The sequence below is a fragment of the Aeromonas sp. 11P genome, assembly GCF_051920165.1.
Lineage (GTDB): Bacteria > Pseudomonadota > Gammaproteobacteria > Enterobacterales > Aeromonadaceae > Aeromonas > Aeromonas veronii.
In genome coordinates, this window is record NZ_JBQBDJ010000004.1 from 459,902 (window position 1) to 575,244 (window position 115,343).

The window sequence follows — 115,343 nt, forward strand, 5'->3', positions numbered from 1 at the left end:
TGGCAGCGGCGAGGCGGTCTCCGCCAAGAGCCTGATGAAGGTGATCGGCCTTGGGGTCAAGTGCGGGCACCGTCTGGCATTTCGCGCCGAAGGGGCTGATGCCGAAGCCGCCCTCAAGGGGATCGGTGAGGCCATCGCCGCTGGTCTCGGCGAGGGGGCGCATTGATGAAGATTGTCACCATTACCCTCAACCCCGCCCTTGATCTCACCACCCGTCTCGAGGCGATGAGCCTTGGCGAGGTGAATCTGGTGAGTGAGGCCAACCTGCGCGCGGCGGGCAAGGGGATCAACGTCGCCATGGTGCTCAAAGACTTGGGCCGCGAGGTGGGCGTGACCGGCTGGCTGGGCGCTGACAATGCGCAGAGCTTTGTCTCCCTGTTTGCAGAGCGAGCGCTGGATGATCACTTTGTCCGTGTCGCGGGCAGCACCCGCATCAACGTCAAGATCTCCGAGCAATCCGGTCGGGTCACCGATCTCAACCTGCCGGGGCTCACCATCCAGCAAGGGGAGGTGAACGCCCTAGAGCAGGCCATCGACCAATTGGCCCCTCACGCCGACTGGTTCGTGCTGGCGGGCAGCCTGCCCAAAGGGGTGGCCCCCGATTACTGCGCCCATCTGATCCGTCTGCTCAAGGCCAAGGGCAAGCAGGTGATCTTCGATTGCAGCGGTGCGGCGTTAAGCGAAGGGATCAAGGCGGTGCCGACCCTGGTCAAACCCAATCTGGAGGAGCTGAGCCAGTGGGCTGGCCGCCCCATCAAGACCCTGAGCGAGCAGGCCGAGTGTACCCGCGCGCTGCAGGCCAGCGGGATCCCCAACGTGGTGATCTCCAACGGTGCCGATGGCCTCATCTGGTTTGCCCCGGATGCAGTTTGGCAAGCCATTCCGCCGCGGATGCAGGTAGTCAGCACGGTCGGTGCGGGCGACTCGCTGGTCGCCGGTCTCGCCCATGGTCTCAGCCTTGACTGGGCGCCGGAGCAGACCCTGCGGCTGGCCACCGCCGTCTCGGCATTGGCGGTCAGTCAGGTGGCGGTCGGCTTTGACGATATCAATGTGCTCAACCCTTTACTTGAACAGGTGCGCGTAGAGCGTCTGGATGCGCTGGTACCGGTTCAGTGCCATACCCCCTCAATGGAAAACTCAGGAGATGCCCAATGAAAGCAATCTTGGTTACGGCTTGCCCGGCGGGCATTGCCACCAGCTTTCTCGCTGCAAAACGGATAGAACAGCAGGCCAAACTGGCTGGCTGGGAACTCACCCTCGACGTCGGCTCCAGCGTGCAACCGCGCCAGATCCCCTCAAAAGAGCAGATTGCTGCGGCCGACCTGGTGCTGGTCGTCGCCAGTGCTCCGGTGGATCTCGCTGCCTATGATGGCAAGCGGGTCTATCAGGGCAGCATGGATCTCGCCCTGCAGGATCCGGCAGCCTTGCTGGAAGCAGCCGCCAGCGGCGCCAGCGTCTATCGTCATCAAGCCGCTCCCACCGCAGCTAAACCCGCCGCCGCTGGCAAGCGTATTGTGGCGGTGACCGCCTGCCCGACCGGGGTGGCCCACACCTTTATGTCGGCAGAAGCGCTGGAGACCATGGCCAAACAGCTGGGCTATCAGATCCGCGTCGAGACCCAAGGCTCGGTCGGTGCCCAGAATGCCCTGACTGCCGAAGAGATTGCATCCGCTGATCTGGTGTTCCTCGCCACCGACATCGAGGTGGACATGGCCCGTTTTGACGGCAAGCCGGTCTATCGCACCAGCACCGGTGCGGCGCTGAAGAAAACCCGTGCCGAGCTCGACAAGGCGTGGACTGAGGCGAAAACCTATCGCCACAGCGGTGCCAGCCAACCCAAGAAAGAGGAAAAAGCTGGCCCCTACAAGCACCTGCTGACCGGGGTCTCCTTCATGCTGCCGATGGTGGTGGCGGGCGGCCTGATTATCGCGCTCTCGTTCGTGTTCGGGATTGAGGCGTTCAAGGTGGAAGGCACTCTGGCCGCCGCTCTGATGAAGATCGGTGGTGGCTCAGCCTTCGCCCTGATGATCCCGGTGCTGGCAGGTTACATTGCCTACTCCATCGCTGACCGCCCGGGCCTCGCCCCCGGCATGATTGGCGGCATGCTGGCAAGCTCGCTGGGCGCCGGTTTCCTCGGCGGTATCGTCGCCGGTTTCCTGGCCGGTTACAGCGCCAAGTACCTGAGTGACAAGGTGCGCCTGCCGATGACCCTGGAAGCGCTCAAGCCCATCCTGATCATTCCGCTCTTTGCCAGCCTCTTTACCGGTCTGGTTATGATCTACGTCGTCGGTGGCCCGGTGGCCGGCATCATGAATGCCATGACCACCTTCCTCAACAACATGGGCTCTGCCAACGCCGTGCTGCTGGGTGTCATCATCGGTGCCATGATGTGCTTTGACATGGGGGGCCCGGTCAACAAGGCGGCCTACGCCTTCGGGGTCGGCCTGCTGGCCTCCAAAACCTACGCCCCGATGGCTGCGGTGATGGCCGCTGGTATGGTGCCGGCACTGGGTATGGGGATCGCCACCTTCCTGGCCCGCACCAAGTTCATCAAGGCGGAACAGGAAGCGGGCAAAGCCTCCTTCGTACTGGGACTGTGCTTTATCTCCGAGGGTGCCATTCCGTTTGCTGCCAAGGATCCGATGCGGGTCATCCCGGCCTGCATGGTGGGTGGCGCCCTGACCGGTGCGCTCTCCATGCTTTTCGGCTGCGAACTGATGGCCCCCCACGGCGGTCTGTTCGTGTTGTTCATCCCGCACGCCATCAGCAATGTCATGATGTATATCGTGGCGATTGCGGCAGGCTCGCTGCTGACCGGTGTTTCCTACGCCATGCTCAAGCGCGGTGAAGAGCAGGCCAAGCTGGCAACAGCCTGATAGTTAGTTCTCAATAACAGAAGATGTTCAATGCCGTCCGGTTGCAAAGCCGGGCGGCATTTTTATATGCCTTTTAAACAGAATCGTTGAGCAGCGGTTACTGAAGTCTCGTGTATTAGGGCCAGCGTCTTGCTCAGTTTCAACACTTAATTGTGTGGGGCAGGGCCGTAACCAATATCTCGTGCATAGATTGTGCTGCCGCTAGGATAGGAGAGCTGGCTAGCCCCTTGGAAGCAAATCTATACCAACGACAGTTACCTATATGTACATCTGTGTAGATGCAACCTGAGTTGATCATCAGTTGAACAAGACCTGAGGCAGGTTTGCTTTATGTCGAACCTCCTCATTTCTGCGAAGGGGGGGGCTCAGGTTTCGGTACAACCGAATGCCCTGACTGGCCAGTATGCAGGGACCAGAGAGTTCCATATCAAATAAATCTTGCGGCCCATTGCAGACCGTCATCTATACAACTATTTGTATGCCAACAAACAAGGTTTTAAACAGACAAAATCAATTGGCATCGTTCTGGACATAGAAGTCACTGTCACTTCAGGAAGTAAATACGAGTTAACGCCGTGTTCAGTGATAGGGAGATAGAGAGGTAACAGACAAAGCGATTTTGCCGAGCATAGGCATTCATTCATGTGTATGTGAGTGCACAGGGGAAGCGAGAAATAAAAAAGCCACACCAGTTGGTGTGGCTTTTGTTTAGGGAGTCAACCCGGGTTGCTTAGGGGCGACCGGCCGGGCAGGTGGCCACGTTGACGGCGGCAGTGCTGCCACCATGACGACCTGATGTGCTCACTTCGTTGCGTACCAGCGGCGGGTAGTTAACCGGCTCACGGGCAGGCAGGGCAGGGGCTTCGGCAGGGGTTGCCATCGGCGCGGATGCTTTGCGGGCACGAGCCAGCAGGCCAGCACCGTGAGCTACCTGTTTGGTCACGACCGGAGTCTCTTCCACTACAACCGCAGCTACGGCAGCCGGGGGTTCGATTACAGCAGCAGGAGTTTGTGTTTCAACAACAGCGGCGACAGGTGAGGCTTCCACAACAGGGGCTGTTGCGGCAGGTGTTTCTTCAACAACCGGAGTAGTTTCAACGGCTTCAGTGGCAGCCACGTCGACAGCCACGTCGACAGCCGGAGCGGCGACAACGGCAACTTCCGGCTCTGCTGGCACCACGACCTCAGCGACAGCTTCAACAACCGGGCTAGCGGTCACATCGGCTTGAGTTGCTTCAACCTGGGCAGCAGCCTGCTCGGCAGCTTCTTCAGCAACGGCTTCGACAACCACATGCTCGGTCAGCGCAGCAGAGGCTTGCAGGGCAGCAGCGACGGCTTCAGCGCTCGGGATGGTAACAACAGGCACTACCGGCTCTTCAACCTGCGCTTTGGCAATATCTGCCTGGGCTGCGGTGGTCAGAGTGGTGGTATCTTGCTGTTCTTCGTCACGTTGGCTGCGGGCATCTTCGTTGATGCGCTTGCGGCGCTGACCTTCGATACGCTGGCTGCGCGGAGTGCGGCGTGAACGGCGCAGGCCTTCACTCTGCTCTTCCTGCTCGTTACCCACGGTGGCATCGATCACTTCAGCTTGCGCTGCTACTTCGTCAACCGGCAGGACAGGGGTGTCAGCAGCGGCGACATCGACGCGGATCTGCTTGCGCAGTTGACGACGTTCGCGGCGCTCGGCCACTTTCTGCTCTTTCTCCTGACGTGGCTGGACGGCAGCTGCATCAACGGCGTCTACCGCGTCAACAACGACTTCGGCGCGCGGCTCACGGGGAGCACGAGGTTCACGGGCCGGACGTGGCGCACGTTCCTGGCGCGGTTCGCGAGGCTCGCGCTCCTGACGGGGTTCACGTTCCATGCGCTGTTCGCTGCGCACTTCGCCACGAGCTGCACGCTCCTGACGAGGCTCGCGCTCTTTGCGTGGACGGCGATTGCGGTTTTCACCGGCTTCGCGGTTGCCACCTTCACGCTTCTCGCCAGCTTCCGCATTGTTGCGGTTGCCACGATTGTCGTCACGACGAGGACGCTGACCACGGCCACGACCTTCTTCGCGCTGATGACGCTGACCTTCATCCTTGCGTGCTTCACGAGCTGCAGGTTTCTCTGCGGGCGCTTTCACGTCGGCAGGCGCTGCATCACTGCTGAACAGGCCGGTAATGCCTTTGATCAGCTTGCTGAAGAAGCCGGCTTCGGCAGGGGCCGCTGCAACGGGTGCCGCTGCTTGTTGCAGTGCAACAGGGGCCGGTTGTGCCGGTTGGGCAAAGCCTTGCAACAGCGGTTGTTCACGCTCGATCACCTGAGCTTGCTTCGGCTGGTAGACCGGCTTGGCAATCTCGGTTTTCAGCTCGTAGCTGGCCGCTTCCGGGATCTCGTTCTGACGAATGCGGGTTACTTCGTAGTGCGGGGTTTCCAGATGCTGGTTCGGAATGATGTAAACACGCACATCATTGCGCTGTTCCAGACTGGCGATGGCGGCGCGCTTCTCGTTAAGCAGATAGGCGGCAACATCCACCGGCACTTGGCCGTGAACCTGCTCGGTGTTGTCCTTCATGGCCTCTTCTTCGATGAGACGCAGGATGGACAGGGCGAGGGATTCGTTGTCACGGATCACGCCCTGACCCTGGCAACGGGGGCAGATATGGCTGCTGGATTCGTTGAGGGAGGGGCGCAGACGCTGGCGAGACATCTCCAGCAGACCGAAACGGGAGATCCGGCCCAGTTGGATGCGGGCTCGATCCTGATGAACCGCTTCACGTAGACGGTTTTCCACTTCGCGCTGATGGCGAACCGGAGTCATGTCGATGAAGTCGATTACGATCAGGCCACCCAGATCGCGCAGACGCAATTGGCGGGCAATTTCGTCGGCCGCTTCCAGGTTGGTTTGCAGCGCAGTCTCTTCGATATCGCCGCCCTTGGTGGCGCGGGAGGAGTTGATATCGATGGAGGTCAGCGCTTCGGTCGGATCGATAACGATGCTGCCGCCGGAGGGGAGGCGCACTTCACGCTGGAAGGCTGATTCAATCTGGCTCTCAATCTGGAAGTGGTTGAACAGGGCAACTTCACCCTTGTACAGCTTCACACGGTTGAGGAAATCGGGACGCACCAGCTCGATATGGGCCTTGGCGCGTTCGAAAATCACCGGATTGTCGATCAGGATCTCGCCCACATCGCGACGCAGATAGTCACGGATGGCACGCACGATGACGTTACTTTCCTGGTGGATCAGTACCGGCGCAGCGCGCTCCTGGGAGGCCTTGTGGATGGAGTCCCAGTGGTTGAGCAGGACGTTCAAATCCCACTCCAGCTCTTCCGGAGACTTGCCTACACCGGCAGTGCGCACGATCAGGCCCATGCCTTCCGGCACGGTCAATCCGCTCAGGGCTTCTTTCAGTTCAGTCCGCTCATCACCCTCGATGCGGCGGGAGATACCACCGGCACGGGGGTTGTTGGGCATCAGTACCAGGTAGCTACCTGCCAGGCTGATAAAGGTGGTGAGGGCTGCACCCTTGGTGCCACGCTCTTCCTTGTCGATCTGGACGATAACTTCCTGACCTTCGCGGACCACTTCTTTGATGTTGGGACGACCCTGATAGGAGTAACCGGAGGGGAAGTAATTGCGGGCGATCTCCTTCAACGGCAGGAAACCGTGGCGCTCGGCGCCGTAGTCGACAAAAGCAGCTTCAAGGCTGGGTTCTACGCGGGTGATCTTACCCTTGTAAATGTTCGCTTTCTTCTGCTCGTGTCCCGGACTTTCAATATCCAAATCGTAGAGCTGTTGTCCGTCAACCAGCGCTACGCGCAACTCCTCTTCTTGAGTTGCGTTGATAAGCATTCTTTTCATTGAGTTCTCATTATTGTGTCATTTTGATTTCCTCCATCTGGGTCCTGCCAGCGCCGGCCTCGGGTCTTCAGCATACTGGAGCAACCTCCCGGTTGGGGTATGCATGAGGCGCAAACTAAGGGCGTTCTGGTCATCACTTCTCGAGAAGGAATGAAAAGGATGCCGAAATGGAGACAAATAAACGGTGATGTTTGTGTTCTCCATGCGTTGTACCTCGCACCCGGGAACCGTCATGTTCTTGTATACACGGTGTTTCGGGATTGGGTGGCATACTTTTTGGCCACTTAGTACAAGGCTTGAACACAATGACAAAACCTTGTTTATTATCCCATTTAAACCTCTTTTATAGCAAGGCGCCATTTTTCAACAAACCATGCAGCCAAGGGGCGCTAGCAGTGTTAAAATCCGCGCCATGACACAGATACAACAACAAGTGCAGCTGCTCACCATCGAAGCTGAGCATGACGGGCAGCGCATCGATAATTTTCTCAAGACTCAGCTAAAGGGCGTCCCCAAGAGCCTGATCTATCGCATCCTTCGCAAAGGTGAAGTGCGGGTAAACAAAAAGCGCATCAAACCGGAGTACAAACTCTGCGCAGGTGACGAGGTGCGGGTGCCTCCCGTGCGTGTTGCCGAGAAGAATGAGCTGCCTTCAGCCAACCTCGGGGTTATCCAGCGTCTGGAGAGCCAGATCCTGTTCGAAGACGATGCCATGATCGTGCTGAACAAGCCCTCCGGCATGGCAGTACACGGTGGCAGCGGCCTGAGCTTTGGCGTGATTGAAGGGCTGCGCGCCCTGCGTCCGGAAGCCCGCTTCCTCGAACTGGTGCACCGCCTCGACCGCGACACCTCCGGCGTACTGCTGGTTGCCAAGAAGCGCAGCGCTCTGCGCAGCCTGCATGAACAGCTGCGCGTCAAGACCATGCGCAAGCAGTATCTGGCGCTGGTGCGCGGCAAGTGGCAGGCTCACGTCAAGGTGGTCAATGCCCCGCTGCGCAAGAACGATCTGCAATCCGGTGAACGGGTAGTGCGGGTCAGTGCCGATGGCAAGCCCTCCGAAACCCGGTTCCGCATCGTGCGTCAATTTGCCGAAGCGACCCTGGTCGAGTGCAGCCCCATCACCGGCCGTACCCACCAGATCCGCGTGCATACCCTGCATGCCGGTCACCCGATCGCCTGTGACGATAAGTACGGTGAAGCGGCGTTTGACGAGAAAATGCGCAGCCAAGGACTGAAACGGCTCTTTTTGCATGCCTGGAAGCTCAGCTTCACTCATCCGGCCGATGGTCGCGAGATGCAGGTCGAAGCGCCGCTGGCACCTGAGCTCGACAACTTCCTCAACGGCTTGCCACGCTGATGCAGGATATCCGGCTCGCCATTTTCGATTGGGACGGTACCCTGATGGATTCGGTGGGCCGGATTGTTGCCTGTGTGCAAGGGGCCGCCAGAGACTGTGAACTGGCGGTGCCTACGCCAACCCAGGTCCGCCAGATCATCGGATTGAGCCTCGATGTCGCCATGTCCCGTCTGTTCCCTTTAAGTAGTGGTAGTGGCTGTGCCTTTGATGAGCGCCAGATTGCCGCACTCATCGATCGCTATCGTCATCACTATCTGCACGATGCCACCCCCAGCCCGCTGTTTGCAGGGGCAGGGGAGTTGCTGCATGATTGGCGGTCACGAGGGCTGCAACTGGCCGTCGCGACCGGCAAATCACGCCGTGGGCTGGATCGGGTATTGGATGAGACCGAACTGCGCCCGTTGTTTGTAACCAGTCGCGGGGCCGATGAGGCTCGCTCCAAGCCTGATCCGCTGATGCTTGAGCAGATCCTGGACGAGCTGGGGCTGTCACCCCGGCAGGCGGTAATGATCGGCGACTCTGTTCACGATATGGCGATAGCCGAGGCGATCGCCATGCCGCGTATTGGTGTCACCTGGGGGGTGGATAGCCGCGATGCCCTCAGTCGTCACGGGCCAGTGGCGGTGGTGGATTCTATGGCGGCTCTTCGCGGGCGGTTATAGACGCCTCTCTTTAAGAGACGTCGATCTGATTGATAACAGAAGCCCGGTCTATTGACCGGGCTTTTTATATGCTCGATCTAGCTTATCTATTCGTCCGCAATCAGGGCAGGGCAATACCGTGGCGCTCCAGCAGCTCGATCAGACCGATCAGCGGCAAGCCGATCAAGGCATTGGGGTCGCGCCCCTCCAGCCCTTTGAACAGCACGATCCCCATCCCTTCACATTTGAAGCTGCCGGCACAATCGAGGGGCAATTCTGCTTCTACATAGCGGCGAATGGCGGCTTCATCGAGGTTGCGAAAATGGACGGTAAAAGGTTCCACCAGTTGATGAGCCTCCCCGGTTGCGGCATTCACCAAGCACAGGCCGGTATAGAAGGTGACGCTGCGCCCTTGGGCGGCCATCAGCTGGGCGACTGCATTGTCGATGGTGCCCGGTTTGCCGAGGATGTGACCATCGCAGACACACACCTGATCAGATCCGATGATCAAGCCGTGATCACGTTGCCTGGCGATGGCATCAACCTTGGCACGGGCCAGTCTGGCCACCAGCACGTCGGCAGATTCGCCAGCCAGCGGGCGTTCATCCACCTCGGGCGAAGCACATTCGAAGGGGAGGCCAAGCTTCTCCAGCAGGGCTTTGCGATAGCGAGAAGTTGAGGCGAGGATCAGATTCTGTGGCATAATCAGGTACCGATGAAAGCGAGTTCCGGCATTCTAGGGACTTGTGACGTTAAAATCATCGGCGGTAAGGACTTTTTCCTTTGACTATCAGTTGTTGGACCTATATTATTCGCGCCCTATGCAAAAGGTGAAGTTGCCCGTTAAGGTTGATCCAGTCCGTAGTGCCTTGAAGCTGCTCGATTACATCGGGATAGTGGAAAAGTCGCAGATGCCCAGGCTGGAGGAATCAACCGCTGGCTTGCAGAGTGATATCGATGTATCACTGCACTTTGGCAAAGATGTCCAGAAGTTGACCGTTATGAAAGGCACTGCCCATGCCAAGGTTGACCTGGTTTGCCAACGTTGCGGAGAGACATTCGAACACCTCTGTGAAGCTGAATTTATCTACACTCCGCTGTTCGAAAGAACAAACGAGGAAGAACTGCCGGAAGCTTATGAGCCCATTGAGTTGGACGAAAACGGCGAGATAGATCTTCATCAAATCCTGGAGGATGAACTCATCCTCTCGTTGCCTCAAGTCGCAATGCATTCTCTGGATGCATGCCCGAGAGGAAACATGGAGATGACTTGGGGTGAAATCGAACCTGCTGATGAGCGGCCGAATCCCTTTGCAGTTCTTGAAGAGCTTAAACGTAAGTGAATTTAGGAGTTAGCCTACAATGGCCGTACAACAGAACCGTAAAACCCGTGCCAAGCGTGGCATGCGTCGTTCCCACGATGCGCTGACCACTGCTGCCCTGACTGTTGATCAGACCAGTGGCGAAATTCATCGTCGTCACCACGTGACTGCCGATGGTTTCTACCGCGGTAAAAAGGTAATCGCTTAAGGATTGCCTTTGTCTACGCAAACTGTCGCGCTAGACATCATGGGGGGAGATATTGGCCCCTCGGAAACAGTGCCTGCCGCCGTGCAGGCACTGTCTCTTTTACCCCAGCTAAAACTGATCCTGGTCGGCGACCAACATCAGACCTCCTCTCTGCTGCAGCAACATGGCTTGCTGAATCATCCCCGCGTTCGTTTCGTACATGCATCCCAGGTGGTTGGCATGGGCGATAAACCGATCGTGGCGTTGCGTACTCTGAAAGACTCCTCCATGCGGGTGGTACTCAATCTGGTGAAAGCCGGTGAGGCCGATGCCTGTGTCAGTGCCGGCAACACCGGTGCGTTGATGGCGATGGCCAAGTGCGTGCTCAAATCCCTGCCTGGGGTAGATAGACCCGCCCTCATCAAGGCGCTGCCGACATTGAGCGGCAAACGTACCGTGATGCTGGATCTTGGCGCCAACGTCAGTTGCGATGCGGATACTCTGTTGCAGTTTGCGGTGATGGGCTCCGTCGTGGCCGAAAAGGTAGAAGGCATTGCATCACCCCGTGTTGCCTTGCTCAACATCGGCGAGGAGGAGATCAAGGGCAACGATCTGGTGCGCCACAGCGCCGAATTGTTGCGTCAGTGTTCCGCACTCAATTATGTCGGGTTCGTCGAGGGGGATCGCATCTTCAGCGGCGACAGCGACGTGATCGTCTGCGACGGTTTTGTCGGCAATGTCGCCCTCAAGACGGCAGAAGGGGTGGTGCGGATGATGGCCCAGCTGGCCGGATATCCCCGCAAGAAACGCACTTTTCTTGGCCGGATCGCCGGGTTTATGTTCAAACGGCGTTTTTCTTACCTGAACCCCGACCAGTATAACGGAGCAAGTCTGTTAGGATTGCGCGGCATTGTGGTAAAAAGTCATGGGCGGGCCGAACGGCGCGCTCTGTGTAATGCGATCCTGCTGGCCGCACAAGAGGCCAAACATCAACTTCCACTGCAAATAGCAGATCGCCTTGAAGCTGTCTTCTCTGACAGGGATCTATAAGAACTCTATGCATAGCAAAATTCTGGGTACTGGCAGCTACCTGCCGAGTTCAGTGCGTACCAACGCCGATCTCGAGCAGATGGTTGAGACCAGTGATGAGTGGATCGTGGAACGCACCGGTATCCGTGAGCGCCGTATTGCCGGGGCTGACGAAACCGTTGCCACCCTCTCTTACCAGGCCGCCCTGCGCGCCCTGGATGCAGCCGGTCTGACCGCTGCCGATCTCGATATGATAGTGCTGGCCACCACCAGTGCTGAAAATGCCTTCCCGGCTGCCGCCTGCGAGCTGCAGGGGCTGCTCGGCGTTCCGGGCATTCCTGCCTTTGACGTGGCTGCTGCTTGCGCAGGCTTCACCTACGCACTCTCCATTGCCGATCAGTTCGTCAAATCCGGCGCCGCCCGCCATGTGCTGGTCGTCGGAGCCGATGTGCTCTCCCGCATGTGCGATCCGCAAGATCGCGGCACCATCATCCTGTTTGGTGACGGGGCAGGGGCTGTGATTGTCGGTGCCAGCGAGACGCCGGGTATCCTCTCTACCCATCTTCATGCCGATGGCCGTTATGGCGAACTGCTCAAGCTGCCTCACCCCCGTCGCGGCATGCCGGGTGCCGAGCTCGAAGCCTACATGTATATGAAGGGCAACGATGTCTTCAAGGTAGCGGTCACCCGTCTGAGCGAGATCGTCACCGAAACGTTGGCCGCTGCCGGTATCGAACCGAGCGAGCTGGATTGGCTGGTGCCTCATCAAGCCAACTTCCGCATCATCAGTGCCACCGCCAAGAAGCTCGGCATGAGCCTCGATAAAGTGGTGCTGACCCTCGACAAGCACGGCAATACCTCTGCCGCATCCGTTCCGGTCGCCTTTGACGAAGGGGTACGGGATGGCCGGATCAAACCGGGTCAGCTGGTACTGCTGGAAGCCTTTGGCGGCGGTTTTGCCTGGGGCTCGGCGCTGGTTCGCCTCTGATCTTCGGCGGGATGGTGTGCCCATCATCCCGTCACCGATTTCATTTTGTCTTATCTAAAAGGAATCAATGATGACCCAATTTGCCATTGCCTTCCCGGGACAAGGTTCCCAGTCCGTTGGCATGCTGGCCGAGCTGGCCGAACAACATGCCGTGATCAAGGATACCTTCGCCGAAGCGAGTCAGGTGCTGGGTTATGACCTGTTTGCCCTGGTGATGGATGGTCCGGTTGAAGATCTGAACAAAACCTGGCGCACCCAGCCTGCGCTGCTGACTGCCTCTGTCGCCCTGTGGCGCCTGTGGCAACAGCAGGGTGGGGCAACGCCTGCCATGATGGCGGGTCACAGCCTGGGTGAGTACTCCGCGCTGGTTTGCAGCGGCGCACTCGATTTTGCCGATGCGGTCAAACTGGTCGAGCTGCGTGGTCTGGCCATGCAGGAAGCGGTACCGGAAGGCACCGGCGCCATGGCGGCCATCATCGGTCTGGATAACGAATCCATCGCAGCCAACTGCGAAAAAGCGGCACAAGGGCAGGTGGTCTCTCCGGTCAACTTCAACTCCCCGGGCCAAGTGGTTATCGCCGGTCACAAAGAGGCCGTTGAGCGTGCCAATGTGCTGATGAAAGAGTCGGGCGCCAAGCGTGCGCTGCCGCTGCCGGTCTCCGTGCCGTCTCACTGCGCGCTGATGAAACCTGCCGCAGAAAAACTGGCAGCTGCGCTGGACGGGATCGAGATCAAGGTTCCAACCATCGCGGTCATCAATAATGTCGACGTATCCTGTGAACAGGATCCGGCCGCCATCAAGCAAGCGCTGGTACGTCAGCTGTTCAGCCCGGTTCGTTGGACCGAGACTGTCGAGCGGATGGCCAATGAGGGGGTTACCCTCGAGATCGAGATGGGACCGGGCAAAGTGCTGACCGGGCTCGCCAAGCGCATCGACAAGCGCGTGGAAGGTATTCACGCTAACGATGCCGCCTCTTTCGAACAGGCGCTGGCCCAGATCAAGTAAACAGGAGCAAGTGATGAGTTTTACCGATAAGGTTGTGTTGGTGACCGGTGCCAGTCGTGGCATCGGCCGTGCGATTGCCGAAACATTCGTGGCCCGTGGCGCGAAAGTGGTTGGTACGGCGACCAGCGAGAGTGGTGCCGAGGCGATCAGCGCCTATTTGGGCGAGAATGGTTGCGGCATGGCACTCAACGTGACCAGCCAGGAATCCATCGAAGCCGTCTTTGCCGCCATCAAGGCGCGCTTTGGCGACATCGACATTCTGATCAACAACGCGGGGATCACCCGTGACAACCTGTTGATGAGGATGAAAGATGACGAGTGGAACGAGATCATCGATACCAATCTGACCTCGCTCTACCGTCTGAGCAAACCGGTGTTGCGTGCCATGATGAAGAAACGTCACGGTCGCATCATCAGCATTGGTTCCGTGGTAGGCACCATGGGCAATGCGGGTCAGGTCAACTATGCTGCCGCCAAGGCGGGTCTGGTTGGTTTTACCAAATCGTTGGCGCGGGAAGTGGCATCCCGTGGTATCACAGTGAACGCGGTTGCCCCCGGTTTCATCGAAACCGACATGACCCGTGCCCTGAATGACGATCAACGTGCCGGCATCATGAGTCAGGTGCCTGCCGCCCGTTTGGGTGATCCAAAAGAAATTGCCGCAGCTGTGGTATTCTTGGCTTCTGATGAAGCAGCCTATATCACCGGCGAAACCCTGCATGTTAATGGCGGGATGTACATGGTGTAATCAATTTGTCGTGAGATCTGTTCAAATTTGCGATAGTACGCCGAAGTTTGGCACATTTCGTGGTTTGACCAGCGGCAAGCTACTTGCAAACTCACGTCAATTGAATAAACTACCCCAACCAGACGCAAATAGCGTATTTTTAAAGGAAAATTCAGGTCATGAGCAACATCGAAGAACGCGTAAAGAAAATCATCATCGAACAACTGGGTGTTAAAGAGGAAGACGTTAAGAACGCTGCCTCCTTCGTCGACGACCTGGGCGCTGACTCTTTGGATACCGTTGAACTGGTAATGGCGCTGGAAGAAGAATTCGATACCGAAATTCCTGATGAAGAAGCCGAGAAGATCACCACTGTTCAAGCGGCTATCGACTACATCACCGCTAATCAGGAATAAGTTCCTGTTCTAAGAGAAGCGGCCCAAGGGCCGCTTCTTTTGTATTTGTTCCCTTTCAAAACACCTCTCGGAGACTACCTCAGTGTCAAAACGCAGAGTCGTGGTGACCGGCTTGGGGATGCTTTCCCCGGTGGGTAACACTGCCGAATCCAGCTGGCAAGCACTGCTCAACGGGCAGAGCGGCATTTCCCTTATCGAACATTTTGATGCCAGCGAGTTTGCAACCCGCTTCGCAGGTCTGGTCAAGGATTTCGATCCCGAGCAGTACGGTATCAACCGTAAAGACGCTCGCAAGATGGATCTCTTCATTCAATACGGCATCGCGGCCGGTATGCAGGCGCTGGATGATTCCGGCCTGACCATCAATGAAGAGAATGCCGAACGTGTCGGCGTGGCGATTGGCTCCGGTATCGGCGGTCTGGGTCTGATTGAACAGAACCACGAAAGCCTGGTTAACGGCGGCCCGCGCAAGATCAGTCCCTTCTTCGTTCCGTCCACCATCATCAATATGGTGTCCGGTCATCTCTCCATCATGAAAGGTCTCCAAGGGCCGAACATCGCCGTGACGACCGCCTGTACCACAGGTACCCATGCCATCGGCATGGCGGGTCGGATGATCGCCTACGGTGATGCGGATGTGATGGTGGCTGGCGGCGCCGAGAAAGCCTCCACCGCGATGGGGATGGGGGGGTTTGCTGCCGCCAAGGCACTCTCCAACCGTAACGACGAGCCGCAAAAAGCGAGCCGTCCGTGGGATAAAGATCGCGACGGTTTCGTGCTGGGTGACGGTGCCGGTGTACTGGTACTGGAAGAGTACGAACACGCCAAGGCCCGTGGCGCCAAGATCTACGCCGAGCTGGTCGGTTTTGGCATGAGCGGTGACGCGTACCACATGACTGCGCCTCCCGCAGATGGCAATGGTGGCGCTCGCGCCATGAAAAATGCCATCAAGGATGCCGGCATTGCCCCCGAGCAGATTGGTTACATCAACGCGCACGGTACCTCCACCCCACTGGGTGATGTGGCCGAGTTGCGTGGCATGAAGTCGGTGTTTGGTGAGCACGCCAAATCCCTGATGGTCAGCTCCACCAAGTCCATGACCGGTCACCTGTTGGGCGCCGCCGGTGCCATCGAGGCGATCATCACTGTGTTGGCCCTTCGTGATCAGGTGGCTCCGCCCACCATCAACCTGGACAACCCGGATGATGAGTGCGATCTGGATCTGGTGCCCCATGTGGCCAAGCCAGGCAGTTTCGAGTACGCCCTTTCCAACTCATTTGGTTTTGGCGGCACCAATGGCTCACTGATCTTCAAACGCGTATAATTTGCCGCAGGGCAAAGACACAGGCCCGATACTGCCGGTATCGGGCCTTTTTTATCGGAGGGATCCCTTTGCTTATCAATGGCATGAAGCTTGATACCATCTCGGCCCATGATCGGGGGCTGGCTTATGGTGACGGCCATTTCACCACCATGGCGGTCAAAGAGGGTCGCGTGTTGCAGTGGCCTGCCCATCTGTCACGGCTGCAGCTGGCCAACAACCGGCTGGGATTGGTTGAACCGGACTGGGATCTCTTGACCCGGGAGGTTGAAGAGATGGTGGCCGACCAGCCACAATGCGTAGCCAAAGTGATCCTGACCCGCGGCGAGGGAGGGCGGGGCTATGACGGCAGCGGATGTCAGCACACGACCCGGATTGTCAGTCTGGCGCCATTTCCCACTCACTATAGCCTGTGGCAACAGGAGGGGATCGAGTTGGTGGTGTGCCGCCAGCGGATCGGCGATGCGTCCATGCTGGCTGGGCTTAAAACTTTGAATCGTCTGGAGCAGGTATTGCTGAAAAGCGAACTTGTCAGCCGAAATGCAGTCGAAGGGATAGTGCTTAACAGTCGCGGTTTTCTGATTGAAGGGGTCAGTGCCAATCTGTTTTGGCGTCGGGGCAAGACGGTGTTTACGCCCGATCTCGCCCGCGGTGGTGTCGATGGCATCATGCGACGCCAGGTGATGGCGATGTTGAAACAGATGAGTATTGAGTTGCGTGTGGTAGAGGCTCCGCTGGAGTCACTATGGCAGGCGGAAGAGGTGTGGCTCACCAATACCCTGATGGGGGTCGTGCCGGTCAATGGCATCGAGGATATCCACTATCCCACTGCGGTATTGAGTCGCCGTTTACAGGAGCGTTTGGTCATTGAAGTTTAATCGGCTTTACACCCTGCTCGCGGGGGCGGCACTGACGGTAGCCGCTGCCGGGGGCTATGTACATTACAAATGGCAACAGGTAGAGACGCTCACCAACAAGGGGCCGACCCGGCTCTTTACGGTGGAGAAGGGCGCCCATGCGGCGCGCCTCATCGCCGAGCTGGGGGAGGGGGAAACCAGCCCCTGGGCGGTGCGGCTCTGGTTGCGCGGCCATCCCGAACTGGTGGCCATCAAATCGGGCACCTACGAGATCAAGGAAGGGGCCCCTCTCAAGGAGACCCTCTCTCTGTTCGCATCGGGCAAGGAGTTTCACTTCAGCCTCACCTTCGTCGAAGGTTCCCGTTTCGAGGATTGGCAGAAGCAGCTCTCCAGCGCCCCATACCTTGAGCGATTGACCGTCGAGCAATCCGAAGCCGACCTGGCGCAGGAGCTCGGCATCGAGAATGGCAAGCTGGAGGGTTGGTTCCTGCCGGAAACCTATGCCTATACCACCCATGCCAGCGATCTCTCGATCCTGCGTCGCGCCCATCAGGATATGGAGACCTTCCTGCAGCAGAGCTGGGAGAAACGTCAGGCCAACCTGCCTTACAAGACCCCCTACGAGGCGTTGATCATGGCCTCCATCATCGAGAAAGAGACCGGTCAGCCGGACGAGCGGGCACAGATCGCCTCGGTGTTTGTCAATCGTCTGCGTCTGGGCATGAAGTTGCAAACCGATCCCACCGTCATTTACGGGGTGAAAGATCGCTACGATGGCAATATTCGCCGCAGCGATCTGACCGACAAGAATCCCTACAACACCTATGTGATCGACGGTCTGCCGCCCACGCCTATCGCCATGCCGGGCAAGGCCTCCATCGAAGCTGCGCTTAACCCCAAGTCGACCGATTATCTCTACTTTGTCGCCAAGGGGGGCGGTGCCCACTATTTCTCCAAGACCCTCGACGAACACAATCGGGCGGTCCGCGAATACATATTGAAGAAACCCTAATGTCTAAATTTATTGTGATCGAAGGATTGGAAGGGGCAGGGAAGAGCTCGGCCGTTCGTTATGTGACCGACTATCTGCAGTGCCACGGCATAAACCGGATCGAGTGCACCCGTGAGCCGGGTGGTACACCGCTGGCCGAGCGGATGCGGGCCATCGTCAAAGAGGTGCACGACGAGCGCCTCACCATCGAGGCAGAACTGCTGCTGATGTATGCCTCCCGGGTACAACTGGTGGAGACCCGCATAAAACCCGCACTGGCCGACGGTATCTGGGTGGTGGGAGATCGCCACGATCTCTCCTCCCAGGCCTATCAAGGCGGTGGCCGTGGCATCGATGCCCAGCTTATCGGCGCCATCAAGCAGGCGGTGCTCGGCAACTTCAAGCCGGATCTCACCCTCTATCTCGATATCGATCCCGCCCTTGGCTTGCAGCGCGCGCGCCATCGCGGCGAGCTGGATCGCATCGAACTGGAGCAACTGAGCTTCTTCGTGCGTACCCGGGCGCGCTATCTCGAACTGGCCGCCAAGGATGATTCCATTGTGGTGATCGATGCGGCGCAAACGCCGGAACAGGTCAAAGCTGCCATCGAGCGTGCATTGGATCACTATCTGTCGAACGAGCCGCTATGTATCCCTGGCTGATCCCCGACTGGCATGCCCTGAGCCAGACGGCCCAGTCCGGTCGTCTCGGCCACGCCTGGTTGTTGCTGGGAGATCCCGGTCTTGGCAAGGAGCAACTGGCCGAGCGGCTGGCGCGTTTACACCTTTGCCAGCAACCGGATCGCGGAGAGCCGTGCGGTCAGTGCCACTCCTGCCAGCTGTTTGACAAGGGTAACCACCCGGATCTCGGCACCATCACCCGCGACAGCAAGACCATCGGGGTCGAGGCCATTCGCGAGATCTGCACCCGGCTGCAGGGCTCTGCCCAGCTCGGCCGTGGCAAGGTGGTGATCATTCCTGATGCGGAGCGGATGACCGAATCGGCGGCAAATGCTCTGCTGAAAACCCTGGAAGAGCCGGCCGGCGACAGCTTGCTGTTGCTGATTGCTTCCCAGGTTTCCCGGTTGCTTCCCACCATTCTTAGTCGTTGTCACAAACATGTCTGTCAGTTGCCTGCAGAAGGGGAGACAGTACGCTGGTTGGCCGAACAGGGTCATCAGGCCACGTTGGCTCAGGTGCGGATCTGTCAAGGGGCCCCGCTGCGGGTACTCGACTATATCGAGCAGCAACAGGACGGGACTCGCCGCGAATTGCTGGAACAGTTTGTCGCCCTGAGTCAAAGTCCGGTCAAGGCGACGGCACTGTGCAGCCATCTTGGTCAGGAGACGCAGGTCAGGTTGCACTGGTTGCAGCTCTTCTTATGCGACGCCCTGAAAACCCAGGCCGGATGTGGTCACCATCAGCTAGCAATGCCTGATCTGGCCATCTTGAGTCAACGGTTGGCGGAGCAGCACTCCAGCGAAAAACTGCTGGAGGCAGAACAAGATCTGGTAGCCCTGAAAGCGGCATGCCAGCCGGGCCAGCTTTCCAATCCCACCATCCATCTGATGAACTGGCTCAGTCGCTGGTTATAAGTACCGACAAGCAGAAAGGTTTTATATGTTACTCGTTGATTCCCACTGTCATCTCGATCGCCTCAGCTATGGCAGCAAGCAGACCAGCATGGCTGATGTACTGGCCAAGGCCGCGAAACTGGACGTGGGATATTTTCTCTGTGTCAGTGTGACTCAGGCACAGTTCCCGACCATGCTCGAGGCGATCGCGCCCTATCCCCAGGTGTTTGCCTCTTGCGGGGTACATCCGCTCAATCAGGAACCCGGTGTCGATGCCGAGTTGCTGCTCAAGCAAGCTGCCGATCCACGTGTGGTGGCCATCGGTGAGACCGGTCTCGATTACTTTTACTCGCCCGAGAACAAGGAAGTTCAACAAGCCTCTTTCCGCGAACATATCCGGGTTGCTCGCGCGCTGAACAAGCCGCTGATCATCCATACCCGCGATGCTCAACAAGATACCTTGCAGATCATGCGTGAAGAGGGCGCGGATCAGGTTGGCGGTGTGCTGCACTGTTTCACCGAGTCTCTCGAGATGGCGCAAGCCGCAATGGCGATGGGGTTCTATATCTCCATCTCCGGGATCGCCACCTTCAAAAATGCGTCTGCACTGCAAGAGGTGGTCAAGGCACTTCCCCTCGACAGATTGCTGGTCGAAACCGACTCGCCCTATCTTGCCCCCGTGCCGCATCGGGGGAGGGAGAACGAACCCGCCTTTGTACGAGACGTTGCGCAGTTTATTGCCGATCTGCGTCATATTCCGCTTAATGAATTGGCAGAAGCCACCAGCCGGAATTTCTTTGAACTGTTCACACTGGCAAAAAAATAACACAGAAGCCCCGTTGCTCGGGGCTTTTTATATTTCAAATATCAAGCTGATTACCCACCTGAATATCAACACCGCCTTGTGTTATCTCTCACCTTTACCAGCCAATGCAACCTGTTCATCCATAGATACCGAGTCGAATGATATTCCGATGTCTCGTTCATCTAATGTGGCTAAAGGGTATAAAAACAACATACATCAAGTATCGATAATATTCATTATCGATACTTGATGTATGTGGAGGATCCTGTAAGATCCTCTCAAACTTCATATAAATCATAGTGTTCCGTGGCATATCCAACCTTGTCCAATCCGGCTCATCAGTCACTGCAGACTGTTTTCGATGCACAGCTAAATAGTCGGGCACGCCGCTTTTTGCGCAGTGCAAAAGCGGATTCCACCCTCAATGCCTATCAGGCAGATACCCGTATTTTTGTCTTCTGGTGCCAATTGCACGGGCTGGATCCGCTACAAACGACCCATCACGACATCATGAATTTTCTCGCTGATCAGGCCGACGGCGTATTGGCCGACTGGATATGGCTGGATAAAGAGGAGGGGAAGGGAGAACTGCGTAATGGCGAGCCTCGAAAACCGGCAACCCTGGTGAGACGGCTGGCGGGGATCCGTTATGCCTTCAAGCAGAAAGGCATTCACCCCATGCCCACCGAACATCCCGAAATCAAGGAGATGATGCGCGGTATTGTCAGGTTGGGGGATAACCGTAAACGCAAAACTGGCGCCCTGACGCTGCAACAATTGACCCAGGTACTGGATGGAATCGACACCTGTGATCTGGCGGGTTTGCGCGATCACACCCTGCTGCTCCTGATGTTCAGTGGTGCCTTGCGCCGCTCGGAAGCGGCCCGGATTGAGGTGAGCGATCTCGATTTTGTGGGGCAGGGGATCCGTCTTCGCCTAAAACCGAGCAAACATCAACTGCATGAAACCGAGATAGCCTTGATCCCGGGCAAACACTATTGCCCCGTGTCGGCACTGCAAAAATGGCTACACAAAAGCCGGATCAGCGAGGGACCGCTATTTCGGCGCATGAATCGTTGGGGTCAACTGATGGCCGAACCGCTCGGTCCCCAGGGCATCAATTTGATGATCAAGCGGCGGACAGGTCAAACCATCGACGATCTCTACGTCAGTGGCCATAGCCTGCGCCGTGGATTTATCACCTCGGCCGTGACGGCCGGCAAGCCGATGAACAAGATCATTGAGGTGACGCGCCACAAGGATATGCGAACCCTGCAGGAGTACTTCGATGACGCCCACAAATTCTCCGATCATGCCCTAGATGGTTTGCTTTGATACAACTGCGTCACTTCATTTTTTATGTTAAATGATATCTTGTTGATCTGATGATATATTTGCCGTGCAGCCAGCAGCCCAAAGGGGAAGGGCCATCTTCCTATGGATAATGGCATGTAATGAGAGATAACAAATCCGCAAATGGAACATCGCAAGGACATATGAGCCAGGAAATGACAGTGCGTGAAGGGCAAGAGGCGGTGTCCCAAAACAATGCCGAGCGGCAGCGCCAACATGTAAAACGCAAGCAGGAGACCCATACCCGGCTGCAATGCTGGATCAGCAATCGCCACGCCGAACGATTGGCCGCACTGGGTATTCATCTCGAAGACAGTCAGGCATCACTCATCGAGCAGGCGATCGATCTGCTCTACCAACATGAGTTGGGTAGAGAACCTCCTTTTGAAAATCGAGTCGCCACACAGCTCGAAGAGACCGTCGAATAGAGCCAAGAGTGAAGTAACAGCGATACGTGAAGAGATAAAAAAAGCCAGGTACGAATTCCTTGTACCTGGCATAGGGGAATTGGCTCCTTGCAGAGCCGTGCGCTAACTGGTGTTCGGATTGCCTTAAGCTTAGACAAGGCTTAAGGCTTTTCAAGATCCGAAGAAAAGTTCAACCAGAGTGTGGGTATTTCAGACTCGTTCAAGTGCTGATGCACCGAACGACTCACTACGCATTGAACAGATTGTTGTCACGCACCAGCTCGCGGGGGAGGGCATTCTTGACCCGACTCCCCACCCATTTCCCCATGCCCAGGGTATGTCCCTGATAGCGGACGATCACCTCGCCAGCGCCCGCATCCTGCTCTGGCCAGACATCCCGCCCCATCATGAATTCCCGCGCGTTGGCGCTGTCCAGTTCGACCACGCCCTTGCTCGCTTTATCACCATAGGCCAGCGCCCACTCATGGGTGAGGCGATAGCCTTTCTTGAAGGTCTCGGCCAGCTTGATACCGATGCGATCGAAACGCAGCTTGCCCTGTACCTGATCAAACCGCTTCGGAAAGAGCCAGATCTCGTCATTGCGACCAAACAGCTGTCCTTGAGGCGTCACACCAAAGTTGGCCTCAATGTCGCGCAACATGGGTTCTGCCTCTTTGGCTGGAAGCGGCGCAAAGGGGAATTTGCCGAGCTTGCCCGGCTTGAACATGGTGTTTGGCACGGAGTGATGCTTGCGCAATCTGGCAACGAAAAAGCCCTCACTGTCGAAGATCTGGGGCCAAACGTGCAGGTATCCTTCGGATGTGCAGGCCTGCTCAGCATGAGGGAACAGGTCGGACAGCGAGTCAAAACTCAACGCATCGCCAAACTTGTCCAGCAGGGATTGGCAGACCGCCTGATTCTCCTGCTGGCTCAAGGTGCAGGTGGAGTAGACCAGTACGCCGCCCGGTTTCAAGGCATGGAAGGCGCTCTCCAGCAACCCTTGCTGCACCGCCGCGATCTCGTCGATGCTCTCGATGCTCCAGTTGCGCAATGCATCTTCATCCTTGCGCACCGTCCCTTCGCCGGAGCAGGGAGCATCGAGCAGGATGGCATCGAAGGTCTCCGGCAACCACTGGCCAAATACCTTGGCGTCAAAGTGGGTCATGCCCACATTGGTCACGCCGCAGCGCTGGATATTGGCGCTAAGCACTTTCAACCGGCTGCTGGAAAACTCGTTGGCAACCAGCATCCCCTGATTGTTCATCAAAGCGGCTATCTGGGTGGTCTTGGATCCGGGGGCCGCCGCCGCATCCAGCAACATGCCATCCGCTTTGATCTTGTCGCTGGCAAAGAGCGCCGTCACCGGCAGCATGGAGCTCGCTTCCTGAATGTAGAAGAGCCCGCTCAAGTGCTCGGCGGTGTTGCCAAGTGGGACGGTTTCATCGCTGCGGGTCAGCCAGAAGCCGGTATCACACCAGGGTACCGGATCGAGCTGCCAACCCAGTGGCTCCATCAGGGTGACGAAATCTGAGACGGCGATCTTCAAGGTATTGACCCGAATGCTGCGGCGCAGCGGACGTCGACAACTTGCCACAAAGTCATCCATCGAGAGATGGGTCGGCATGATGGCCGCAATGTGGCGTAAAAAGTAATCGGGAAGGAAGGTGTTGTCGTGCACTGTGCCGTCTCGTTGACCGAAAAAGAGGGGCGATATCCTACCACAAGGCTAAGAATATTCTGAATCTGAACCCTATCAACAGGCACCGGTATATAAAAAAGCCCGGCGCGATGCCGGGCTTGTAGGATATACGTAAAGGGGAGGGATCAGGGCTGGATGCGCGGGCTCCACTCTAACCACTCTTTCTCGGCCTTGCTGTAGAGCGCATAGCTGTGGCCCGCTTTGACGGTCGGCCCCATCTCCTTCTCCGGAGTATTGAAGGCGATGCCGCCGGCAAGCAAACTCTGTACTGTCTCCACTTCGATAGTGCCGCCGGTCAGGCCGATATCCGCCTTGACCCCGGAGACATTCCAGAAACGGGAGTTGGCCCGCACCAGATGGGCATACTCCTGATCCACGTTAACGTCGATCACCACCTCGCTGCCATCCCGAGCCAACGCCACCTTGGTGACACTGCCCACCACCATCTTGCGAAACAGCAGCGGGCTGCCGACGCTCAGGCCATTGACGGAGGGGCTCTTGAGGGTCAGGGCCAGACCCACCGGGCCGACTTGACTCAAGGGGAAGCGATCTTTGCCAGCGCCTTTACCGGGTTGAGCTTCTACAAACGCCCCCTTGATCAGGGTATCGAGGTGAGCGACACCGCCCAGCCCCAGCTTGGCCTGCACCAGAGTAAAGCGGGCGCCGGACTGCAGGAAACGCTCGGCATAGTGGCCATCGAGTTCGGCCTTGAAGATCACCTGACCCAGAGACGGCTCCAGCTCGATCTCTTCAATTTTGCCGATATCGACCCCACGATAGCGGATCGGGCTGCCAATCCCGAGCCCCGGGTTACTCTCTGCCACCAGTGACAGCTGGCGCACCTTGGCCTTGGCTTGCTCCCTGGAATCGAACAGTTGATGACTGCTGCGGCCGTTGGCCAACCGATCGAACTCGATGGCACCGCGCAGCAAGGTACCGAGGTTGCCCACCTTGACCTGCACCCCATCGACCCGCACCTTGGTGTCGATGGCCGGTTTTTTCCAGAACTGGGGTTGCTGGGCGAGGAGGGGAGCATAGACCCCATCAATCTCGAGTTCGATCTCGACTCCCTCTTTGGCGGCGCGTAGCTGTTTGACCTTGCCCGCTTCCAGCCCCAGATAGAGCACAGGCGAGCCAATGCCAATGCCATCGGCCTGATCTGCCTTGAGCAACCAGCGCTGCGGCTTGGCATCACGGGTACCGAGCAGTGCCAGCTCCTGACTCGGGTAGAGACGGTTAATCCGCTCGCCACTGCTGGCTTGTATCAGCTTGATCCCGCCTCCCAACCAGGCACTGGCCGGACTGGTTTCCACCTTAATACCGCTCAGATCGGCATCGATCTGCAGCGGGGCGGCGCGATAGAAGCGGGCACGGTTGAGCAGATGACCATAGTTCGGCGCCATCACCAGCTCGACGCTAGCATTGCCGCGCGCATCCAGGGTGAGCTGGCTGATACGCCCCACCTGCAATCCCTTGTACCAAACAGGTGCATCCTGATTGAGCCCCGCCAGATCGTCAGCCTGCAGCATCACCTTGGTGCCGCTCTGGGGGGCGCGATCGGTCAGGGTCATCTTCTGTACCGGTTTGCCCGCCATATAGTCGAGGCGAATGGCCGGGCCGGAGAGCAGGCGATCTGCATGCTGCACGCCGGTCGCGGAGAGGGAGACGCTCTCCCACACCAGTTGACTCTTGTCGGTAATGCGATAGGCCTGCTCCGGGTTGATCAGCGCTGTGACCACCCGGCCTTTGTCGGTGAGGCGAATGGGGTCGATACGACCAATCTCGATCCCCTCATAGAGGATGGGCATCCCCTCCTTGACCGGGAGATCGCCAGCCGCAATGTCGATACGCGAGCCGCGTGCCGCTTCCGCCAGCCCTTTATAGAGGACGAAAGTCTGTCCCTTCTCCGGTTCCGGTGAATCTTTGGGCGAGTCAAAGGCAATGCCGCCGCTCAGAATGGAGGTGAGGCTGCCGGCCTCCACGCTCACCCCGGCCAGACTGAAGGAGCCCTTGATACCGCTGATATTCCAGAAGCGGGTATCAGCTTTGACCAGATGCTCGAAACGCGGCTCGATCACCAGATCCAGAATGACGTTCTGGTTGTCCTGACCCAGGCGGGTATTGATGACGCTGCCCACCTCGATACCGCGGAAATAGAGCTTGGCGCCAATCCCCACCGAACCCAGCGAATCGGCGGTCAGGTGCAGCATCCGCCCCTGAGCCTGATAGCCGGGGGGAGGACCCTCCAGTGCATCAAAGGTCTCCTCCAGCGGATTGCTTTCACGCCCCGGTTGCAGGTTGATGTAGTTGCCGGAGACCAGGGTATCGAGTCCGGAGATCTCGGTGAGCGACGCTTTGGGGCTCACCAGCCAGAAGTCGGATCCCTTGCGGATCAGCGGTCTGGCACGGCTGTCAATCTTGGCCATCACCGCAATCTTGCGGCCATCTTCAGCCAGCTCCAGCTCTTGCACCACGCCGATAGCCACCCCCTGATAACGCACCTGGGTTTTACCCGGCAAGATGCCGTTGCCCTGGGCGAAGTTGATCTGGATAAGCTGGCCACGGCTCAATACCTGCTGATAGAGAAAGCCACCCGCCAGCAGCAGGGCTATCAGGGGTAACAGCCAGACCGGCGATAACCAGCGGCGCTTTTCGATGACGGGTTCAGCCCCGATCATAGTGACTCCTTATTGGCTGGATTAAACAGCACATCAGACAAAAACAGAGAAATCATCAACGGGCCGCCTTGTCCCACAGTAAACGGGTATCGAGCATGCGGGCCGACATCATGGTCAGCACTACCACACCGGCAAAGGCGGTGGCCCCCGGGCCAGCGCGGACACTCAGCAACACACCCCGATCGACCAGCGCCACCATCAGCGAAATCACGAACAAGTCCAGCATCGACCAGCGACCGATAAAATCGATCACCCGATACATCACCAGCTGGCGCTTGCGCCGCACCGGCTTGGCCCGCTGCAACTGCCAGCAGATCCAGCCCAGCCCCAATATCTTGCCCACGGGTACCAGTATGCTGGCGGTGAGAACTATGGTGGCAATCCCGCTCATTTTGCTGCGATAGAGCATCATGATACCGCTGAAGATGGTATCTGACTGCAGCAACCCCTTGTTGTAGAAATGGGTTATGGGCAACAGATTGGCAGGCAGCAACATGAAGGTGGCGAGCGCCAGCAAGCCCCACGACCAGGCGAGGGAACGGGGAATGCGCACCTGCAATTTGCTGCTGCAACGGGGGCAGACTGCCCCGGCTTGATAGCGCACCAGCAAACCACAGGTATGGCAGCGGCAGAGTCCCATCTCACGGGCGCTGGTCATGTTCCGGCTCCTTTAACGGGATCCGCGCCCAGTAGGGGGCGGGGTCAAACAGGATCAGCAGGGTCATGTTGAGCAGCATCAAAATACCGAGGCTGAGCAACCCGCCACCGAGGCGCACATCGGCGATGTCGATCAGTTTGAACAGGGCAACCAGCAGGCTGACGATATAGACCTCCAGCATGGCCCAGTGGCGAAACACCTCGACCAGCTTCAAGGTGACGGGAAGAATGTGCCAACGTTTGGCCAGACCCGAAGCCAGCACAAAGATCCCCGCCAATAATCCTACCGGTGCCAGTACGGCGCACCAAAGCACCAAAGAGGCCACCCAAAACTCACTTTCGCCAAACAGCACCAGGATACCGCGCAGCAGGTCGGCGTCGGTGTTGACCCCAGCCAGCCGCAGATAGATCAGCGGTTCAAAAAAGGCGGAGGGTAGCAGCAGAAATCCGGTGATGGTAAGGGCCATCAACTGGGAGGGACGAAAGGCATAACGGCCATAGAGATGTTGGTGACAACGCGGGCAGTGGGCATGGCGACGCAGCGGCAGTGCTTTGCGCTGGATCAGCAAGTCGCACGCCGGACAGACAATTACGGAACCGGGCTCCATCATACAATTCAACCTGTTGAAGGAATTGGTGAAATTTACCCTAAAACCGGTTTCCTGTCTTGCCTGCAGCCGGAATGTTACGAAAGTATAATTGACGTTAACGTAAACGTGATATTAGATAGCCAGACTAGACAGGTGAAAGGAGTCATGATGTCCAGTTTGTCCCCCTCGGCAGGCCTGCGCTTTCGCACCGCTCTTGCCAATGAACATCCCCTGCAGATCGTCGGCACCATCAATGCCTACATGGCGCTGATGGCCGAACGCAGCGGCTTTCAAGCTCTTTATCTCTCCGGCGCCGGAGTAGCCAATGCCTCCTATGGCTTGCCGGATCTCGGTATGACCTCCCTCAACGACGTGCTGATCGATGCCGAACGGATCACAGCGGCGACCCGTGTGCCGCTGCTGGTTGATATCGACACCGGCTGGGGCGGGGCATTCAATATCGCCCGCACCATTCGCGCGTTCGAGCGGGCCGGGGTTGCCGCCGTCCATATCGAAGATCAGGTGGCTCAGAAGCGTTGTGGTCATCGCCCCAACAAGACGGTGGTCACGCTTGAGGAGATGTGCGATCGCATCAAGGCAGCGGTGGATGCCCGCGAGAATAGCGAGTTCGTCATCATGGCCCGCACCGATGCACTGGCGGTGGAGGGGATGGAGTCTGCTCTTGAACGCACCGCTGCCTATGTGGCCGCCGGGGCCGACATGATCTTCGCCGAGGCGGTGACCGAGCTTGCCCAGTACGACCAGTTCAAGCAGGCGGCCAAAGTGCCGATCCTCGCCAACATGACCGAGTTCGGCAAAACCGCGCTGTTTGACAAAGAGCAACTGGCCGCCCACGGGGTCGACATGGTGCTCTACCCGTTAAGCGCCAACCGGGCCGCCAATCAGGCCGCCCTCAACGTCTATCAACATATTCGCCAGGATGGCCATCAAAGGGCCGTCGTGGAGACCATGCAGACCCGGGAGTCGCTCTACGACTTCCTCGGATATCACCACTACGAGCAGACACTGGATCGTCTGTTTACAGCCAAGGAATAGGAGGCAGCTTATGGGACAGCAAAAACCGTTGGGCGGGGCCGGTCTGCGCGGCCAAAGCGCAGGGGAGACCAGCATCTGCACCGTGGGCAAGAGCGGCACAGGTCTTACCTATCGCGGCTATGACATCAAGGAGCTGGCCGACAGCGCCCAGTTCGAGGAGGTCGCCTATCTGCTGCTCAAGGGTGAGTTGCCCGGTGAGCAGCAGCTTGACACCTACAAGCGCGAGCTGCGCCGCCTGCGCACCTTGCCCCAGCCGCTGCTGGAGGTACTGGAGCGCATTCCCGCCGATGCTCATCCCATGGATGTGCTGCGCACCGGCTGTTCCATGCTCGGCGATCTGGAACCGGAAGATGGTTTCGAGCATGAGCATGAAGTGGCGGATCGGCTGCTGGCCGCCTTTCCGGGCATTCTGATCTACTGGTACAAGTTCAGCCATGAAGGTATTCGTATCGCCCTCGACAGCGACGAGGAGTGTATCGGTGGCCACTTTCTGGCGCTGCTGCACCAGAAGGCACCGAGCGAGCTGGAGCGGCGGGTGATGCATGTCTCCCTTATCCTCTACGCCGAGCATGAGTTCAACGCCTCTACCTTTGCTGCGCGGGTTTGCGCCTCGACGCTCTCTGACATGTTCTCCTGTATCACCGCCGCCATCGGCACCCTGCGTGGCCCGCTCCACGGCGGCGCCAACGAGGCGGCCATGGCGATGATCGAACACTGGCAGGATGAAGCGCAGGCAAGGCGCGAACTGCTGGCCAAGCTGGCGGCCAAGGAGAAGATCATGGGCTTTGGCCACGCCATCTACCGCACTTCTGATCCGCGCAACGTCATCATCAAGGAGTGGTCGGCCAAGCTCGCCGAGGCGGTAGGGGATGATCGCCTCTACCGCGTCTCTTGCGAGGCGGAGAAGGTGATGTGGGAAGAGAAAGAGCTCTTTCCCAACGCAGACTTCTTCCACGCCAGCGCCTATCACTACATGGGGATCCCAACCAAGCTGTTCACCCCCATCTTCGTCTGCTCGCGGGTCACCGGCTGGTGCGCCCACGTGATGGAGCAGCGCGAGCACAACCGGATCATCCGCCCGAGCGCCGATTATGTCGGCCCGGCCCCCCGTCACTTTGTCTCTCTACAACAACGATAAGGAAGTCACGATGTCCGCCAACGTCGACGTCAACCACAGACCAGACCCCGATCAGGTGCTGGTCGATATTGCCGATTATGTCTGCAACCACCCCATTAACAGCCAGGCGGCCCTCGACACCGCCCGCTACTGCCTGATGGACACGCTAGGCTGTGGCCTCTTGGCCCTGCGCTTCCCCGAGTGTACCAAGCACCTTGGCCCCATAGTCCCCGGCACCCTCGTACCACACGGCGCTCGCGTGCCCGGTACCCAGCTCTGCCTCGATCCGGTCAAGGCAGCCTGGGATATCGGCGCCATCATCCGCTGGCTCGATTACAACGACACCTGGCTGGCGGCCGAGTGGGGTCACCCCTCCGACAATCTGGGCGGCATTCTGGCCACCGCCGACTGGCTCTCCCGTACCCGCGTCGCCGAGGGCAAGGCGCCGCTCACCATGAGCGATGTGCTGATTGCCATGGTCAAAGCCCACGAAATTCAGGGGGGGCTGGCGCTGGAGAACTCCTTCAATCGGGTCGGTCTCGATCACGTGGTACTGGTCAAGGTTGCCAGTACCGCCGTGGTGACTCATATGCTTGGCGGCACCCGTGATCAGGTGATCGATGCGATCTCCCAGGCCTGGGTCGATGGCCAGAGCCTGCGAACCTACCGTCATGCCCCCAATGCTGGGTCGCGCAAGAGCTGGGCAGCGGGGGATGCTACCTCTCGCGCAGTGCGCCTCGCCCTTATCACCATGAGCGGCGAGATGGGCTATCCCGGCGTACTGAGCGCCCCCAAGTGGGGGTTCTACGATGTACTGTTCAAGGGCAACCAGTTCGCCCTGCATCAGGGGTACGGCAGTTATGTGATGGAAAACGTGCTGTTCAAGATCTCCTATCCCGCCGAGTTCCACGCCCAGACCGCAGTGGAGTGCGCCATGAAGCTACACGGTCAGGTGAAGGGACGGCTGGAGGAGATCGATCGCATCGAGCTCACCACCCATGAGTCGGCCATTCGCATCATCAGCAAGGTCGGCGCCCTCAACAACCCGGCCGATCGGGATCACTGCCTGCAGTACATGGTGGCAGTGCCGCTCATCTTCGGTCGCCTGATCGCCGAGGATTACGAAGATGACGTGGCTGCCGATCCCCGCATCGATGGCCTGCGCAGCAAGATGGTGGTGCAGGAGGATAAACGCTACAGCCGTGAATATCTGGAGGCAGACAAGCGCTCCATTGCCAACGCCATCCAGATCTTCTTCAAGGACGGCACTCACACCGCCAAGGTGGAGGTGGAGTACCCGGTCGGCCATCGTCGCCGCCGGGAGGAGGGGATCCCGCTGCTGGTGGAGAAATTCCAGCACAATCTGGCCACCCGCTTCCCGACGAAACGAGTCAGCGACATCCTTGCCCTCTGTCAGGACGGGCCGCGGCTTGCCGCCACCCCGGTACACGCCTTTATGGATCTGCTGGTGATCTGACCGATATCTACTGGCAAACAGCGATAAACGAAAAGCGGGCCCATCGGCCCGCTTTGTTATTCTGGCGGCCTATCCCTCGATAAGCCTTACCCCAGCGCACTGCTGCCGCCGCTAAAGAGCGCCCTCATGATCGCCGTCTCGCGACTGGCGATGGTCTCGAGAAACTCGTTGGCACGCCCCATCTGGTGACACACCTGATACCCACGCTCGACAAAGGAGAAGAGCTCGCCAAGCCCCGCCAGATGGGCGGGCCCTGACACCAGCTTGAGGGTCGCCCCCAGCAGCGGCTTTCTCGCCAGTCTGTCCAGCGTCATGCCAAGCTCACTCACCAATGCAATTTGATGTTCACGGCGTGCCTGTTCACCTACGGCACGGTAGGCGATGGTGTAGTGGTCCGGCGTGATGGGATCAATGCCATCAATGCGCCGCAGCGCCACCACCATCAGGTAGTCCAGCTCTTCGGAGAGAGCGTCGAGCTCGATCGCCTGCGCCAGCACCTTGAGGCCGGACTCCGGCAACAGCCGCTCGGCGGTCGGCATCACCCGCATCACGTCCGCATCGCGGCGGGCGCAATCCCCGGGGCCATAGAGATCGGTCAGGAAAAACTCGGCGGCAGGGCCATAGCGGTCACTCTCCAGCAGATCACGATGGGTTCGCCCCAACCGGTCGGCCTGCCACTGGCGTAGCCGATCCCGATCCTGCTGATCCGCCGGGTGAGCACGCATCTGCTCGCGCAAGGCTGCAACCCGCTTGAGCTGGCAGTAGAGCCGACCCAGGGTGCTATCGTCGTCATGGGCATGTTCTTGATGGGTCATCTACCGCTCTCTGGCCTTGGGCCCATTGATGGGGATTGAGTGATTCGAAGATACAAGTGAATGAAAAACAAGCAGCTTTTGCTTAAGGTTCTGTGCCAAGTGTAGCGCGCACAGGGGAGGGAATAAATGCCATGCCCCGCTGATGGCCTGCATCCCGCTCGACTCTGTTAAGTGAGTCCCATTTATGTGAACGGCCCTTTCACTTGTTGTGAACATGTGTTTAATATCAATAAATATCTTCTGACCCAGAGTAACAACCATGTTCTTCAACTCGCTCGCTGGCAACAGCGCACTCTCTATCATTCAGATCAGCCGGCAGCATCCGTTGGGACTGGCCGCGGCCCGCCTCGCGGCCGAAGCCATTGCTGCGGACATGAGCGAGAGCTATCAACTCGATTGCGAATGGGCAGATGAAGAGGAGACAGAGCTTCGCTTTCGCGGCTCAGGGGTACATGGCACTCTCACCCTGGACGATGAAAACCTGGAACTGGAAGTACATCTTGGCTTGATGCTGTTGCCGGTACGCAGCGTACTGGAGCAAGAGATCCTCGATTATGTCGATAATCGCTTACCTTGCCCCAAACATGTTTGAAACATATCGTGGCACAGGAATTAAATAAATCAGCGGTGAAGGATGACTGTTGGAAATAAGTTGGCAAGCCATATCGTCTGCCGAATTAATTATCCGGCGAGGTCTCTACTCTATTTTTTAAGTGATCTTTCATCTTTGTTTCATATTTCGGGTCGGCACTCATTCATGTCATCTTGATTGCATCACGCCTTCATCAGGCTATGAGGGCAGGAGTAACTTGCCGCCTCGGTAAATTCATTTTGTAGGGAAACAACCATGCCACTGAGTGAATTTATCTCCTGCGTCGATACCGCCTGGTTACGCATGGACAGACCCAACAACCTGATGCAGATCATCGGCGTCCTGATGTTTGAAGGGGAGCTTGATGAAACGCGTTTGCGGGCCGGATTACGCCACACCATTTCGGTGCAACCTCGCTTCCACCAGCGGGCCGTGTTGGAAGGGGGCTCCTACTACTGGCGCCATGACCCCGATTTCGATCTCGATCAGCACCTCAAGCGAGTGATCCTGCCGGGTAACGCAGGCAAACTAGAGCTGGAGAAGCTGATGGCCGATCTCGCCTCGACACCGCTCAACCACCAGCGCCCCCTGTGGGATATGCACCTGACCGACACTTCGCTGGGTGGTCAAGCGCTGGTGGTGCGCATTCACCACGCCATGGGCGACGGCTTCTCGCTGGTGCGGGCCATGCTGACCATGATGGATAACACCCCGGAAGGGGCGCCGCGACCACCGTCACCGGAGCCACTGGATGACAGCGATGACGAGGATGAAGAGGATTGCCACCAGGGAAGCCGTCTGGTGCGGGCCGGTCTCAAGCTGACCGGGAACCTCTGGTCCAAATATGTCGAAGTGGTTACCCATCCCACCAAGGCGGTGGATTACCTCAAGACCGGACGGGATGTGGCGAGCGAGCTGTGTAATATCGCTACCCTCAGTGATGATTCCCCCTGCCGCCTGCGAGGCAAGACCACCAGCACCAAGCGGGTGGCTTGGTCGGAGCAAATTGATCTGCCGGATATCAAGGCGGTGGGCAAGGTACTGGGCTGCTCGGTCAACGATCTGCTGATCGCCGCCACCGCCGGGGCGTTTCGCCACTACCTGCAGGAGAGTGGGGATAACGCCAACAAGGTCAAGATCCGCGCCCTGGTACCAGTCAATATGCGTGCGCCGGATGATGAGGGGGCGCTTGGCAACCGCTTCGGGCTGGTGGCCCTGGACTTGCCACTGGATGTTGAACACCCGTTGCAGCGGCTCTATACCGTGCGTGACCGGATGCAGGCGCTGCGCACCTCGCTGCAACCCGTGGTGGTGCTCAACCTGTTACATGCCCTTGGCATGGCCCCCAATGCGGTGCAACAGCAGGCCGTCGAGCTGCTCACGGCCAAGGCCAGTGCAGTGATCACCAACGTGCCCGGCCCGCAGCAGACCCTCTATCTGGCTGGAGCAAAATTGCGTCAGCCGCTGTTCTGGGTGCCGCAATCGGGGGATATCGGCGTCGGCGTCTCCATCCTCTCTTACGATCACAAGGTGCAGCTGGGCCTTATCACCGACAAGAAGCTGGTACCGGATCCGGATCGGGTGGTAGAGCGGTTTGCGGTGGAGTTCGAGCAACTGTTGTTGATGGTGCTGATGGAGCCGGAGCTGTTGTACGACCCCAGCGGACTGGATGCGCTGCTCGGTTGAGCTTGCCGGTGACGGCGTTTCCAACCGCTCAGCAACCATCATAAAAGAGGCCAACCCGCTGGTTGGCCTCTTGTTTTGCTACCTATTAATGGCAGTCGTAGCGGTTAATCCTCCAGCTCTTCGCGCGCAGCCTCCACGTCGAGGCGCTCCATGGCATCCACAGGTTCGCACTCGGCTGCTTCGGCATAGAGGGCTTCGGCCGCTTTCAGGCGGCTCTTGCCGTGCAGCATCACCTGAGCGTTGGCGTACTCCATGCGGGCGATAGCCGATTCGGGGATCAGCGCCAGCGCCTCCTTGAAGTGACGCTCGGACTCCTCCTTCTTGGCGCCATAGGTGAGGCCGCCGATCATGGCACCCAGCTTGTCGACGATCTCGGCATGCCAGGCGCCAAAGGCGATATGGGCCTCAGCGTGATCTGGCGCCAGCTCCAGCGCCTTCTCCAGGCTTGCCTTGATCTTGTCGCCAATTCCTTGCGAGAGGGCCTTGGAGATGGAAATGACCTGACTGTAGCGCCCGAGTGCCAGCGCGTGGAAATACCAGGCGTTGGCGTTCTTGGGTTGGCGCTTTTGCAGCTTCTCGGCATGGCTGGCCGCCCGCTCGAAGGCGGCGCGCTTGGCATACTTGTCCTCCAGCAGATAGCTGGCGTGGATCACCAACGCCTTGTTCGCCACATTGAGGCCCGCCTCACCGGCCGCTTCGCCAAGGGCAACAGCTCGGGCAAAATCCCCGGCATGATAGGCCCGCCAGGCATCCTGTACCTGCTCATCCTCGGGCCAGGGTTCGGCATCCCCCTGATGGAGACGATCCCAGTTGTCCGCCAGCTTCTGGCCAGCATAGTCATAGGCCGCATCCGCGTAGGGGAAGGGGACAAATTCGAGTTGTGAGGTGGTCATGCTTGTTCTCCCTGTAGCATGTGAATCAAACCTGGTCGGTGTAGTGGTGGGCGAGGGCGCCCAGATGAGCGCGGGCATCGGCCCGCAGATAGGGGGCGACCAGCTGCATCACCTGAAAGACGCCGAGGGCAATATCGGCGTCCGCCTTGGGGTGCAGTGCCCGCTGATAAGAGATCCAGTATGTGCCCACCAGCGCCACATTGGCCGCCAGCGTGCGCATCTGTTGCGCCGTGCCCTCCATCAGCCCGACCGTTTGCAGATGGTTGCAAATGGCGATGGCGGTCTGCTCCTTGCGGCGCAGCAGGGCGGAAAAGCGCTGTTCCACCTGATGATAACCACTCATCAGGGTCGCGATATCGTAGTAGAGGAAACGGTACTGCCAGATGGCTTCAAACATCAGGTGGAGAAAGAGCCAGATATCTTCTGGCTCATCGGACGGGGTGCTGACCGCCTCCAGCAGGCGATCCATCTGCTGTGCAAATTCGCAGAACAGGGCGTTGACGATCTCCTCCTTGTTGTGGAAGTGGTAGTAGAGATTGCCCTGGCTGATCTCCATCTCGGCCGCAATGGCCGAGGTGGTGACGCCGGGTTCCCCTTGGCGATTGAAGCAGGCGAGGGCAGTGGTCAGGATCCGCTCCCGGGTACGACGTTTGGGTTTGCGATCCATGCTACTCCTTTGGTGATGAACGGCGCACGCCGTGGCGATAGCGTTTGGCAAGCCAGTGCTGCAACTGCTCCAGCGACTTGTCTAGCGCATCGACCGAGCCACTGCCGGGGGCCAGCAGGGTGCGATGTTCATCTGCCAACGCGGCCAGATTGAGCTCCAGGCCATGCTTGGCCAGCACCGGCGCCAGCTCGTCACGGCGTTGCCAGAGATCGCGGCGGGTATGCTGGTAAGCGTGCTCGCAGAGGCGACGACGATCCCGATAGCTGAACACATTGGTAAAGAACATCTCGCCATCGGCAGAGGAGGGCTCAAACAGCAGGGCGTCGGCGTCGGGATATTGATGTTTGTAACGATCCATCCCCACATGCATGCGGGAGTGGATAATGGCGCGAAAAGTCTGGGCCAGCACTACGGGCAGACCGCTATCCACCAGATTGGTCGGCGCGCCGGCGGCCATGTCCGCATCATAGGGCACCAGCGGATTGATGCAGAACACCAGATCCGCCCCCTCTTGCAGCGCCACCGAGGCGTGCAGGGTCTTGATCAGCGCCCCGTCCACATAGTAACGGCCATTGATCAGCGAGGGGGGAAAGAGGCCGGGCAGGGCGGCCGAAGCCTGTACCGCTGCCGAGATGGGCACGTCATCGAGCCCCGGGCTACCGAAGGCGACCGGATGACCGGTATCGAGTTCGGTGGCCACCACAAACAGCCGGCTGCGCAGCTGGCGAAAATCGTTGCTGCGGCCGGGGCGCGAGAAAAACTGGGTCAGGGTGCGATCCACCCCGCGGTTGTCAAACAGTCCGGTCGGAATGGCCTTGGAAAGTCCCTGCAGCGACTCAAACAGGCTGCGCTTCCAGGGGGCTGCCAGATAGTAGGTCAGACTCTGCCACGCCAGCGGCGGGATCGAGGTCAGGCGCTCGGCGTATTCCCGAAAGGCGGGGCGCAGCAAGGTCGCCGGGTCAAACATCTCCCCCACATCATCGCTGAGCAGGATCCGCACCAGCTTCGCCGGCGAGATACCGTTGGCCAGTGCCGATGCCACCACGGCCCCCGAGCTCACGCCAACATAGATGTCGGCATGGTCGAGACGCAGACCGCTGATGCTGTCGGAGAGCGCCGCACAGGCACCGATCTCGTAGATGCCGCCGAGCGGCCCGCCGCCGGCAAGGGCAATTGCGATGGTACTCATAGCGTCGCCTCCCTATCCATGACAGTCTCCATGACAAGACCGGCCCAGCGAAGGGCATGGGCCGGTATCAATCACCTGCCGTCACCACGAGGGATCAGGGCAGGACGCTCTCTGCTTTAGCCTTCACCTCTTTCACCGCATCTTCAGCGGCGGAGAGGAGATCGGCGGCCTGCTCAACCACGGCCTCTTTAGCCTTGGCGACCGGAGCCTTCTTTACCGGAGGCTTGCGGGCAGCGGGCTTTTTGGCGGCAGCCGGTTTGGCTTCAGTAGTAGGAGCCTCCTCTTCCTGCGCATCCAGCAGCTGTTGCACCACTTCGGTCAGCTCGGCCATGCGCTTGGAGAGCTTGTCGATATCCTTGCGGGTCGGAATGCCGAGGCTGGCCACAGCGCGGGCCACGCGATCTTCGAACACCTGCTCCAGACGGCCCCAGGTATTGGCGGTCTTGTCGGTCACAGCGGCAATCTTCTCATCTGCGCTCTGACGGGTTTTGGCCTGCAATGCTTCCCCTTCCTGCACCAAGGCTTCAAAGATCTTGCCGCCCTCTTCCTGCGCCTTGGCATAGGCGCCCAGACCGGCCAACCAGATCTGCTGGGTGGACTCTTTGATGGTGGAGGTGAGTTGGTTGTCGGTCACTGACCCTGCCAGCGCTTTCAATTTCTTAGCCATGATCTTCTCCTTGAATAACGACAGTTAAATGTAATGGCGACAACGAAACTACAATCGGGTTGTGGCATTACTGATTTTTCAACTTCAGTCTAGGGAGAAAAAATAGAGGGTTCTACCTAATAACGGAACAGGCACACCACCGAAATTAGGGTTTGCTCACGAACCGACAATCAAATTGCGGTTTCCCATATGAATCGTGATATATCTAACAACCTAGTAACACCCTAATCAGTAGCAGGATTCTCTTTATGAACTATTTCATTACTGGCGGTAGTGGTTTTATCGGGCGTCGATTGATCAAAAAGTTATTCCAACAGCATCCCGACTGTACCGTCTATTTTCTGATGCGCGCCTCTCATCAGGAGAAATTGTCAGAGTTGTTCTCATTCTGGAATGTGGATGAATCGCGCGCAGTCCCGGTTTTTGGCGACATGACGCAACTGCTGCTGGGGGTATCGGTCGAGATGCAGGAGCAGTTGATCGGCAAGATCGACCACTTCTTCCATCTGGCGGCCATCTATGATCTCAACGCCAAGGCAGGGATCCAGCAGCAGGTCAACACCGAAGGGACCCGTCAAGCCGTTCAACTTGCCGAGCGGCTGGGGGCAGGGCAGTTCCATCACTGCAGCTCCATCGCTGCAGCGGGCCTGTTTGACGGTCTGTTTCGCGAGGACATGTTCGATGAGGCCGAACACCTCGACATGCCTTACTTCCAGACCAAGCACGAAGCGGAAGGGATTGTGCGAAACGAGTGCACCATTCCGTGGCGAGTCTATCGACCGGGGATCGTCGTCGGTGACTCCAATACCGGCGAGATGGACAAGATCGACGGCCCTTACTACTTCTTCAAGACCATCCAGAAGCTGCGCCGTCTGCTGCCGCCCTGGATGCCAGCCATCGGGGTTGAGGGCGGGCGCATCAATATCGTGCCGGTCAACTTCGTGGTCGATGCCATGGTGCATATCGCCCATCAGGAGGGAGAGGAGAACAAGACCTTCCACCTGACCGACCCCAACCCGATGCGGGTCGGCGACATGCTGAGCACCTTCTCCCGCGCCGCCCATGCGCCGGAGCCTGCGATCCGCATCAACGCCTCTCTCTTTAATTTCATTCCCCGCCACCTGACCGCCATGCTGATGACCATGGCGCCAGTGCGCCGCATCCGCGATGCCGCCATCGCCGATCTGGGTCTACCCAAGGATGTGTTCCGCCTTATCAGTTACCCCACCCGTTTCGACAGTCGCGAAACTCAGCGGGTACTGAAAGGGACAGGCATCGAAGTACCGCCGCTGCACAGCTACGCCTGGCGGTTGTGGGATTACTGGGAGCGTCACCTCGACCCGGAGCTCTTCATCGATCGCTCCCTGCGTGGTCGGGTCGAGGGCAAGGTGGTGCTGGTGACCGGGGCCACCTCCGGCATTGGCCGTGCAACCGCACGCAAGCTGGCGGGGGCGGGGGCCAACGTCGTTACCATCGCCCGCGACGAGCAGAAGATTGCCGAGACTAAAGCTGAGTTTGCCGAGCTGGGGCTGACCATCGAGATCTATCAGGGGGATCTCTCCAATCTGGCGCAGGCCGAGGAGATCACCGCTCGCATCGTGGCCGATCACGGCGGCGTCGATATTCTGGTCAACAATGCCGGCCGCTCCATCCGCCGCTCCATCGAGGACTCTTTCGATCGCTTCCACGATCTGGAGCGCACCATGCAGCTCAACTACTTCGGCGCACTCAAGGTGATCATGGGGGTACTGCCCACCATGATTGAGAAGAAAAAGGGCACATCATCAACATCTCCTCCATCGGGGTGTTGACCAATGCACCGCGCTTCTCCGCCTATGTTGCCTCCAAGTCGGCCCTTGATGCCTGGGTGCGTACCGCCGCCTCCGAGTTTGCCGATAAAGGGGTGAGCTTCTCCATCATCAATATGCCGCTGGTGAAAACGCCGATGGTCGCGCCGACCAAGGTCTATGAGCAGGTGCCGATGATGACGCCGGAAGAGGCGGCCGATCTGGTGTGCGATACCATCATCAACAAGCATGTGCGACTGGCCACACGCCTCGGGGTGTTTGGTCAGGTGGTGCATGCCCTGGCACCGCGCGTCGCCCAGGTCATCATGAACACCAGCTTCCGCACCTTTGCCGATCCCAAGGATGGCGACAAGTCCAAGGCGACCGCCGATCAGGTTGCCGTCTCGACCCTGATCAAGGGTATCCACTTCTAACCAGGTGATGGGATAAAGAGATCAACAGGGGCCTGAGCAATCAGGCCCCTGTTTTATTTGGAATAACAGTTGAAGGATGAATAAGGAGGGTCAGACTCGGGACAGCAGATCAAGCAGCAGATCTGTCGTGCGACGGGAGTAGAGCAGAGAGAGATGGCCAATGGCGGGCAACTCGATATCTTCCATTCCCGCCAATCGTTGCCGCTCCTGCGGCATCACCACATTGTCGTGACTGGTGCGCACCGAGATGCCGGGTACGCAGAGAGGAACCGAGGCGAAACGCTGCAACCAGCCGGAACCGGGCTCCATCTCGCGGGCATTGGCCCCAAGCCCAAGAGCGGCAAGCTGACTGCCCTGATGGGGGGTGGCCAGGGTGATCAGGCGCTCTACCTTGTCACCACCATGGATAGCCAGATAGTCGCGGCAAACCAGTCCGCCCATGCTGTGACCGACCAGCACCAGCTTGTCAGCCCCGGTCTGCGCCAGCACATCGTCAATCCGGGTGGCCAGCAGCGGCACCATCTCATCAATATGACCAAATGGAGGCATCAGGGTAATGGTGGCAACTACATGGCCTGCGGCCTCCAATCGGGCGCGCTGGGTGCGCCAGATCCCGCGACTGCAACCGTAACCATGTACCAGCAATACGGGGCGCTGGCATGGCCGCAGCCGATCGGGTGCCATCAGCAAAGGCTCAAACGGCAGCAACAAGGTGAAAGTGTAGAGGTAGGCCAGCATCTCCTGAGCCATCATCTTCACCCTGCGCCAGGGGCCGATAGCCGGGGAGGGGTAGAAACGGGTAAAGAGCCAGCTGCCGAGCACAACCAGACAACGCAACCCAAGCAGGGAAAACACCACAAACAGCAGGGTCAGCAACCAGGGGAGTCCCACGACCAAGTGGGCGATACTCCCGAGGAGCAGCACCTCTACCATCAGCAGGATAAACAGATGTCGTACGATCGTCATAAGGCCATGATCCGACCAGTCAGGCGTGGAAGTCAAATGGCACTTTGAGACAGCTTGATCCAGCGCGGTTTTTGTCGCTAAACCCCGGCGAACTCTTTTCCGGTGAGGTTATTTGCAATACTGTATATCCATACATATACTCTATCCATCATCACCAAGAGGAGGCCATCATGGCTGTCGAGATCAAATATGTGGTTGTTCGTGGGGGAGTGGAAAAAATGACCTTTGCCAGCAAAAAAGAGGCCGATGCCTATGACAAGCTGCTGGATACGGCCGACGAGTTGATGACCCTGTTGGCTGGCGCCCCGATCGAGCTGGCGCCAGAGCAGCAAGAGAGCCTGGCATTCTACCTAGCAGAGCAGCGCGATGTGCTGCAAACCCTGCTGCGCGGCGGCAAGGTTCAGGCTGGCACGAAAGAGGAAGAGGCTCCAGCAGCCAAGCACAAGGAGAAGCCACTCAAGCAGGTGGCCTGATTGACCAAGCCTGCTATTTCTCGGGATAAACAGCTCTAACCATTCACTTTATTTGCATTTAAAACCACTTTTACGGCTATTTGCCCAGAGAATTTTTTAACCATGCTGCATATCCCATGCATAACTGAATAGCGTGCACCACTGAGCGACATCAGCCAGATCTATGAGGAAATAATGAGCAAACAGTGGAGAGAACGTTATCCAGATCGCTCCCGGTGACCTTAATCAGCAACAACAAGAGGCAGTACCAATCCCAATAGAAGCCGCATTCATGTATCACGAGCCCTTTTCTATCAACTCGGCTCACAGGCTCATATCGATTCATCTCAGCATCAACAAGCAACACCATGACTCAACAACCATTATCCTTGCCGCCAGCCATGCCGCTGTTTGACAGCCTTATCTATCTGGAAGCTGGCAATTCTCAGGTCAATCAGTACCTTGCCAACCTCAGCCTCAATGATGTGCCCGATGCCGGGCTGGTTTACGAACTGGCGGTCGATTGGCTGCTGGAGCAGCGCAACAGCGAAAACAACTACAAAACCTATCGCAGCGAACTGACCACTTTTTTGCACTGGTGCTTTCGAGAGGCTGCCATCAGCCCGAAAGATCTCACTCGCCGCATCATGATCCGCTATCTCGACTACTGTCAGTCTCCCCCTGACGAGTTGATCGCCTATCGCAACGTGGCGCAATTTGTCCTCGACAAGGAGTGGGGAGAGCGGTTGCCCAATCCGCAATGGCGACCGTTTTTGGGCAAGCGGGAACTGGGCCGCACCTTGCCCTACCGTCTTAGCGAGCAGGCGATGAAGACCAAGCTCGCCATCCTGTCGGCTTTCTTCCAGTTCCTGATCCAGGAGGAGTACATGGACAGGAATCCCGCTCTGCTACTGCAGCGGGTCAAACGGCCGCAACAGCAGGAGGCCGATGATCAGGTGCAAGCCTTCAGCGAGTTGCAGTGGTCATACGTGATGCAGGCCGCAGATACCCTTGCCAACGACCATCCGGAGCAGCACGAGCGCAGCCGTTTTCTCACCATTCTGATGTACGCCTGCTATCTGCGGATCTCTGAGGTGGCGGCCCGGCCGGGCTTTACCCCTGTGATGGGGCAGTTCAGACGGGATCGCAAAACCGGCGTCTGGGGCTACTTTATTCCGCAAAGCAAAGGGGGCAAACGGCGTACCGTAGCGGTATCCCAAGCGCTGTTGGCGGCACTCGAACGCTACCGCCGTTTCCTCGGTCTCTCTCCCTTGCCGAGACCGGATGAACAGACGCCACTGTTCGTTCGTCATAAAGCGGCAGCCCACGGCCGCGAGCAGGGGGAACTCAACGCCAATCTCGGTATTCGCCAGTTACGGGATTTGATCATGGTGATCATCGGTAAAGGCGCAGAATTGGCAGAGCAGGATGGATTTGTCCAGGATGCGGCCGAAATGCGGCAACTCTCTCCCCATGCGATCCGCCACACCGGGATCACCCATGACATCAACCTGCATGGTCGACCGCTTTCCCACGTACAAGCCGATGCAGGACATGACAGCATCGACACCACTTCGAAATACCTGCACACCAGCAACAGTGAACGACATGAGAGCGCCCAGCAAAAGCCGCTGGACCGACTGAACCAACATGTGAGAGATAACACTCACAAGGACTAACGAACAACGTGACATGATTCCTGATTTTTATTGACTGCTCTTAGAACACAGATTGGCTTGTTTGGGATGTCATAGAAGTTGGTGCGGCGATGTTGTACTTCTCTGGATGGCAATCGGTTCAGGGAATATTTTTGGCTCACATGGATGATTAAGAACAGGCACCTTCTCATCTGCGGCATAGATATTTATCGCGTAACAGAGAAGCAAAAAACGAAATTGCTTGCTGAAACACCGAGACCACCTGATGCCGAAAGCTAAGTAACATGCCGGAAGCAATCATATTCGGTTTGAACAGCGCCTTGTTATCACACTTGCATATCCAGTCATCATTGGTGATATTGATATCAATATTAACGAGCTACCAAGGAGCGTGTATGCAAGTGGCAGTGGTGGAAAAGACCTTCAGGATCGTTGGCAAAGGGTCGCTCATGGCCCAGTTCACCTTTATCTCTTCAGGCACACTGCATATCTGGTTTCCGGATGTGGGCCTGCAGATGGAGGCCCACTGCAAAGAGTTGCGTATCGAAGATTGCACCATTATCTATACCAATGGCCTCCATCATGGCCAGCCCAGAGCACTCTGGTCCTTAACCCTCCATCCCGATGATATGAACGAGCTCAAACACATATTGCAGCAGTTCAACAGCAACCTCTACTTGACCTGCCAGCCACCCACATTGGCCATCACCAAGCGTGCCTTGAACAGAATTGACCCAACTTCCAAAAAGAAATGCAAAATACTCTTCAAGCCGCAATCATACCAGCCACAACTATAAACCGTGACGATTAAGGGGAGGGGAGTCTATCGCGATAATTGGCATTTTTATGGCTGTTTTACAAGAAGGAGTATCAATATTTCCAGAGCGAGACCTCTCAAGTAGGGGACAGATATATCTAAGAATATTCACGGTTATGACGTTGGTTATAATGGTGCAAATCAAACTTAACGTTCCATTGGTGAGGGGTATCCAGCGCGACGTACTAATTTAATAGTGGACTCTTGTCTCAAAATGGGACATTTCGGTGATGTGGGGCAGGGCGGTTGACTGTGTTATTTTGTTGTCGCTGCAAGAGCATCTGCATGGGGAGTCAAACAGATACCTCCCTTCTGCTTTGGGCAGTCAGATCGTTGGAGGTCTGTGTGTCGCCTCGATCCTGATCGATTTCCGAACCTTTAAGTCAAGGAAAAGGTACGGTCTACTGCTTTCAACAATCCTTGTTATCTCTCACAATGATGCCGATAAATCCAGTTATCGGCATTACACACCAGGGGCCATCTCGGTCCCTTTTTATCATTTGGCGACCACTTAAAGTGCTTTTAAATCAGCTTATTACTGAATGACTCATGTAATGAGGGAAGAAGAGCGGCTCATCTTCGCAATTCTCACCTCTGCTGTGGCAAAGTCTGCCCGCCAACCTGGCATGGTTAAACCTCAACCAGCTAGGCCCATGTTCATTTTTCAAAAGGTAATACACATGACTACTGATTACACCCATCAAGACTCTAAGCGACGTTTTTGTTTCCAGAATCGCTTGGGGTCAACCGTTTCAAGCTTGTTGAGCAGCGTGCAGACCATGTGCATGTTTTCACGTTCACACTGCGAGACGAACAGCCAGGCTCTGAGCTCAATCAGGCTTTGCACAAAGCCATTCGTGACAAGGGCATTGTGCAGTTAATCGTGACCCGCGATGGTTCAGTCATTCGTGATTTGAATGTTGTTGTGAGTGAATCAGCGACTGAAAAACCCAATGACTACCGCCTGAGCGTTGCGAAAGCCTGAAGATCAACCATCAAGGGGCCTCTGGCCCCTTTGTTCTATCTACAGGCATAACTGCGCATAATGCGACGTTTTGTTAAATGCCCGTCCGAAACCCGCCGATAAGCCACCCCATGCAATTTTGCTGGTTTATCAGGTATTTACTTGGATGGAACGAGAGTTGACCAAAAACTTCATTTTTCGTTGGTTTGAATGCGGTTTATCAGTTGAAGAGACGGCCAATCTTTGTTTTGTTTCTGTGAGGCAGGTCACATATTGGGACAAGGGCAAAGAGATCCCACCTGCCTATAAACGGCTGATGCGTATGGCTTCAGGCAGAGAGTTACCTACTATCTGGAAGCACTGGGAAGGCTGGAGAATGGCGAATGACTGCCTAATCTCGCCCACTGGAGTAAGGTTCGACAGGCGAAGGATTGAGGCGCTAGCTATCATCCAGGTGGAGAGATCGGAACGACAGATGGCCGCATTCTATTGGAGGAAAAAACTTGGCGTGATGTGATGTTTGGGGGCGGAGGCCCCCATTTTGTTGGGTTGATAGAAAAGTCATATGTCGGCGCGTTGCGCCGCAAAAGCTGGAGGCTGCGCCCCCCGCGCTTTAGTAAGAACGCCCCTGCTCTAAACACTCGCCCGAGTGGGCCTAAGCCAAGAGGTTGCCCGTATGGCCCCACCATCGAGTGATCAAGGGCAGAACGGGAAGGGGCGAGGGTAGACGGTAGGGGTAGAGGGAAGGGATAGTATTCCCCCCGTATTACTACACGGGGGGGGAGCCGAACCGGAAAACCCGTGGCCCCAAAGACAAAGACGGCGAAAGACCTTGAGAGCGGCTTGTCTGCGACAGGAGGACGATGCAGGCACCACCCGCGCCCTATAGCCTACAGGGTTTCGTCCTCGCTGCGCTCCTTCCTCAACCCTTACGACTGGTCGCTCTGACTGGGGCATTAAAGACTGGTTTGGCAGGGAAGGGGGAGGAGGGTCATTCTCGGGAAAGTTCAGAGCCGCCTATCGGCGGGAGCCGCGCTTGGAGACATGATCTCTCGGGGTAAGTGCGAGGGTTGCGCTTCTATGGCTGCGCCATGAAAGACAAACACCCCGCCAGCCCTGTAAAAATGCGGCATCCACAACCGTATTTAACATAAATAACCGCGTAACGCAGTTACCGTTATTTATGTCCGGTCATCACTTGGTTTGTTTTTGGTCTCACCGCCCGCAAAGAGGGCTGCATTATACTTGCGGCGCAAGGCATCCCCCTCTGGGTCACAGTAAACATCAACAGGCTTGCCCTGATACTTCACAACGGCATGGCAGGCGCTCATAGCGTCCACACTGGCCAACTGATCCGGCCAATCGTCACTGTAGACGGGCTGCACATCGTCACCCTTGCGCAGGGCAAAGCAATACTCAACCCGATATGATCCCCGTTCATCCTTTATCAGCTGGTGACAGCTGATGATCAGCTTGTGCCCCGCAAACGGCCCTACAGAAAGAACCCCGCCACCAGACGCAGCAGGAGCGCCGCTAGCACGTACCCCAGAACCGGACGTATCACCCACCTCCCCAGCAGCCGGAACAGCGGCAGGAGAGGGCGCAGGGGCTTCAACAGGCTTATCAAGAAACTCAGGCTTAATGAAACCAAAGAAGATACAGAACCCCATAAGCGCCAGAAAAAAAAGTATTTTAGGATCTCGAAACATCGAGCTACCCGCGATTGTATCCGAGACTTTACCTGTTGTAGTTGAGTCATAGAGCTTGAAAACATATTTCGGCACCTTGTTGAATGGCTTGGCTTGCAATACATCGGACATGGACGACCCACTATTATCAGCCAGATGTAAAACCGTCTTATAACGCCCACCAATGCCCAACAGGCCCATATTGGTATGGCGAATTGCGGTTTCAGCAGCAGCCCGAATAACAGCGTGAACCTTTTTGATGTTCGGGGTTGTAAATACGAAGTCCCAGTTGTGGTGACGGTGCATATCAAAAGCCACGTCTATTGTTTCCGGTCGGCCATCTTCTTTAGCCACATCCGGCCCGCCTGGATAATCGAGGCGGTCTAAATCACTCTGGCGCCAGGAAGGCGGAAAGATCCGCTGTACCTCATCAACCAGGAAGAAAGCGCCTTTGGGAGCCCAATGATAGAAGCGAGCGAAATGATCCCGCCCGTCCTGGGATTCGGTTTCGATATACGTTACCTGGAAGCTCTCAGGAACAGCCTTGCCCAGTACCTCCCGGCAACGCTCGGCGGTGAAGCCCCGAACGTTGGTGATGATGTGGCGGCCTGCCTTGATGGCGGGCAGCACATCGGTATGAATGGCCCCTGACGACTTGTAAGAGCCTGGGGCGCCGTGGTGGATCTTGATGGACATTTACCACCCCATCATGTTGAGCATGAAGCGGGTGACAAATGCCTGGGAAAGTATCGCCAGACCTTTATCAAAATGCAGGTACAGCAATATCCCCCGAACACTGGGCGGCAATGAATTGAAGGACGAGGACAGTAATTCACTGAAATGGATGTTCAATAGCACTTCCCTGGCAACGTCCCAGGTAAACGTCAGCAGGAACAATTTAAACTCGACCCATTGCACAGCCATTCGCACGGCAAACCAAGCGGCAAACTGTACCGCCAGTTGGTATATATCGCTAAAGAACGAATTAAAAAACTCACCAAGCCATTCCATGCCATCACCTCTTAAAGATAATCATCAGAGCCACAAAGTAGAAAATAAACAGCATCAACGCCGCCAGGGTTTTCCAGTAATCACCAGATGGCGGACAGACGGTGTATTCCTTTCCCTGGTGCGTGAATAGATCCAAACACTCCATCGGGTCAGCAGAGCCAGTGAGGTTAAAGGAAAACACCTGTTTCACATCCTCGGTGATGGAAGTGTATTTATCAGCCAGGGATTTGTTTGTTTCGGCCAACTTTTTTTCCATACCAGGAACATCAAAGAAACAGTTATCCCCTGAACAGGCAGATTTATAATCAGCATCACCGACAGAAAGAGGGTTGGAAGATGATCCAGGCATCTTAGAATAATCAACGCCAGAACCTTCACCGCTACCGTCACCACTGCCATTACCGTTACCGTTGCCAGCCTTCTCGGCCATAATCTCAAGAGCAGTGCGCATATCTTGCAAAACATAAGTCTGTTGCTCAGATTGGTTTGCAGTCGTTGCGGCACTTTCAACAACAGATGCGATATCCGAGTTACTCCAATTAGAAGAACCACCACCAGAACCAGAACCACCACCCAGGGAACGCTCGATATTCTCAAGCGAGGTTTTCATATCCTTGGCAAAATAAGAGGTTGCCTTAGTATTTCCAGAAATGTCGTCAAGCTTATTATTGAGACCGTTTGTGTTTCCCTGAATACTGGACATCATATTTAAAGAGGCCCCCATCATTGAGGAAATACCAGCAACGTCAGACGCAACAGAAGAAGGAACGCCACCAGAAGAACCAGAGCCAATATTGGCTAACTTAGCATCTATGGATTGCAAATAATCCCTTGTGGTACTAAGTGCAGCAGCCAAACCGCCGAGATTCCCATTAACCTGATACAATTCGCTAGATGATTGCTTTATATGATAAAGCGCATCTTTCATATCACGAGAAAATGACTCTGCATTATGAGCGATAGAATTGAGATTGGCTGTATCTGACTTATTGCTTTCCACAACTTGACCCAGAGCAACACCCAAGTTTTTATTCAGCTTGGCAACAGCACCCGAAACAGATGTTCCGGTGGCGTCACCAATAACAGGCTCAAAATTAAGCCAGCCATCTATCGGTTTAGTTCCGGAAGAGCCTTCACCTGGCGTATTACCACTGCCATCTGAATCGCCGTTACCACTGCCATTATCTGACAACTTACACGCCACCCCAGTGGTTTCTACTGGCCCCTTGGTGTTATTCAAAGGCAACTCGACACAAACACCCTTGCAATCAACCTGACAACCCCCGAGATCCGAACCTTCAAATTTAAGACAGACAGGTAAGGGCGTTGCAATCGTCACACTACCCAATTGAACACCAACAGGACAGCCCGCAATAGCAAATGCCAACGATGGGAAGAATAATAAAAGCCAACCTATGCGCACACAGCCCCCAATATAAAAAAAGGCGACCGAAGCCGCCTTAGATTGAAAAGGATGTTCGCCATCCCTCGACAAAGAACAAAAACCAGAGCGTCCCGATAAGCAGGGACATGGCTTAGGCTTTGCGAATAAGGCCGATCAGGATACCGACCCCAACAACGGCAGCAACAACCAGCATCACCTTGGGAGAGGTGGCATTAACGTCCGCCAGCGCGGTATCGAGCGCAGAGCCAGCAGCGGCAGCAGAACCACCTTCGGCAGCATTGGCGACACCCATAGCAGAGACAGAAGCCACAGCAGCGATACAACCGTTACGGAACAAGCCTGAAAGTTTTTCCATTTTTATTTATCCTCGTTTTGCACCAACAATAACACGGGCAACAGCGCCCAATTTAAGACCGACAACCCAGATGGCTAATCCAAAGCCAAAGGCGGCGGTTACGGTGGATATATCGAACTGAAACCAACTCGATATATCCGTTAACCTGGAATGCTCCTGGACAGTCAGCAGCACATATTTACAAGAATCCCCCTCGGATAAACGGGCATAACCCTCGGAGGTAATATCTAAACAAAGCATTATCGCGCCCTCGTCGTCGCTCGCTGCGCGCTCTCGCTCCTCCTCCTCGTTGCGCGGCGGTTATACCGGCTTTTTGGTAGGCTGGAAACCAACAACCACATTGCGGGTCGGATTCTGAGGATCGGCTTCCAGGACAAGATCAATGGCAACCAACTTGGGACAGTCGGCCATTTCTTTGATAGTCGCCGCATCATTACGAAGGGCCAGTTGGCGAACTTCATAACCCCATGAGTGGATATTTCACTCGGGTTTGTTGACGTTATTTGCCGGAGCCAGATATTCCACTTGCGCGAAATCATAAGGGACAGGAGCGCCAGATTTACGGGACACACCATAACCATGAGTAACACGAGTTACCAAAACACCAGTGAGCAGGGACATAATATTTACCTCGTTGAAGAACCTGATTTATAGGTCAAACTAAACAATGCTCACCCGATATAAACTCGGGTGGTAGCGGCATTCTTAACCGCGCCGGAATATCATCTTCCTTAAGATGCGCTGTTAATTGGTGAACAATCGTTGCAGGGGAAAGCCCTTCAACACTTGCTAACCAATTAACAAGGCGGCCCGCCATCCGAGACATATGGAAAACAGCATTGTCCCGACTGGTCTTGAACTTGTTTTTAAAGGTGGTCACACGTACCGGAACAGACTCCGATTGCTTCACTTCATCCAACCATTTTGCAAACTGGGGATACATCCCAGCGAAATAAGGGTCGGGATTAATCAATACATCGAGCGGGATTATCCGGTCTTTATTGTGTAACTCGCCTTCGGCGCGTACCCAATTTGGGTTCTCTTCCGATTGCATTTGTTTGCCCTTCTCATATATACGGGCGCATTTACCATTAATCCGGCTACCCACATAAAAAGAGCAACCCTTGGTTGGCACCATGCCGAACCGCTTAGCGATGCCCTTGGCAATCTCGGATATAACGAACTCACCGGATTCAATTTTCATCCACGCAGGAGCACGGCCCCGCTCAGGATGAAAACCACCGGATTCAGCCGCTTCAATAGCACCCTGATAACTGATCACTTCGCCTGTGTAGTCATCGAGCGCCAAATCCACCCGAGTAATACGGACAGAGGGCATGTTAGAGATAACAGAGTGAAGCGCCTGCATATCGAGGGCGGCACAGCCCACACCGGAAAAACTCACCATGCAACCGTGGTTGGCAGCACCCCAACCAATCAGGCCACAGGGGAGACCATCACACAGCAGGTCGGCAGAGTTGGCGTAACCATGCAGACCGGAGCGGCGAGGGCGCATAGTGAAACGAGGCTCAGGGATAGGCACCCCGATCTTGGTGTTCAGCTCTTCAAGCCACAGCTCAAGCTCAGAGCAGCACAGGGCATCGAGAAATTGCACCCCGTAGCAGTCAATCAAATCGTTGTAGGCTTCCCAATACTTGGCACCCTCAACCACTTCGAACTGAGAGAACTTAAGCAGGGAGGCACAAACCGCCTTTAGCTCTTTACGAATGTCAGCACGGGCCTTGTAATTGGAATGCAACGCCCGCTCCATCATTTCGGTCATGGACAGGGTAACGACAGGGGTAGGGGACTTTGGCACACCCTGAAGGCTCAACCGCTCGGTGGTCTTGTCATAACCGACAGTCGGAGCAGGGGAGACCCCCAGCCGTTCGGCCTTGTCAAACAGACGGTCAGTCACCTTGTCAAAGTGGGCGAGGGGAGCGAAACCGACCGGACGCTTCCACAGGTAACGCAGACCCTCGACAGGAGGCTCAGAAATGGCCGCTTGCAGGGCCTTTACCTTGGTGTCAAAGCGCGGGATAGCCTTCAAGAGCGCACCTTGCTTGGCAAGCTCTTTCATCTGGATCAACTCGACAGGTGCCCAAGTGAAAGACAGATAGTCGATCAGGGTTTTGGTGCCGATAACGCTATTTATCGGCATCATGGCGTTAACGGGGTTATGACCAGTCATCAAAAAAGACTCCCTGATCATAAAAACCCTGCCAAGTGTCCTCGGTCACTTCGACCAGCTCGAACACGGTATCGGGGTACGTCATCGACAGATAGACCCGCAGCTCATGCAGATCACGGAACATCTCGACCTGACCAGCCACACAAGCGGAATAATCGCCGGTTGGCTCTGCCTGCCAATAGACCTTGCGCTCTATGAGAGCAGGCGAATCAAGGTTTTGTTGGCTAAAGTAGGTCATGAGTTAATCACTTGGCTTAGTAGACAAGTGCATTTGATCAATTCGCCAAGCAAATTACAACGGGCCTTTTTAGGGCCAAAATGGTTATGATACGGCCATTGATAAACTGAGGAGTTAAGAAAGATGGACTCAAAAACCTTGATTGAAGCCTACATGAGAGCCAAAAAATACACCCAGTTTCAGGAAGTCGCCGCTGACTTGGGTTTCACGCAATCTCACATCTCAAGATTAACCAAAGGCAAAGCGCAACTCACTGATGCGACTGCAAAAAAGATTGCCGAAGAAATCGGTCTAGACCCTAAAGAAATCATGATAAGCCTTGCCGCCGTCAGAGAGGAAAATCCAGAGCTAAAACAGGCTTGGTATGAAATCTTAGCGAGGTACTCAAAAAGCACAGGCACGGCTGTAGCCCTTGCGGTTGCTATGTTCCTGACCCCCAGCCACGGGCCAGACAACACTGCGCATAATGTATATTATGTTAAATTAAGTATCTTGTTTCCTGTCACCACTTATTGAACTGTGTATAATGGCAACAATTGATCCTATCTTCGACCGGATGTCTTAAGTGGCTGAATTAACATCAGAACAATTAAAACCCGCTTTTGCGATTGAACAGTTCCCCAAGCTCAGTGAGCTTGAACCCATCCCCTTTGCTGCGCTGCAACCCAGAGCCATTTCCGGCATCAAACGTCTCGCCAGTTTTGATGGTGACTGTCCGGTCATGCTGCTCAACGGGTTCCCCGGTGCAGATTATGAAGGCGTTTGCCAGACACTGATTGCCGACTCCAATGGCAAGGATGGTGACCTGTTTGACCTCTGCTACACCGAGAATCTGAACAACCCCTACAAGCCTATCTGGCTGCGCCTGCAACCGGGCACCGGCATCGAGTTTTGCGAAATGGTTGGCGAGCTGCTCAAGCTGTTGAGCCACCATCTCGATGCCGAACGCATAGTGACCCGCATCATGCGCAAGCAGAACAATGATCCGAAAATCGATGATTTCCTCTCCGATCTGGCGGCTCACGTGGCATTGGGTCTGGAGTTCCAGCACCCCATTCTGATCAATCTGCTGATCCACCACGAAGCGCAGGAAGCGCCGGTGATTTATGGCCGTGATCTCAACTGGGATACCTTGTTTGGCTCCATCAACTACCAGACCGAGCAAGGCTCTGTCTATGCCAACCAGCACCTTTTGGAGCCTGGCTTGCTGCGCGAAGCCAACGGCGGTTACCTCATTTTGCAACTGGATGAGCTGCTCGATCAGCCGCACCTCTGGTTCAAACTGAAAAATGCCATGCAAAAAGGTGAGCTGGACTGGAACGCCTATCAGGAAGGGAAAACCCTGACCCCCTTCTTCGCGCCCGAAGCGACCCCCATCAAGCTCAAGCTGATCCTGGTGGGTGACAGACTCGACGTGGCCGAGTTCCAGATGCTGGATCGGGACATGTCCGAGCGCATCTTCCTGCGCGCGGATCTGGTGTCAGAGGTGAATATTGAAGAGGATCTGCAGGAATTTCTGCAGTACCTGGCCTGGCTGCGCCAGCGCTGGAGTCTGCTGGACTTCACGCCAGCCGCCCTCGCCGCCCTTTGTCGTCATGCCAGCCGCCTCTGTGACCATCAGGAGTGGTTGTCGCTCTCCGAAGTTCAACTCTCCGCCATCATGCGGATGGCTGACAGTCTGGCCCGGGAGCTGGAATCTGATGTGGTCACCGACGAGCATATCCGCGGCGCACTGGAGGAGCAGGATTACCGCCTCAACTATCTGGTAGAGCAGTCCGATCAGGGGGTTATCGACGGCCAGATCCTGCTGCAAACCGATGGCGAAGAGATTGGCCAGATCAACGGCCTGTCTGTCATTCAGGTCTCCGGTCACCCTTATGACTTCGGCGAGCCGGTGCGCCTCACCGCGACCGTACACCTTGGTGATGGCGATGTGGCGGATATCGAGCGCAAAGCGGAGCTGGCCGGTCATATCCACGCCAAGGCGATGATGATTATCCACGGCTATCTCTCCAACAAATTTGGTGCAGAGAACCCCTCCCCCCTGTCGGCCAATCTGGTGTTCGAGCAGTCTTACCACGAAATTGATGGTGACAGTGCCTCCCTGACCGGCCTGTGTGCCCTGCTCTCTGCCCTCGCCCGCCAGCCTATCTATCAGCACTTCGCCGTGACCGGTGCGGTCGATCAGTTTGGCAATGTGCAGGCCGTTGGTGGCGTGAACGAGAAGATTGAAGGCTTCTTCCGGGTGTGCAAAATCCACGGCATCACCGGCAAGCAAGGGATCATTTTGCCGGGCACCAACATCCAGCAGCTGAACCTCTCTGACGAGGTGATTGCAGCGGTTGAAGCAGGCCAGTTCCACATCCACCCGGTGGATCATGTGGAAGAGGCCATCGAGTTGCTGACTGGCTGTGTCGCCGGTGAGCCTGATATGCCCGATACCCTGTTTGGCCGTATTCAGGAGCGGTTGGACGAGTTGAACGGCTCCACTGCCAAAGTCGGACTGCTGCAATCCCTGCTGGGGCGCCTGTTTGGCCGCTGATGAAGTGATCGGAGTTGTTTAGCGAACAACTGTAAGCTAAATTGGCCCAGCTTTGACCCATTTGAAGGAAATACCGCGTGACCGTAGACAATACCACCATGGAAGCCCGCCTTTCCCTGTGCGAACAGGGCAAGAACTCTTTTACCCGTGAAGAGCTGCTGGCTTGCAGCCGTGGCGAACTGTTTGGTGAGGGTAACAGTCAGCTGCCTGCCCCCAACATGTTGATGATGGACCGCATCGTCAAGATCAATGACAACGGCGGCGAACACGGCAAGGGCGAGATCCTGGCTGAGCTCGACATTACTCCGGATCTCTGGTTCTTCGATTGCCACTTCCCGGGTGATCCTGTGATGCCTGGCTGTCTCGGTCTGGACGCCATGTGGCAGCTGGTTGGCTTCTTCCTTGGCTGGAAAGGTGGCCCCGGCAAGGGTCGTGCTCTGGGCGTCGGTGAAGTGAAATTCACCGGCCAGATCCTGCCGACTGCCAAGAAAGTGACCTACAAGATCACCTTCAAGCGCGTCATCAACCGCAAGCTGGTGATGGGGATCGCTGATGGTGTGGTCGAAGTCGACGGCCGTCCGATCTACAGCGCCACCGACCTGAAAGTGGGCCTGTTCAAAGATACCACCGCATTCTGATCTCTTTGATTGGTGGTAAAACAGCATTAACGCAAAGGGGCCACAACGGCCCCTTTCCTTTTGTAATGAGTGATGAAGTAGCTGCTACTTCATGAAGAGGCCTGAGCCCCGCCCTTCCATGGCGTCACGCCAACCACCAAGCCAATGCCCTCGGGCATCCAGGCATTGATACGGACACGCTTCTTTCTGTTTGCCGACCACGCCAGCCTGATAACCACGAGCACGAGCTCTTTCCAGACGGTCCCGCTTCTGTCTCTTCATCATCTACGACCCTCTTCGTGGAACAAAAAAAGCGACCAATTCTGCATCGGTCGCTTTCATCTTTACTCCTGCGAGCGCACTCGGTCAAACAAAAACTTCCACCCTAACCGGGCTATGTGACACAAGGCACTGAACTGGATTAAGTTTTAATTACAGGGAACTTACTCCTGATTTTTGAGTCCTTCTAGCTCTTCCCAGCGAGCAAATGCCTGCTCCAACGCGGCTTCAGCGGCATTGAGCGCATCGAGTTTCGGCTGGGTTTTATCTGCCGGCAGCGAGAAGAACCCGGGCTGGTTGATCTCGCTTTGCAGCGCATCCAGCTCGGCTTCCAGCTGCTCAAGACGAGCAGGCAACCCTTCTAGTTCCAGCTGCAGCTTGTAGGAGAGCTTCTTGCTCTTCTTCGGCACTTCTGGCGTGGCGGCAACGATCGACTCGGGCGCCTTGACCGGTGCACTCTTGGCCTGTTGCTGGGCATTCTGCTGTTCGCGGGTCGCCATCATGTCGGCGTAACCGCCGACGTAGTCGCTGATGCGGCCATCCCCTTCAAACAGCCAGCAGCCGGTCACTGTGTTGTCGATGAAGCGACGATCGTGACTCACCAGCAGCAGGGTACCGGGGTAGTCGGAAAGCAGCTCTTCCAGCAGCTCCAGCGTTTCCACATCCAGATCGTTGGTCGGTTCATCGAGGATCAGCAGGTTGCTGGGCTTGAGGAACAGCTTGGCCAGCAGCAGCCGGTTCTTCTCGCCACCGGAGAGCGCCTTGACCGGTGTACGGGCCCGCTTGGGCTCGAACAGGAAGTCCTGCAGGTAACCAAGAATGTGACGGGAGCGGCCGCGCACCATCACCTCCTGCTTGCCCTCCCCGACGTTGTCCACCACGGTCTGCTCGGGATCGAGCTGCTCGCGGTACTGATCGAAGTAGGCCACCTCCAGATTGGTACCCCCCTTGACGGTGCCACGGGTCGGATCAAGCTGCCCCAGCAACAGCTTGATCAGGGTCGATTTGCCGCAGCCATTGGGGCCGACCAGCGCAATCTTGTCACCGCGCAGCACTTGCAGATCCAGCCCCTTGAACAGGGTGCGATCGCCAAAGTCCAGCCCCAGCCCTTCGGTCTCGAACACCAGCTTGCCGGAGCGATTGACTTCATCCAGTTGCAACTTGGCCTTGCCCTGCAGCTCGCGGCGCTGGGAGCGCTCCATCCGCATCGCCTCAAGGGCACGCACCCGACCTTCGTTACGGGTACGGCGAGCCTTGATGCCTTGACGCACCCACACCTCTTCCTGTGCCAGCTTGCGGTCGAACTCGGCATTTTTCAGCTCTTCGACCCGCAGCCACTCCTCTTTCCCTTGCAGGTACTCGTCGTAGTTGCCCGGCCAGGAGGTGATGGCGCCGCGATCGAGATCGATTATCCGGGTCGCCAGCTTGTGGATGAACTCCCGATCGTGAGAGATAAAGACGATGGCGCCGCGAAAATCCTTGAGGAAATCTTCCAGCCAGTTGATGGCTTCGATGTCCAGGTGGTTGGTCGGTTCATCGAGCAGCAACAAGTCGGGATCGCAGGCCAGCGCACGGGCCAGCGCCACTTTACGCAGCCAGCCGCCGGAGAGACTGTCGAGGGTCACGTCGGGATCCAGCCCCAGCAGGGTCAACACCTGACTGATGCGGGTCTCGAACTGCCAGCCGTTCTGATAATCGAGCTGCTCTTGCAACTCGCTCATCTTGCGAATGTTGGCATCTGATGGATCGCTCGCCAGCTCCATGGAGATGTGGTGGTACTGCTTGAGCAGCTCGCCCACCCCCGCCAGCCCTTCGGCGGCATAGTCAAATACCGTCAGCTCGCTGGAGGCTGGCGGATCCTGCTCAAGGCGGGTCACTTTCAAATCTTGTTGCAGCACCAGACGTCCGTCGTCCAGCGGCAGTTCACTGGCGATGACCTTCATCAGGGTGGACTTGCCCGCCCCGTTGCGCCCCACCAGACAGAGGCGCTCGCCGCGCTCGATGGTCAGTTCGGCATTGTCGAGCAGCGGGAAATCACTGAACGACAAACAGGCGCCGTGCAATGTTAAAAGAGCCATGTTTGTTCCTTATTTCATATGAAAAAAACGGGCAGCAGACTGGGTCTGCCCCCGTTTTATCGTCAAATCACGCTCACCCCTGACGGATGGCCCAGCCTTTGAGCTCCGCCAACGTGAAGGGCCAACCGAGCTCGCGGCCCGCCTCGTCACGCAGCACCGGAATGCGCACCCGATAGGCCGCCAGCCACTGCTCATCATTCATGATGTCGCACTGGCGGGTGGTGGCGGCAAGACCGGCCTCCTCCACCAGCGCCCAGGCCTGCTCACAGAGGTGGCAACCGTCGGTGTGAAATAGGGTCAGCATCACGCCTCAGCCTGCTCCGGCGCATGGGTGATGATCCAGCAGTTGTGGATGTGCTGGTTGCGCTCGAAATCTTTCGGCCGCGTCTTCTGGGTGATGTTCTGGGCCTTGAGACCGATAGCCTCGAGGCCGGCCAGATCCATTTTGAAGTGACGCTTGTTGTTGGAGAAGACCAGAGTGCCATCGGCCGCCAGCAGACGCTTCAGGTGCTGCATCAGCAGCAGGTGATCGCGCTGTACGAAGCTCTCGTCCATCCGCTTGGAGTTGGAGAAGGTGGGCGGATCTATGAAGATGAGGTCGTACTGATCATCGGCTTCAGACAACCACTTCAGACAATCGGCCTGCACAAACTTGTGCTGACGGCCCACCTGCGAGTTGAGACGCATGTTGTCCTGTGCCCAGTGCAGGTAGGTGTGGGACATGTCCACCGTGGTGGTTTCGCTGGCACCGCCAAGACCTGCGTGCACGGTGGCACTGCCGGTATAGGCAAACAGGTTCAGGAAGCGCTTGCCCTTGGCCATCTGACCCAGCATGCGGCGAGTCTGACGATGGTCGAGGAACAGGCCGGTATCCAGATAGTCGTAGAGGTTGACCCACAGACGGGCACCGTACTCCTGCACTTCCATCCGGTGCTGCTCTTCGGAGAGCTTCTGATACTGCTGTTTCCCTTCCTGACGCTCACGCACTTTCAGGATCACCTTCTCGCCGTCCATGCCGGTCACCTTGATGGCGGCCTGAACCATGTCGAGCAGACGCTGACGGGTCTTCTGGGCGGGAATGTCTTTGGGCGCGGCATACTCCTGCACCACCAGATAGTCCTGATAGCGGTCGATGGCGGCGTTGTATTCCGGCAAGTCGGCATCGTAGATGCGATAGCAATCGATGCCCTCTTTGTTGGCCCATTTCTCGAGGGTTTTAAGATTCTTGCGCAGACGGTTGGCAAAGTCCTGTGCCACCTCTTTTTGGGAAGCCACGGAGTCCAGTGCGATTTTATAATTGCGCAGCTGGCACTCGAGGGCGCCGTTGAACAGGCGATATTGCTTGTCGGCGCGCAGGCGCAGACAGCTGAGCAGCTCGGGCGATGCGGACAGAATGGAGACTTTCCAACCCTGGAAGCTGCGACGCAGGGCATCGCCGAGGGCCTGATGCACTTCCAGCAGGGCCGGGAATTCGCCAAGACGCTCGCCGTAAGGCGGGTTGGAAATGAGCATACCGACCTGGCGGGCCTCCCCTTGACCTGCTTCCCCTTCAACAGGGGCAGGCATCGGCAGCGGGTTTTCCAGCTTGGTGACATCGGCTTGCTTGAAGGTGATGAGGTGGGCCACACCGGCAGCTTTGGCGTTGTCACGGGCTTTGAGCAGCACACGCTGGTCGGCATCGCAACCAAACAGTTTTACTTCGCAACGCTGGATGCCACGTTTGGCACGTACTTGCGCTTCCATCATCAGGCTCTGCCACAGCTCGCTATCGTGCTGCAGCCAGCGATCGAAACCGAAGCGCTCGCGACGCAGCGCCGGCGCCATGTCGGCGGCGATAAAGGCCGCTTCAATCAGCAAGGTACCGGAACCGCACATCGGGTCCATCATGGGCTCACCGGCCCAGCCGCTACGGGCAATCATGGCGCAGGCCAGGTTCTCTTTGAGGGGCGCCTCACCGGTGCCCTGACGATAGAAACGCTGGTGCAGCGCCGGGCCTGACAAGTCCAGCGTGATATTGGCCTTGCCTTTGCCCAGGTGCGCCATGATGCGAATATCCGGCGACTTTTTGTCCACGTCCGGACGCACGTGACCGCGCTTGGTGAAGCGGTCGACGATGGCATCCTTGATTTTCAGCGCGCCATATTGGGTATTGCGAATGGCAGGGTTGGTACCGGTAAAGTCCACCGCGATGGTAGAGGTACCGGAGAAGTGCTCTTCCCAGGGAATGGTGTGGGCGCCCAGATAGAGATCCAGATCGTCGTTCATCTGGAATTCGGACAGCACCAGCACGATGCGGGAAGCAAAACGGCTCCACAGGCAGGCCTTGTAGCCAATCGCCAGTTCGCCTTTGAAGTGGACGCCTGCCACGGTCTCACGGACCTGCTCTGCGCCCAGGGTGGTCAGCTCATCGGCCAACAGGTTTTCCAGCCCCTTGGGGCAGGTTGCAAAAAATTCTTTCATCACGCTCACGGGGAACCCATAAAAATAGTGCCGCATTATACCTCATCAGGCGGGCTGGAGCATGCAAAAGTCGGCGCAAACAGCAGGATGGAAACAGATTGATAGGTGGCGAAAAGGTAAAAGGCCCCATGACTACCCGATGGGGAGATCATGGGGCCAGACATCATTTAGCGGATCACTTCATACGAGCCTTGAAACGGGGATTGCTTTTGCAAATCACGAACAATTTGCCCCGACGACGCACCAACTGACAATCGGGATGACGCGCCCTTGCGGATTTGAGTGAACAGACGACCTGCATTCAGGACTCCTTCTTGCTTGAAAATGCGCCAAAGCGCTTGTTGAAACGGGCCACACTCCCCTCACTCGATACCTGCTTCTGCTTGCCGGTATAGAACGAGTGCGACTGGCTGGAAACATCGAGCGACACATAGGGATACTCCTTCCCGTCTTGCCACGTGTAGCGGCGATCGCTCTTGATGGTTGAACCGACCAGGAAAAAGGCATCTGCCGCCGTGTCATGGAACAGCACCAAACGATAATCAGGATGAATATGAGGCTTCATGGCAACTCCATTTTGTTATGTTATAACAAAACATAAATGAGAATAGCTCTCGTTTCAAGAATAAAATGTCGTATGAAGAGCATCGCAGCAGTGAGTGATGTGTTGATAGCGAGGTGGAGGCACTACGCAAGCAGAACGAAACAAGAATGAGACGCCATGCTTGCAGCACGGAAAGCCAAGATACTGCGTGGGTCAGAATACAAGGTGCAAGTGAGTGTAATAAGCCTCAGGAGAGGCTGAATCATAACCATCAATGAGAATGGGCAAGATGTTCGCGGACCAATGAAGTATCAGAAACGAGGCACTATAGAGGTGACAACAGTAAAGACAGCGGTGCAGTCACAGAGATAAAAAGATTGATGAATATATATCAACTGACCTGACGATATTGCTCGGTCACGGTAATACGCGGTTTCATCCGGTTATTCATCACCTTGATCACCCCGAAACGCGGCAAGGTTTTACTGGTGGTCAATACCAAATCGGCTGTGAGGTTCAAACAGACGCTGGCCTGATCCCCTGCCTCAATGACCATAAATTCGCCGTTGCCATGGGGTGTATTCATCAAAACCAGATCACCGTTTTGCGGGATCACTTGCGGATGTTGTTCACTAAAAAACCAGCTTTGCGGCATCAGGGGTTTATAAAAACGACTGACCGCGATGGCATTAAGCACCAACTGAACCTGATGGGGAATACTCCACTCAAGTTCGGCTGCGTTATCCATCAACTGATAATAGAGGGCGGCATCATCGACACAAAAAGGCTGGGTTACAAACGAGCTGGGCACCAATTGTCGCCCTTTATACTCGGTCGCAAATAACATGTTATCAGACAGGTCCAACATCAGACGGTCACTCTGGGCATCATAGTGCCATTGCCAGCTATCGGTCGGTTGGATAAACATGTTGGAGCCCTTACTTGATAATTACCAGTTGACTTTATTCCATATGCAGGAAATCAGCAATGTCAAATAAAGGGCTCCGCCATCTATTTCTTAAATATTGGTCACAATCTCTTTGACCAGCCCCGGCCCTTTATAAATAAAGCCGCTATAAATTTGTACTAGACTGGCACCGGCGGCCAATTTTTCACGGGCGGCCATAGCACTATCAATACCACCCACCCCGATAATTGGCAGAGCACCATTGAGCGCCTTGGCCAGATGACGGATCACCTCGGTACTCTTGTGCTGCAGCGGACGACCACTCAGGCCACCCGCTTCACCGGCGTGGGGCATGTCATAAATCATCTCGCGCTCGAGGGTGGTATTGGTGGCGATAACCCCATCAATACCATTCCGTACCAGCGAAGCGGCCACCTGATCTATTTCTTCAAGGCTTAAATCCGGGGCAATTTTAACCGCCAGCGGCACATACTTTTTATATTGGGCGGCCAACTCTTGCTGACGCACCTTGAGGGCGGCCAGCAATTCATCCAACGCCTCGCCATATTGCAGTGAACGCAAACCCGGGGTGTTGGGGGAAGAGATATTGACGGCAATATAACCGGCATGATCATAAACCTTGTCCATGCAGATCAGGTAATCATCCTTGCCCTGTTCGATGGGAGTGTCTTTGTTTTTACCGATATTAATGCCGATGACTCCCTGATATTTGGCCTCTTTTACCTTGGCCACCAGATGATCCACCCCCTTGTTGTTGAATCCCATCCGGTTGATGATCCCCTCTGCCGGAATAACCCGGAACAGGCGCGGCTTGTCATTGCCGCTTTGGGGTCTGGGGGTGACGGTACCGACCTCGATAAAACCAAATCCCATGGCGCCCAGCGCATCAATGCACTCACCATCTTTATCCAGACCTGCCGCCAATCCCACTGGATTGGCAAAAGAAAGCCCCATGACAGTGACGGGGCGTTTCGGCAAATTCTGGCGGAAGAAACAATCGAGTGGCGTACCGAGAAGGCGGGGCAAATATTTCATGGAGAGATCGTGAGCCTGTTCCGGATTGAGTTTGAACAGGAAATGCCTGGCGATGGGGTACAACATCTTTGCTCCTTAAAGAAAGCCCCGGCAACTGGCCGGGGCTTTGGGTGTAATGTCGGTGTCATGCCTTAATCTGGCAGTTAAAGCGCCCGACAATTCAACTGGAGTAGGTTCAACTCTCGCAAGGCCACCGAGAACTTGGCGAACTCGTGAGTACTGGTGGTCTTGAAGTCGGCCAACATGTGGGTCCAACGGGACAAGAGTTGCTCATGCTCCGAAATCCAGTCGGCCAGTATGGTAGCGCATTCTCCCTGATCTTTGCACCCTTCCAGTACCACAGAAGTGAGACTGCGTTGCTGCCAGTCAAGATCTTCGCGGAAGGAGGCTCGCGCCATCGCCTGCCAGTGGTTGCCGACCGGCTGATGGTTGATCTGGTCGAGGAACCAGTGCAGATCCAGTTTGGCACCAAGGCGATAGTAGACATTGGCGGCGCGCAGGATATCGGTCTTGTGCTCCGCGGCAATCTGCGCCAGATCCAGGCTGGAGAAGAGGCTGCTCATATGGGCGACCTGACGGGCAATGGCCTCCGGCACCTGTTTCTCCATCCACTTGGCAACAGCCTGACGATGCTCGGCCACTTCGCTCTCATCCATCACCTCGTAAAGGTGTGTGCCGAGGGTCTCGAACGCTGGACGGAAGAAGGCGATGTTCTCGCTGATGCTCCAGCTGCGATTGCGGGCCCGCAGGAACCAGCGGGTGGCACGGCGCACGATACGGCGGCTGTAGAACATCAGCTCGAGCTGAGTCTGGGCATCCACCAGGTTGTCGCACCCTTCGATATCGCGCCAGAGCTGGTTCATGCCAAACACTTCGCGGGCCATGGCGAAGCAGCAGGCCACTTCGGCGACCGAGGCACCGGTCTCGTCCTTCATCCTGCTGGCGAAGTTGAGCCCCATGTCGTTAACCAGCATGTTGGCCACCCGGGTAGCGATGATCTCGCCGCGTAGCGGGTGATCGGCCAGCTGGGCACCAAACTGCTGCTGCACCTTGGCCGGGAAGCTGGTGACCAGCATGTTTGCGAGGAAGGGCTCGTCGGTCACTTCCGGGCAGTTGAGCTGCTCTTTCAGCACCATCTTGCCGTAGGCCACCAGCACCGCCAGTTCGGGGCGGGTCAGTCCCTGCCCTGCCGCCATCCGTTCGGAGAGTTCCTCGTCAGAGGGGAGGAACTCCAGCGCACGATCGAGCTTGCCTTCTCGCTCCAGCCCCTGGATGAAGCGCTGCTGCTCTTTCAGTTGTTCAGAGCCGCGGAAGCTGGTGACCGAGATGGACTGGGACTGGCGATAGGCGTTGGTGATCACAATCTGCGCCACGTCGTCGGTCATCTCGTAGAGCATCTGGTTGCGTTGCTTGAGGGTCAGATCCCCTGCCGCCACCAACTGGTTCAGCAGGATCTTGATGTTCACCTCGTTGTCGGAGCAGTCCACACCGCCCACGTTGTCGGTAAAATCGGTGTTGATGCGACCGCCCTGACTGGCGTACTCCACCCGGCCGAGCTGGGTAAAGCCGAGGTTGCCCCCCTCGCCCACGATGCGGGCCCGCAGATCGCGGCCATTGACTCGCAGTGCGTCGTTGCTGCGATCCCCGACTTCCCCATCGCTCTCACGGGCGCTCTTCACGTAGGTGCCGATGCCGCCGTTCCACAGCAGGTCGACATTCAGGCAAAGCAGTGCCTTGATCAGCTCGTTCGGCGCCATGCTGGCCTTGTCAGTGCCGAGCAGTGTCTGCATCTCGGGGCTCAGCTTGATGGACTTGGCCGAGCGCAGGAAGATGCCGCCCCCTTGTGATATCAGCTCGCGGTTGTAGTCATCCCAGCTGGAGCCCGGCAGATCGAACAGGCGCTGGCGCTCGACAAAACTCTTGGCCGCATCCGGAGTGGGGTCAACGAAGATATGCATATGGTTGAACGCGCCCACCAGCCGGCTATGCTCGGAGAGCAGCATGCCATTGCCGAACACATCGCCAGCCATGTCGCCGATCCCCACGCAGGTAAAATCGGTGGTCTGACAGTTGACGCCAATTTCACGAAAATGCCGTTTAACCGACTCCCAGGCGCCACGGGCGGTGATGCCCATCTTCTTGTGGTCGTAACCAACCGAGCCGCCGGAGGCGAATGCATCGCCAAGCCAGTGGCCATATTCGAGGCTGATCTCGTTGGCAATATCCGAGAAGGTGGCCGTGCCCTTGTCGGCAGCAACCACCAGGTAGTAGTCATCCTCATCGTGGCGCACCACGGATTTGGGCGGGATCACCTCACCGCCGATAATGTTGTCGGTTACATCGAGCAGACCGCGGATAAACAGACGATAACAGGCCTTGCCCTCCTCCTGGATGACGGCGCGGGTTACCCCCACCGGCATCTGTTTGCAGTAGAAACCGCCCTTGGCCCCCACCGGTACGATGACGGTGTTCTTGACCTGCTGGGCTTTCACCAGACCCAGCACTTCGGTGCGGAAGTCCTCTTTTCGATCGGACCAGCGCAGGCCACCACGGGCCACTTTGCCCCAACGCAGATGCACCCCTTCCACCCGCGGCGAGTAGACGAAGATCTCGAATTTCGGCAGCGGCAGCGGCATGTCGGTGATGCTGGAGGGTGCCAGTTTGAAGGAGATGTAGGGCTTGATGTTGCCCGCCTTGTCCAGCTGGTAGTAGTTGGTGCGCAGGGTAGCGTCGATCATCTCCACATAGCGGCGAATGATACGATCGTCATCCAGGTTGGCCACCTGATCCAGCTTGGTGGCAAGCTCCTCGTGCAACTTGGCTTCTGCTTTGGCATCCTGCTTGCCAGCCGGATCGAGGCGCTGTTCGAACAGGGTGAACAGCAGTTGGGCAATATCCGGGTAGCGGGTCAGAGTCTCTTCGATATAGGACTGGCTGAAGGAGACGCCGGTCTGGCGCATGTATTTGGCATAGGCGCGCAGCACCGAGACCTGACGGCCGGTGAGACCCGCCCCCAACACCAGACGGTTGAAGCCATCATCTTCCAACTGCTTGTTCCAGATGGCGGCAAACGCCTGCTGGAAGCGCTGCTGGCTCTGGGCAAGATCAAAGGGCTGCTCGCCATGCAACAGCATGGAGAAGTCGAGGATCCAGAACAGATCGCCCCCCGGAGTGCGAACCTGATACGGGGTCTCGCCGATCACTCGCAGCCCCATGTTCTCCAGCATCGGTAGCACGTCGGAGAGGTGAATGGGCTCGGTGCGGTGGAACAGCTTGAGCCGTACCCGACGGTCGTTCTCCTCCTCCTGCGCGCGGTAAAACAGCATGCCCAGCGGCTCGGCTTCGCTCAGGTTATCGAGCGCCATGATGTCGGCTACGGCAGAGCCAGGCAGCACATCTTCCTTGTAAGCGCGAGGGAAGGCAGTGCTGAAACGGCGGCGCAGCTCGTTGCCACGGGCCTCGCCATAATGGGAAAGCAGCACGGAGTCGAGTCTGTCGTCCCAGCTGCGGGCCGCTTCAATCAGGTTGTTCTGTACTTCGTTCACATCCACATCCACGTTGTTGTTGTTGACCCGCACTATGTAGTGGGTCCGCGCCAGCACGCCTTCGGTGAAGTAGACGTTGAACTCCACCTCTTCGTTGCTGCCAAAATACTTCTGCAATATTTGCTGGGTCTTGATCCGCAGCGCCGTGTTGTAGCGCTCCTTGGTGACATAGACCATGCAGGAGAAGAAACGGCCGTACACGTCGCGGCGCACGAACAGCCGCAACATGTCCCGCTCCTGCATCTCCAGCACGCCAAGGCCGGTAGCCAGTAGTTCCTCTTCACGGGCCTGGATCAGCTCGTCACGGGGATAGGTTTCCAGCACGTTGAGCAGCGCCTTGTAGGCGTGGGAGCCCTTCTCGTGACCGGAGGCAGCCATGATGCGTTCGAGACGATGGCTGATGAGCGGGATCTGGGTCGCGCTGGTGTTGTAGATGGAAGAGGCGTAGAGGCCGATGAAGCGATCTTCCCCGATCACCTTGCCATGCTCGTCAAAGCGCTTGATGCCGATGTAATCCACATAAGCCGGACGGTGCACCCGGGACTTGCTGTTGGATTTGGTGAGGATCAGCAGGTCAGAACTCAGAGCGGCATGACGGGCGCTGGCAGGCATGTTGCCAAGGCGCTGACCCACCTCCTTGATGGAGTTCTTCATCAGCCCCAGACTGGAGCTCGCCTGCGGCAGGATCTCGTGATCCCCCTCCACCGCCTTGACATCGTAACGACGATAGCCCATCAGGGTAAAGTTGTGGGCAGCTACCCATTTGAGGAAAGCAACGCAGGAGGCCACCTCCTCCTTGCTAACCGGGTGCTTGCGCTTGGGCAGTTCGTCGATGATCTCATTGAGCTTGGCCAGCATCGGTTGCCAGTCGCCGACTGCCAGTGCCACTTCACCGGCCACCGAGTTGAGCTCGGCAGCCAGCGCGGCCATCTGCTCCTCGCTGGTGAGGTGGTCGATCTCGATAAGGAATGCCGTTTCTACCGAGGTCTGCCCGTCGGTGTTGTCGAGTTCCAGAATGGCGTCATCTTGCCATCCACACCACGAATGAGGTGCAGCGGTTGGTGCAGCATCATGTGGGCGGTGATATTGAGTCGCTTGAGCGCCATCCGGATGGAGTCCACTAGGAAGGGCGAGTCCTGCAGGATCACCTCGACGATGGTATGGGGCGATTGCCAGCCGTGACGGGTCAGCTCGGGATTGTAGACCCGGATGTAGGGATCAGTACCGCTGCGCTGATTGAGGGCATTCCACAGACTCAGGGCCGCGCCATAGAGATCGCTGTCATTGCGATCGTGCAGATCGGAGCTCGCCATGTTGCCGTAGAACTTGGCAACGAAGCGCTCGACCAGAGAGGCACTGTTTTTGGGCAACTTCTGATGGATCAGACTGAGAACGTTTTCGAGCAGAACTGAGGTAGGGACGTCTTTCAATGCCATTTTTATATTCCTTATCGGACGACATTAACCACCGACGCAGAGGCAACCACCCTGGTTACCCGCTGGTGCAGAGTTGTTGCGAAGTGTAATGGCTTGGATAAGGGAAGGCGAGGAAAGGTGATAACGAGATGTTAAAAACAAGGTGCAGATCACGGCTTAAACTGTGAGAAATTTTGCAAATAACCAAAAATACAGAAATTCCCACTACCTTTGTGCCAGTTTACCGGATAGATAGTGACGCAAAGCAGATAAACCGTCGGTAATCTGTTCTATTTTTGTTAATTTATGCGTTCGAGGCTGATAAAGCGATAATCGTCCTGGGTTTTCAGCCGAAAGTAGCCATGCACACCATTGATGGCGACAAAGGGGCGTATTTTTTCTATGCCAAGTTCCAGGGTCAATCCCTGTTCGCTGCGCACCACCAGCCGTCTGGCATGGCCCTGATACATCAGCATCACCTCATCACTATTCAATGAGAGCCGAAAAGTAAACTGCTTCACATTTGCTCCTGATCACACGACAAATCACACAATGGGGGCAGGCGCATTCACGCCCCTGCCCCGTCGACACTTACTGCTGCAGTGCCTTGCTGACCTTCTCGAACAGATCCCGTGCCAGCCCCTCAAGGTTGGCAAGACGGGTCAGCTCGGCGCGGATCAGGGCCTTGCGCGCCTCATCCAGTCGCTTGAACTGGATAAGCGGAGTGATGAGGCGGGAGGCCACCTGCGGATTGACCTCGTTGAGCTCGATCAGCAGATCGGTCAGGAAGCGGTAACCGCTGCCATCCACCGCATGGAACTGCACCTGATTGCTCATGGCGAAGCTGCCGATCAGCGCCCGCAGCCGGTTCGGATTGCGAATGCTGAAAGTGGGGTGATTCATCGCCTGTTTCACTTCGCTCAGTACATCGGCAGCCGGTTTGCTGCCAATCAGCCGCAGCCAGTTGTCCAGCACCAGTCCATCCTTGGCCCACTTGCCTTCAAAATCGACCAGCAGCGCAGCGCGGCATGGCAACAGATAGCCGTTGGCCACCTGCAGCGCCGCCAGGGTGTCGGTCATGTTGTCGGCAGTTGCATACTGCTCGCGCACCAGCGCATCAGCATGCTCCGCATCCAGCGCCGCCAGATAGCCCAGCACCACCCCTTTGAGGGCCCGCTTGGCCATGTCGGCGTGCACCACCTGATAACCGCTCAGACGCAGGGTCTGATAGGTTGCCGCCAAGCGCGCGCCAAAGGCCTCGGCAAGACGGGTGTGGATCGCGTTGCGCACCTGATGGATGGCATCGATATCGGCCACCTCGAACAGCTCGGCCAGGGTCGCCTCACCGGGCAGCGCCAGGATCTCCGCCTTGAGGGCCAAGTCCAGCTCGCTGTCGTCCAGAATGGCGACGAAGGCAGCAAGCAGGGTTTGGGAGAGCTCAACCCCCTGCCCGTGCTGTACCCGCGCAACCCCTTCGATGACCGCCTTGTTGATCAGCATCTGGGCCGCATCCCAGCGGGCAAACTCGTTGCGAGCAAAGCGCATCAGGAAGGCGAGCGCTTCGTCGCTGTAGTCATAGTGCAGCTTGACCGGCGCGGAGAAGTCCCGAAGCAGAGAAGGAACCGGCTTGACCGGCACCTGATCGAACTCGAAGGTCTGCTCCGCTTCCAGCACATCGAGCACGTTGCCGATGGTCTTGCCCTGATATTGCAGCGCAATGACGGCACCTTGTTCGTCATAGAGCTCGATATCGAGGGGAATATGCAGCGGCAGCTTCTGCGGTTGATCCTGAGTCGGCGGGGTGTGCTGGCTGACATGGAGGCGATAGATACCGCTGGCGGCATCGTACTCGTCAGTCACGGTCAGCTCGGGGGTGCCTGACTGGCTATACCAGCGGCGGAAACGGCCAAGATCGACACCGGAAGCATCCTCCATCGCCTGCACGAAATCATCGCAAGTGGCGGCCGAGCCGTCGTGACGCTCGAAGTAGAGACGCATACCGGCCTGGAAGGCATCTTCCCCCAGCAGGGTGTGCATCATGCGGATCACTTCCGACCCCTTCTCGTAGACGGTAAGGGTGTAAAAGTTGTTCATCTCGATCACCACATCCGGGCGGATCGGGTGCGCCATGGGGCCGGCATCTTCGGCAAACTGCGGGCCGCGCACGGTACGCACGTTGTTGATGCGGTTGACGCCACGGGAGCCCAGATCGGAGGAGAACTCCTGATCCCGGAATACCGTCAGCCCCTCTTTCAGGCTGAGCTGGAACCAGTCACGACAGGTGACGCGGTTGCCGGTCCAGTTGTGGAAATATTCGTGACCGATCACCCGTTCGATACCGTGGTAGTCGCTGTCGGTAGCGGTGGCCGGATTGGCCAGCACGAACTTGGAGTTGAAGATGTTGAGCCCCTTGTTCTCCATGGCGCCCATGTTGAAGAAGTCCACCGCAACGATCATGTAGATGTCGAGATCATACTCAAGGCCGAAACGCTGCTCGTCCCAACGCATGGAGTTGATGAGGCTCTCCATGGCAAAACCGGCGCGATCGAGGTTGCCCTTGTCGACGAAGATCTCGAGGGCCACCTTGCGACCGCTCTTGGTGGTGTAGTGGCTGCGCTCCACATCGAAATCACCGGCCACCAGCGCAAACAGGTAGCTCGGTTTGGGGAAAGGATCCTGCCACTGCACGAAGTGACGGCCGCCATCCAGATCACCGCTGTCGACCTTGTTGCCATTGGAGAGCAGGAAGGGGAACTGGGCTTTGTCGGCGGTAATGCGGGTGCTGTAACGCGCCAGAATGTCGGGGCGGTCCAGATAATAGGTAATGCGGCGAAAGCCCTCCGCTTCACACTGGGTACAATAGGCATCGCCGGACTTGTAAAGCCCTTCTAGCGCGGTGTTGGCGGCCGGATCCAGCAGGGTGACAATGGTCAGCACACATTCGGCCGGCAGGTTGAACAGGGTCAGACTGCTCTCGCCTTGCTCGTAGTGGTCACAGGGAATGCCATCGATGGCAACGCTTTTGAGGGTCAGCTGCTCACCATCGAGGACGAGCGGCGCATTGTGCTCGCCGTTGCGGCGAATGCGGGTGATGGCGGTGACCTGGGTCAGCGGCTCCTGCAGTTGGAAATCGAGGTCGATGGTGTCGATCCAGTAGAGCGGCGCCTGATAATCCTGGCGATATTTGGCCGTCATGGCCTGGGAGTGATCGGTCATTATTGTCTGCTTCCACGCTTGTTAAAGGCGAGAAAGAGGCTGTCACAACCAACTGGCGGGGTCAAACAATTTGCATTACGTCAGATACGCCAGACAAAAAGAAAGGGCGACCGCAGTCGCCCTTGTGCATTGGAGATCGCCTTGTCAGCTGCGCTTGCTGACCTTGGCCAGATCCGCCGTGATATTGGCCGCTTCGATGAGATACTCATCGGGCGCTTCAAAATCAGCGGGCAGTTCATCCAGACTCTTCACCGCCGGCTTGCCAAGACGTGCCAGACGCTCGTTGGTACGTTTGAGCGCTTTCTCATCCTGTTTCGCCTGCTCTGCAACACGCTCCGCCTCGTTGAGGGAGACCGACTTCTTGTCTTTCTCCTCCTTGTAGTCGGCGATGTCCTGCATCACATAGGCAAACTCGGGATCCTTGGCGATCCGGGCATCGTGCGCCGCCTGCAACTTGGGCAGCACGCTGGCGAAGTTGCCGAGTTTCTCGTAGTTGGCGGAGGCAATCTTGTCCCACGGCAACGCATTGAACTCACGGCTTTCGCCCGTCTCTTCCGGAGCAACCGGTGTCGGGAAGCTGATATCCGGCGCAACGCCCTTGTTCTGGGTGCTGCCACCGTCGATCCGGTAGAACTTGGCGATGGTGTACTGCACGTGACCCAGCGGCTGCTCGTAGAAGTCATAGACCTTGGCGAGACTGCGATGCTGCTGCACCGTCCCCTTGCCGAACGAGTTTTCACCCAGGATCAGGGCGCGGCCATAATCCTGCATGGCGGCAGCGAAGATCTCGGAGGCCGAGGCACTGTAGCGATCGATCATCACCGACATGGGGCCGCCGTAGTAGACGTTGCCATCGTCATCGCCATTGACCGTGATACGGCCCATGTGATCACGAATTTGCACTACGGGACCGCTGGCAAAGAAGAGACCGCTCAGGGCGGAGGCTTCGGTCAGGGCGCCACCGCCGTTACCGCGCAGATCAATGATCAATCCATCGATCTTCTGCTTGTTCAGGCTGGAGAGCTCCTTGATCACGTCGTCGTGCAGATTGACGTAAAAACTCGGGATCTCGATGACGCCAATCTTCTTGCCTTCAGCGTTAATCACCTTGGACTTGGCAGCCCGGTCTTCGAGGCGCACCTTGTCGCGGGTCAGCTCGATCTGCTCGGTCTTGGCGGTTGCGCCCTTGCCGCGCTGGATCTCCAGCTTGACCTTGCTCCCCTTGGGCCCCTTGATGAGCTCGACCACGTCATCAAGACGCCAACCGATCACATCGACAATCTTGCCATCTTCCTGCCCTACCCCGGTGATCTTGTCATCGGGTTTGAGGTGGTTGGATTTGGCAGCCGGGCCACCGGGCACCAGAGAACGGATGACGGTAAAGTCATCTTCCGCCTGCAACACGGCACCAATCCCCTCGAGCGAGAGGTTCATCTCGGTGTTGAAACGATCGGCACTGCGCGGTGAGAGGTAACTGGTGTGCGGTTCGATGGCGCGAGCGAAGGAGTTCATGAAGAGCTGGAAGACATCCTCGCTCTCGGTCTGGGACATCCGCTTGATGGCGTTGTTGTAACGCTTGCCAAGCAGCTCCTTGATCTCGGGCCACTCCTTGCCACTGAGCTTGAGGCTCAGGGCATCGAACTTGACCCGCTGACGCCACAGCTCGTTGAGCTCTGCTTCATCTTTGGGCCAAGCCGCCCCTTCCCGATCAAACACATAGTTGTCGGTCTGGGTAAAATCGAAAGGAGTATCAAGCAGTTTGAGGGCGTATTCGAACCGCTCATAACGCCGCTGCTGACTCAGGTTGAACATCTCGTAGGCGGGAGCCAGACGGCCTCTTTCGAGGTCGGTGTCAAAACCGTTACGGTACTTTTCAAAACGGCTGATATCAGAGGCCAAAAACAGGTTGCGGCTGTAGTCCAGATTCTCCAGATATTTATCGAAAATCACGGAGGAAAAGGCATCGTCCAGCTTGAACTGTTTGTAGTGCGAGCGGGTAAACAGATTGGTAATTCGCTTGCTGGCCGTAGCATGTTGGCTCTCTTGAGCCAACACAGGCAAATCACTCTCCTTGAGCACCGGCTCGATGGCCTGTGCAAGCCCGGCAAGCGCCAGGCTACAGGCAACGAGGGAAAAACGAATTACGCCATGCTTCAACATTTGTCTCCTTAGAGAACCAAGTGCTCTGATTTGACCCGCACCATCATGCCGGTCTGCAGTTGGACCTGTACATCGTCCTTGGTTACTTCCTTGATGGTTGCCGGAACCGGGAATTTACCCATAACGACGCGCACATCCTGGCCCACTTTCAGCGTAGCGGCATCCACTTTAACCAGCGGAGCGTCAGCGACCGGTGCCTTGGCGGCAGCTTTCGGCTTGGCAGCTACATCGGCTTTCTCGGTTTTGCGCACAGCAGGACGACGGGGCTTCTTGGCCTTCTCATCCTTCTCTTTGGTATTGGTACGACGGCTGGCGAATACACGCTCTTTGCTCTCTTTCAGAGCTTGCTTGGCGTGCTCGATGTGCTCTTCGGTCAGCAGCTCGCCCGGGTTGCCATCCAGATCAACGCGAGCCTGGCCAGCTTTGAGACCGTGCAGGTAGCGCCAGCTGGAGGTGTATTGACGCAGTGCGGAACGCAGCATGGTCTTGGAGACTCTGGCATCGTCAGCAAGACGCTCGGCCAAATCCTGGAAGATGCCAATCTTGAGCGGCTTGGCCTCTCCTTCAGCAACGAAGCAGGCCGGGAATTTCTCGACCAGGTAGGCAACGATCTCTTTACTGTTCTTCAGCTTCTCAGTGTTTTCCATGTATAACCTTGGCTTTCATATAAACGCACGGGCACGTCCCGAGCACAACAAAGGCCCCATTATAGAGAGCTTGGGGCCTTTTGCGAACCATCTAGCAATGACTTAGAGCATGCTTTCCAAAATTTGCACCGTTTCTTCGAGGCCAATCCGGTCTTCTTGGTCGAAACGGTTAAAAATCGGACTGTCGATATCGAGTACCCCGATGATCTCGCCACCACGGCGCACCGGGATCACGATTTCCGAGTTGCTCGCGCCATCGCAAGCGATGTGACCGTCGAACTGGTGGACATCGTCAATGAGCTGGGTTCTCCCCTCTGCCACAGCCGTACCACACACCCCGCGGCCGACCGGGATCCGTACGCAGGCCGGTTTGCCCTGAAATGGCCCCAATACCAGGGTCTCCCCCTGCAACAGATAAAAACCGACCCAGTTGATCTCCTCCAGCTCCTGATTAAGCAGTGCGGAGAGGTTGGCCAGATTGGCAATAAGATCGGTTTCCCCCTCCAGCAGCGCCTTGGCCTGCTGGTTGAGGGTGCGATAAAACGGTTGTTTTTCAATCATGATTAAATGAACTTCACTCCCTGATGGTTTGGGGAAGGTAACGCCTGGCCGGGAAATTTCAAATATTTTTTCCACTCCCCACCTCTTGCGCCATTATTCCCGGGCAACGGAAAGCGCCAATTGCTGGCGTTGACCATTACTCCACTCGATATTTAACAACCAGATCATGACGGGTGATGTACAGCTCCCCACCTGAGTTACCCCCTGCCACTGTCCGTCTATTTGTTCAAAGCTCACCGGAATGGTGCCCATAAACATATCTTTGCCTTCGAGTGTCGCTTTCACCGGTTTGATGGCCGGATCGCCGCCAGTAATAGCGATGGCAAAGTCATGTTCGGCGCGCAGCGGTAATTCCTTGATGGCGACCGTCAGCGGCTTGTTACCAATCAGCGCGCTGCAAGGGGTGTGGGAAAGATCACAAATCTGATCTTTTTTCTGGTCAGCAGAGACGTTGTTATCGGCCGAAAACCAGGTGCGATAGGCCATCAGCGCCAATAACAGCGCCAATACCAGTACGAGGTGCAAAACTTTACGTGCGGTAAGTCTCTCTTTCATCAAAAACAGTCCGATTAAGATGCAATTAAAATAGTTTTTTGTGATCTCGAACAAGGTAAAAAACTGCCATATCGAGACCGGACGGAGCCAAATATATCACTGTTTATACTGTTATTTTACCTGTCACTTCAGTATCATTCCCATGCAGTTTTCATTTAGCCATCTTTTGCTTTTCCTTTCGTTAACAGATGTTAACAACTGGTCGGCGGTGGCTGATGAAGCCAGTCCGGTCCTCCGGATACAAAACCAAACAACAGCAGCATCGGAAGCGGAATATAACGATGAGCCATACAACTAACCATCCTGAGTACAACTACACCGTTGTTCGCCAGTTTACCGTCATGACGATTGTCTGGGGAATTGTCGGCATGTCGGTTGGCGTACTGATCGCAGCCCAGTTGATCTGGCCTGCCCTCAACTTCGAGACCCCCTGGCTGACTTACAGTCGTCTGCGGCCCCTCCATACCAACGCAGTGATCTTCGCCTTCGGCGTCAGTGCACTGATGGCCACCTCGTTTTACGTGGTGCAGCGCACCTGTCAAACCAGACTGTTTGGTGGCCCGCTGGCAACCTTCGTCTTCTGGGGCTGGCAAGCAATCATCCTCTCTGCCGCCATCTCTCTGCCGCTGGGTTACACCTCCGCTAAAGAGTATGCCGAGCTGGAGTGGCCGATTGATATCGCCATCACTGTGGTATGGGTCGCCTATGCCATCGTCTTCTTCGGCACCCTGATGAAGCGCACCACCTCCCACATCTATGTGGCGAACTGGTTCTTCGGCGCCTTCATCATCACCGTTGCGGTGCTGCACATTGTCAACAACATGGAAGTGCCGCTCTCCGGCATGAAGTCCTACTCCATGTACTCCGGCGCCATGGACGCCATGGTGCAGTGGTGGTATGGCCACAACGCGGTAGGCTTCCTGCTGACCGCCGGCTTCCTGGGGATGATGTACTACTTCGTGCCCAAGCAGGCCGGTCGTCCGGTTTACTCCTATCGCCTCTCCATCGTGCACTTCTGGGCGCTGATCTCCCTCTATATCTGGGCAGGTCCGCACCACCTGCACTACACCGCACTGCCTGACTGGGCTCAGTCACTGGGCATGGTTATGTCCCTGATCCTGTTTGTCCCCTCCTGGGGCGGCATGATCAACGGCATCATGACCCTCTCCGGTGCCTGGCACAAACTGCGTTATGACCCTATCCTGCGCTTCCTGATCGTCTCCCTCTCTTTCTACGGCATGTCGACCTTCGAAGGCCCGATGATGGCGATCAAAACCGTCAACGCCCTCTCCCACTACACCGACTGGACCGTTGGTCACGTGCACTCCGGTGCGCTGGGCTGGGTTGCCATGGTCTCCATCGGTGCGGTTTACCATCTGATCCCGAACCTGTTCGGCCAGGGCCGGATGTACAGCGTCAAGCTGATCAACGTTCACTTCTGGCTGGCGACCGTGGGCACCGTGCTCTACATCGTTGCCATGTGGATTTCCGGCGTGATGCAGGGCCTGATGTGGCGTGCAGTCAACGAAGACGGCACCCTGACCTACAGCTTCGTTGAAGCGCTGCAGGCATCCTATCCCTTCTATTTCGTGCGCTTCCTGGGTGGCTGCTTCTTCGTCACCGGCATGTTGCTGATGGCTTACAACGCCTATCGCACCATCACTGCGCCCAAAGGTTCTCTGGAACCTGTCGCCCAGCCAGCATGATTGAAGAGGTCAACCCATGAGCAACAATAACCGTCACGAAATATTTGAAAAAAGCGTTCCCATGCTGGTGGTCGGCATCATATTCGCCATCAGTCTGGGGGGCCTGGTTGAAATCACTCCGCTGTTCTTCCAAAAGCAAACCACCGAGCCGGTGGAGGGCCTCAAGCCCTACACCGCTCTGCAGATGGAAGGACGCGACATCTTCATCCGCGAAGGCTGCACCAACTGCCACAGCCAGATGATCCGTCCGTTCCGTGCCGAAACCGAGCGTTACGGTCACTACTCAGTCGCCGGTGAGAGCGTCTGGGAGCACCCCTTCCTGTGGGGCTCCAAGCGTACTGGTCCGGACCTGGCCCGTGTCGGTGGCCGCTACTCCGACGAGTGGCACAAGGTTCACCTGATCAACCCGCGCGATGTGGTACCGGAATCCAACATGCCCGCCTACCCCTGGCTTGATACCAATGTGCTGACCGGCGAGATGACGGCCAAGAAGCTGGCGCTGTTCCGCGATCACTTCGGTGTGCCCTATACCGACGCCGATATTCAGGGTGCCGGCGAAGCCGTCAAAGGCAAAACCGAGCTGGATGCGCTGGTGGCCTATCTGCAATCACTGGGTCATGCCCTGAAATAAGGAGGCGAAAATGGACTACGGCACATTTCGCGGTCTGTATACCCTGCTGTTGATGGCCATCATGATTGGCATCATCGTCTGGGCCTACAGCAAACGCCGCAAGACCTCTTTCGACGAGGCTGCCAATCTGGTTTTGCCGATGATGAGCAACCCGGTGCTGATAAAAAGAACGCAGGAGCGAAACAATAATGAGCACTCTGTTTAGCATTTTTGTGACTGTCATCAGTCTGGGAACCATCCTCGGCTGCTTCTTGCTGCTGATGTGGTGTCGCAAGGACAAGATGGGTGTTGAAGAAGGCAAATCGATGGGTCACTCCTTCGATGGCATCGAGGAGATCAACAACCCGCTGCCGAAGTGGTGGACTTACATGTTCCTCTTCTTCATCGTCACCGGTCTGGTCTATCTGATCGCCTTCCCGGGGCTTGGCAACTTTAAAGGCCTGTTGGGCTGGCAAAGTTCCAACCAGGACGTGCGCTCGCTGGCCGAGTCCAAGGCTGCAACCGAATCGGCCAAGGCCGAAGGTCGCGCGGTGGAGTATGACCGCGAGGTCGCCAAGGCTGACGAGATCTACGGCGCCAAGTTCCGTGAACTCACCTACGAAGCGGATGGCAAAACCTATCGTGCCATTACCGAGATCGCCAAGGATCCGGAAGCCCTGAAAGTGGGTCAGCGTCTGTTCCTGCAGAACTGCTCCCAGTGCCACGGCTCTGACGCCCGCGGTGGTCGCGGTTTCCCGAACCTGACCGACAGCGAATGGCAATGGGGCGGCCAGCCTGATCAAATCAAGACCACCATCATGGGCGGTCGTCAGGGGATCATGGCTGCCTGGGGTGAAATCCTCGGCAAAGATGGCGTTCAGGAAGTGGCCTCCTATGTGCTGAGCCTCTCCGGTCGCAAGGTCGACTTGGTGGAAGCGAAGAAAGGTGAAGCACGCTTTGCCATCTGCGCTGCCTGCCACGGGGCTGATGCCAAGGGCGGTGTTGCCGTCGGAGCGCCAGATCTGACCAACAACACCTGGCTCTACGGTGGCTCCCGCGAAGTGGTGGTACAAACCATCACCCACGGTCGTCACGGTGTGATGCCAGCCTGGAAAGACATTCTGGGTGAGGACAAGGTTCACCTGCTGGCCTCCTACGTTTACAGCCTGTCTCATCAACAGTCTGCCAAATAAGGTTCGCCCGTAACGTTGTAACATGTGATAAACACGTGATTACACAGCAAAAAGCCTCGACTCCTCGAGGCTTTTTGTTATCTTGTGTTGCGTAAAAACCATCTTCCACGTTAATCATTCGTTTCATGGCAGTAGCAATCATGACCCAACCTCTATCCAAACCGTGGTATCGCCAATTCTGGCCCTGGTTTATCATCGCCCTCCCCACTGCCGCCGTTATCGGCAGTATCGCCACCGCCATCATCGCCAGCAAGGATGGGGTCAATCTGGTGGCCGAGGACTATTACAAACAAGGGAAAGAGATCAATCAGGACTTGAGCAAGTTTGACCGCTCCGAAGCGCTCAATATCCGCTTTAGGCTGGAGGTTGACGGCAACGAGCTGACCCTCAAACCCATCAGCGGCGATATTCCCGCTGGGCAAGCCCTCTATCTCTCGCTGTTCCACCCGACCTTGGCCGGTCAGGACAGCGAACACATGATCACCGCCGATGCGAGCGGCACCTACCGTCTCCATTTCGACAAGCCGCTGGTCGGCAAGTGGCACATTCGGGTCGATGCCTTCGATCACCAGTGGCGATTGCAAGAGACCGTCCAGCTGCCCACCCAGGCCCCTGTCGAACTCGACCCGAAAGGACGCTAAGCCATGACCGGCTGTTCTCACTGTGGCGAGCCGGTTCTCGCCAGCGCTCCTGCTGCTTGCATTCTGCATTCAGGGGGGCATAACGCATGACCCCATGCTTTCACTGTGGCGAGCCGGTACCCGCCAATAGTGGCTATTCCCTCGAGATAAAGGGGATTGTTCGCCCCATGTGCTGCCCCGGTTGTCAGGCGGTGGCGGAAACCATCATGGAGTGCGGCCTTGCCAGTTACTACGATCACCGCACCGCACCCGGCACCAAGGGGGATCTGGTGCCCGAGGAGCTGGCCGCCCTCACCCACTACGATCTGGCAGAAGTGCAACAGGATTTTGTCACCGATAGCGGTACCCTTCGCGAAATCCAGCTGACAGTAGAAGGGCTCACCTGCGCCGCCTGTGCCTGGCTTATCGAACGCCACCTGATGACACTGACGGGCCTGCGCTACATCAACGTCAACACCACCACCCACCGGGCCCGCATCAAGTGGGATCCGGACCAGCTCTCCCTGAGTGACATTCTCAAGGGATTTGCCCAGATCGGCTATCGCGCCTACCCGTTCCAGACCCATCAACAGGAGGCGCTCTACGCCAAAGAGGTGCGCAGCTATATGTTCCGGCTGGCACTGGCAGGGCTGGGCTCGATGCAGGTGATGATGTGCGCCGTGGCCCTCTACATGGACCTCTTCATCAGTGTTGAAGATGAGTTCATGGTCTACTTCAAGTGGATAAGCCTGCTGCTCTCCACCCCCATCATGATCTACTCAGCCCAGCCCTTTTATGTGGGTGCCTGTCGCAGTCTGAAACAGGGTCACCTGTCGATGGATGTGTCGGTGTCGCTGGCGCTGATCGGGGCTTTTATCGCCTCCATGTGGGCCACTGTGTTCAATACCGGTGAGGTCTATTACGACTCCATCACCATGTTCGTCTTCTTCCTGCTGCTGGGGCGCTTTCTCGAGTTGCGGGCCCGGCGCAAGGCGTCGGAATCGAGCTCCAACCTGGCGCGACTGGTGCCCATCATGGCGACCCGCATCGATGATGAAGGGGAGCATGAGGTAGCGGCCAAGACCTTGCAGGTCGGCGATCGGGTACGGGTGCTGGCCGGAGCAACCTTGCCAGCGGACGGCATCATTGTCGAAGGGCAAGCCAGCCTCAACGAATCCATGCTGACCGGTGAACAGCTGCCACTGCTTAAACAGCGCGGTGATCAGGTCTATGCCGGCACCATCAACACGGATGCCCCGCTGCAGATCCGGGTCAGCCACCGTATCGAAGAGTCGCGGATCGCCCAGATCATGCGGCTGCAGGATCACGCTCTCGATGACAAACCGGCCATCGCCCAGATGGCGGATCAGCTGTCGCGCCACTTTATTCTGGTGCTGCTGATCATTGCCGCCGCGGTCTGGACCTTCTGGCACTTCCATCAACCGGATCAGGCGTTCTGGGTCACCCTCGCCGTGCTGGTGGCCACCTGCCCCTGCGCCCTGTCGCTGGCAACGCCGACAGCGCTGACCTCGGCGACCGCCAATCTGACCCGCAACGGCATCCTGCTGCGCCGTGGCCATGTGCTGGATATATTGACCAAGGCTAACCGGATCGTGATGGACAAGACTGGCACCCTGACCACAGGTGAGATCAGTCTGACAGGCACCACCGCCTTGGCAGAGATGGACGAGACGCACTGCCTCGCCATCGCTCGGGCCATGGAGGCGCAATCCGAGCACCCCATAGCTCGCGCCTTCCGGCTGCCAGCCGACAGCATCGCCGTGCTGCCATCCGCCCGCGAGATCACCCCGGTCATCGGTCACGGCATCACAGCGCTGGTGGATGGCGTACGCTACCGCATCGGCAGTGCCCGCTGGCTTGGGCTGGAGCCAGCGCACGAGCATGGTCTGGCTATCTATCTGGCCAACGAGCAACAGGTATTGGCCCGCTTCAATCTGGAAGATACCCTGCGCCCCGATGCCAAGGCGCTGATCGCGGCATTCAAGGCAGCAGGTCTGCAAACTACCGTGCTGACTGGTGACAGCTCTCTGCAAGCAGACGAGATTGCCCGCGAGCTGGGAGTGGATGAGCTGGTCAAGGGGGTCTCACCCGATGGCAAGCTGGCCTACCTCAAGGCCCGGGAAGCCCAGGGGGATATCAGCATCATGGTGGGCGATGGCATCAACGACGCGCCGGTACTGGCTGGCGCTCACGCCTCGTTTGCCATGGCTGGTGGCACCGATCTGGCGAAAAACAGCGCCGACGCCATCCTGCTAGCCGATGACCTGAGCCGACTGCTCGAGGCAAGAGTACTGGCAGTGCGTACCCGCAAGATCATCATCGAGAACTTCGCCTGGTCCATCGGTTACAACCTGCTGGTGCTGCCGCTGGCGGCCTGCGGCTGGCTGCCCCCCTATCTGGCGGCGGCGGGCATGTCGCTCAGCTCACTCATCGTGGTAACCAACTCCATGCGCCTCAACCGATGAGGCTGGTGGCGGAAAATAGCTGAAAATGTGGCCTGCCTCCGATGCAGGCCACATTTCTCACTGATAGCGGCTGGCCCCCTGCCAGAACAGGGTTACCATAGGGGACGCTTGCCAAGGATAAACGCCAAGGTACCTCTCATGAATATAATTTTTGTCCTGATCCCCATCGCCATCCTGTTTGTGATCATCGCCGGGGTCGTCTTCTTCTGGGCCATTCGCTCCGAGCAGTTTGAAGATCTCGACCGGCAGGGATCCAACATCCTGTTTGACGAAGAGCAACCTGCCCACAAACCCGTAAAGCCTGCTGACCATGACCCACAACCTTGATCTGGCCGGCGCCCTGCTGGTCGGACTGGCAGGCTCTGCCCACTGTATCGGCATGTGTGGGGGGGTCTCTGCCGCGCTATCCATGGCGATCCCCGCCAACAAGCAGCACTTCTGGGGGCGGCTCGCCTATCTGCTCAACTACAACCTCGGCCGGATCCTGAGCTATGTCATCGCAGGAGCCTTGGTGGGTGGCCTGCTCGCCACCACCAGCGAGCTGGGCGCAGGCAAACACGCTATTGCCGGCTTGCGTCTCGTGGCAGCTCTATTAATGATTGCGCTTGGTCTCTATCTGGCGGGCTGGTGGCAAGGGATTTTGTTGCTGGAGCGGCTTGGCGCAAGACTTTGGCCCCATATCAAACCGCTGGCGGGCAAATTTATCCCCTTCACTTCACCTGTGCAGGCACTGCCCTTTGGCATGGTGTGGGGCTGGCTCCCCTGCGGGCTGGTCTACTCCATGCTGACCTGGAGCGCAGCGGCCGGTTCGGCCAGTGGCGGGGCGCTGATCATGCTCTTTTTTGGTCTCGGCACCCTGCCCACCCTGTTCGCGTTGGGCGGGCTCGCCGATCGCCTGAGATACTGGCTCACCCTGCGCAGTTTGCGCCTTGGCGGTGCCCTGCTGCTCATTTTGTTCGGGGTACATACCTTCTGGATTGGAATTGCTTCCTTTTGAAACCCTATCCAAAACGGATGAGTTGATGGTAAACTTGTTTGATATAAATCAATTATTCGTATGAGCCTATGATCCCGGAAAAGAAACCTGGCAGACGTATCCAGAGCGGTGGCTGTGCAATTCATTGCCAGGATTGCAGCATCAGTCAGCTCTGTATTCCCTTCACTCTGAACGACAACGAGCTTGATCAGCTGGACAGCATCATCGAGCGCAAGAAGCCGATCCAGAAGGGTGAAGAGCTGTTCAAGGCTGGCGATGAGTTCAAATCGCTCTATGCCATCCGTTCCGGGACCATCAAGTCTTACACCATCACCGAGCAAGGGGATGAGCAGATCACTGCGTTCCACCTCGCTGGCGATCTGGTCGGGTTTGATGCCATCAACAAGCAGGCCCACCCCTCCTTCGCCCAAGCGCTGGAAACGGCCATGGTGTGCGAGATCCCCTTTGAAGTGCTGGATGATCTCTCCGGCAAGATGCCCAAACTGCGCCAGCAGATCATGCGTCTGATGAGCAGCGAAATCATGGGCGATCAGGAGATGATCCTGCTGCTCTCCAAGAAGAATGCTGAAGAGCGCCTCGCCGCCTTCCTGCACAATCTGTCGGTACGCTTCTCCGAGCGCGGTTTCTCCGCCAAGGAGTTCCGTCTCTCCATGACCCGTGGGGACATTGGCAACTATCTGGGTCTGACCGTCGAGACCATCAGTCGTCTGCTCGGACGTTTCCAGAAGTCCGGTCTCATCAGCGTTAAAGGCAAATACATTACCGTGCTTGATCAGGTCGCGCTGGGCATGATGGCCGGTGCAACTCGCCCGCCCTGCGGCTGACTTTCCGCTTACCCTCCCGCTATTTTCCTGCGTTCCCTGCCGGATCCTTTCCTCTGGAATGTGATCCGGTACGTTCCCCATACCCTCCTCCTGCGCTAAGCTGTAATGGCTAAGATTCTGCTGTCATTGGACTTTTCCAAGGAGGAGAAGATGGTCAAATATCAGAATATTCTGGTGGTTATCAATCCAGAAGAGGAGCGTCAAATCGCCCTCGAACGGGCAGTCAAAGTCGCCGAGCTGGACGAAAACGCCCATCTGACCCTGCTGCTCACCATCTATGACTTCTCGTATGAAATGACCGCCATGCTCTCGGTGGACGAGCGGCAAGAGATGCGCGACGGCGTCATTTCACAGCGACGTGAGTGGCTGGACGAGATCCTGACCCCCTATCGGGCACGGGGGATCGAATGCGAAGTGAAGGTAGTCTGGCACAATCGTCCCTTCGAGTGCGTCATTCAGGAGGTGCTGGAGCAGCGCCACGATCTGGTGGTCAAAGCCACTCACCATCACAGCTTCCTGCAAACCTTCATCTTTACCCCCACCGACTGGCACCTGCTGCGCAAATGCCCCTGTCCGGTGCTGCTGGTCAAGGAGGGTCACTGGCAACGGGGCGGCAACATCATCGCCGCCATCAACTGCTCAAGCGACGATCCGGATCAGAAACTGCTCAACGAACGGATCACCCAGGAGGGAAGCGACATCGCCGAGCTGCTGGGCTCAAACCTCTATCTGGTCAACACCTACCCGGGCACCCCGGTTAACGTGGCCATCGAGCTGCCGGAGTTTGACCCCAACGCCTACAACGAGGCGATCCGCAAGCACCACGAAAGCCTGCTGCTAAGCCATGCCGACAAGTTCGGGATCGGTCATCTCTGGACCCGGGTAGCTGAAGGACTACCGGAAGAGGTGTTGCCGGATATGGCCGAAGAGCTCAAGGCGACCTTGATGATCATGGGCTGTGTCGGGCGTACCGGTCTTTCTGCTGCTCTGCTCGGCAATACTGCCGAACATGTGATTGACCGCCTCTCCTGCGACATCCTGATCCTCAAACCGGCGGACTACAGCTGCCCGGTCGACAGTCGTCGCAATCGATCATAAGGTGCCTGGCACCTTGCCCTACCCCGGGACATGGCTATAATAACGCGCTTATTTGTGTCCCGGGTTTTACGAGCATGCTAGAAGAGCTGAACGCCAAAGAAAAATACAGTTTTAACAAACTGCAGAAGCGCCTGCGGCGCAACGTGGGTCAAGCCATTGCCGACTTCAACATGATTGAAGAGGGCGACAAGGTCATGGTCTGCCTCTCCGGCGGCAAGGACAGCTTCGGTATGCTCGACATACTGATGAGCCTCAAAGCCAGCGCCCCCATCCATTTCGATCTGGTTGCCGTCAACCTGGATCAGAAGCAGCCCGGTTTCCCCGAGCATGTGCTGCCCGAGTACCTGGATTCCCTCGGCATCGAGTACAAGATCGTCGAGGAAGATACATACTCCATCGTCAAAGAGAAGGTACCGGAAGGCAAAACTACCTGCTCCCTCTGCTCACGGCTGCGTCGCGGTATTCTCTACCGCACCGCCCAGGAGCTGGGTTGCACCAAGATTGCCCTTGGCCACCACCGCGACGACATCCTCGAGACCCTGTTCCTCAACATGTTCTACGGTGGCAAGCTCAAGTCCATGCCGCCCAAGCTGGTGAGCGATGATGGCAAGAACGTGGTGATCCGCCCGCTGGCTTACTGCAAAGAGAAGGATCTGATCCGCTACGCCGACGTCAAAGCCTTCCCCATCATTCCGTGCAACCTGTGCGGCTCGCAGGAGAACCTGCAGCGTCAGGCCATCAAGCAGATGATGCAGGATTGGGATCGCCGCTTCCCGGGTCGTATCGAGACCATGTTCACCGCCATTCAGGATGTGATCCCGAGCCACCTGCTCGATCACAAGCTGTTTGACTTCAAGAGCATCAACCGCGACTCCGGCATCATCGATGGCGGAGACAAGGCGTTTGATCCGCCCGAGATGCCAAAAGCACCGCTGCTGGATATCGACGAGATGGACATGCTGGATGTGATTGAAGTGCGCTAAGCCGCCGTCACAGGGCAAACGCCACGCAATAAAAAAGGAGCGATGATCGCTCCTTTTTTGCTTTCTTGATCTGCCTGTTACCAACGTGACAACACCATCGGCATCAGCCCTTGTGCAACCAGGGGGTCAGGCGCAACACGTCACCCTGCAGGCGAAGTTGCCCGGTTGCGAACGCGGCCAGTTGCTCATTGCTCAGCAGCAGGTGGCCTTCCTGCCAGGGCAGCGCCTCCTGACGGGCACCATCAAACAGATAAGCGGTGCCGCTCTGCTGCACCAGGGTAATGCGCACCCCTTCCATCTTCGGCAGGAAGTGCTTGCCGACCATGCCCGCCATCTTGTCGAGCAGCGACTGCATCTGCTGCTGACGGGCCGCCAGCTCGGCCAGCGGCAGCTCGGGCCCGTTCGGTGCGTCGGCCATCACCTGTACCGTCATATCGCAAGTGGCGTGCTCTTCTTTCAGGCCGACGGTCACGATCCCCTTGTCGAGGTTGAGATCCTCATCAAAAGGCAGGCGCAGTTCGCTATCGACCGTTACCTCGCCCGCCACTTCCTTGCTGTCGGTTACAACCCGGGCAAAAGTGAGGCCGCAGCGCCGACTATTTTGCGGATCGGTCAGATAAAACCCCAGTCTGGCGTGACCAAACTCCCCTTTGGCAAAGGTCTTCATCTGGCTGTAGAAGGTGCTGTATTGCAGATCCAGCACCGGCTCAGCCAGCACCGGCTCAGCCAGCGCCAGCCCTGGCAGCAAGAGCGTGGCCAGCAGACTCTGGCGCACAGCCTTGGTCACTCCATATCGACGGGTCATTCAACATCCTTTTGCATCATGCATTGAAATGGTTGGGGCCTTCTGTCACCTCGTTAACCTCTACCCCCACCCCGCAGAGATCCCGATAGAGGATCCCTTTGCAGTTGAAATAGAGCGGTGCCACCCAGATAAGCCCCAACCCCATCGGGATCAGAGCCAGGAAGAAGAGCGCGGTCATCACGCCGTGGAACAGCACAATGCTGGGCCAGCCGCGCGCAAAGAGTTTGAGAGAAACCAGAATGGCCTGGGGCGGCGTCAGGCCACGCTCCAGCACCAGCGGGACGGTAAAGAGCAGCCCCATGCCGATCAGGGCTGAGGGGATGAAAGAGAGTACGGCGGGCAATCCCAGCAGATCGAACAGCGGGCCAAACAGGCTGGTGAGCAGACTGCCAAGCAGGCTCAACATGCCGAGGCGTACAAAGTGGCGGAAGAAGTCGAACACCTGGTTGGCGCGGGCGCGCACCCCGACCGACTGCTGCAACCCCAGCATATCGAGGGAGCTGGTCATGGGGGCCATCACCACCGTCATCAGCAAGCTCAGCACCATGGCCACATTCATCTGGCTGTCATCCCCCAGATAGGGCAACAGCAGCACATTGCTAAGCAGGATCCAGATCGCCGTCACCCCGACAATCGCCAGCAGCAGGCCAAATCCGGTACGGCGGGTCTGTTGCCATCCCTCCTGGATGACCCCTTTCAGATCAAGGCGGTAGCCCTGGTTCAGAGACTGCTCAAGGGAGCCGCCAATACGCATTTTATTACTCAATTGACTATCCAATATCGAAAACGACCAAATCAGGTGGCACATTATAGCGATTTGGTCTGCTATTCGTAGCCGTTTTTCCTGCGCAGTTGCGGCTAATTCGGGCCAAAAAGCCTTTAATTTCATGTGTTGGCTGCATAGAATGCGGCCCTCTTTCAACACGATGGCCACTGGCTGGGGTGAGACTGGCGGATGATGAACAATCCACAGGTAATTGTCGCGCTGAACAAGATCAGCAAAAAATACGATGGCAAGGTGATCCTGAGTGACCTTGACCTTGAAATCTACGATGGTGAATTTCTTACCCTGCTGGGCCCCTCCGGCTGTGGCAAGACCACCCTGCTGCGCCTGCTGGCCGGGCTCGAATCGGTCGACGGTGGCACCATCCATCTGGCCGGTGACGAGATCACCCATATCCCCGCCGAACACAGGCACATCAACACCGTGTTCCAGAGCTATGCGCTCTTCCCCCATATGACGGTGTTTGAAAACGTCGCCTTTGGCCTCGAGATGCAGAAGGTACCGGCCAGCGAGATCCGCCAGCGGGTCGAGGAGACACTCGCCATGGTGCAGCTCACCGAGCTGGCCAATCGCCGCCCGGATCAGCTCTCCGGCGGCCAGCAACAACGGGTCGCCATCGCCCGCGCCGTGGTCAACAAGCCGCGCCTGCTGCTGCTCGATGAATCCCTCTCGGCGCTCGACTACAAGCTGCGCAAGCAGATGCAGAGCGAGCTCAAGGCGCTGCAACGTCGCCTTGGCATCACCTTTGTCTTCGTTACCCATGATCAGGAAGAGGCGCTCACCATGTCTGATCGCATCCTGGTGATGGAGGGGGGCCAAATCATCCAGCGTGGCACTCCGCGCGATATCTACGAATCGCCAGCCAACCTGTTCGTGGCCCGCTTTATCGGCGAGATCAACGTGATGGATGGCAAGCTGATCAATCAGCGCGAACCCGGTATCTGGCAGGCCGAGGTAGAGGGGCGCGAATGCCTGCTCCATACCGCCTTGCCGTTCCAGCCAGACGACAAGGTACTGGTGCTGCTGCGCCCGGAAGATCTGCGCATTCTCGATCAGGATGACGATCAGAGTGGCGCGCTGCGGGGCAATATCCGCGAGCGCAACTACAAGGGGGCGACGCTGGATTCGGTGATCGAACTCGACAGTGGCAAACAGCTGCTTATCTCCGAGTTCTTCGACGAGGATGACCCCGACTTTGACTATCGCCTGGGTCAGGAGGTGGCGATCCACTGGGTCGACAGCTGGGAGGTGGTGCTGCCCTATGAGCCTCACTAATCTGCGGGTAGCGCACAGCTTTGCCCACAACGGCTTTCGCAACGGGGCCATTGCGCTGATCCTGGGCTGGCTGACGCTGTTTGTCTTCCTGCCCAACCTGATGATCATCGGCGTCAGCTTCCTGACCCGTGACGAGTCCGAGCTTATCGCGCCGCTCTTTACCCTGAGCAACTATGGCCGCCTGCTGGACCCCCTCTATTTCGAGGTGCTGCTCCACTCCCTCTGGCTGGCGCTGCTCGCTACCGCCATCTGCCTGCTGGTGGGCTACCCCTTTGCCTGGCTGCTGGCTCATCTGCCAGCGCGTATCCGCCCACTGCTGCTGTTTCTGGTGGTGGTGCCGTTCTGGACCAACTCCCTGATCCGCACCTATGCGCTGAAAGTGCTGCTCGGCACCCGGGGGCTGATCAATGGCTGGCTGCTGGATCTGGGGCTTATCGAGCGGCCGCTGCAGATGATGTATACCGAGGTGGCCGTCATCATCGGGCTGGTCTATGTGCTGCTCCCCTTTATGGTGCTGCCGCTCTACTCCAGCATCGAGAAGCTGGATGGCCGTTTGCTGGAGGCGGCGCGGGATCTCGGCGCCAACGGCTGGCAGCGGCTGGTGCGGATCATTCTGCCCCTCACCCTGCCCGGCATCATCGCCGGTTGTCTGCTGGTGTTCCTGCCCGCCATGGGGATGTTCTACGTCTCCGACTTGCTGGGTGGCGCCAAACACCTGCTGATCGGCAACCTGATCAAGACCCAGTTCCTCAACAGCCGTGACTGGCCCTTTGGCGCCGCCATCAGCGTGATGCTGACGGTGCTGATGGCGCTGTTGGTCTACTGCTACTGGCGGGCAGGCAAGCTATTGAGCAAGAAGGGGGAGCTGGCATGATGCGCGCACTGAAAGCTCTGTTCCTGCTGCTGGTGTTTGGCTATCTCTATGTGCCCATCGGGGTGCTGATCGCCAACTCCTTCAACCTGTCGAAATATGGCATCGACTGGCGCGGCTTTACCCTTGGCTGGTATGAGAAGCTGTTTGCCAGCGCCAGCCTGATGCAGGCGGCCCAGCACTCCCTGACCATCGCCGCCCTCACCGCCACCGCCGCCACCCTGATCGGCACCCTCACCGCCGTAGCGCTGTTTCGCTACCGCTTTCGCGGCAAACAGTACGTGAGCGGCATGCTGTTCGTGGTGATGATGTCCCCCGATATCGTGATGGCCATCTCCCTGTTGACTCTGTTTGTGGCCACCGGCATTGCGCTGGGCTTCTGGTCGCTGCTGATCGCCCACATCACCTTCTGTCTGCCGTTCGTAGTGATCACCGTCTACTCGCGGCTGTGCGGTTTTGATGTGCGGATGCTGGAAGCTGCGCGGGATCTGGGGGCTGGCGAGTGGATCATCCTGCGCCGCATCATACTGCCGCTGGCCCTGCCGGCGGTGATGGCGGGCTGGCTGCTCTCCTTTACCCTGTCGCTGGACGACGTGGTGGTGAGCTCCTTTGTGACCGGCCCGGCCTACGAGATCCTGCCGCTCAAGATCTACTCCATGGTCAAGGTGGGGGTCTCCCCCGAGGTCAACGCCCTGGCCACCCTGATGCTGGTCGCCTCCCTCGGGATGGTACTGCTGGTGCAACTGTTACTGCGTAAACGGCAGGGTTGACCCTGCCCGTTTCGTCCCCGCCACCTTTGGCGAACTCTGTCACGGTGGGCCGCAAGGCCCCATAACCCCAAGGAGTTGTTGATGACAATCCAACACAAGGCCGGCGCCCTGCTGGCAGCCGCCCTCACCCTCACCACCCCGCTGCTGAGCCAGAGCGCTCACGCAGCCGACGACAAGGTGGTCTACTTCTACAACTGGTCGGAATATGTGCCGGATGGCCTGCTGGAGCAGTTCCAGCAAGAGACCGGCATCAAGGTGATCTACTCCACCTACGAATCCAACGAGACCCTCTACGCCAAGCTGAAAACCCATGGCGACGGCTATGACGTGGTGGTGCCCAGCACCTACTTCATCTCGAAAATGGCCAAAGAGGGGATGCTGCAGCCGCTGGATCGCGACCAGCTGCCCAACTTCAAGCACCTCGACCCTACCCTGCTCAACCACGAGTACGACCCGGACAACCGCTACTCCATCCCCTATATCTGGGGCGCAACCGGGATCGGCACCAACACCGACATCATCGAGCAACCCGTTACCAGCTGGAAACAGCTCTGGGCGCCGGAGTGGAAAGAGAGCCTGCTGCTGATGGACGATGCCCGCGAGGTGTTCCATATCGCGCTGGTGCAGCTGGGCTACAGCCCCAACACCCAGGACAAGGCGCAAATTGCCGAAGCGTTCGAATACCTGAAAAAGCTGATGCCCAACGTCAAGGCGTTCAACTCCGACAACCCGGCCGATCCCTTTATCGCCGGTGAGGTCAATATCGGTATGCTGTGGAACGGCTCGGCCTACGGTGCCCAGCGCGAATACCCCTCCATCCAGATGACCTACCCCGAAGAAGGTGCCGTGCTCTGGATGGACAACCTCGCCATCCCGGCCAAGGCCAAGCATGTGAAGGAAGCCCACGCCCTGATCAACTTCCTGATGCGCCCCGATGTGGCCGCCAAGGTGGCCGAGGCGATTGGCTACCCCACCCCGGTCAAGGATGCCATTCCCCTGCTCACCCCGACGTTTCGCAATAACCCCATGGTCTTCCCGAGCGACGAGATCAAGCGCAAGGGCGAGTTTCAGTCCGATGTGGGGGACGCCTCCCGCCTCTACGAGCAGTACTTCCTGCAGCTGAAAGCCATGGTGGCCAAGGCCGGTTAAGTCGGCTTTTCACGTACCCTGACGGGATCAATGAATTAAGGGAGCAATAGCTCCCTTTTTCATCTTCACCTCTTCGATGCCTAAACACGACAGCACTCCGATCGACACATGGCGCGCCTCGTGTCTGGCCTCCATCACGCTGGCCCATCGGCTCGAAAATGAGGCCAATAAAGACGCCGAGAAAATCAACCCAATGTACCAGCCAGGACCACACCAGATAGTGACTGACCACTGAGTGTTTTTTGCGTGACCTCAAGGAAGAAGATTAACGCCCAAGAATGAACATATATGTGAACATATGTATAAATGTGTACATGTGTGCGCATTTCTTCTACACTAAACTCAAGTTAACATTTCACGCGCCAGACAGCCGTCTGGCGCTGACTATAGTAAGGAGGACATATGGCCAACACTGCACAAAAAGCCCTGAAAAATGGCGCCATTGACCCCAGTAAGGCACTGCCTGTGGTATTCCGTATCCTGGATAAGTGGCACTGCAATACAGATGAACAGCTGAAACTTCTTGGCATTTCATCCCGTTCAACATTGAACAAATACAAAGAGTCAAACGGCGGGATCCGTCTGACCGTGGATATGCAAGAACGGATGAGCTACATCCTCAATATCCATAAGTGTCTGAGGATGCTGTTCAGTGCCGACGACAGCATCTACGGCTGGGTGCGCAAACCCAACAGCCATCCCTTCTTTGCAGGGCGCAGCGCGATGGACATTATGAACGCTGGCCGCGTGGCTGATTTGTATGAAGTGGCCACCCGTCTGCATGCCTGGCGCGGGGGTATGGCCTGATGCAAGAGCCGCCACTGATTGAACTCAAGGGGGAGCGAGCCTATCGGATCATTCCAAGCCGCTACCCCACCATCGATCTCTATGAAGACGTAGCTAATGCGGACGAACTGGAGGCCGTCTGGGCCATAGAGTCACTGACCAATGATCGGTTGAATGAAGCGGCGGGTGATCTGTCGTTGGTACCGAAAGAGGATTGGTTGGTCGGGCTAAATGGCAGCAGCTATGTGATGGCAGCCTTCACCCATATCAACCCGGAAGGAGCCCGATTCACCACTGGCGATTTCGGCGGTTACTACTGCGCCCCCCTGCTCGATACTGCCATCAAAGAGACTGTGTATCACCAAGAGCGCATGTTCGGCTACACCAACGAACCCGCTCAGAAAGTACAGATGCGGGTGCTCTATACCGAGTTCAACGCCAATCTGGTCGATATCACCAGCGCGGAATTTCTCTCCACCCCGCTTTATCACGCAACCAACTATGGTCAATCCCAAGCTTTCGCCCAAGAACAGAAAACCAAGGGGATAGACGGTATCCACTACCGTTCTGTGCGCCACAGCGGTCATAACTGCCATGTGCTCTATCGCCCCCGTCTGGTCACCAAGATCCACCAAGCCCAGCATCTGGAATACCACTGGAATGGCAGTGCCATCGCCAATGTTTTGGAAATTAAGCTATATGGGGAATAAGGTTCTGTCTTATTGATAATAATTGCGGTGCTCCCCTTCAAGCCTGAAAGGATCATCGCAAAAAGGATCTGTATTCCCGCACACGGGCATCAGTCTTCCACCTGCATGATTTCTCACAGATAGAGTGCATCGCGAGGCGGGAGCGCTATTGCCCCCCAGTCCTTTCAGTACCAACTTGCCACCCCTCAGTCGTCAGCGATGCCATCAAGCTCAGCAACATCTGGTTCGAGGTTTTGGCCAAGGGGTTTAGGGTGTGGGCAAACAGCAAAGCAGCCAAAGCCGATTAATTCTGCGCTTTTTTCCCCCCTCAGGGGTGTAGATTGGCTGTGGGGCAAGCGTTGCCCCTCTCTTTTTTTCATGACCCCTCGAGGTATCACGGAAAGCACGTTTTTCGCCGATATTGCGGGTGGCCTGAGCCAATCAGGAGTATTCATGTCCGATCTGACCCTTTATTTCGCTCCCGGCACCTGTGCCATGGCCGTGCAGATTGCCCTGCTGGAAGCAAATGCCTCGTTCCAACCCCGTCTCGTCAACCTCGCCGCAGGGGAGCAGCGTGATCCTGCGTATCTTGCCATCAACCCCAAAGGACGGGTGCCGGCGCTTATTACAGAACAGGGCACCCTGACCGAGACCCCGGCCCTGCTGCTCTATGTGGCGCAGCGCTTCCCCAATGCCAAGCTGGCGCCGCTGGACAACCCGTTCCTGCTGGCCCGCATGCAAGAGGTCAACAGCTTCCTCGCCTCCACCGTGCATGTCTCCCACGCCCACGGTCGCCGTGGCAGCCGCTGGGCCGATGACGAGCAGGCCATTGTCGCCATGCAGCAGAAAGTCGCCAGCAATATGCGCGATGGTTTTGCCCAGATTGAGCAGCACTATCTGGCAGGCCCCTGGGTACTGGGCGAGCAGTTCAGCGTGGCGGACATCTATCTGTTCGTGGTCGCGGGCTGGCTGAAAAGCGATGGGGTCGAGATCAGTGAATTCCCCAAGGTTGCCGAGCATTATCAGCGCATGCTGAGCCGTCCGGCGGTCAACAAAGCCCTCTCCAACTAAGTAAAAAATCAATAAAAAGGGTGCCGAGGCTCTGCTGGCACCCTTCTTTCTCTTTCCTCCCCCGCCTTTGAGATCGTTTTCACATTTCCGTGGTTTTGCCATGGCTCTTCCATCCTAAAAAGCCTATCTTTGCGCCATAACGCAACCGGTTGCGTAACCGGTTGCCTGATAAGAAACTGCGATGGCGAAAGCCTGATGAGGTGCTGTATGAAACGAGGCGTACTGCTCAATGCTCCCCTGAGTGCTCTGGTAGCACAGATGGGTCACACCGACGAGATCACCGTCTGCGATGCGGGCTTGCCCATTCCGGCAGGGCCGGAGCGGATCGATCTGGCGCTGATGGCGGGCACCCCCAGCCTCGAAACCGTGCTGAGCGCCCTGCTCACCGATCTGGTGGTGGAGAAGGTGATCATGGCGAGCGAGATCAAGCAGATCAGCCCTGCCGCCCATCAGGCGCTGGTCGATCAGCTTGAAGCGCACGCAGCCGCCCAGGGCAAGCCCATCGCCATCGAATACTGCCTGCACGAAGAGTTCAAAACCCGCTCCCGCCAGAGCAAGGCGATCGTGCGCAGCGGCGAGGTGACTCCCTACGCCAACCTGATCCTCTGCGCCGGTGTGGCGTTCTGACATTCTTCAAAGAATGCCTCTTCAAGGAAGCTGCAAATGAGCACAACCTCCCCCCTCTCACCCATTCTGGAGCTGACCGGGATCGTCAAGACCTTCCCCGGTGTGCGCGCCCTCGACGAAGCGGGTCTGCGGGTCTATCCGGGCCAGGTGATGGCCCTGCTCGGTGAAAATGGCGCCGGCAAATCCACCCTGATGAAGGTGCTGACCGGTATCTATCAGGCCGATGCGGGCAGCGTCAGCTACCGCGGTCAGCCAGTCCACTTCAAGGGCCCCCGCGACTCTCAGGATCAGGGGATCAGCATCATCCACCAGGAGCTGAACCTGCTGCCGGAGTTGTCGATTGCCGCCAACATCTTCCTCGGCCGCGAACCCCGTACCCGTTTTGGCAGCATCGATCACCAACAGCTGCGCGAGCGGGCGAGCGGCCTGCTGGCGCGACTTGGCGTCAAGCATGGCCCGGATACCCGGCTCGGGGATCTCTCCATCGGCGAACAGCAGATGGTGGAAATCGCCAAGGCGCTGTCGTTCGATGCCAGCGTCATCATCATGGACGAACCCACCGATGCGTTGACCGATACCGAAACCGAACAGCTGTTCAAGGTTATCAGCGAGCTGCGTGAGCAAGGTTGCGGCATCGTCTATATCTCCCACCGCCTCAAGGAGATCTTCGAGATCTGCGATCGAGTCACTGTGCTGCGCGATGGCAAGTGGATCGGTGAGAAGGCGGTGAGCGATCTGGATGAAGACAAGATCATCGAGATGATGGTGGGCCGCCGGCTGGAAGAGCAGTACCCGCGTCTTGAGCGCGAGCTCGGCCCCGTCAGCCTGCAAGTGAAAGATCTGGCCGGTCCCGGCGTGCGCGGAGTGAGCTTCTCCCTGCGTCAGGGTGAAATTCTGGGTTTTAGCGGCCTGATGGGCTCCGGCCGTACCGAGCTGATGAAGCTGATCTACGGCGCCAGCCCCGTCAGCGCCGGTGACATTACGGTGGATGGCCACGCGCTAGTGCCCAAAAGCCCGGCCGATGGTCTGGCCGCAGGCATCGCCTATATCTCTGAAGATCGCAAGGGGGATGGGCTGGTGCTGGAACTGTCGGTGCGCGAGAACATGAGTCTGTGTGCCCTCGACGAGTTCATCAGCAACGGCAAGATCGACGGCAAGGCCGAACGGCAGGCGGTGAGCGACTATGTGCGCCTGTTCAACATCAAGACCCCGAGTCAGGATCAGCTGATAAAGCTGCTCTCCGGCGGTAACCAGCAGAAAGTGGCCATCGCCAAGGGGCTGCTGACAAGGCCCAAGGTGCTGATCCTCGACGAGCCGACCCGCGGCGTCGACGTGGGGGCGAAGAAGGAAATTTATCAGCTGATCAACCAGTTCAAGAAGGAGGGGATGAGCATCATTCTGGTTTCCTCCGAAATGCCGGAAGTGCTCGGCATGAGTGATCGCATCATGGTGATGCACGAAGGGCGCATCAGCGCAGAGTTCAACACCCGCGATGCCAATCAGGAGAAGCTGATGGCGGCGGCAGTCGGTAAACAGTGGCAAGCAGAGCAAGAGGCATCCCAATGACAACCCAAACCCTTTCCCGCCGTGGCGTCATGAGCAAGGCGTGGTGGATCGAGAACAAATCCCTGGTCGCGCTGCTGGTCCTGATTGGTGTGGTCTCCTTCCTGAGCCCCAACTTCTTCACCGCCGACAACCTCCTCAACATCCTGCGCCAGACCTCGGTCAACGCCATCATGGCGGTCGGCATGACGCTGGTTATCCTTACCGCCGGTATCGATCTGTCGGTTGGCTCTGTGCTGGCCCTGTGCGGCGCGCTGGCCGCAACCATGGTCGCCATGGAGTTGCCCATCTGGCTGGTGGTGCCCCTCACTCTGGGTGCCGGTGCCCTGCTGGGTGGCGTCAGCGGTCTCATCATTGCCAAGGGCAAGGTGCAGGCCTTTATCGCCACTCTGGTCACCATGACCGCCCTGCGCGGCATCACCATGGTCTATACCGAGGGTCGCCCCATCTCCACCGGTTTCAGTGACGGCGCCGATCACTTCGCCTGGCTCGGTACCGGTTACCTGTTCGGTCTGCCGGTGCCCATCTGGCTGATGGCCATCGTCTTCCTGCTCGCCTGGTTCATGCTCAACCACACCCGTCTCGGCCGCTACATCTACGCGCTGGGCGGTAACGAGTCTGCCACCCGTCTCTCCGGTATCAATGTGGATCGGGTGAAGCTGGCGGTGTATGGTCTGTGCGGCGCGCTCTCGGCACTGGCAGGGCTTATCGTTACCTCTCGTCTCTCCTCTGCCCAGCCGACGGCGGGCATGGGTTACGAGCTGGATGCCATCGCCGCAGTGGTGCTGGGTGGTACCAGCCTGATGGGCGGCAAGGGCCGCATCATGGGGACCCTGATCGGGGCCTTGATCATCGGCTTCCTGAACAACGCCCTCAACCTGCTCGACGTATCCTCCTATTACCAGATGATCGCCAAGGCCAGCGTGATCTTGCTTGCCGTGATGATCGATAACAAAAGCAATCGTTGATAAGACAAGCCACACACAAGGAATGAAATGATGAAAAAGCTCAATACCCTGCTCGCTGCCGCCATCATGTCCGTGCTGGGCACCGCCCATGCCGCCGATCAAACCCTGGCCATGGTGGTCTCCACCCTCAACAACCCCTTCTTCGTCACCATGAAAGAGGGTGCCGAAGCCAAAGCCAAAGAGCTTGGCTACGAGCTGGTGGTACTGGATTCCCAGAATGACCCGGCCAAAGAGCTCTCCAACATGGAAGATCTCACCGTGCGCAAGGTCGGCGCCATCCTGATCAACCCCACCGATTCCGAAGCGGTCGGCAACGCTATCCGTCTGGCCAACCGCGCCAGCATTCCGGTACTGACCCTGGACCGCGGCGCTGCGCAGGGTGAGGTCAAGGCCCACATTGCCTCCGACAACGTGGCGGGCGGCAAGCTGGCCGGTGACTTTATCACCGAGAAACTGGGCACCGGTGCCAAGGTGATCCAGCTGGAAGGGATTGCCGGTACCTCCGCCGCCCGCGACCGTGGCGAAGGCTTTGCCTTGGCCGTGGCGGCCAACAAGCTGCAGGTGCTGGCTTCCCAGCCTGCCGACTTTGACCGCACCAAGGGTCTGAACGTCATGGAAAACCTGCTGGCTGCCCACCCGACCGTTCAAGCAGTCTTTGCCCAGAACGACGAGATGGCGCTGGGTGCCATCCGCGCGGTACAAGCTGCCGGTAAAGAGGTAATGATCGTAGGCTTCGACGGCACTGACGATGGCAAAGCCGCCGTAGCCAAGGGTAAACTGGCCGCCACCGTGGCCCAGCAGCCTGCCCTGATCGGTGCCATCGGCGTCGAGACTGCCGACAAGGTACTGAAAGGTCAGCCGGTCGAGAAATCCATTCCGGTACCGCTGCAAGTGGTCAGCAAGTAAGTGCTCGAGGGGAGGTTCGCCTCCCCTTTTCCCTCAATTGCGGTGCCTCCCGGCTTGGGCTCACTCCATCACTGTGTTCAAGCCAAGATGCATCAGGAGTAGTCAACATGAATCGTCTCGTCGTTCTGGGCAGTGTCAATGCAGACCACGTGCTGCGCGTTCCCCACTTTCCTCGCCCGGGTGAAACCCTGACCGGTCACAGCTATCAGGTGGTACCCGGTGGCAAGGGGGCCAATCAGGCGGTTGCGGCCGCCCGCCTTGGCGCCGCCGTCTCCTTTATCGCCCGCATCGGCGATGACGCCATCGGCCACCAGATGAAAACCGGTTTTGCCAAAGACGGTATCGACGTCAGCGCCGTCGAGCTCGATCCCAAGCTCCCGACCGGTATCGCCATCATCTATGTGAGCGATGAGGGGGAGAACAGCATCGGCATCTCCGCCGAAGCCAACGGGGCCATCACCCCTGCGGTGGTGAAAAACCACGAAGCCATGATCGCCGGCGCCCACACCCTGTTGTTGCAACTGGAAGTTCCGCTGGAGAGCGTCCATGAAGCTGCGCGTTTGGCCCGTGCCCACGGCACCCGGGTGGTGCTCAACCCAGCTCCTGCCCGCCCACTCTCCGCTGAGCTGTTGGCGCTGGTGGATCTTATCACCCCCAACCAGACCGAAGCCGAGCTGCTGACCGGCGTCAAAGTCACCGACGAAGCCAGCGCCCGCGAGGCTGCCGCCCGCTTCCATCAGATGGGCATTGCGGATGTGATGATCACCCTGGGCTCCCAGGGGGTCTATTGCAGCAGCGCCAAGCAGCAGCAACTGATCCCGGGCTTTAGGGTCAAGGCGGTGGATACCACTGCCGCGGGCGATACCTTCAACGGCGCCCTGCTGGCAGCCGAACTGGCCGGTGCCGATTTCCACAGCGCGGTGCGCTTTGCCCACGGGGCGGCGGCGCTCTCCGTCACCCGGTTCGGTGCTCAGAGTTCCATCCCGAGCAAGCAGGAGGTCGACACCTTCCTGCTTGAGCAGACTGCACAGGGGCACTGATGGCCAATATCAAGGAGGTGGCGGCGCTGGCGGGGGTCTCTACCACCACCGTCTCCCATGTCATCAACAAGACCCGCTTTGTGGCCGAGGAGACCCGCGAGCGGGTCTTCGCTGCCATGCGTGAGCTCAACTATGCCCCGAGTCTGGTGGCCCGCAGCCTCAAGGTGAAGGAGACCAACAGTATCGGCATGCTGGTCACCACCTCCAGCAACCCCTTCTTTGCCGAGGTGGTGCGCGGGGTGGAGCGTTACTGCTTCGAGCAGGGCTACAACCTGATGCTGGGCAACACCGAGGGGCAGGCGGAAACAGCCCTCTCCTACCTCAAGATGATGCTGCGCAAGCGGGTCGATGGCCTGCTGATCATGTGCAGCGAGGGCCAACAGGAGGTGTTCAACCAGCTCGACTGGCTCAAGAGCCTGCCGGTGGTGGTGATGGATTGGGGTCTGGTCAGCGAAGATGTGGATCTTATCGCCGACAACTCCTTCCACGGTGGTTATCTCGCGACTCGCCATCTGATTGAGCTGGGCCACACCGCCATCGGTTGCATCACAGGCCCCCACAGCCGCGCCCCCGCCAACCAGCGGCATGCAGGCTTTGAGCAGGCGTTGCAGGAGGCGGGTCTCACGCTCAATCAAGATTGGATCCAGGAGGGAGATTTTGACTGCGCCAGCGGCCATCAGGCGATGACTCGTCTGCTGGCATTGCCCGAGCGCCCCACCGCCCTCTTTGTCTGCAACGACATGATGGCGATGGGGGCTATCAGTGCAGCCCATCAGGCGGGGCTGGTGATCCCGCGGGATATCTCCATCGTCGGCTACGACAACGTGGCGCTGGCCGAATTTATGTCGCCGCCACTCACCACCGTCAACCAGCCCAAAGAGGAGCTGGGGCGCCTCGCCGTCACCCGCCTGTTGGCTCGCATCAACGGCGAAGCGGTGGAGAACCACCTGATCACTGTTGACCCTGACCTGGTGATCAGACAATCCTGTGCCCCCCGCCCCTGATTTTCAGGGGCAATAAACGAAACAAGGCGACCTCGAGGTCGCCTTGTTTCGTTTTGTCTCTTGCCGATGCAATACCGCTTTTGCCCTCAGGCCAGCGACCTGGTTTCCCTAGCCGCCAGCCCTTGCAGTGGCACCAGCCCCAATCGTCTGGCCAGAGGTTGCAACAACTCGCCATCTTCATCACCCTGCGGCAGCCAGTAGCGAACGGGCCAGCCAGCGGCCAGCTGCGCCGCGGTGGTGCTGCCAATCTCTCTGAGCGCCAGAGTGCAACCCTGCTGCCGCAATCCCGCCAGCAAGGCGCCATCCGGCTGTAGCGTCGGTACCAGCAACACCAGCGGCGTACGGGAAGGCGCCGGCAGATAGGCCAGTAAATGGGTCAGCTGGGCCTGGTTGTCGAGCGGGACCAGCAGTGCCCGACCATCGGCATACTGCGCCTCGTGCGCTTGCAGCACCCGGGCCAACACGGGCCCCAGCACACCGCACTCCTGCAGCCAGCGCATGTGGCAGGGCGTCCCCTGCTCACGCCACTCAAGCGCCAATTGCCACAGCTCGGTGCCCTGTCCGCCCGTCAGCTCCTGCAGTGCCACTCGCAGCGGTGCAGACTCGCGCCCGGCCAGCCACTCTCGCAGCTGATGAAGCTGCTGCTGACTCAACTGCAATTGCTGCAGCATGGCAGGCTCAAACCAGCTGATCGTCCCCTCTTGGCTACGCTTGGCCTGGTTAAGGGCCAGGATCGCCTGATCCAGCAACCGGGCGGCATCCTGTTGCTGCGCCTTGGCGACCCCGAGCCGACAGGCCAGATCAAAGCTGCACTCCCGGGTCACAAACTCGAAATGGAGCAGATCCACCAGCTCATGAATGGCGGTTTCCAGCGCATCATCCGCCTTGGTCAGCACCACGGCAAATTCGTCACCACCGAGCCGGTAAGCGTGACTGCCATGGGCCTGTTGCAGCTTGTTGGCCACCATCTGCAACAGCCGATCACCGACCTGATAACCCAGCAGATCATTGACCTGCTTGAAGCGCTTGAGATCGAGCACCACCAAAGCGCTCACCTCGCCAGCATGCAGAGCGCGAGAGAGCTGCTCCTGCAGGGCACGGCGGTTGCCAAGCTGGGTCAGGGGATCGAGCAGGGCAAGCCGGCGGTTCGCCAGATTGGCGCGAATGAGGGCTGCGACCAGAGCGCCACCGGTCAGCAGCAGGATCAGTTGCCAGATCTGCAGCCAGAACAGGCTGTTGCGGATCTGGCTGACCGAATGCTCCCGCTCCTGGCCGGAGAGGATCTGATCCCCTATCTGTTCGATGAGACGGGTCTGGCTGGCGATCGCCTCCTGCAAGCGGGCAAGCTCAGCCCCCTCGCGCAGCGCACCAGCCTCCATCTGGGGTTCGAGCTGCTTGATCTGCTCGAACAGGGTGGCCAGCACCTTGCCGAGCCCGTGCCGCTGGCGCATCTCGGCGGTTTCACTGCTGATGAGGAAGATGTCGAGCCGGTTCCACAGCAGATCGTAATCGAGGCTCAGGGTCTCTATCGTCAGCCTGCCAGCCCGATAGAGCTGCAGGTCGTAGAGAAAACGCTGGGATTCGAGCATCACCTGGCTGATGTTCCAGTGGACATTGCGGTAGAAGGTATCGACCAGCTGCTCCTGCCGATGCTGCAGATAGAGGCTGCTGCCCGACGAGAGTAGAAACAGCAGCGACACCGCAACCAACAGCAGTTTGTGGCGGGACAACCCCATCAATCGACGATCTCGATGCGGGTCACCTGCCACACCATACCGTTGTGAATGGCAGGGACGTCCAGCTTGGGATAGGTGGTGAACGGGATGAGCAGCCAGAGCGGCCCCTTGTTACGCCGGGTCAGCGGTTTGCCGTCCTCCTGACGCACCAGGGTCAGCGGCACGCCGTCGAACAGGGCCAGATCCACCACCTGCTGATAGCCGTTGAGGGCCGAAACGGCGATCTTGCGAGCATCCGGGATCCCTTGCGCCGCCAGCACGGCTGACAGGGTCGGACCGCGATAGTGATGGGCGCCCTGGGTCCAGGGGGTCGTGGTGGTGAATTCGGTCTGTGGCAAGGCGGAGAGGGCCGCCTCATCGAGGGTCACCTGCTGGCCATCTGGCAGTACCAGGGTCATCAGGGGGATGGAGGCCGATGTGCTGGCACTGGCCAGCATCAGGAGAAAAAAAGCGATCCATTGCTTGACTGCGGTCATGGTAATTTGCGCCAACTGCGTCCCATTTTTTAATGGCTGCCAGTGTGGCGATTTCACCGAACCATTGCAACTGTCCCGTCGCACACTAGCTCAGGGACCGCGCATCTCCATCCAGTTGTGCCCCTCAACTTGCCTCGGTTGATGAATGCCGCACGCCTCCAGCAACTCATCGACATAGGCGGGCACCAGCAGGGAGGCTGGGCCATAGCGCTTTTCGTCAAACTGGCTACCTACCTCGCTCGGTTCGAGATTGAGCTCGATGGTGTGCGCCCCGTTCAATCCCGCTTCATGGACAAACCCGGCCGCCGGATAGACTGCGCCAGAGGTGCCGATGGAGATAAAGAGATCGCACTGGGCCAGCGCGCTGTAGATGCGATCCAGCCCGAGCGGCATTTCGCCAAACCAGACCACATGGGGACGCATCGGCTGGGGGAACTGGCAGCAGGAGCAGAGCTCGTCCAGATGGAGATCGCCGCGCCACTCGATCACCTGACCGGACTCGGGGCAGCGGGCCTTGAGCAGCTCGCCGTGCATATGGATAAGGTTCTTGCTGCCAGCGCTCTCGTGCAGATTGTCGATGTTCTGGGTGACCAGGGTGACCGTGCCGGGCAGCAGTCGCTCGAGGCGGGCCAGCGCATAGTGGGCCGGATTGGGGTGAACCTGGGGCTGTTGCAGCTGTTTGCGGCGGGAGTTGTAAAAGCGCAGCACCAGTTCGGGATCCCGGGCATACCCCTCGGGGGTCGCAACATCCTCGACCTTGTGCTCTTCCCACAAACCGTCGCAGGCACGAAAAGTCTTGATGCCGGATTCGGCAGAGATTCCCGCTCCGGTCAGGATCACGATATGTTTATATGACTGCGCCATAAGCTGCTCCGTCTATCCCCGCACAATAAATGTGACCTTAGCACAGGGAAAAAAGTGTCACTATTCGCCCTTGGTCTTAAGCGGCGCCGCTGGCGGTGGGGGTAACCAGGCATCCAGTACCGACAGATCCAGCCTGACAAAGACCATCTCCCGCCCGGTTACTAGGGTCAACGGTAAGCCAAGTCGCTTGAGCAGGGTCAGCATGGGCCGGTTCTGGGCCAGCACTTCCGCCGTCCACTCCCGGATCCCGTCCGCCCTAGCCAGTAGTGCCAGCGCCAGCAGAATCCGCCTCCCCGCCCCCTTGTGCTGGAAGTGATCCGCCACAATGCAGGAGAACTCCGCCCGATCGGGATGAAGGCGACGGCGGATTGATTGCGCCTGAGCCAGCGGCTCACCGGCCAGATCGGTCAGCAGCAGCGAGATCTGTTGTTCGGGATGGTAATTGAGAAATTGGGCCACCTGTTCCGGTGGCGGTGTCCGTTTCGGACGCATAAAGCGCAGATAGATGCTCTCTTCACTCAATGCATCGTAAGCAGCCAGCATGCGGGCAGGCGCCACCCCATGCAGCTCGCGCAGCAGGCAAGGCACCCCGGAGACCTCCATAGCCAGTGGCAGCGCAGCTCGGGAAAGCGGATGGGGCCAGCCCTCCAGTCCTTTGCCAAGGCGCTCCCGGTGCATGGGCCAGCAGAGGTAGCGCGGCATGGCTTACCAGCGCCCCGTCATACCGCGCTCTCGCCACACCTCGACGTCGAGCAGGTTGTAAGGATCATCCAGATAGACGGCGATCCCCAGCTCCCGAACCCGGGCCATAAAGCGTCCCAGCAGGGAGTCACCGGTCAAGGACTCCATCTCCGGCAAGATCCCCTGCCCCAGCAGCAAGGCTTGCAGCGGCAAACGCTCCAGCAGATCGAATGGCAGATGCTGGCTGTTATCGAGCAGCAGCGCCAGCTTGCTCCCCGCCAGACTGGCTTGCAGCACCAGTGCGAAGCGATCGGCATTGCTAAGCAGGTGGTCACGACGGTGGATCAGCAGGGTCAGTTCGGCTGGGGTGCGCGACTGCTCCGTCAGCCACTCCTTGAGCGCCTCCCAGCGGCTGGGCAAGCCTGTTACCGCCAGCCAGACAGGATGAGGGGTCGCGGGACTGGAGAGCAGCCCAAGCTGACCCTGCACCTCCCCCTGCCAACGGCGGATGGAGCGGCGCTGGCCGCTCAAACGCTGCTGACGCAGCGGGCCCAGATAAAGTCGACGCAGCAACCTGAGCAGCTCGTCGCAATCAAGCGGCTTGGCCAGTGCAGCCAGAATGTTGAAACCGGCATCGTGCAGCAGGCGGCGAGCACCGTCGATCAGCGTCTGCTCATGGGCCGAGAGCAGCACGATGGGCAGCCCGGCCTTCTGCAACTGGGGCTGGTTCATCAGCAGACTGATGGCATCTTGCTCCACCAGACTGAGATCGCACACCAGCAGACTGATGTCGCCCGCCGACAATGCCGCAAGGCAGGCCGATTCATCCTGTACCCACTGACAGGAGAGCCCCAGCCCGGCGATGGCCTGTTGCAGTTGCATTCCCTGAAACGGGTGATCCTCGAGCAGCAGCACCTTGTTAGCGGCCAGCCAGTTGCACCAGTCACGGTAACTGGCGGCAAGCCCCCCCAGCCAATCCTCGCCAATAGCGTAAATGCCCTCATGCTGCTGCAACTGGGGGAAGTAGTCCGCCTGCTGATGAGCGGCGGGGTCGTAAAGGGCAATGGCACCGGCCGCAAACAACCCTTCCCACTGCCAGCAGGCATCCGGTCGGGTACGGTGCAGCGTGACATAGGAGGGCAATGTCATGGTACTGGCCAACTCATGGGCGGTGCTGTCGAGTGCATAGAGCACAATGGGGCAAAATCCTGCCGCCTCATGCTCTTCCGAATCGAGCAACGCCAGTAATTCTTCATCAGTGATGATCATCTTGAGCCCTCTTTGAAAACTGCTGGCTGAACTCATCCAGTGCCCGGTTCAATCTGGCTTGCAGCATCGGATGGGGCGCCTGTTGCCACTCTTCAATGACCGCCACCAACGCCGTCGCCCCTACCATTCTGGCGGCCCCCTTCAACTTGTGTAAAGCAGCATTCACGCCAACTTCATCTTCTTCTGTGCTGCAGCGCTCAAGTTCGGCCAAATCATCACGGGTAGCCTTCAGATAAAGGGCGGCCAGTTCATCGGTCAGCAGCGAGGCAACCGGTGTCGGGGCGACAGCATTGCTCCCCTCTTTGGCAATATGGCGCAGCAAGGTCGCCAGCTCCTTGAGGGCGACCGGCTTGTCCAGATGGCCATCGCAACCGCAGGATTGCAGCTCCCTTGCCGCCTGATCACTGAGATCTGCGGTGATCACATAGACCGGCAGACGGGCCCAACGGGCGGATTGGCGCAATTGCCTGCACAGCTCGGCCCCGTTCATCACCGGCATCTGCAGATCGGTCAGCACAAAATCCACCTCATGCTGCGCCAGCATCTCCAGCGCCAGCTGCCCGTTGGCGGCAGTGATGACGCTGGCACCAAGCTGCCCCAGTTGCAGGCTGATCAGCTCGCGATTGACATCGTGATCTTCAACCAGCAGTACCCGCATGCCAAGCCCGGGCTGGGTGCCGGCGACCGGTTGATCCGGGGTCAACCGTGGCTGCAGCAGGGTGATGATGGTCCCGGGCACCCAGGACTCCCCTTGCCAGGCCCAATAGTAGAGCCCCTTCTCGTCCACCTCCGCTTGCAGCGTATCAACGGCGTTGCTGACGGTGGCAATCCCCAATCGGCTGAGCCAGGGCGACAGCGTTTGCGCCTCATCGTGGGGTAAAGAGAGCGCCAGCTGTCGCACATTGGGCTGCCAGTCCGGCTCCTGCTGTACCCGCCTCAGCGGCAACTCGCAATAGAAGCGGCTACCGCCACCGACGCGCCCCTCGACATCGATAAGCCCCCCCATCTGCTCGACCAGCTGCTTGCAGATGGCCAGACCAAGACCGGTGCCCGGCGCCCGCAGTTGCCCTTCAACAGCAAACTGTTCGAACGGCATAAAGAGCGTGGTGCGCATCTTGGCGGTGATCCCCGGCCCCTGATCATCCACACCGAAGCGCAAGGTCGATGCGACCACCTCGGCCCACAGCACCACTTCCCCACGCAGGCTGAACTTGATGGCATTGGAGAGCAGGTTGTGGAGCACTTGCCGTACCCGGTGAGGGTCGAGGGTCTGCAGGGCAGGCAGAGCCGGGTCCAACTTAAGGCGCAGTTGTAATCCCTTGGCCCGCGCCTTGGTCCAGTGCACTGCCGCCACGTGCTCGCACAGCTCGGTGAAATCGGTGGGTTGGGGCGAGAGGGAGAGTTTGCTGTTCTCGTTGCGGCTAAAGTCGAGCACATCGTTGAGCAGGCCGAGCAGCTCATCCCCCGCCTGACGCACCCGCGCCAGCGCCGAATCCTGCTCTCTGGACAAAGGGGTATTGGCCAGCCACTCCAGCAAGCCGAGCATGGCGTTCATCGGCGTGCGGATCTCGTGGCTGATGGCGGCCAGAAAGCGCCCCTTGGCCAGAACTGCCTGCTGTGCCTGCTCATGGGAGTGTTGCAATGCCTGATCCTGCTCGACCCGGGCAGTGGCATCCTGCATCACCGCATAGATCCGCCAACCCTGCGGCTGACTGCGGCCACGACCATAGAGCTGCAACCAGCGCAGCCCCTTGGTCGGATGGTGATAGCGCATGGTGAACGCGAAGGGTTTGCCAGCCTGCAGCATGGCGAACATCTCACGGCTTACCCGACGGCGATCCTCGCGCTCCAGCATAATGAGCACCCGTTTGGGCTCACGACGGATCTGCTGACTCGCCAGCCCCAGCAGCTCGTAACAGCCCCGGCTGATAAACTCGATACCCCCTACCCGTCCCCGCTCGAACATAAACTGCAGCACCACGCCGGGAACGGTGTTGGTCAGGGCGCGCAGGCGGCGCTCTGCCTGACGCAGAAAACGGGCCTGCTCACGCAGCACACTGATATCCGACAGGGCGATAAGATCGGTGGCGGGTGCTTGCTTGTCCAGCCGCAGCGGATGCTGGGCATAGGCGAAGACCTGCTCCCCCAGCACCAGCTCCCCTTCGCTCTTTTGCGGCTGAACCGGCGGCAGCATCAACTGCTGCGAGTAGCGCAGTGCCAGACGTCGCCCCTGTTTATTGGATTTAATCACCTTGCCCTGGCTGTTGCGCAGATAGACGGGCACCGGCAACGCCTGAAACATGGTTTCCCGCAGCTCGCTCTCGATGGCCAGCGCCTTCTCGGCGGCGTGACGCTGGGCCACTTCCCGTGCCAGTTGTTGGCGGGAACGCCAGATCCCACCGATGACAATACCGCTGATCAGCAGTGCCATGGCGATGGAGCCAAACCAGGCGGCGTAGCTCACGCCGGGCTGCTGCACAACGAGCAAGCGGCGCCAGCGCTGGTTAAGTTCGTCAATCTGGGTGCTGGTCAGGGCCATCAGGTTGCGATCCATCACCCCGGCCAGTTCGGTCTGACTCTTGTTGATGGCAAAGCCAAGGCTGAAGCGATCTTCCAGCTCCTCGATATCGAGCCCTTCCAGCAAGTTGGTACGCTGGGGATATTGCAGCTGATATAGCTCGCTCAGCATGGCGTCAGCCTTGCCCTGTTTGATCGCTGCCAGCCCCTGCTCAATGCCGTCGGTGCGAACCCACTCCTGATCACCGAGCAGGGCGAGCAAGGAGGGATCGTAGAGGGATTCCGGCACCAGAATACGCTGGTGCTTGAGTTGGGTAATGCGATCGGCAGCCAACTTGCGCTTGCTGATCAAGGCAAACCGGTTGGTGGAGATCGCCCGACTGAAAATGAACTGATCCGTCAATGCCGGGGATTCCGGCAAACCGGCCATCATATCCGCCTCACCACGGCGCAGCTTTTCTACGGCCTCCGCCTTGCTGGCGGCAGGCACCAGCTGGTATTTCAGGCCGGTCTCCTGGGTGACCCAGCGCAGCACATCCGCGCTCCACCCCTTCGCCTCCCCCAGATCATTGACGCCGCTATAGGGCATCAACTCGGGATTGACCACCAGGCGAATGGTGCGACCGCGGCCAGATAACCAGGCCTGTTCGGTATCGCTGAAGTGGGGCTGGTTGACGTAGAGCGACCCCTGATCGAGATAGCGAGCCAGATCGGTATAGATAGTACCGGCCGGCATATGACGGATCAGCGTGTCCACCAGATTGGCCAACTCAGGCTGATCGCGCATCATCAGGCGATAGCTGATGATCCGATCCTCACCAAACAGGCGGCGCAGACGCAACCCATCGGCCGGAAACTCGCGCATCAGATAGCGCAGTTGCAGATAGTCCCCCAGATAGGCATCACCTTTGCCGCTCTGCAGCGCGTCGTAGATCTTCTCTCCGCTTTTTAGGGAAATAATGCGCGCCTGAGGATAGAGCTCGTGCAACAGGCAGGCAGAGTCTGCCACCGAGTAGACCAGAAAGCGGGCCTGTTTGAGATTTTCACCCTTGTAGAGGATGGCGGCATCGGTCTCCATCATCGGACGGCTTAACCGCATGCCCTCCACGGCCTTCTTGCGGGTTCCGACATAGGGAATGATATCGCAGTCGCCCTGGGCGAGCCCGTTGCGCAATGTCTGCCAATCGGACAGCTCTTTGAGCACCAGCGGAATCGGGAACAGCTCCTGCAACCGAGCGAGGCGATCCTTGAGCAGCCCCCCTTCGGCCATCAGGTATGGTGGAGGAAGCGTTGCAGGATAGCAGAGCGAAAGCTGGCTAAGTGAATTGACATAAGCTTGGGTCGCCGGTGCCAACGGCAGCACTGTGGTCTGCAAAGGCTTGGCGTGCAACGGCAGTGCCAGCACGGCACCCAGAAGAAAAACGGGGAATTTGGTCATCTGAAAACAAAAGCCAGGCATCTGCCTGGCTTTTTATCACTCGTTGGGTTCAACATTTTCTACCCTGGCCTTGAGCTTCTGGCCAGGCCGGAAGGTCACCACGCGGCGGGCGCTGATAGGAATATCCTCGCCCGTCTTGGGGTTGCGTCCGGGACGCTGATTCTTCTCACGAAGGTCAAAGTTACCGAAGCCTGAAATCTTGACTTGTTCACCACGCTCAAGCGCCTGTCGGATTTCCTCAAAGAAGGCTTCCACCATATCTTTGGCTTCACGCTTGCTCATCCCGAGCTGGGTGAACAGGTGCTCTGCAATGTCGGCTTTGGTAAGCGCCATAGATCAATCCCTCAAGGATGCATTCAACTCTTCACCAAGGGCCCGCACGACATTGTCTACGGTCTCGGCAATCTCTTTCTCCTCCAGGGTGCGCTGGGTGTCTTGCAATACAAGACTGATGGCCAGGCTCTTCTTGTCCTCTGCCATACCAGCACCCTGGTATACGTCAAACAAGTTTATTCCAACTACCTGATTTCCGCCAACTTTTTTAATTACCGCAAGCACATCACCTGCCAGAACCTGACGATCGACCACGACGGCGATGTCGCGACGGTTCGCCGGGAACTTGGAAACTTCGGCTGCCACAGGCACCTTGGCCGGGGTCAGCTTGTCCAGCTCCAGCTCAAACATCACCGCGCGGCTCTTGAGGCCCAGCTTCTTCTCGAGGCTCGGGTGGATCACACCGATGTGGCCGATGATCTCGCCATTACGCAGGATGGCTGCGCTCTGGCCCGGGTGCAGGGCGCTGTGCTCGGTGCGCTCGAAGCTAAAGGTGGCACCTTCGGCGGTCAAGTCCAGCACCGCTTCCAGATCCCCTTTCAAATCAAAGAAGTCGGCTGCGCGGGTTTTGATGTCCCAGTGCTCGTCACTCTGGTTGCCAGTGATGATACCGGCCAACATCGGCTCCTGACGGATGCCGTTCTCGGCGCTTTCATCCTTGATGAAACGCAGACCCTGCTCGAACAGACGCACACGCGGCTGCTGACGGTTCTGGTTGTAAACAACGGCTTGCACCAGACCCGGGAACAGAGAGACGCGCATGGCGGACATCTCGACCGAGATCGGGTTCGGCAGCACGATGGCATCGCTCTGCGGGAACAGGGTTTGCTGGGTCTTGGGATCGACGAAGCTGTAGGTGATCGCCTCCTGGAAACCGCGGTCAACCAGCAGGTCACGCACGCGCTTCAGGGTCACCTGCCCTTCTGCCTGCTCCACCATCGCCAGAGAGGCCGCGGGTTTCAGGTTCGGGATGTTGTTGTAGCCGTAGATGCGAGCTACTTCCTCGATGAGGTCTTCCTCGATGGCGATATCGAAACGCCAGGAGGGTGCCAGCGCAGTCCAACCGTCAGCATCCACAGTAACCTGCATGCCAAGGCGAGTCAGGATCTCGACCACCTGAGCGTCAGCCACGCTGATACCGATCACCTTGTCGAGTTTGGCACGACGCAGCTTGATGGGTGCCGCTTTCGGCAGATGGGCATCGGACTTGACCTCGATGACCGGACCCGCTTCGCCGCCGCAGATGTCCAGCAGCAAACGGGTGGCACGATCCATCACCTTGGCTTGCAGCTCGGGATCAACCCCGCGCTCGAAGCGATGGGAAGAGTCGGTGTGCAAACCGTAAGCACGGGCACGACCGGTGATGGAGAGCGGCGCGAAGAAGGCGCACTCCAGCAGGATGTCGGTGGTGGTCTCGGATACACCGGTGCGATCGCCACCGAAGATACCGGCCATGCAGGCAGGACCTTTGGCATCGGCAATCACCAGAGTGGTCTCTTTGAGCTTCACTTCGTTGCCATCGAGCAGGGTCATCGGCTCATCGGCGTGGGCGCGGCGCACCACCAGCTCCCCTTCCAGGGTAGCCAGATCGAAGGCATGCATCGGCTGACCGTATTCCAGCAGCAGGTAGTTGGTGATGTCGACGATGGCGTCGATGGAGCGAATGCCGCCACGGCGCAGCTTCTCTTGCATCCAGAGCGGGCTCTGGGCCTGCAGGTTCAGCCCCTTGATGACGCGCCCCAGATAACGGGGGCAATCGGCGGTTGCTTCAACCCGGATCGGGAAAGTTGCATCAATGGTTGCAACAGCTGGTGCCCAGGTCGGCTCGACCACGTCCACGCTGTTGAGCACGCCGATTTCGCGGGCCAGACCGGCGATACCAAGGCAATCGGCACGATTCGGAGTCAGATCCACGTCGATGGAGACGTCGTTCAGATTGAGGTAGTCGCGAATATCGGTACCGATGGGAGCATCGGCCGGCAGCTCGATGATGCCATCGGCTTCGACGTCGATACCCAGCTCGCTGAAGGAGCAGAGCATGCCGTGAGACGGCTGGCCACGCAGCTTGGCTTTCTTGATTGTGAAATCACCCGGCAGGGTCGCCCCTACTTTGGCCACGCACACTTTCAAGCCCTGACGGCAGTTCGGTGCGCCACAGACGATATCCAGCAGCTCGGCTTCGCCCACGTTGACCTTGGTCACCCGCAGCTTGTCGGCGTCCGGATGCTGGGCACACTCGACCACTTCACCCACCACCACATTGTTGAACTGGCCAGCCACCGCTTCCACGGCGTCCACTTCCAGACCGGCCATGGTGATCTGCTCGGCCAGTGCATTGTCACTCAACTCGGTGCGGACCCACTCCATCACCCAGGATTTACTGAATTTCATGTTCTCTCGCCCTTACTTGAACTGCTTGAGGAAGCGCAGGTCGTTTTCGAAGAAGGCACGCAGGTCGTTGACCCCGTAACGCAGCATGGTCAGGCGCTCAACGCCCATGCCGAAGGCAAAGCCGGAGTATTTTTCCGGATCGATACCGACCGAACGCAGTACGTTCGGGTGCACCATGCCGCAGCCCAGCACTTCCAGCCACTTGCCGTTCTTGCCCATCACGTCCACTTCAGCGCTCGGCTCGGTGAACGGGAAATAGGAAGGACGGAAGCGAATGGTCAGGTCTTCCTCGAAGTAGTTGCGCAGGAAGTCGTGCAGGATGCCCTTCAGCTCGGTAAAGCTGGCATGCTCGTCAACCAGCAGACCTTCAACCTGATGGAACATCGGGGTGTGGGTCATGTCGTAGTCGTTACGATAGACGCGGCCCGGTGCAATGATGCGGATCGGCGGCTGCTGATGTTCCATGGTACGGATCTGCACGCCCGAGGTGTGGGTACGCAGCATCAGATCAGGATTGAAGTAGAAGGTATCGTGATCGGTACGCGCCGGATGATGAGCCGGAATGTTCAGCGCATCAAAGTTGTGGAAACCATCTTCAATCTCGGGACCACGGGCAACCTTGAAGCCCATCTCGCCAAAAAGGCGCTCGATGCGCTCGATGGTGCGGGTTACAGGATGCAGACCGCCATTCTCGATGCGGCGACCCGGCAGGCTGACGTCGATGGTCTCGGCAGCCAGCTTCTGGTTCAGCACGGCAACTTCGAGCGCTTCACGACGCTCGTTTAGCGCATCCTGAACCTGCTGTTTGGCCTGGTTGATCACGGCGCCCGCGGCGGGACGCTCTTCGGCAGACAAGGCACCCAGGCCCTTCATCTGCTCGGTAAAAAAGCCTTTTTTACCCAGATATTTGACCCGGATTTCGTCGAGGGTCGCGATATCGCTCACGCCCTCAATTTCGGCTCTGGCTTGGCCGACTACTTCTTCAAGCTGTTGCATGTCTTCCTCGTCACCACTCCCGGTACAGGAGCCTTTAGGCTAAATAAGGTCAAGAGGGGAATAATACAAAAAAAGCCCCTTCGCTGACCATAGTTAAGGTGGGCTTTTCTCCCTACAAATCATTTTGTTATATCAAGCGAGTCTCATCGGCTCACCGCCACTCCTGAAATAGTGGAACAAACATTTAGTTTGTTGGCATATAAAGCATTTGTAGAACAGGTCATCTCGCACATATCACCTTGTATGGAGAAAACTGTAACTCGTGTAAAACAGTGGACAGAACGTGGGCGGGAGAAAGGAAAAAATGATGTAAAACCGTGAATGACAGATACAAAAAAGGAGGCCTGAGCCTCCTTTTAGCGTTTATAACAGAACTGGATTAAACCAGAGCTGCTTTAGCTTTTTCAACCAGGGCGGTGAAAGCCATTTTGTCGTGAACGGCGATATCGGACAGGATCTTGCGATCGATCTCGATAGAAGCCTTCTTCAGACCGTTGATCAGACGGCTGTAGGACAGACCGTTCTGACGGGCTGCAGCGTTGATACGCGCAATCCACAGCTGACGGAACTGACGCTTTTTCTGGCGACGGTCACGGTAGGCATACTGACCAGCTTTGGTTACCGCTTGTACCGCTACGCGGTAAACACGGGAACGGGCGCCGTAGTAACCTTTGGCGGCTTTCATTACTTTCTTGTGACGAGCGCGAGCAGTCACACCACGTTTAACTCTTGGCATTTTTCACATCCCCCCTTATGCGTACGGCAGACAAGCGACAACACGTTTGTGGTCGGCAGCAGAAACCATGAATTTCGGCCCCAGCTGACGCTTACGCTTGCTGCTCTTCTTGGTCAGGATGTGACGCAGGTGGTTGTGCTTGCACTTGAAGCGACCCGAGCCAGTCTTCTTGAAGCGCTTTGCAGCACCCCGGTTGGTTTTCATCTTCGGCATTTCATACTCCGCATTGTGAGTGACAACAAAATCGCAAGGCGAACCAACTCATGGGGCAAGCCCCATGAGTCAATTTCTTGTGGGCCTTAAGATTTCTTCTTAGGTGCGAGGACCATCACAGCTTGACGGCCTTCGACTTTCGGGAACGACTCGACTACGGCCAACTCTTCCAGATCGTTCTTGACGCGCTCCAGAACCTTGATACCAAGATCCTGGTGGGCCATTTCACGACCACGGAAGCGCAGGGTGACCTTAGCCTTGTCCCCGTCTTCCAGAAAGCGAACCAGGTTGCGTAGTTTTACCTGATAGTCGCCTTCGTCAGTGCCAGGACGGAATTTGATTTCCTTAACCTGGACGACTTTCTGCTTTTTCTTCTGTTCTTTGGTTGTTTTGCTCTTTTCGTAGAGGAATTTGCCGTAATCCATGATCCGGCAAACGGGCGGCTCAGCATTTGGACTGATCTCTACCAGATCAACTCCGGCCTCTGCGGCCAAGTTCAAAGCATCCTGAATGGAGGTGATGCCAATGGCTTCACCATCCAGACCAGTCAGACGAACTTCTTTCAGACGGATCTCTTCATTGATCCGGTGAGCGCGGGCTTGCGGTTGCTTGCCCAGTTTTTTTCCGCCTTTTATAGCTTATTCCTCCACTTTCTTTTGTCCGCGGGTCTGAACTTCCTGGGTCAACAGAGCGATGAACTCTTCAACAGGATAAGTGCCCAAGTCAGCCCCTTTACGAGTCCGTACTGCAATCTTACCGGCTTCAACTTCTTTATCGCCGCAGACCAGCATGAAAGGTACTCGCTTCAAAGTATGCTCGCGGATTTTAAAGCCAATCTTCTCATTTCTCAAGTCCGCTTTTGCGCGAAGGCCCGCATCATTCAATGCTTTGGCTACTTTCACCGCATAATCGGCCTGATTGTCCGTGATATTCATGACCACAGCCTGAGTCGGTGCCAACCAGGTCGGGAACAGACCGGCGTACTCTTCAGTCAGAATACCGATGAAGCGCTCGATAGAACCCAGGATGGCCCGGTGGATCATCACGGGTACATGGCGATCGTTGTTTTCGCCCACATAAGTGGCACCCAGACGACCAGGCAGGGCAAAGTCGAGCTGCACGGTACCACATTGCCACGCACGATCAAGGCAATCGTGCAGGGTAAATTCAATTTTGGGACCGTAGAACGCCCCTTCACCCGGCTGCAGATCGTACTTCAGACCGTTGAGCTCCAGCGCTTCGGCCAGTGCTTTCTCGGCGCGATCCCACATCTCGTCGGAGCCGATACGCTGCTCGGGACGAGTGGAGAGCTTGACAACGATGTTCTCGAAGCCAAAGGTACCGTAGACGTCATAGACCATACGAATACAGCCGGAGACCTCTTCCATGATCTGCTCTTCGGTACAGAAGATGTGAGCGTCATCCTGAGTGAAGCCGCGCACCCGCATCAGACCGTGCAGGGAACCGGACGGCTCGTTGCGGTGGCAGGAACCAAACTCGGCCATACGCAGCGGCAGATCGCGGTAGGACTTCAGACCCTGGTTGAAGATCTGGACGTGACCCGGGCAGTTCATCGGCTTGATGGCGTACTCGCGGTTTTCAGACTGGGTGGTGAACATGGCCTGGGCATACTTCTCCCAGTGACCTGAACGCTCCCACAGGACGCGGTCCATCATAAACGGACCTTTCACTTCCTGATAGTCGTACTCTTTGAGCTTGCCGCGGATAAAGGTTTCCAGCTCGCGGAAGATGGTCCAGCCATCGTTGTGCCAGAACACCATACCGGGTGCTTCTTCCTGCATGTGATACAGGTCAAGCTGCTTGCCGATCTTGCGGTGGTCGCGCTTGGCGGCCTCTTCCAGACGCTGCAGATAGGCCTTGAGCTGCTTCTTGTCAGCCCAGGCGGTACCGTAGATACGCTGCAGCATCTTGTTGTTGGAATCGCCGCGCCAGTAGGCGCCGGACATCTTCAGCAACTTGAAGTGGTGGCAGTGACGCATGTTGGGCACGTGCGGGCCGCGACACATGTCGATGTACTCTTCGTGATGATAGAGACCTGGCTGGTCATCACGGGCAATGTTCTGATCCAGGATTTCGACTTTGTAAGACTCGCCGCGCGCCTCGAATACATCACGCGCTTCTTGCCAGGAGACTTTCTTCTTGATGACGTCGTAATCCTTGGCTACCAGCGCCAGCATGCGCTCTTCCAGGGCAGCCAGATCTTCATCGGTCAGGGTACGGTCAAGATCAACGTCATAGTAGAAGCCGTTGTCGATGACAGGACCGATGGCCATCTTGGTCTGGGGCCAGAGTTGCTTGATAGCATGACCCAGCAAGTGGGCGCAGGAGTGGCGCAGGATGTCCAGACCTTCTTCGTCTTTGGCGGTGATGATGGCCAGCGCAGCATCGGCTTCGATCAGCTCGCACGCATCCACCAGTTCACCGTTTACCCGACCGGCAATGCACGCCTTGGCGAGACCGGGACCGATGTCCGCAGCCACATCCATGACGGAAACAGAGTGGGCAAATTGACGTTGGCTGCCGTCAGGCAGAGTAATGATTGGCATTATGTGTTTCCTTATACAGTGGTGACCCCTACCAAAGGTCACATGCGGGATGGAAAAGAGATTCAAAAAGGTGATGTTCTGGTTCTCCACAGCACTTTGCGAAGACGGCCTGACACGCAAACAGCATGTTTAACATGACAAACCAAGCCAAAACGGCCCCCATGCTACCAGAAGTCGGGCGTGCTGTATCGGATTTGCAGATATTTTCTACAGTCAAATGAGTCGCCTGCCGACTATTCACCAAGCAGGGATTGCCAGTTGAAGTCA

General features: G+C 57.6%; 104 protein-coding genes and 4 pseudogenes (2 of these 108 running past the window's edge). 58 read left to right on the forward strand and 50 right to left on the reverse strand.

All coding sequences use genetic code 11. The annotated features are described in order from the left end of the window. The 3 genes in view from fruB to fruA are tightly spaced (each overlapping or abutting the next) and all read left to right on the forward strand, a layout consistent with a single transcriptional unit that may run on beyond the window. Window positions 1–166, forward strand: partial view of a fused PTS fructose transporter subunit IIA/HPr protein gene (gene fruB / locus ACTG1P_RS02285; RefSeq protein ID WP_440000376.1) — the 3' end only. The gene continues 935 nt to the left of window position 1, outside the view; the window shows 166 of its 1,101 coding nt (coding positions 936–1,101); its start codon lies off the left edge, out of view; it ends in the stop codon at window positions 164–166. Beyond that, window positions 166–1,155 carry a 1-phosphofructokinase gene (pfkB, locus tag ACTG1P_RS02290; RefSeq protein ID WP_440000377.1) on the forward strand — a complete coding sequence of 330 codons (990 nt, stop codon included), beginning with the start codon at window positions 166–168 and terminating at the stop codon, window positions 1,153–1,155. The genes fruB and pfkB overlap by 1 nt, the downstream gene beginning before the upstream one ends. After that, on the forward strand, window positions 1,152–2,876 hold the full coding sequence (fruA, locus tag ACTG1P_RS02295; protein ID WP_440000378.1) for a PTS fructose transporter subunit IIBC: 1,725 nt from the start codon (window positions 1,152–1,154) through the stop codon (window positions 2,874–2,876). Before pfkB ends, fruA begins: the two co-directional genes overlap by 4 nt. A 730-nt stretch (window positions 2,877–3,606) precedes the next feature. Here fruA and rne read toward each other — a convergent pair. After that, window positions 3,607–6,723 carry a ribonuclease E gene (rne, locus tag ACTG1P_RS02300; protein WP_440000379.1) on the reverse strand — a complete coding sequence of 1,039 codons (3,117 nt, stop codon included), beginning with the start codon at window positions 6,721–6,723 and terminating at the stop codon, window positions 3,607–3,609. A 412-nt stretch (window positions 6,724–7,135) separates the two neighbouring features. On the opposite strand from rne, the gene rluC reads away from it, so the two are divergent. Beyond that, entirely contained in the window at window positions 7,136–8,080 is a 945-nt protein-coding gene (gene rluC, locus ACTG1P_RS02305; RefSeq protein WP_005351815.1) for a 23S rRNA pseudouridine(955/2504/2580) synthase RluC, read from the forward strand. Beyond that, window positions 8,080–8,742, forward strand: coding sequence for an HAD-IA family hydrolase (locus ACTG1P_RS02310; RefSeq protein ID WP_440000380.1), 663 nt, complete (start codon window positions 8,080–8,082; stop codon window positions 8,740–8,742). The genes rluC and ACTG1P_RS02310 overlap by 1 nt, the downstream gene beginning before the upstream one ends. A gap of 100 nt (window positions 8,743–8,842) precedes the next feature. On the opposite strand, the gene ACTG1P_RS02315 is transcribed toward ACTG1P_RS02310, so the two are convergent. Then, on the reverse strand, window positions 8,843–9,424 hold the full coding sequence (locus ACTG1P_RS02315; RefSeq protein ID WP_440000381.1) for a Maf family protein: 582 nt from the start codon (window positions 9,422–9,424) through the stop codon (window positions 8,843–8,845). Window positions 9,425–9,542: 118 nt separating this feature from the next. Between ACTG1P_RS02315 and yceD the strand changes: the two genes are divergently transcribed. From yceD to ACTG1P_RS02390, 15 genes are all read left to right on the forward strand, one after another. Further along, window positions 9,543–10,064 (forward strand): 23S rRNA accumulation protein YceD, encoded by a 522-nt coding sequence (gene yceD, locus ACTG1P_RS02320; RefSeq protein ID WP_013723766.1) that lies wholly within the window; start codon window positions 9,543–9,545, stop codon window positions 10,062–10,064. 19 nt (window positions 10,065–10,083) lie between these two features. Then, entirely contained in the window at window positions 10,084–10,251 is a 168-nt protein-coding gene (gene rpmF, locus ACTG1P_RS02325) for a 50S ribosomal protein L32 (RefSeq protein ID WP_005300935.1), read from the forward strand. Window positions 10,252–10,260: 9 nt separating this feature from the next. Then, entirely contained in the window at window positions 10,261–11,280 is a 1,020-nt protein-coding gene (gene plsX, locus ACTG1P_RS02330) for a phosphate acyltransferase PlsX (protein ID WP_440000382.1), read from the forward strand. A 7-nt stretch (window positions 11,281–11,287) separates the two neighbouring features. Next, window positions 11,288–12,247: a beta-ketoacyl-ACP synthase III gene (locus ACTG1P_RS02335; protein ID WP_040065495.1), complete on the forward strand. Its 960-nt coding sequence runs from the start codon at window positions 11,288–11,290 to the stop codon at window positions 12,245–12,247. Window positions 12,248–12,317: 70 nt separating this feature from the next. Then, on the forward strand, window positions 12,318–13,253 hold the full coding sequence (gene fabD, locus ACTG1P_RS02340) for an ACP S-malonyltransferase (protein ID WP_440000383.1): 936 nt from the start codon (window positions 12,318–12,320) through the stop codon (window positions 13,251–13,253). A 13-nt stretch (window positions 13,254–13,266) separates the two neighbouring features. Then, window positions 13,267–14,001, forward strand: coding sequence for a 3-oxoacyl-ACP reductase FabG (gene fabG, locus ACTG1P_RS02345; protein WP_005333159.1), 735 nt, complete (start codon window positions 13,267–13,269; stop codon window positions 13,999–14,001). Between the two features lie 158 nt (window positions 14,002–14,159). Then, window positions 14,160–14,396 (forward strand): acyl carrier protein, encoded by a 237-nt coding sequence (gene acpP, locus ACTG1P_RS02350; RefSeq protein ID WP_005300909.1) that lies wholly within the window; start codon window positions 14,160–14,162, stop codon window positions 14,394–14,396. A gap of 82 nt (window positions 14,397–14,478) precedes the next feature. Beyond that, the gene (gene fabF / locus ACTG1P_RS02355) at window positions 14,479–15,720 is read left to right on the forward strand and encodes a beta-ketoacyl-ACP synthase II (RefSeq protein ID WP_005360452.1); all 1,242 of its coding nucleotides are present in this window, start codon (window positions 14,479–14,481) and stop codon (window positions 15,718–15,720) included. 68 nt (window positions 15,721–15,788) lie between these two features. Beyond that, window positions 15,789–16,595, forward strand: a complete 807-nt coding sequence (pabC, locus tag ACTG1P_RS02360; protein ID WP_440000384.1) for an aminodeoxychorismate lyase — start codon at window positions 15,789–15,791, stop codon at window positions 16,593–16,595. Further along, entirely contained in the window at window positions 16,585–17,586 is a 1,002-nt protein-coding gene (mltG, locus tag ACTG1P_RS02365; protein WP_279487697.1) for an endolytic transglycosylase MltG, read from the forward strand. Before pabC ends, mltG begins: the two co-directional genes overlap by 11 nt. After that, window positions 17,586–18,227 carry a dTMP kinase gene (gene tmk, locus ACTG1P_RS02370; protein WP_440000385.1) on the forward strand — a complete coding sequence of 214 codons (642 nt, stop codon included), beginning with the start codon at window positions 17,586–17,588 and terminating at the stop codon, window positions 18,225–18,227. The genes mltG and tmk overlap by 1 nt, the downstream gene beginning before the upstream one ends. Further along, complete coding sequence (holB, locus tag ACTG1P_RS02375; protein WP_440000386.1) at window positions 18,212–19,159, forward strand: DNA polymerase III subunit delta'; 948 nt, start codon at window positions 18,212–18,214, stop codon at window positions 19,157–19,159. Before tmk ends, holB begins: the two co-directional genes overlap by 16 nt. A gap of 25 nt (window positions 19,160–19,184) precedes the next feature. Beyond that, window positions 19,185–19,964: a TatD family hydrolase gene (locus ACTG1P_RS02380; RefSeq protein WP_440000387.1), complete on the forward strand. Its 780-nt coding sequence runs from the start codon at window positions 19,185–19,187 to the stop codon at window positions 19,962–19,964. 285 nt (window positions 19,965–20,249) lie between these two features. After that, the gene (locus tag ACTG1P_RS02385; RefSeq protein WP_440000388.1) at window positions 20,250–21,278 is read left to right on the forward strand and encodes a site-specific integrase; all 1,029 of its coding nucleotides are present in this window, start codon (window positions 20,250–20,252) and stop codon (window positions 21,276–21,278) included. A 161-nt stretch (window positions 21,279–21,439) separates the two neighbouring features. Further along, a complete protein-coding gene (locus ACTG1P_RS02390; protein ID WP_440002273.1) occupies window positions 21,440–21,724 on the forward strand; it encodes a RepB family protein in 285 nt (94 codons plus the stop codon). A 226-nt stretch (window positions 21,725–21,950) separates the two neighbouring features. Here the strand turns inward: ACTG1P_RS02390 and rsmF are convergent, their stop codons facing one another. The 4 genes from rsmF to ACTG1P_RS02410 form a co-directional block, all read right to left on the reverse strand. After that, window positions 21,951–23,381: a 16S rRNA (cytosine(1407)-C(5))-methyltransferase RsmF gene (rsmF, locus tag ACTG1P_RS02395; RefSeq protein WP_440000389.1), complete on the reverse strand. Its 1,431-nt coding sequence runs from the start codon at window positions 23,379–23,381 to the stop codon at window positions 21,951–21,953. 146 nt (window positions 23,382–23,527) lie between these two features. Continuing rightward, window positions 23,528–26,080, reverse strand: a complete 2,553-nt coding sequence (locus ACTG1P_RS02400; RefSeq protein WP_440000390.1) for an MlaD family protein — start codon at window positions 26,078–26,080, stop codon at window positions 23,528–23,530. Between the two features lie 55 nt (window positions 26,081–26,135). After that, window positions 26,136–26,738 (reverse strand): paraquat-inducible protein A, encoded by a 603-nt coding sequence (locus ACTG1P_RS02405; protein ID WP_005333132.1) that lies wholly within the window; start codon window positions 26,736–26,738, stop codon window positions 26,136–26,138. Further along, entirely contained in the window at window positions 26,722–27,348 is a 627-nt protein-coding gene (locus ACTG1P_RS02410; protein ID WP_069526833.1) for a paraquat-inducible protein A, read from the reverse strand. The genes ACTG1P_RS02405 and ACTG1P_RS02410 overlap by 17 nt, the downstream gene beginning before the upstream one ends. A 147-nt stretch (window positions 27,349–27,495) precedes the next feature. Here ACTG1P_RS02410 and prpB point away from each other — a divergent pair, with 147 nt between their 5' ends. From prpB to ACTG1P_RS02425, 3 genes are read left to right on the forward strand one after another with little or no spacing between them, the layout of a single operon-like run. Beyond that, complete coding sequence (prpB, locus tag ACTG1P_RS02415) at window positions 27,496–28,383, forward strand: methylisocitrate lyase (protein WP_440000391.1); 888 nt, start codon at window positions 27,496–27,498, stop codon at window positions 28,381–28,383. A gap of 10 nt (window positions 28,384–28,393) precedes the next feature. Next, a complete protein-coding gene (gene prpC, locus ACTG1P_RS02420) occupies window positions 28,394–29,521 on the forward strand; it encodes a bifunctional 2-methylcitrate synthase/citrate synthase (RefSeq protein ID WP_440000392.1) in 1,128 nt (375 codons plus the stop codon). A 10-nt stretch (window positions 29,522–29,531) separates the two neighbouring features. Continuing rightward, window positions 29,532–30,977, forward strand: coding sequence for a bifunctional 2-methylcitrate dehydratase/aconitate hydratase (locus tag ACTG1P_RS02425; protein ID WP_440000393.1), 1,446 nt, complete (start codon window positions 29,532–29,534; stop codon window positions 30,975–30,977). 86 nt (window positions 30,978–31,063) lie between these two features. Here the strand turns inward: ACTG1P_RS02425 and ACTG1P_RS02430 are convergent, their stop codons facing one another. Next, a complete protein-coding gene (locus tag ACTG1P_RS02430; RefSeq protein ID WP_440000394.1) occupies window positions 31,064–31,792 on the reverse strand; it encodes an FFLEELY motif protein in 729 nt (242 codons plus the stop codon). Between the two features lie 259 nt (window positions 31,793–32,051). Here ACTG1P_RS02430 and ACTG1P_RS02435 point away from each other — a divergent pair, with 259 nt between their 5' ends. Both ACTG1P_RS02435 and ACTG1P_RS02440 read left to right on the forward strand, forming a co-directional pair. Continuing rightward, the gene (locus ACTG1P_RS02435) at window positions 32,052–32,384 is read left to right on the forward strand and encodes a polyhydroxyalkanoic acid system family protein (RefSeq protein ID WP_440000395.1); all 333 of its coding nucleotides are present in this window, start codon (window positions 32,052–32,054) and stop codon (window positions 32,382–32,384) included. Window positions 32,385–32,639: 255 nt separating this feature from the next. Next, window positions 32,640–34,070 (forward strand): wax ester/triacylglycerol synthase family O-acyltransferase, encoded by a 1,431-nt coding sequence (locus ACTG1P_RS02440; protein WP_440000396.1) that lies wholly within the window; start codon window positions 32,640–32,642, stop codon window positions 34,068–34,070. A 104-nt stretch (window positions 34,071–34,174) separates the two neighbouring features. Here the strand turns inward: ACTG1P_RS02440 and ACTG1P_RS02445 are convergent, their stop codons facing one another. From ACTG1P_RS02445 to ACTG1P_RS02460, 4 genes are all read right to left on the reverse strand, one after another. Beyond that, complete coding sequence (locus ACTG1P_RS02445) at window positions 34,175–34,963, reverse strand: hypothetical protein (protein WP_440000397.1); 789 nt, start codon at window positions 34,961–34,963, stop codon at window positions 34,175–34,177. Between the two features lie 25 nt (window positions 34,964–34,988). Then, window positions 34,989–35,630, reverse strand: coding sequence for a TetR/AcrR family transcriptional regulator (locus tag ACTG1P_RS02450; protein ID WP_440000398.1), 642 nt, complete (start codon window positions 35,628–35,630; stop codon window positions 34,989–34,991). Window position 35,631: 1 nt separating this feature from the next. Beyond that, window positions 35,632–36,819: a patatin-like phospholipase family protein gene (locus tag ACTG1P_RS02455; protein WP_440000399.1), complete on the reverse strand. Its 1,188-nt coding sequence runs from the start codon at window positions 36,817–36,819 to the stop codon at window positions 35,632–35,634. 94 nt (window positions 36,820–36,913) lie between these two features. Then, window positions 36,914–37,486, reverse strand: a complete 573-nt coding sequence (locus ACTG1P_RS02460) for a phasin family protein (RefSeq protein ID WP_440000400.1) — start codon at window positions 37,484–37,486, stop codon at window positions 36,914–36,916. Window positions 37,487–37,734: 248 nt separating this feature from the next. Between ACTG1P_RS02460 and ACTG1P_RS02465 the strand changes: the two are divergent. Then, window positions 37,735–39,707, forward strand: a pseudogene (locus ACTG1P_RS02465) (SDR family oxidoreductase). A 90-nt stretch (window positions 39,708–39,797) separates the two neighbouring features. On the opposite strand, the gene ACTG1P_RS02470 reads toward ACTG1P_RS02465, so the two are convergent. After that, window positions 39,798–40,673: an esterase/lipase family protein gene (locus ACTG1P_RS02470; protein ID WP_440000401.1), complete on the reverse strand. Its 876-nt coding sequence runs from the start codon at window positions 40,671–40,673 to the stop codon at window positions 39,798–39,800. 170 nt (window positions 40,674–40,843) lie between these two features. Between ACTG1P_RS02470 and ACTG1P_RS02475 the strand changes: the two genes are divergently transcribed. The 5 genes from ACTG1P_RS02475 (at window position 40,844) to ACTG1P_RS02495 (ending at window position 45,081) form a co-directional block, all read left to right on the forward strand. Beyond that, window positions 40,844–41,146 (forward strand): YebG family protein, encoded by a 303-nt coding sequence (locus ACTG1P_RS02475; RefSeq protein ID WP_319888846.1) that lies wholly within the window; start codon window positions 40,844–40,846, stop codon window positions 41,144–41,146. Between the two features lie 380 nt (window positions 41,147–41,526). Further along, window positions 41,527–42,804 carry a tyrosine-type recombinase/integrase gene (locus ACTG1P_RS02480; protein ID WP_440002274.1) on the forward strand — a complete coding sequence of 426 codons (1,278 nt, stop codon included), beginning with the start codon at window positions 41,527–41,529 and terminating at the stop codon, window positions 42,802–42,804. Between the two features lie 374 nt (window positions 42,805–43,178). Next, on the forward strand, window positions 43,179–43,580 hold the full coding sequence (locus tag ACTG1P_RS02485; RefSeq protein ID WP_440000402.1) for a hypothetical protein: 402 nt from the start codon (window positions 43,179–43,181) through the stop codon (window positions 43,578–43,580). Window positions 43,581–44,321: 741 nt separating this feature from the next. Next, window positions 44,322–44,585 carry a hypothetical protein gene (locus ACTG1P_RS02490; RefSeq protein WP_440000403.1) on the forward strand — a complete coding sequence of 88 codons (264 nt, stop codon included), beginning with the start codon at window positions 44,322–44,324 and terminating at the stop codon, window positions 44,583–44,585. 145 nt (window positions 44,586–44,730) lie between these two features. Continuing rightward, window positions 44,731–45,081, forward strand: a complete 351-nt coding sequence (locus ACTG1P_RS02495) for a DUF3653 domain-containing protein (RefSeq protein ID WP_429073095.1) — start codon at window positions 44,731–44,733, stop codon at window positions 45,079–45,081. A gap of 664 nt (window positions 45,082–45,745) precedes the next feature. On the opposite strand, the gene ACTG1P_RS02500 is transcribed toward ACTG1P_RS02495, so the two are convergent. The 7 genes and pseudogenes from ACTG1P_RS02500 to ACTG1P_RS02530 form a co-directional block, all read right to left on the reverse strand. Further along, a complete protein-coding gene (locus ACTG1P_RS02500; RefSeq protein WP_440000404.1) occupies window positions 45,746–46,948 on the reverse strand; it encodes a zonular occludens toxin family protein in 1,203 nt (400 codons plus the stop codon). Next, window positions 46,949–47,263, reverse strand: coding sequence for a DUF2523 family protein (locus ACTG1P_RS02505; protein WP_440000405.1), 315 nt, complete (start codon window positions 47,261–47,263; stop codon window positions 46,949–46,951). A 4-nt stretch (window positions 47,264–47,267) separates the two neighbouring features. Further along, window positions 47,268–48,758 carry a hypothetical protein gene (locus ACTG1P_RS02510; RefSeq protein WP_440000406.1) on the reverse strand — a complete coding sequence of 497 codons (1,491 nt, stop codon included), beginning with the start codon at window positions 48,756–48,758 and terminating at the stop codon, window positions 47,268–47,270. A gap of 40 nt (window positions 48,759–48,798) precedes the next feature. Next, the gene (locus ACTG1P_RS02515; RefSeq protein ID WP_042062383.1) at window positions 48,799–49,023 is read right to left on the reverse strand and encodes a hypothetical protein; all 225 of its coding nucleotides are present in this window, start codon (window positions 49,021–49,023) and stop codon (window positions 48,799–48,801) included. A 300-nt stretch (window positions 49,024–49,323) separates the two neighbouring features. Further along, window positions 49,324–49,644: pseudogene (locus tag ACTG1P_RS02520) on the reverse strand (hypothetical protein). 34 nt (window positions 49,645–49,678) lie between these two features. Next, window positions 49,679–51,214: a replication initiation factor domain-containing protein gene (locus ACTG1P_RS02525; RefSeq protein WP_440000407.1), complete on the reverse strand. Its 1,536-nt coding sequence runs from the start codon at window positions 51,212–51,214 to the stop codon at window positions 49,679–49,681. Continuing rightward, entirely contained in the window at window positions 51,201–51,452 is a 252-nt protein-coding gene (locus ACTG1P_RS02530; protein WP_113739537.1) for a hypothetical protein, read from the reverse strand. Before ACTG1P_RS02530 ends, ACTG1P_RS02525 begins: the two co-directional genes overlap by 14 nt. A gap of 123 nt (window positions 51,453–51,575) precedes the next feature. Here ACTG1P_RS02530 and ACTG1P_RS02535 point away from each other — a divergent pair, with 123 nt between their 5' ends. From ACTG1P_RS02535 to fabA, 3 genes are all read left to right on the forward strand, one after another. After that, window positions 51,576–51,968 (forward strand): helix-turn-helix domain-containing protein, encoded by a 393-nt coding sequence (locus tag ACTG1P_RS02535; RefSeq protein ID WP_193860252.1) that lies wholly within the window; start codon window positions 51,576–51,578, stop codon window positions 51,966–51,968. 49 nt (window positions 51,969–52,017) lie between these two features. Next, complete coding sequence (locus ACTG1P_RS02540) at window positions 52,018–53,994, forward strand: Lon protease family protein (protein WP_278173981.1); 1,977 nt, start codon at window positions 52,018–52,020, stop codon at window positions 53,992–53,994. A 77-nt stretch (window positions 53,995–54,071) separates the two neighbouring features. After that, window positions 54,072–54,632, forward strand: coding sequence for a 3-hydroxyacyl-[acyl-carrier-protein] dehydratase FabA (gene fabA / locus ACTG1P_RS02545; protein WP_005336586.1), 561 nt, complete (start codon window positions 54,072–54,074; stop codon window positions 54,630–54,632). Between the two features lie 84 nt (window positions 54,633–54,716). Here fabA and rmf read toward each other — a convergent pair whose 3' ends face one another. From rmf to ACTG1P_RS02620, 15 genes and pseudogenes are all read right to left on the reverse strand, one after another. After that, window positions 54,717–54,896: a ribosome modulation factor gene (rmf, locus tag ACTG1P_RS02550; RefSeq protein ID WP_005315693.1), complete on the reverse strand. Its 180-nt coding sequence runs from the start codon at window positions 54,894–54,896 to the stop codon at window positions 54,717–54,719. Window positions 54,897–55,054: 158 nt separating this feature from the next. After that, a complete protein-coding gene (gene uup, locus ACTG1P_RS02555; protein WP_440000408.1) occupies window positions 55,055–56,968 on the reverse strand; it encodes an ATP-binding cassette ATPase Uup in 1,914 nt (637 codons plus the stop codon). A 73-nt stretch (window positions 56,969–57,041) separates the two neighbouring features. Further along, window positions 57,042–57,272, reverse strand: a complete 231-nt coding sequence (locus ACTG1P_RS02560; protein WP_440000409.1) for a glutaredoxin family protein — start codon at window positions 57,270–57,272, stop codon at window positions 57,042–57,044. Continuing rightward, a complete protein-coding gene (gene rlmKL, locus ACTG1P_RS02565) occupies window positions 57,272–59,464 on the reverse strand; it encodes a bifunctional 23S rRNA (guanine(2069)-N(7))-methyltransferase RlmK/23S rRNA (guanine(2445)-N(2))-methyltransferase RlmL (protein ID WP_440000410.1) in 2,193 nt (730 codons plus the stop codon). Before rlmKL ends, ACTG1P_RS02560 begins: the two co-directional genes overlap by 1 nt. A gap of 139 nt (window positions 59,465–59,603) precedes the next feature. Beyond that, the gene (gene ykgO, locus ACTG1P_RS02570; RefSeq protein WP_005336596.1) at window positions 59,604–59,729 is read right to left on the reverse strand and encodes a type B 50S ribosomal protein L36; all 126 of its coding nucleotides are present in this window, start codon (window positions 59,727–59,729) and stop codon (window positions 59,604–59,606) included. Continuing rightward, window positions 59,730–59,993, reverse strand: a complete 264-nt coding sequence (locus ACTG1P_RS02575) for a type B 50S ribosomal protein L31 (RefSeq protein WP_005336598.1) — start codon at window positions 59,991–59,993, stop codon at window positions 59,730–59,732. A 370-nt stretch (window positions 59,994–60,363) separates the two neighbouring features. Further along, window positions 60,364–60,900: a cell division protein ZapC gene (locus tag ACTG1P_RS02580; RefSeq protein ID WP_440000411.1), complete on the reverse strand. Its 537-nt coding sequence runs from the start codon at window positions 60,898–60,900 to the stop codon at window positions 60,364–60,366. Window positions 60,901–60,990: 90 nt separating this feature from the next. Then, window positions 60,991–62,001, reverse strand: coding sequence for a quinone-dependent dihydroorotate dehydrogenase (gene pyrD, locus ACTG1P_RS02585; protein WP_005336601.1), 1,011 nt, complete (start codon window positions 61,999–62,001; stop codon window positions 60,991–60,993). 77 nt (window positions 62,002–62,078) lie between these two features. Beyond that, a pseudogene (locus ACTG1P_RS02590) lies at window positions 62,079–66,916 on the reverse strand (NAD-glutamate dehydrogenase). Window positions 66,917–67,194: 278 nt separating this feature from the next. Continuing rightward, window positions 67,195–67,416, reverse strand: coding sequence for a DUF2835 family protein (locus tag ACTG1P_RS02595; RefSeq protein WP_005351919.1), 222 nt, complete (start codon window positions 67,414–67,416; stop codon window positions 67,195–67,197). A 70-nt stretch (window positions 67,417–67,486) separates the two neighbouring features. Further along, window positions 67,487–70,111, reverse strand: coding sequence for an aminopeptidase N (gene pepN / locus ACTG1P_RS02600; RefSeq protein WP_440000412.1), 2,625 nt, complete (start codon window positions 70,109–70,111; stop codon window positions 67,487–67,489). Between the two features lie 144 nt (window positions 70,112–70,255). Beyond that, entirely contained in the window at window positions 70,256–72,271 is a 2,016-nt protein-coding gene (gene prc / locus ACTG1P_RS02605; RefSeq protein ID WP_213387198.1) for a carboxy terminal-processing peptidase, read from the reverse strand. An 8-nt stretch (window positions 72,272–72,279) separates the two neighbouring features. Beyond that, window positions 72,280–72,918 (reverse strand): RNA chaperone ProQ, encoded by a 639-nt coding sequence (proQ, locus tag ACTG1P_RS02610; RefSeq protein WP_005351923.1) that lies wholly within the window; start codon window positions 72,916–72,918, stop codon window positions 72,280–72,282. Between the two features lie 102 nt (window positions 72,919–73,020). Further along, window positions 73,021–73,479: a GAF domain-containing protein gene (locus ACTG1P_RS02615; protein ID WP_005351924.1), complete on the reverse strand. Its 459-nt coding sequence runs from the start codon at window positions 73,477–73,479 to the stop codon at window positions 73,021–73,023. Between the two features lie 93 nt (window positions 73,480–73,572). Next, on the reverse strand, window positions 73,573–74,034 hold the full coding sequence (locus tag ACTG1P_RS02620; RefSeq protein WP_440000413.1) for a hypothetical protein: 462 nt from the start codon (window positions 74,032–74,034) through the stop codon (window positions 73,573–73,575). A 281-nt stretch (window positions 74,035–74,315) separates the two neighbouring features. On the opposite strand from ACTG1P_RS02620, the gene ccoN reads away from it, so the two are divergent. The 11 genes and pseudogenes from ccoN to ttcA all read left to right on the forward strand — a co-directional run bounded on the left by ccoN (window position 74,316) and on the right by ttcA (window position 84,551). Further along, on the forward strand, window positions 74,316–75,740 hold the full coding sequence (ccoN, locus tag ACTG1P_RS02625; protein WP_005336616.1) for a cytochrome-c oxidase, cbb3-type subunit I: 1,425 nt from the start codon (window positions 74,316–74,318) through the stop codon (window positions 75,738–75,740). 16 nt (window positions 75,741–75,756) lie between these two features. Next, the gene (gene ccoO / locus ACTG1P_RS02630; RefSeq protein WP_005336618.1) at window positions 75,757–76,371 is read left to right on the forward strand and encodes a cytochrome-c oxidase, cbb3-type subunit II; all 615 of its coding nucleotides are present in this window, start codon (window positions 75,757–75,759) and stop codon (window positions 76,369–76,371) included. Window positions 76,372–76,381: 10 nt separating this feature from the next. After that, window positions 76,382–76,560, forward strand: a pseudogene (locus tag ACTG1P_RS02635) (cbb3-type cytochrome oxidase subunit 3). Then, a complete protein-coding gene (ccoP, locus tag ACTG1P_RS02640; protein WP_019446377.1) occupies window positions 76,560–77,543 on the forward strand; it encodes a cytochrome-c oxidase, cbb3-type subunit III in 984 nt (327 codons plus the stop codon). Before ACTG1P_RS02635 ends, ccoP begins: the two are co-directional and overlap by 1 nt. Window positions 77,544–77,683: 140 nt before the next feature. Next, entirely contained in the window at window positions 77,684–78,184 is a 501-nt protein-coding gene (locus tag ACTG1P_RS02645; RefSeq protein ID WP_440000414.1) for a FixH family protein, read from the forward strand. 86 nt (window positions 78,185–78,270) lie between these two features. Next, window positions 78,271–80,649, forward strand: a complete 2,379-nt coding sequence (locus ACTG1P_RS02650; protein WP_440000415.1) for a heavy metal translocating P-type ATPase — start codon at window positions 78,271–78,273, stop codon at window positions 80,647–80,649. Between the two features lie 138 nt (window positions 80,650–80,787). Continuing rightward, window positions 80,788–80,976, forward strand: a complete 189-nt coding sequence (ccoS, locus tag ACTG1P_RS02655; protein ID WP_005336630.1) for a cbb3-type cytochrome oxidase assembly protein CcoS — start codon at window positions 80,788–80,790, stop codon at window positions 80,974–80,976. Continuing rightward, window positions 80,960–81,646, forward strand: coding sequence for a sulfite exporter TauE/SafE family protein (locus tag ACTG1P_RS02660; RefSeq protein ID WP_440000416.1), 687 nt, complete (start codon window positions 80,960–80,962; stop codon window positions 81,644–81,646). The genes ccoS and ACTG1P_RS02660 overlap by 17 nt, the downstream gene beginning before the upstream one ends. Before the next feature lie 68 nt (window positions 81,647–81,714). Next, on the forward strand, window positions 81,715–82,470 hold the full coding sequence (locus ACTG1P_RS02665; RefSeq protein WP_005351934.1) for an FNR family transcription factor: 756 nt from the start codon (window positions 81,715–81,717) through the stop codon (window positions 82,468–82,470). A 150-nt stretch (window positions 82,471–82,620) separates the two neighbouring features. Further along, the gene (uspE, locus tag ACTG1P_RS02670; RefSeq protein ID WP_440000417.1) at window positions 82,621–83,568 is read left to right on the forward strand and encodes a universal stress protein UspE; all 948 of its coding nucleotides are present in this window, start codon (window positions 82,621–82,623) and stop codon (window positions 83,566–83,568) included. A gap of 74 nt (window positions 83,569–83,642) precedes the next feature. After that, on the forward strand, window positions 83,643–84,551 hold the full coding sequence (gene ttcA, locus ACTG1P_RS02675; protein WP_005336634.1) for a tRNA 2-thiocytidine(32) synthetase TtcA: 909 nt from the start codon (window positions 83,643–83,645) through the stop codon (window positions 84,549–84,551). Window positions 84,552–84,654: 103 nt separating this feature from the next. Here the strand turns inward: ttcA and ACTG1P_RS02680 are convergent, their stop codons facing one another. Both ACTG1P_RS02680 and ACTG1P_RS02685 read right to left on the reverse strand, forming a co-directional pair. Then, on the reverse strand, window positions 84,655–85,356 hold the full coding sequence (locus ACTG1P_RS02680; protein ID WP_440000418.1) for a DUF2987 domain-containing protein: 702 nt from the start codon (window positions 85,354–85,356) through the stop codon (window positions 84,655–84,657). Window positions 85,357–85,372: 16 nt separating this feature from the next. Beyond that, complete coding sequence (locus ACTG1P_RS02685; RefSeq protein ID WP_005351939.1) at window positions 85,373–86,110, reverse strand: hypothetical protein; 738 nt, start codon at window positions 86,108–86,110, stop codon at window positions 85,373–85,375. Between the two features lie 201 nt (window positions 86,111–86,311). Between ACTG1P_RS02685 and potA the strand changes: the two genes are divergently transcribed. The 13 genes from potA (at window position 86,312) to ACTG1P_RS02750 (ending at window position 98,859) form a co-directional block, all read left to right on the forward strand. Then, window positions 86,312–87,415, forward strand: a complete 1,104-nt coding sequence (gene potA, locus ACTG1P_RS02690) for a spermidine/putrescine ABC transporter ATP-binding protein PotA (protein ID WP_440000419.1) — start codon at window positions 86,312–86,314, stop codon at window positions 87,413–87,415. Next, window positions 87,402–88,289 (forward strand): spermidine/putrescine ABC transporter permease PotB, encoded by an 888-nt coding sequence (gene potB / locus ACTG1P_RS02695; RefSeq protein ID WP_019446371.1) that lies wholly within the window; start codon window positions 87,402–87,404, stop codon window positions 88,287–88,289. The genes potA and potB overlap by 14 nt, the downstream gene beginning before the upstream one ends. Then, window positions 88,286–89,056, forward strand: a complete 771-nt coding sequence (potC, locus tag ACTG1P_RS02700; protein WP_440000420.1) for a spermidine/putrescine ABC transporter permease PotC — start codon at window positions 88,286–88,288, stop codon at window positions 89,054–89,056. Before potB ends, potC begins: the two co-directional genes overlap by 4 nt. Before the next feature lie 81 nt (window positions 89,057–89,137). Next, window positions 89,138–90,205 (forward strand): extracellular solute-binding protein, encoded by a 1,068-nt coding sequence (locus ACTG1P_RS02705; RefSeq protein WP_440000421.1) that lies wholly within the window; start codon window positions 89,138–89,140, stop codon window positions 90,203–90,205. A gap of 402 nt (window positions 90,206–90,607) precedes the next feature. Beyond that, window positions 90,608–91,012 (forward strand): MbcA/ParS/Xre antitoxin family protein, encoded by a 405-nt coding sequence (locus ACTG1P_RS02710; RefSeq protein ID WP_005336648.1) that lies wholly within the window; start codon window positions 90,608–90,610, stop codon window positions 91,010–91,012. Next, window positions 91,012–91,701, forward strand: coding sequence for an RES family NAD+ phosphorylase (locus tag ACTG1P_RS02715; RefSeq protein WP_005336650.1), 690 nt, complete (start codon window positions 91,012–91,014; stop codon window positions 91,699–91,701). The genes ACTG1P_RS02710 and ACTG1P_RS02715 overlap by 1 nt, the downstream gene beginning before the upstream one ends. 432 nt (window positions 91,702–92,133) lie before the next feature. Further along, the gene (locus ACTG1P_RS02720) at window positions 92,134–92,751 is read left to right on the forward strand and encodes a glutathione S-transferase family protein (RefSeq protein WP_440000422.1); all 618 of its coding nucleotides are present in this window, start codon (window positions 92,134–92,136) and stop codon (window positions 92,749–92,751) included. A gap of 207 nt (window positions 92,752–92,958) precedes the next feature. Beyond that, window positions 92,959–93,378: a D-ribose pyranase gene (gene rbsD, locus ACTG1P_RS02725; RefSeq protein WP_108542123.1), complete on the forward strand. Its 420-nt coding sequence runs from the start codon at window positions 92,959–92,961 to the stop codon at window positions 93,376–93,378. A gap of 36 nt (window positions 93,379–93,414) precedes the next feature. Continuing rightward, on the forward strand, window positions 93,415–94,944 hold the full coding sequence (gene rbsA / locus ACTG1P_RS02730) for a ribose ABC transporter ATP-binding protein RbsA (protein ID WP_440000423.1): 1,530 nt from the start codon (window positions 93,415–93,417) through the stop codon (window positions 94,942–94,944). After that, complete coding sequence (rbsC, locus tag ACTG1P_RS02735; RefSeq protein ID WP_005336670.1) at window positions 94,941–95,909, forward strand: ribose ABC transporter permease; 969 nt, start codon at window positions 94,941–94,943, stop codon at window positions 95,907–95,909. The genes rbsA and rbsC overlap by 4 nt, the downstream gene beginning before the upstream one ends. Before the next feature lie 30 nt (window positions 95,910–95,939). Continuing rightward, the gene (gene rbsB / locus ACTG1P_RS02740; protein WP_005336672.1) at window positions 95,940–96,815 is read left to right on the forward strand and encodes a ribose ABC transporter substrate-binding protein RbsB; all 876 of its coding nucleotides are present in this window, start codon (window positions 95,940–95,942) and stop codon (window positions 96,813–96,815) included. A gap of 107 nt (window positions 96,816–96,922) precedes the next feature. Continuing rightward, on the forward strand, window positions 96,923–97,855 hold the full coding sequence (rbsK, locus tag ACTG1P_RS02745; protein ID WP_440000424.1) for a ribokinase: 933 nt from the start codon (window positions 96,923–96,925) through the stop codon (window positions 97,853–97,855). Continuing rightward, window positions 97,855–98,859, forward strand: a complete 1,005-nt coding sequence (locus ACTG1P_RS02750) for a substrate-binding domain-containing protein (RefSeq protein WP_440000425.1) — start codon at window positions 97,855–97,857, stop codon at window positions 98,857–98,859. Before rbsK ends, ACTG1P_RS02750 begins: the two co-directional genes overlap by 1 nt. A gap of 86 nt (window positions 98,860–98,945) precedes the next feature. Here the strand turns inward: ACTG1P_RS02750 and ACTG1P_RS02755 are convergent, their stop codons facing one another. The 14 genes from ACTG1P_RS02755 to ACTG1P_RS02820 all read right to left on the reverse strand — a co-directional run. Beyond that, the gene (locus tag ACTG1P_RS02755) at window positions 98,946–100,595 is read right to left on the reverse strand and encodes a diguanylate cyclase domain-containing protein (protein WP_440002275.1); all 1,650 of its coding nucleotides are present in this window, start codon (window positions 100,593–100,595) and stop codon (window positions 98,946–98,948) included. Further along, window positions 100,595–101,071, reverse strand: a complete 477-nt coding sequence (locus ACTG1P_RS02760) for a hypothetical protein (RefSeq protein WP_440000426.1) — start codon at window positions 101,069–101,071, stop codon at window positions 100,595–100,597. Before ACTG1P_RS02760 ends, ACTG1P_RS02755 begins: the two co-directional genes overlap by 1 nt. A gap of 90 nt (window positions 101,072–101,161) precedes the next feature. Then, window positions 101,162–101,935 (reverse strand): Sir2 family NAD+-dependent deacetylase, encoded by a 774-nt coding sequence (gene cobB, locus ACTG1P_RS02765; protein ID WP_440000427.1) that lies wholly within the window; start codon window positions 101,933–101,935, stop codon window positions 101,162–101,164. A 60-nt stretch (window positions 101,936–101,995) separates the two neighbouring features. After that, window positions 101,996–102,637 (reverse strand): GNAT family N-acetyltransferase, encoded by a 642-nt coding sequence (locus tag ACTG1P_RS02770; RefSeq protein ID WP_440000428.1) that lies wholly within the window; start codon window positions 102,635–102,637, stop codon window positions 101,996–101,998. 3 nt (window positions 102,638–102,640) lie between these two features. Beyond that, window positions 102,641–103,885, reverse strand: coding sequence for a response regulator (locus tag ACTG1P_RS02775; protein ID WP_346214607.1), 1,245 nt, complete (start codon window positions 103,883–103,885; stop codon window positions 102,641–102,643). Beyond that, window positions 103,872–107,861, reverse strand: a complete 3,990-nt coding sequence (locus ACTG1P_RS02780; protein WP_440000429.1) for a response regulator — start codon at window positions 107,859–107,861, stop codon at window positions 103,872–103,874. The genes ACTG1P_RS02775 and ACTG1P_RS02780 overlap by 14 nt, the downstream gene beginning before the upstream one ends. A gap of 15 nt (window positions 107,862–107,876) precedes the next feature. Then, window positions 107,877–108,173, reverse strand: coding sequence for an integration host factor subunit alpha (gene ihfA, locus ACTG1P_RS02785; protein WP_005300715.1), 297 nt, complete (start codon window positions 108,171–108,173; stop codon window positions 107,877–107,879). Window positions 108,174–108,176: 3 nt separating this feature from the next. Next, complete coding sequence (pheT, locus tag ACTG1P_RS02790; protein WP_440000430.1) at window positions 108,177–110,564, reverse strand: phenylalanine--tRNA ligase subunit beta; 2,388 nt, start codon at window positions 110,562–110,564, stop codon at window positions 108,177–108,179. 12 nt (window positions 110,565–110,576) lie between these two features. Further along, a complete protein-coding gene (gene pheS, locus ACTG1P_RS02795) occupies window positions 110,577–111,560 on the reverse strand; it encodes a phenylalanine--tRNA ligase subunit alpha (RefSeq protein ID WP_005336686.1) in 984 nt (327 codons plus the stop codon). 379 nt (window positions 111,561–111,939) lie between these two features. After that, window positions 111,940–112,296, reverse strand: a complete 357-nt coding sequence (gene rplT, locus ACTG1P_RS02800; RefSeq protein WP_005336687.1) for a 50S ribosomal protein L20 — start codon at window positions 112,294–112,296, stop codon at window positions 111,940–111,942. Between the two features lie 15 nt (window positions 112,297–112,311). Then, entirely contained in the window at window positions 112,312–112,509 is a 198-nt protein-coding gene (rpmI, locus tag ACTG1P_RS02805) for a 50S ribosomal protein L35 (RefSeq protein ID WP_005336688.1), read from the reverse strand. 86 nt (window positions 112,510–112,595) lie between these two features. Then, window positions 112,596–113,144, reverse strand: coding sequence for a translation initiation factor IF-3 (gene infC / locus ACTG1P_RS02810; protein ID WP_026034907.1), 549 nt, complete (start codon window positions 113,142–113,144; stop codon window positions 112,596–112,598). Between the two features lie 3 nt (window positions 113,145–113,147). Then, window positions 113,148–115,076, reverse strand: coding sequence for a threonine--tRNA ligase (thrS, locus tag ACTG1P_RS02815; protein ID WP_005336690.1), 1,929 nt, complete (start codon window positions 115,074–115,076; stop codon window positions 113,148–113,150). 233 nt (window positions 115,077–115,309) lie between these two features. Next, window positions 115,310–115,343, reverse strand: partial view of a tetratricopeptide repeat protein gene (locus ACTG1P_RS02820; protein WP_335837658.1) — the final stretch only. 554 nt of this gene lie beyond the right edge of the window; the window shows 34 of its 588 coding nt (coding positions 555–588); the start codon falls outside the window, past its right edge; its stop codon occupies window positions 115,310–115,312.

Excerpts from the sequence above, each read along its gene's own strand:
- pepN (WP_440000412.1), bottom strand. The coding sequence starts at position 70,111 with ATGACCGATCACTCCCAGGCCATGACGGCCAAATATCGCCAGGATTAT.
- ACTG1P_RS02535 (WP_193860252.1), top strand. The coding sequence starts at position 51,576 with ATGGACTCAAAAACCTTGATTGAAGCCTACATGAGAGCCAAAAAATAC.
- ACTG1P_RS02525 (WP_440000407.1), bottom strand. The coding sequence starts at position 51,214 with ATGACTGGTCATAACCCCGTTAACGCCATGATGCCGATAAATAGCGTT.
- rne (WP_440000379.1), bottom strand. The coding sequence starts at position 6,723 with ATGAAAAGAATGCTTATCAACGCAACTCAAGAAGAGGAGTTGCGCGTA.
- ACTG1P_RS02310 (WP_440000380.1), top strand. The coding sequence starts at position 8,080 with ATGCAGGATATCCGGCTCGCCATTTTCGATTGGGACGGTACCCTGATG.
- ACTG1P_RS02500 (WP_440000404.1), bottom strand. The coding sequence starts at position 46,948 with ATGTCCATCAAGATCCACCACGGCGCCCCAGGCTCTTACAAGTCGTCA.
- rplT (WP_005336687.1), bottom strand. The coding sequence starts at position 112,296 with ATGCCAAGAGTTAAACGTGGTGTGACTGCTCGCGCTCGTCACAAGAAA.
- rmf (WP_005315693.1), bottom strand. The coding sequence starts at position 54,896 with ATGATGAAGAGACAGAAGCGGGACCGTCTGGAAAGAGCTCGTGCTCGT.
- ACTG1P_RS02480 (WP_440002274.1), top strand. The coding sequence starts at position 41,527 with ATGCCGCTGTTTGACAGCCTTATCTATCTGGAAGCTGGCAATTCTCAG.
- yceD (WP_013723766.1), top strand. The coding sequence starts at position 9,543 with ATGCAAAAGGTGAAGTTGCCCGTTAAGGTTGATCCAGTCCGTAGTGCC.
- ACTG1P_RS02430 (WP_440000394.1), bottom strand. The coding sequence starts at position 31,792 with ATGACCCATCAAGAACATGCCCATGACGACGATAGCACCCTGGGTCGG.
- holB (WP_440000386.1), top strand. The coding sequence starts at position 18,212 with ATGTATCCCTGGCTGATCCCCGACTGGCATGCCCTGAGCCAGACGGCC.
- rbsK (WP_440000424.1), top strand. The coding sequence starts at position 96,923 with ATGAATCGTCTCGTCGTTCTGGGCAGTGTCAATGCAGACCACGTGCTG.
- ACTG1P_RS02335 (WP_040065495.1), top strand. The coding sequence starts at position 11,288 with ATGCATAGCAAAATTCTGGGTACTGGCAGCTACCTGCCGAGTTCAGTG.
- ACTG1P_RS02680 (WP_440000418.1), bottom strand. The coding sequence starts at position 85,356 with ATGACCCGTCGATATGGAGTGACCAAGGCTGTGCGCCAGAGTCTGCTG.
- ACTG1P_RS02780 (WP_440000429.1), bottom strand. The coding sequence starts at position 107,861 with ATGCCTGGCTTTTGTTTTCAGATGACCAAATTCCCCGTTTTTCTTCTG.
- rbsB (WP_005336672.1), top strand. The coding sequence starts at position 95,940 with ATGAAAAAGCTCAATACCCTGCTCGCTGCCGCCATCATGTCCGTGCTG.
- rlmKL (WP_440000410.1), bottom strand. The coding sequence starts at position 59,464 with ATGCGGCACTATTTTTATGGGTTCCCCGTGAGCGTGATGAAAGAATTT.
- prpB (WP_440000391.1), top strand. The coding sequence starts at position 27,496 with ATGTCCAGTTTGTCCCCCTCGGCAGGCCTGCGCTTTCGCACCGCTCTT.
- ACTG1P_RS02580 (WP_440000411.1), bottom strand. The coding sequence starts at position 60,900 with ATGTTTATCCAACCGACCGATAGCTGGCAATGGCACTATGATGCCCAG.
- ACTG1P_RS02390 (WP_440002273.1), top strand. The coding sequence starts at position 21,440 with ATGAGCCAGGAAATGACAGTGCGTGAAGGGCAAGAGGCGGTGTCCCAA.
- ccoO (WP_005336618.1), top strand. The coding sequence starts at position 75,757 with ATGAGCAACAATAACCGTCACGAAATATTTGAAAAAAGCGTTCCCATG.
- ACTG1P_RS02660 (WP_440000416.1), top strand. The coding sequence starts at position 80,960 with ATGACCCACAACCTTGATCTGGCCGGCGCCCTGCTGGTCGGACTGGCA.
- ACTG1P_RS02650 (WP_440000415.1), top strand. The coding sequence starts at position 78,271 with ATGACCCCATGCTTTCACTGTGGCGAGCCGGTACCCGCCAATAGTGGC.
- ACTG1P_RS02715 (WP_005336650.1), top strand. The coding sequence starts at position 91,012 with ATGCAAGAGCCGCCACTGATTGAACTCAAGGGGGAGCGAGCCTATCGG.
- ACTG1P_RS02405 (WP_005333132.1), bottom strand. The coding sequence starts at position 26,738 with ATGACCAGCGCCCGTGAGATGGGACTCTGCCGCTGCCATACCTGTGGT.
- ACTG1P_RS02620 (WP_440000413.1), bottom strand. The coding sequence starts at position 74,034 with ATGAAAGAGAGACTTACCGCACGTAAAGTTTTGCACCTCGTACTGGTA.
- rpmF (WP_005300935.1), top strand. The coding sequence starts at position 10,084 with ATGGCCGTACAACAGAACCGTAAAACCCGTGCCAAGCGTGGCATGCGT.
- ACTG1P_RS02400 (WP_440000390.1), bottom strand. The coding sequence starts at position 26,080 with ATGATCGGGGCTGAACCCGTCATCGAAAAGCGCCGCTGGTTATCGCCG.
- ACTG1P_RS02685 (WP_005351939.1), bottom strand. The coding sequence starts at position 86,110 with ATGCGTATTGGCGGCTCCCTTGAGCAGTCTCTGAACCAGGGCTACCGC.
- ACTG1P_RS02380 (WP_440000387.1), top strand. The coding sequence starts at position 19,185 with ATGTTACTCGTTGATTCCCACTGTCATCTCGATCGCCTCAGCTATGGC.
- prc (WP_213387198.1), bottom strand. The coding sequence starts at position 72,271 with ATGTTGAAGCATGGCGTAATTCGTTTTTCCCTCGTTGCCTGTAGCCTG.
- ykgO (WP_005336596.1), bottom strand. The coding sequence starts at position 59,729 with ATGCAGGTCGTCTGTTCACTCAAATCCGCAAGGGCGCGTCATCCCGAT.
- ACTG1P_RS02615 (WP_005351924.1), bottom strand. The coding sequence starts at position 73,479 with ATGATTGAAAAACAACCGTTTTATCGCACCCTCAACCAGCAGGCCAAG.
- ACTG1P_RS02505 (WP_440000405.1), bottom strand. The coding sequence starts at position 47,263 with ATGGAATGGCTTGGTGAGTTTTTTAATTCGTTCTTTAGCGATATATAC.
- ACTG1P_RS02515 (WP_042062383.1), bottom strand. The coding sequence starts at position 49,023 with ATGGAAAAACTTTCAGGCTTGTTCCGTAACGGTTGTATCGCTGCTGTG.
- uup (WP_440000408.1), bottom strand. The coding sequence starts at position 56,968 with ATGGCTCTTTTAACATTGCACGGCGCCTGTTTGTCGTTCAGTGATTTC.
- potC (WP_440000420.1), top strand. The coding sequence starts at position 88,286 with ATGATGCGCGCACTGAAAGCTCTGTTCCTGCTGCTGGTGTTTGGCTAT.
- potA (WP_440000419.1), top strand. The coding sequence starts at position 86,312 with ATGATGAACAATCCACAGGTAATTGTCGCGCTGAACAAGATCAGCAAA.
- fabD (WP_440000383.1), top strand. The coding sequence starts at position 12,318 with ATGACCCAATTTGCCATTGCCTTCCCGGGACAAGGTTCCCAGTCCGTT.
- ACTG1P_RS02560 (WP_440000409.1), bottom strand. The coding sequence starts at position 57,272 with ATGCTGACCCTATTTCACACCGACGGTTGCCACCTCTGTGAGCAGGCC.
- rbsA (WP_440000423.1), top strand. The coding sequence starts at position 93,415 with ATGAGCACAACCTCCCCCCTCTCACCCATTCTGGAGCTGACCGGGATC.
- ihfA (WP_005300715.1), bottom strand. The coding sequence starts at position 108,173 with ATGGCGCTTACCAAAGCCGACATTGCAGAGCACCTGTTCACCCAGCTC.
- ACTG1P_RS02445 (WP_440000397.1), bottom strand. The coding sequence starts at position 34,963 with ATGACCACCTCACAACTCGAATTTGTCCCCTTCCCCTACGCGGATGCG.
- ACTG1P_RS02460 (WP_440000400.1), bottom strand. The coding sequence starts at position 37,486 with ATGGCTAAGAAATTGAAAGCGCTGGCAGGGTCAGTGACCGACAACCAA.
- ACTG1P_RS02440 (WP_440000396.1), top strand. The coding sequence starts at position 32,640 with ATGCCACTGAGTGAATTTATCTCCTGCGTCGATACCGCCTGGTTACGC.
- fruA (WP_440000378.1), top strand. The coding sequence starts at position 1,152 with ATGAAAGCAATCTTGGTTACGGCTTGCCCGGCGGGCATTGCCACCAGC.
- pheS (WP_005336686.1), bottom strand. The coding sequence starts at position 111,560 with ATGCAACAGCTTGAAGAAGTAGTCGGCCAAGCCAGAGCCGAAATTGAG.
- ACTG1P_RS02475 (WP_319888846.1), top strand. The coding sequence starts at position 40,844 with ATGGCTGTCGAGATCAAATATGTGGTTGTTCGTGGGGGAGTGGAAAAA.
- ACTG1P_RS02435 (WP_440000395.1), top strand. The coding sequence starts at position 32,052 with ATGTTCTTCAACTCGCTCGCTGGCAACAGCGCACTCTCTATCATTCAG.
- ccoP (WP_019446377.1), top strand. The coding sequence starts at position 76,560 with ATGAGCACTCTGTTTAGCATTTTTGTGACTGTCATCAGTCTGGGAACC.
- ACTG1P_RS02770 (WP_440000428.1), bottom strand. The coding sequence starts at position 102,637 with ATGCCGCGCTACCTCTGCTGGCCCATGCACCGGGAGCGCCTTGGCAAA.
- ccoS (WP_005336630.1), top strand. The coding sequence starts at position 80,788 with ATGAATATAATTTTTGTCCTGATCCCCATCGCCATCCTGTTTGTGATC.
- ACTG1P_RS02485 (WP_440000402.1), top strand. The coding sequence starts at position 43,179 with ATGCAAGTGGCAGTGGTGGAAAAGACCTTCAGGATCGTTGGCAAAGGG.
- ACTG1P_RS02775 (WP_346214607.1), bottom strand. The coding sequence starts at position 103,885 with ATGATCATCACTGATGAAGAATTACTGGCGTTGCTCGATTCGGAAGAG.
- ACTG1P_RS02575 (WP_005336598.1), bottom strand. The coding sequence starts at position 59,993 with ATGAAGCCTCATATTCATCCTGATTATCGTTTGGTGCTGTTCCATGAC.
- ACTG1P_RS02410 (WP_069526833.1), bottom strand. The coding sequence starts at position 27,348 with ATGATGGAGCCCGGTTCCGTAATTGTCTGTCCGGCGTGCGACTTGCTG.
- thrS (WP_005336690.1), bottom strand. The coding sequence starts at position 115,076 with ATGCCAATCATTACTCTGCCTGACGGCAGCCAACGTCAATTTGCCCAC.
- pheT (WP_440000430.1), bottom strand. The coding sequence starts at position 110,564 with ATGAAATTCAGTAAATCCTGGGTGATGGAGTGGGTCCGCACCGAGTTG.
- prpC (WP_440000392.1), top strand. The coding sequence starts at position 28,394 with ATGGGACAGCAAAAACCGTTGGGCGGGGCCGGTCTGCGCGGCCAAAGC.
- ACTG1P_RS02530 (WP_113739537.1), bottom strand. The coding sequence starts at position 51,452 with ATGACCTACTTTAGCCAACAAAACCTTGATTCGCCTGCTCTCATAGAG.
- ACTG1P_RS02760 (WP_440000426.1), bottom strand. The coding sequence starts at position 101,071 with ATGACCGCAGTCAAGCAATGGATCGCTTTTTTTCTCCTGATGCTGGCC.
- ACTG1P_RS02750 (WP_440000425.1), top strand. The coding sequence starts at position 97,855 with ATGGCCAATATCAAGGAGGTGGCGGCGCTGGCGGGGGTCTCTACCACC.
- pfkB (WP_440000377.1), top strand. The coding sequence starts at position 166 with ATGAAGATTGTCACCATTACCCTCAACCCCGCCCTTGATCTCACCACC.
- ACTG1P_RS02315 (WP_440000381.1), bottom strand. The coding sequence starts at position 9,424 with ATGCCACAGAATCTGATCCTCGCCTCAACTTCTCGCTATCGCAAAGCC.
- ttcA (WP_005336634.1), top strand. The coding sequence starts at position 83,643 with ATGCTAGAAGAGCTGAACGCCAAAGAAAAATACAGTTTTAACAAACTG.
- ccoN (WP_005336616.1), top strand. The coding sequence starts at position 74,316 with ATGAGCCATACAACTAACCATCCTGAGTACAACTACACCGTTGTTCGC.
- ACTG1P_RS02710 (WP_005336648.1), top strand. The coding sequence starts at position 90,608 with ATGGCCAACACTGCACAAAAAGCCCTGAAAAATGGCGCCATTGACCCC.
- ACTG1P_RS02495 (WP_429073095.1), top strand. The coding sequence starts at position 44,731 with ATGGAACGAGAGTTGACCAAAAACTTCATTTTTCGTTGGTTTGAATGC.
- ACTG1P_RS02425 (WP_440000393.1), top strand. The coding sequence starts at position 29,532 with ATGTCCGCCAACGTCGACGTCAACCACAGACCAGACCCCGATCAGGTG.
- uspE (WP_440000417.1), top strand. The coding sequence starts at position 82,621 with ATGGTCAAATATCAGAATATTCTGGTGGTTATCAATCCAGAAGAGGAG.
- ACTG1P_RS02755 (WP_440002275.1), bottom strand. The coding sequence starts at position 100,595 with ATGGGGTTGTCCCGCCACAAACTGCTGTTGGTTGCGGTGTCGCTGCTG.
- ACTG1P_RS02720 (WP_440000422.1), top strand. The coding sequence starts at position 92,134 with ATGTCCGATCTGACCCTTTATTTCGCTCCCGGCACCTGTGCCATGGCC.
- acpP (WP_005300909.1), top strand. The coding sequence starts at position 14,160 with ATGAGCAACATCGAAGAACGCGTAAAGAAAATCATCATCGAACAACTG.
- tmk (WP_440000385.1), top strand. The coding sequence starts at position 17,586 with ATGTCTAAATTTATTGTGATCGAAGGATTGGAAGGGGCAGGGAAGAGC.
- ACTG1P_RS02665 (WP_005351934.1), top strand. The coding sequence starts at position 81,715 with ATGATCCCGGAAAAGAAACCTGGCAGACGTATCCAGAGCGGTGGCTGT.
- potB (WP_019446371.1), top strand. The coding sequence starts at position 87,402 with ATGAGCCTCACTAATCTGCGGGTAGCGCACAGCTTTGCCCACAACGGC.
- pyrD (WP_005336601.1), bottom strand. The coding sequence starts at position 62,001 with ATGTTGTACCCCATCGCCAGGCATTTCCTGTTCAAACTCAATCCGGAA.
- ACTG1P_RS02450 (WP_440000398.1), bottom strand. The coding sequence starts at position 35,630 with ATGGATCGCAAACCCAAACGTCGTACCCGGGAGCGGATCCTGACCACT.
- rbsD (WP_108542123.1), top strand. The coding sequence starts at position 92,959 with ATGAAACGAGGCGTACTGCTCAATGCTCCCCTGAGTGCTCTGGTAGCA.
- rbsC (WP_005336670.1), top strand. The coding sequence starts at position 94,941 with ATGACAACCCAAACCCTTTCCCGCCGTGGCGTCATGAGCAAGGCGTGG.
- fabG (WP_005333159.1), top strand. The coding sequence starts at position 13,267 with ATGAGTTTTACCGATAAGGTTGTGTTGGTGACCGGTGCCAGTCGTGGC.
- cobB (WP_440000427.1), bottom strand. The coding sequence starts at position 101,935 with ATGGCGCAGTCATATAAACATATCGTGATCCTGACCGGAGCGGGAATC.
- ACTG1P_RS02455 (WP_440000399.1), bottom strand. The coding sequence starts at position 36,819 with ATGAGTACCATCGCAATTGCCCTTGCCGGCGGCGGGCCGCTCGGCGGC.
- ACTG1P_RS02705 (WP_440000421.1), top strand. The coding sequence starts at position 89,138 with ATGACAATCCAACACAAGGCCGGCGCCCTGCTGGCAGCCGCCCTCACC.
- ACTG1P_RS02470 (WP_440000401.1), bottom strand. The coding sequence starts at position 40,673 with ATGACGATCGTACGACATCTGTTTATCCTGCTGATGGTAGAGGTGCTG.
- ACTG1P_RS02645 (WP_440000414.1), top strand. The coding sequence starts at position 77,684 with ATGACCCAACCTCTATCCAAACCGTGGTATCGCCAATTCTGGCCCTGG.
- rpmI (WP_005336688.1), bottom strand. The coding sequence starts at position 112,509 with ATGCCGAAGATGAAAACCAACCGGGGTGCTGCAAAGCGCTTCAAGAAG.
- rluC (WP_005351815.1), top strand. The coding sequence starts at position 7,136 with ATGACACAGATACAACAACAAGTGCAGCTGCTCACCATCGAAGCTGAG.
- proQ (WP_005351923.1), bottom strand. The coding sequence starts at position 72,918 with ATGGAAAACACTGAGAAGCTGAAGAACAGTAAAGAGATCGTTGCCTAC.